137 protein-coding genes, 1 other RNA gene, 2 pseudogenes, 1 riboswitch and 1 other annotated feature (2 of these 142 cut by a window edge) are annotated in these 111496 nt (G+C 46.6%); of the genes and pseudogenes, 39 read left to right on the top strand and 101 right to left on the bottom strand.

All coding sequences use genetic code 11. The features are described 5' to 3' along the window. Positions 1-2086: the 3' portion of a CDP-glycerol glycerophosphotransferase family protein gene (locus tag HZS85_RS10930; RefSeq protein WP_214855895.1), read on the top strand. The gene continues 1439 nt to the left of window position 1, outside the view; the window shows 2086 of its 3525 coding nt (coding positions 1440-3525); its start codon lies off the left edge, out of view; its stop codon occupies positions 2084-2086. Between the two features lie 58 nt (positions 2087-2144). Here the strand turns inward: HZS85_RS10930 and HZS85_RS10925 are convergent, their stop codons facing one another. Together HZS85_RS10925 and HZS85_RS10920 are read right to left on the bottom strand one after the other, a co-directional pair. Then, positions 2145-4163, bottom strand: a complete 2019-nt coding sequence (locus tag HZS85_RS10925; RefSeq protein ID WP_214855893.1) for an acyltransferase family protein — start codon at positions 4161-4163, stop codon at positions 2145-2147. Between the two features lie 204 nt (positions 4164-4367). Further along, complete coding sequence (locus HZS85_RS10920; protein ID WP_214855891.1) at positions 4368-5042, bottom strand: 5'-methylthioadenosine/S-adenosylhomocysteine nucleosidase family protein; 675 nt, start codon at positions 5040-5042, stop codon at positions 4368-4370. 169 nt (positions 5043-5211) lie between these two features. On the opposite strand from HZS85_RS10920, the gene HZS85_RS10915 reads away from it, so the two are divergent. After that, positions 5212-6195, top strand: a complete 984-nt coding sequence (locus HZS85_RS10915; protein ID WP_214855889.1) for a ketoacyl-ACP synthase III — start codon at positions 5212-5214, stop codon at positions 6193-6195. 46 nt (positions 6196-6241) lie between these two features. Here HZS85_RS10915 and HZS85_RS10910 read toward each other — a convergent pair whose 3' ends face one another. The 3 genes from HZS85_RS10910 to HZS85_RS10900 form a co-directional block, all read right to left on the bottom strand. Continuing rightward, complete coding sequence (locus HZS85_RS10910; protein WP_214855886.1) at positions 6242-6772, bottom strand: GNAT family N-acetyltransferase; 531 nt, start codon at positions 6770-6772, stop codon at positions 6242-6244. A 62-nt stretch (positions 6773-6834) separates the two neighbouring features. After that, positions 6835-7305 carry a DinB family protein gene (locus tag HZS85_RS10905; RefSeq protein ID WP_214855883.1) on the bottom strand — a complete coding sequence of 157 codons (471 nt, stop codon included), beginning with the start codon at positions 7303-7305 and terminating at the stop codon, positions 6835-6837. Between the two features lie 126 nt (positions 7306-7431). Then, complete coding sequence (locus tag HZS85_RS10900; RefSeq protein ID WP_214855880.1) at positions 7432-8244, bottom strand: ankyrin repeat domain-containing protein; 813 nt, start codon at positions 8242-8244, stop codon at positions 7432-7434. Positions 8245-9219: 975 nt separating this feature from the next. Here HZS85_RS10900 and HZS85_RS10895 point away from each other — a divergent pair. After that, a protein-coding gene (locus tag HZS85_RS10895; RefSeq protein WP_483297908.1) for an IS3 family transposase occupies positions 9220-10487 on the top strand; the annotation gives its coding sequence in 2 pieces (ribosomal slippage) (positions 9220-9589 and positions 9589-10487; 1269 coding nt in all). A 120-nt stretch (positions 10488-10607) separates the two neighbouring features. On the opposite strand, the gene HZS85_RS10890 is transcribed toward HZS85_RS10895, so the two are convergent. The 7 genes from HZS85_RS10890 to HZS85_RS10860 form a co-directional block, all read right to left on the bottom strand. Further along, the gene (locus tag HZS85_RS10890; RefSeq protein ID WP_214855877.1) at positions 10608-10832 is read right to left on the bottom strand and encodes a hypothetical protein; all 225 of its coding nucleotides are present in this window, start codon (positions 10830-10832) and stop codon (positions 10608-10610) included. Between the two features lie 30 nt (positions 10833-10862). Beyond that, positions 10863-11264, bottom strand: coding sequence for a hypothetical protein (locus HZS85_RS10885; protein WP_214855874.1), 402 nt, complete (start codon positions 11262-11264; stop codon positions 10863-10865). A 323-nt stretch (positions 11265-11587) separates the two neighbouring features. Further along, positions 11588-12892 (bottom strand): LLM class flavin-dependent oxidoreductase, encoded by a 1305-nt coding sequence (locus tag HZS85_RS10880; RefSeq protein ID WP_214855872.1) that lies wholly within the window; start codon positions 12890-12892, stop codon positions 11588-11590. Positions 12893-12946: 54 nt separating this feature from the next. Then, positions 12947-13699, bottom strand: a complete 753-nt coding sequence (locus tag HZS85_RS10875; protein WP_214855870.1) for a 3-oxoacyl-ACP reductase — start codon at positions 13697-13699, stop codon at positions 12947-12949. Between the two features lie 134 nt (positions 13700-13833). Then, a riboswitch (TPP riboswitch) is annotated at positions 13834-13934 on the bottom strand. 439 nt (positions 13935-14373) lie between these two features. Continuing rightward, positions 14374-14511 carry a hypothetical protein gene (locus HZS85_RS10870; protein ID WP_214855868.1) on the bottom strand — a complete coding sequence of 46 codons (138 nt, stop codon included), beginning with the start codon at positions 14509-14511 and terminating at the stop codon, positions 14374-14376. Between the two features lie 232 nt (positions 14512-14743). After that, entirely contained in the window at positions 14744-15610 is an 867-nt protein-coding gene (gene galU / locus HZS85_RS10865) for a UTP--glucose-1-phosphate uridylyltransferase GalU (RefSeq protein ID WP_214855866.1), read from the bottom strand. A 34-nt stretch (positions 15611-15644) separates the two neighbouring features. Further along, positions 15645-17141, bottom strand: coding sequence for a glycosyltransferase (locus tag HZS85_RS10860; protein WP_214855865.1), 1497 nt, complete (start codon positions 17139-17141; stop codon positions 15645-15647). Between the two features lie 377 nt (positions 17142-17518). Between HZS85_RS10860 and HZS85_RS10855 the strand changes: the two genes are divergently transcribed. Next, positions 17519-19462: a CDP-glycerol glycerophosphotransferase family protein gene (locus HZS85_RS10855; protein WP_214855863.1), complete on the top strand. Its 1944-nt coding sequence runs from the start codon at positions 17519-17521 to the stop codon at positions 19460-19462. A 192-nt stretch (positions 19463-19654) separates the two neighbouring features. Here HZS85_RS10855 and HZS85_RS10850 read toward each other — a convergent pair whose 3' ends face one another. The 7 genes from HZS85_RS10850 to HZS85_RS10825 form a co-directional block, all read right to left on the bottom strand. Continuing rightward, the gene (locus tag HZS85_RS10850) at positions 19655-20341 is read right to left on the bottom strand and encodes a DUF3108 domain-containing protein (RefSeq protein WP_214855860.1); all 687 of its coding nucleotides are present in this window, start codon (positions 20339-20341) and stop codon (positions 19655-19657) included. Positions 20342-20428: 87 nt separating this feature from the next. Continuing rightward, positions 20429-20578, bottom strand: coding sequence for a hypothetical protein (locus HZS85_RS17015; protein WP_251137928.1), 150 nt, complete (start codon positions 20576-20578; stop codon positions 20429-20431). After that, complete coding sequence (locus HZS85_RS17010; RefSeq protein WP_290757193.1) at positions 20523-20639, bottom strand: LacI family DNA-binding transcriptional regulator; 117 nt, start codon at positions 20637-20639, stop codon at positions 20523-20525. Before HZS85_RS17010 ends, HZS85_RS17015 begins: the two co-directional genes overlap by 56 nt. Continuing rightward, positions 20632-21342, bottom strand: a complete 711-nt coding sequence (locus tag HZS85_RS10840; protein WP_214855857.1) for an HAD-IIB family hydrolase — start codon at positions 21340-21342, stop codon at positions 20632-20634. The genes HZS85_RS17010 and HZS85_RS10840 overlap by 8 nt, the downstream gene beginning before the upstream one ends. Positions 21343-21453: 111 nt before the next feature. After that, a complete protein-coding gene (locus tag HZS85_RS10835; protein ID WP_214855854.1) occupies positions 21454-21927 on the bottom strand; it encodes an NUDIX hydrolase in 474 nt (157 codons plus the stop codon). A gap of 20 nt (positions 21928-21947) precedes the next feature. Beyond that, a complete protein-coding gene (locus tag HZS85_RS10830; protein WP_214855851.1) occupies positions 21948-22358 on the bottom strand; it encodes a hypothetical protein in 411 nt (136 codons plus the stop codon). Between the two features lie 30 nt (positions 22359-22388). Next, entirely contained in the window at positions 22389-23075 is a 687-nt protein-coding gene (locus tag HZS85_RS10825) for a VOC family protein (protein ID WP_214855848.1), read from the bottom strand. A gap of 132 nt (positions 23076-23207) precedes the next feature. Between HZS85_RS10825 and HZS85_RS10820 the strand changes: the two genes are divergently transcribed. The 4 genes from HZS85_RS10820 (at position 23208) to HZS85_RS10805 (ending at position 26405) form a co-directional block, all read left to right on the top strand. Further along, entirely contained in the window at positions 23208-23864 is a 657-nt protein-coding gene (locus HZS85_RS10820) for a carbon-nitrogen hydrolase family protein (RefSeq protein ID WP_214855844.1), read from the top strand. 58 nt (positions 23865-23922) lie between these two features. Beyond that, on the top strand, positions 23923-24174 hold the full coding sequence (locus tag HZS85_RS10815; protein WP_214855841.1) for a hypothetical protein: 252 nt from the start codon (positions 23923-23925) through the stop codon (positions 24172-24174). 325 nt (positions 24175-24499) lie between these two features. Continuing rightward, positions 24500-24745: a binding site (T-box leader), on the bottom strand. A gap of 84 nt (positions 24746-24829) precedes the next feature. Further along, on the top strand, positions 24830-25381 hold the full coding sequence (locus HZS85_RS10810) for a GNAT family N-acetyltransferase (RefSeq protein ID WP_214855839.1): 552 nt from the start codon (positions 24830-24832) through the stop codon (positions 25379-25381). Between the two features lie 109 nt (positions 25382-25490). Then, a complete protein-coding gene (locus tag HZS85_RS10805) occupies positions 25491-26405 on the top strand; it encodes a hypothetical protein (protein WP_214855837.1) in 915 nt (304 codons plus the stop codon). Positions 26406-26703: 298 nt separating this feature from the next. Here the strand turns inward: HZS85_RS10805 and HZS85_RS10800 are convergent, their stop codons facing one another. From HZS85_RS10800 to HZS85_RS10790, 3 genes are all read right to left on the bottom strand, one after another. Beyond that, on the bottom strand, positions 26704-27087 hold the full coding sequence (locus HZS85_RS10800) for a hypothetical protein (RefSeq protein WP_214855835.1): 384 nt from the start codon (positions 27085-27087) through the stop codon (positions 26704-26706). Beyond that, positions 27080-27289: a helix-turn-helix transcriptional regulator gene (locus tag HZS85_RS10795; protein ID WP_290757080.1), complete on the bottom strand. Its 210-nt coding sequence runs from the start codon at positions 27287-27289 to the stop codon at positions 27080-27082. Before HZS85_RS10795 ends, HZS85_RS10800 begins: the two co-directional genes overlap by 8 nt. A gap of 137 nt (positions 27290-27426) precedes the next feature. Next, positions 27427-27651: a DUF2188 domain-containing protein gene (locus tag HZS85_RS10790; RefSeq protein WP_029341445.1), complete on the bottom strand. Its 225-nt coding sequence runs from the start codon at positions 27649-27651 to the stop codon at positions 27427-27429. Between the two features lie 146 nt (positions 27652-27797). Here HZS85_RS10790 and HZS85_RS10785 point away from each other — a divergent pair, with 146 nt between their 5' ends. The 4 genes and pseudogenes from HZS85_RS10785 (at position 27798) to solA (ending at position 31708) form a co-directional block, all read left to right on the top strand. Beyond that, entirely contained in the window at positions 27798-27953 is a 156-nt protein-coding gene (locus tag HZS85_RS10785; RefSeq protein ID WP_214855833.1) for a hypothetical protein, read from the top strand. Further along, a complete protein-coding gene (locus HZS85_RS16960; RefSeq protein WP_353048870.1) occupies positions 27950-28267 on the top strand; it encodes a DUF2975 domain-containing protein in 318 nt (105 codons plus the stop codon). The genes HZS85_RS10785 and HZS85_RS16960 overlap by 4 nt, the downstream gene beginning before the upstream one ends. A gap of 482 nt (positions 28268-28749) precedes the next feature. Further along, a complete protein-coding gene (locus HZS85_RS10780) occupies positions 28750-30495 on the top strand; it encodes a methyl-accepting chemotaxis protein (RefSeq protein ID WP_353048869.1) in 1746 nt (581 codons plus the stop codon). A 13-nt stretch (positions 30496-30508) separates the two neighbouring features. Continuing rightward, positions 30509-31708 (top strand): annotated as a pseudogene (gene solA / locus HZS85_RS10775) (N-methyl-L-tryptophan oxidase). 58 nt (positions 31709-31766) lie between these two features. Here the strand turns inward: solA and HZS85_RS10770 are convergent. Continuing rightward, the gene (locus HZS85_RS10770; RefSeq protein WP_214855831.1) at positions 31767-32036 is read right to left on the bottom strand and encodes a hypothetical protein; all 270 of its coding nucleotides are present in this window, start codon (positions 32034-32036) and stop codon (positions 31767-31769) included. A gap of 149 nt (positions 32037-32185) precedes the next feature. Here HZS85_RS10770 and HZS85_RS10765 point away from each other — a divergent pair, with 149 nt between their 5' ends. Both HZS85_RS10765 and HZS85_RS10760 read left to right on the top strand, forming a co-directional pair. Continuing rightward, complete coding sequence (locus tag HZS85_RS10765) at positions 32186-32704, top strand: helix-turn-helix domain-containing protein (RefSeq protein WP_214855829.1); 519 nt, start codon at positions 32186-32188, stop codon at positions 32702-32704. A 63-nt stretch (positions 32705-32767) separates the two neighbouring features. After that, positions 32768-33883, top strand: a complete 1116-nt coding sequence (locus tag HZS85_RS10760) for a hypothetical protein (RefSeq protein ID WP_214855827.1) — start codon at positions 32768-32770, stop codon at positions 33881-33883. Between the two features lie 52 nt (positions 33884-33935). Here the strand turns inward: HZS85_RS10760 and HZS85_RS10755 are convergent, their stop codons facing one another. After that, positions 33936-34286 (bottom strand): cupin, encoded by a 351-nt coding sequence (locus HZS85_RS10755; RefSeq protein ID WP_214855825.1) that lies wholly within the window; start codon positions 34284-34286, stop codon positions 33936-33938. A 197-nt stretch (positions 34287-34483) separates the two neighbouring features. On the opposite strand from HZS85_RS10755, the gene HZS85_RS10750 reads away from it, so the two are divergent. Genes HZS85_RS10750 through HZS85_RS10740 form a run of 3 tightly spaced genes read left to right on the top strand, consistent with a single transcriptional unit; the run spans position 34484 to position 36359 of the window. After that, positions 34484-34711 carry a PLDc N-terminal domain-containing protein gene (locus HZS85_RS10750; RefSeq protein WP_214855823.1) on the top strand — a complete coding sequence of 76 codons (228 nt, stop codon included), beginning with the start codon at positions 34484-34486 and terminating at the stop codon, positions 34709-34711. Then, complete coding sequence (locus tag HZS85_RS10745; RefSeq protein WP_214855821.1) at positions 34708-35592, top strand: ABC transporter ATP-binding protein; 885 nt, start codon at positions 34708-34710, stop codon at positions 35590-35592. The genes HZS85_RS10750 and HZS85_RS10745 overlap by 4 nt, the downstream gene beginning before the upstream one ends. After that, positions 35589-36359: an ABC transporter permease gene (locus HZS85_RS10740; RefSeq protein ID WP_214855818.1), complete on the top strand. Its 771-nt coding sequence runs from the start codon at positions 35589-35591 to the stop codon at positions 36357-36359. Before HZS85_RS10745 ends, HZS85_RS10740 begins: the two co-directional genes overlap by 4 nt. Before the next feature lie 46 nt (positions 36360-36405). Here the strand turns inward: HZS85_RS10740 and HZS85_RS10735 are convergent, their stop codons facing one another. From HZS85_RS10735 to nikA, 5 genes are read right to left on the bottom strand one after another with little or no spacing between them, the layout of a single operon-like run. Continuing rightward, a complete protein-coding gene (locus tag HZS85_RS10735; protein WP_214855815.1) occupies positions 36406-37203 on the bottom strand; it encodes an ATP-binding cassette domain-containing protein in 798 nt (265 codons plus the stop codon). Then, a complete protein-coding gene (locus HZS85_RS10730; RefSeq protein WP_214855813.1) occupies positions 37200-38006 on the bottom strand; it encodes an ABC transporter ATP-binding protein in 807 nt (268 codons plus the stop codon). Before HZS85_RS10730 ends, HZS85_RS10735 begins: the two co-directional genes overlap by 4 nt. Further along, positions 38003-38848 (bottom strand): nickel ABC transporter permease subunit NikC, encoded by an 846-nt coding sequence (gene nikC, locus HZS85_RS10725; protein WP_442899602.1) that lies wholly within the window; start codon positions 38846-38848, stop codon positions 38003-38005. The genes HZS85_RS10730 and nikC overlap by 4 nt, the downstream gene beginning before the upstream one ends. Further along, the gene (gene nikB, locus HZS85_RS10720; RefSeq protein WP_214855811.1) at positions 38845-39786 is read right to left on the bottom strand and encodes a nickel ABC transporter permease; all 942 of its coding nucleotides are present in this window, start codon (positions 39784-39786) and stop codon (positions 38845-38847) included. Before nikB ends, nikC begins: the two co-directional genes overlap by 4 nt. A gap of 12 nt (positions 39787-39798) precedes the next feature. Further along, positions 39799-41409 (bottom strand): nickel ABC transporter substrate-binding protein, encoded by a 1611-nt coding sequence (gene nikA, locus HZS85_RS10715; RefSeq protein ID WP_214855809.1) that lies wholly within the window; start codon positions 41407-41409, stop codon positions 39799-39801. Between the two features lie 255 nt (positions 41410-41664). Here nikA and HZS85_RS10710 point away from each other — a divergent pair, with 255 nt between their 5' ends. After that, positions 41665-42222 (top strand): hypothetical protein, encoded by a 558-nt coding sequence (locus HZS85_RS10710; RefSeq protein ID WP_214855807.1) that lies wholly within the window; start codon positions 41665-41667, stop codon positions 42220-42222. A gap of 55 nt (positions 42223-42277) precedes the next feature. On the opposite strand, the gene HZS85_RS10705 is transcribed toward HZS85_RS10710, so the two are convergent. Beyond that, a complete protein-coding gene (locus HZS85_RS10705) occupies positions 42278-43225 on the bottom strand; it encodes a sensor domain-containing diguanylate cyclase (protein WP_214855806.1) in 948 nt (315 codons plus the stop codon). Between the two features lie 386 nt (positions 43226-43611). Here HZS85_RS10705 and HZS85_RS10700 point away from each other — a divergent pair, with 386 nt between their 5' ends. The 6 genes from HZS85_RS10700 (at position 43612) to HZS85_RS10675 (ending at position 49058) form a co-directional block, all read left to right on the top strand. Beyond that, a complete protein-coding gene (locus tag HZS85_RS10700) occupies positions 43612-44604 on the top strand; it encodes a siderophore ABC transporter substrate-binding protein (protein ID WP_214855804.1) in 993 nt (330 codons plus the stop codon). Positions 44605-44624: 20 nt separating this feature from the next. Continuing rightward, positions 44625-45620, top strand: a complete 996-nt coding sequence (locus HZS85_RS10695; protein ID WP_214855993.1) for an ABC transporter permease — start codon at positions 44625-44627, stop codon at positions 45618-45620. Then, complete coding sequence (locus HZS85_RS10690; RefSeq protein WP_214855801.1) at positions 45617-46681, top strand: iron chelate uptake ABC transporter family permease subunit; 1065 nt, start codon at positions 45617-45619, stop codon at positions 46679-46681. Before HZS85_RS10695 ends, HZS85_RS10690 begins: the two co-directional genes overlap by 4 nt. After that, positions 46678-47430 (top strand): iron ABC transporter ATP-binding protein, encoded by a 753-nt coding sequence (locus tag HZS85_RS10685; RefSeq protein ID WP_214855798.1) that lies wholly within the window; start codon positions 46678-46680, stop codon positions 47428-47430. Before HZS85_RS10690 ends, HZS85_RS10685 begins: the two co-directional genes overlap by 4 nt. 28 nt (positions 47431-47458) lie before the next feature. Beyond that, complete coding sequence (locus HZS85_RS10680) at positions 47459-48154, top strand: FAD-dependent oxidoreductase (RefSeq protein ID WP_214855795.1); 696 nt, start codon at positions 47459-47461, stop codon at positions 48152-48154. A gap of 124 nt (positions 48155-48278) precedes the next feature. Then, the gene (locus HZS85_RS10675; RefSeq protein WP_214855793.1) at positions 48279-49058 is read left to right on the top strand and encodes an HAD-IIB family hydrolase; all 780 of its coding nucleotides are present in this window, start codon (positions 48279-48281) and stop codon (positions 49056-49058) included. A 70-nt stretch (positions 49059-49128) separates the two neighbouring features. Here the strand turns inward: HZS85_RS10675 and HZS85_RS10670 are convergent, their stop codons facing one another. Then, complete coding sequence (locus HZS85_RS10670; protein WP_214855791.1) at positions 49129-49395, bottom strand: hypothetical protein; 267 nt, start codon at positions 49393-49395, stop codon at positions 49129-49131. A 165-nt stretch (positions 49396-49560) separates the two neighbouring features. Between HZS85_RS10670 and HZS85_RS10665 the strand changes: the two genes are divergently transcribed. Continuing rightward, positions 49561-50667, top strand: a complete 1107-nt coding sequence (locus HZS85_RS10665) for a citrate synthase/methylcitrate synthase (RefSeq protein ID WP_214855789.1) — start codon at positions 49561-49563, stop codon at positions 50665-50667. A gap of 284 nt (positions 50668-50951) precedes the next feature. Here HZS85_RS10665 and HZS85_RS10660 read toward each other — a convergent pair whose 3' ends face one another. The 5 genes from HZS85_RS10660 to murQ form a co-directional block, all read right to left on the bottom strand. Then, positions 50952-51509: a DUF1349 domain-containing protein gene (locus tag HZS85_RS10660; protein ID WP_251137927.1), complete on the bottom strand. Its 558-nt coding sequence runs from the start codon at positions 51507-51509 to the stop codon at positions 50952-50954. Between the two features lie 103 nt (positions 51510-51612). Beyond that, positions 51613-52140, bottom strand: coding sequence for a general stress protein (locus tag HZS85_RS10655; RefSeq protein ID WP_214855785.1), 528 nt, complete (start codon positions 52138-52140; stop codon positions 51613-51615). Beyond that, a complete protein-coding gene (locus HZS85_RS10650) occupies positions 52137-53183 on the bottom strand; it encodes a DUF871 domain-containing protein (protein WP_214855782.1) in 1047 nt (348 codons plus the stop codon). The genes HZS85_RS10655 and HZS85_RS10650 overlap by 4 nt, the downstream gene beginning before the upstream one ends. 82 nt (positions 53184-53265) lie before the next feature. Continuing rightward, entirely contained in the window at positions 53266-54639 is a 1374-nt protein-coding gene (locus tag HZS85_RS10645) for a PTS transporter subunit EIIC (protein ID WP_214855779.1), read from the bottom strand. 12 nt (positions 54640-54651) lie between these two features. Continuing rightward, entirely contained in the window at positions 54652-55536 is an 885-nt protein-coding gene (gene murQ / locus HZS85_RS10640; protein ID WP_214855990.1) for an N-acetylmuramic acid 6-phosphate etherase, read from the bottom strand. Between the two features lie 256 nt (positions 55537-55792). Between murQ and HZS85_RS10635 the strand changes: the two genes are divergently transcribed. From HZS85_RS10635 to HZS85_RS10625, 3 genes are read left to right on the top strand one after another with little or no spacing between them, the layout of a single operon-like run. Beyond that, positions 55793-56545 carry a hypothetical protein gene (locus HZS85_RS10635; RefSeq protein ID WP_214855776.1) on the top strand — a complete coding sequence of 251 codons (753 nt, stop codon included), beginning with the start codon at positions 55793-55795 and terminating at the stop codon, positions 56543-56545. Positions 56546-56548: 3 nt separating this feature from the next. Further along, complete coding sequence (locus HZS85_RS10630) at positions 56549-57460, top strand: EamA family transporter (RefSeq protein WP_214855774.1); 912 nt, start codon at positions 56549-56551, stop codon at positions 57458-57460. A 3-nt stretch (positions 57461-57463) separates the two neighbouring features. Then, positions 57464-57925, top strand: coding sequence for a hypothetical protein (locus HZS85_RS10625; RefSeq protein ID WP_214855772.1), 462 nt, complete (start codon positions 57464-57466; stop codon positions 57923-57925). A 78-nt stretch (positions 57926-58003) separates the two neighbouring features. On the opposite strand, the gene HZS85_RS10620 is transcribed toward HZS85_RS10625, so the two are convergent. The 6 genes from HZS85_RS10620 to HZS85_RS10595 all read right to left on the bottom strand — a co-directional run bounded on the left by HZS85_RS10620 (position 58004) and on the right by HZS85_RS10595 (position 60482). Continuing rightward, complete coding sequence (locus HZS85_RS10620) at positions 58004-58480, bottom strand: glutathione peroxidase (protein ID WP_214855770.1); 477 nt, start codon at positions 58478-58480, stop codon at positions 58004-58006. A gap of 73 nt (positions 58481-58553) precedes the next feature. Then, positions 58554-58772, bottom strand: a complete 219-nt coding sequence (locus HZS85_RS10615; protein WP_214855768.1) for a hypothetical protein — start codon at positions 58770-58772, stop codon at positions 58554-58556. A gap of 74 nt (positions 58773-58846) precedes the next feature. After that, entirely contained in the window at positions 58847-59071 is a 225-nt protein-coding gene (locus HZS85_RS10610) for a hypothetical protein (RefSeq protein ID WP_214855766.1), read from the bottom strand. A gap of 78 nt (positions 59072-59149) precedes the next feature. After that, positions 59150-59593 carry a GNAT family N-acetyltransferase gene (locus HZS85_RS10605; protein ID WP_313635952.1) on the bottom strand — a complete coding sequence of 148 codons (444 nt, stop codon included), beginning with the start codon at positions 59591-59593 and terminating at the stop codon, positions 59150-59152. Between the two features lie 25 nt (positions 59594-59618). Then, on the bottom strand, positions 59619-59909 hold the full coding sequence (locus tag HZS85_RS10600) for a hypothetical protein (protein WP_058705325.1): 291 nt from the start codon (positions 59907-59909) through the stop codon (positions 59619-59621). A gap of 45 nt (positions 59910-59954) precedes the next feature. Further along, positions 59955-60482 carry a M20/M25/M40 family metallo-hydrolase gene (locus HZS85_RS10595; protein ID WP_353048868.1) on the bottom strand — a complete coding sequence of 176 codons (528 nt, stop codon included), beginning with the start codon at positions 60480-60482 and terminating at the stop codon, positions 59955-59957. Here HZS85_RS10595 and HZS85_RS16765 point away from each other — a divergent pair. From HZS85_RS16765 to HZS85_RS10565, 6 genes and pseudogenes are all read left to right on the top strand, one after another. Further along, positions 60465-60732: pseudogene (locus HZS85_RS16765) on the top strand (IS30 family transposase); the annotation flags it as partial. The gene HZS85_RS10595 and the pseudogene HZS85_RS16765 overlap by 18 nt on opposite strands. A gap of 936 nt (positions 60733-61668) precedes the next feature. Continuing rightward, positions 61669-62085 (top strand): GNAT family N-acetyltransferase, encoded by a 417-nt coding sequence (locus HZS85_RS10585; protein ID WP_214855764.1) that lies wholly within the window; start codon positions 61669-61671, stop codon positions 62083-62085. Positions 62086-62669: 584 nt separating this feature from the next. Next, entirely contained in the window at positions 62670-63086 is a 417-nt protein-coding gene (locus HZS85_RS10580; RefSeq protein ID WP_214855761.1) for a hypothetical protein, read from the top strand. 253 nt (positions 63087-63339) lie between these two features. Beyond that, positions 63340-63567, top strand: a complete 228-nt coding sequence (locus HZS85_RS10575) for a hypothetical protein (RefSeq protein ID WP_214729811.1) — start codon at positions 63340-63342, stop codon at positions 63565-63567. A gap of 498 nt (positions 63568-64065) precedes the next feature. Further along, positions 64066-64266, top strand: a complete 201-nt coding sequence (locus HZS85_RS10570) for a hypothetical protein (protein WP_214855758.1) — start codon at positions 64066-64068, stop codon at positions 64264-64266. Positions 64267-64462: 196 nt separating this feature from the next. Further along, positions 64463-65248, top strand: a complete 786-nt coding sequence (locus HZS85_RS10565) for a hypothetical protein (protein ID WP_214855755.1) — start codon at positions 64463-64465, stop codon at positions 65246-65248. Between the two features lie 34 nt (positions 65249-65282). On the opposite strand, the gene HZS85_RS10560 is transcribed toward HZS85_RS10565, so the two are convergent. From HZS85_RS10560 to HZS85_RS10405, 32 genes are all read right to left on the bottom strand, one after another. Further along, positions 65283-65984 carry a M15 family metallopeptidase gene (locus HZS85_RS10560; RefSeq protein ID WP_214855752.1) on the bottom strand — a complete coding sequence of 234 codons (702 nt, stop codon included), beginning with the start codon at positions 65982-65984 and terminating at the stop codon, positions 65283-65285. Next, on the bottom strand, positions 65984-66514 hold the full coding sequence (locus HZS85_RS10555; RefSeq protein WP_214855749.1) for a phage holin family protein: 531 nt from the start codon (positions 66512-66514) through the stop codon (positions 65984-65986). The genes HZS85_RS10560 and HZS85_RS10555 overlap by 1 nt, the downstream gene beginning before the upstream one ends. A gap of 109 nt (positions 66515-66623) precedes the next feature. Beyond that, positions 66624-67679, bottom strand: a complete 1056-nt coding sequence (locus HZS85_RS10550; RefSeq protein ID WP_214855746.1) for a hypothetical protein — start codon at positions 67677-67679, stop codon at positions 66624-66626. After that, positions 67679-68053 carry an AAA family ATPase gene (locus HZS85_RS10545; RefSeq protein ID WP_214855743.1) on the bottom strand — a complete coding sequence of 125 codons (375 nt, stop codon included), beginning with the start codon at positions 68051-68053 and terminating at the stop codon, positions 67679-67681. The genes HZS85_RS10550 and HZS85_RS10545 overlap by 1 nt, the downstream gene beginning before the upstream one ends. Positions 68054-68072: 19 nt before the next feature. Next, positions 68073-68573, bottom strand: a complete 501-nt coding sequence (locus HZS85_RS10540; protein WP_214855740.1) for a type 1 periplasmic-binding domain-containing protein — start codon at positions 68571-68573, stop codon at positions 68073-68075. 3 nt (positions 68574-68576) lie between these two features. After that, positions 68577-68879: a hemolysin gene (locus tag HZS85_RS10535; RefSeq protein WP_214855737.1), complete on the bottom strand. Its 303-nt coding sequence runs from the start codon at positions 68877-68879 to the stop codon at positions 68577-68579. Continuing rightward, the gene (locus tag HZS85_RS10530; protein ID WP_214855734.1) at positions 68876-69859 is read right to left on the bottom strand and encodes a phage tail protein I; all 984 of its coding nucleotides are present in this window, start codon (positions 69857-69859) and stop codon (positions 68876-68878) included. Before HZS85_RS10530 ends, HZS85_RS10535 begins: the two co-directional genes overlap by 4 nt. Then, complete coding sequence (locus HZS85_RS10525) at positions 69852-70964, bottom strand: baseplate assembly protein (protein ID WP_214855731.1); 1113 nt, start codon at positions 70962-70964, stop codon at positions 69852-69854. Before HZS85_RS10525 ends, HZS85_RS10530 begins: the two co-directional genes overlap by 8 nt. Next, positions 70948-71271, bottom strand: a complete 324-nt coding sequence (locus tag HZS85_RS10520; RefSeq protein ID WP_214855728.1) for a GPW/gp25 family protein — start codon at positions 71269-71271, stop codon at positions 70948-70950. Before HZS85_RS10520 ends, HZS85_RS10525 begins: the two co-directional genes overlap by 17 nt. A 17-nt stretch (positions 71272-71288) precedes the next feature. Continuing rightward, a complete protein-coding gene (locus HZS85_RS10515; protein WP_214855724.1) occupies positions 71289-71951 on the bottom strand; it encodes a phage tail protein in 663 nt (220 codons plus the stop codon). Between the two features lie 19 nt (positions 71952-71970). After that, positions 71971-72375, bottom strand: a complete 405-nt coding sequence (locus HZS85_RS10510) for a phage baseplate assembly protein V (protein ID WP_214855721.1) — start codon at positions 72373-72375, stop codon at positions 71971-71973. After that, the gene (locus tag HZS85_RS10505) at positions 72375-73397 is read right to left on the bottom strand and encodes a phage late control D family protein (RefSeq protein ID WP_214855718.1); all 1023 of its coding nucleotides are present in this window, start codon (positions 73395-73397) and stop codon (positions 72375-72377) included. Before HZS85_RS10505 ends, HZS85_RS10510 begins: the two co-directional genes overlap by 1 nt. Then, positions 73394-73651, bottom strand: coding sequence for a tail protein X (locus HZS85_RS10500; protein ID WP_214855715.1), 258 nt, complete (start codon positions 73649-73651; stop codon positions 73394-73396). The genes HZS85_RS10505 and HZS85_RS10500 overlap by 4 nt, the downstream gene beginning before the upstream one ends. Before the next feature lie 12 nt (positions 73652-73663). Continuing rightward, complete coding sequence (locus HZS85_RS10495) at positions 73664-77569, bottom strand: transglycosylase SLT domain-containing protein (RefSeq protein ID WP_214855713.1); 3906 nt, start codon at positions 77567-77569, stop codon at positions 73664-73666. Between the two features lie 171 nt (positions 77570-77740). After that, the gene (locus tag HZS85_RS10490; RefSeq protein WP_214855711.1) at positions 77741-78085 is read right to left on the bottom strand and encodes a hypothetical protein; all 345 of its coding nucleotides are present in this window, start codon (positions 78083-78085) and stop codon (positions 77741-77743) included. 31 nt (positions 78086-78116) lie between these two features. Then, entirely contained in the window at positions 78117-78635 is a 519-nt protein-coding gene (locus tag HZS85_RS10485; RefSeq protein WP_214855709.1) for a phage major tail tube protein, read from the bottom strand. Then, on the bottom strand, positions 78635-80086 hold the full coding sequence (locus tag HZS85_RS10480) for a phage tail sheath family protein (protein WP_214855707.1): 1452 nt from the start codon (positions 80084-80086) through the stop codon (positions 78635-78637). Before HZS85_RS10480 ends, HZS85_RS10485 begins: the two co-directional genes overlap by 1 nt. Continuing rightward, positions 80086-80400, bottom strand: a complete 315-nt coding sequence (locus tag HZS85_RS10475; protein ID WP_214855705.1) for a hypothetical protein — start codon at positions 80398-80400, stop codon at positions 80086-80088. Before HZS85_RS10475 ends, HZS85_RS10480 begins: the two co-directional genes overlap by 1 nt. Further along, a complete protein-coding gene (locus tag HZS85_RS10470; RefSeq protein ID WP_214855703.1) occupies positions 80397-80879 on the bottom strand; it encodes a hypothetical protein in 483 nt (160 codons plus the stop codon). The genes HZS85_RS10475 and HZS85_RS10470 overlap by 4 nt, the downstream gene beginning before the upstream one ends. Then, positions 80876-81442, bottom strand: coding sequence for a phage tail protein (locus HZS85_RS10465; RefSeq protein ID WP_214855700.1), 567 nt, complete (start codon positions 81440-81442; stop codon positions 80876-80878). Before HZS85_RS10465 ends, HZS85_RS10470 begins: the two co-directional genes overlap by 4 nt. After that, positions 81439-81759: a hypothetical protein gene (locus HZS85_RS10460; RefSeq protein ID WP_214855696.1), complete on the bottom strand. Its 321-nt coding sequence runs from the start codon at positions 81757-81759 to the stop codon at positions 81439-81441. Before HZS85_RS10460 ends, HZS85_RS10465 begins: the two co-directional genes overlap by 4 nt. A gap of 9 nt (positions 81760-81768) precedes the next feature. Beyond that, entirely contained in the window at positions 81769-82143 is a 375-nt protein-coding gene (locus HZS85_RS10455; RefSeq protein WP_214855693.1) for a hypothetical protein, read from the bottom strand. A 2-nt stretch (positions 82144-82145) separates the two neighbouring features. Beyond that, positions 82146-83180, bottom strand: a complete 1035-nt coding sequence (locus tag HZS85_RS10450) for a major capsid protein (protein ID WP_214855691.1) — start codon at positions 83178-83180, stop codon at positions 82146-82148. 15 nt (positions 83181-83195) lie between these two features. Beyond that, positions 83196-83570 carry a head decoration protein gene (locus HZS85_RS10445; protein ID WP_214855689.1) on the bottom strand — a complete coding sequence of 125 codons (375 nt, stop codon included), beginning with the start codon at positions 83568-83570 and terminating at the stop codon, positions 83196-83198. After that, a complete protein-coding gene (locus HZS85_RS10440; RefSeq protein ID WP_251137926.1) occupies positions 83567-84637 on the bottom strand; it encodes a head maturation protease, ClpP-related in 1071 nt (356 codons plus the stop codon). Before HZS85_RS10440 ends, HZS85_RS10445 begins: the two co-directional genes overlap by 4 nt. Beyond that, positions 84627-86204, bottom strand: coding sequence for a phage portal protein (locus tag HZS85_RS10435; RefSeq protein WP_214855686.1), 1578 nt, complete (start codon positions 86202-86204; stop codon positions 84627-84629). The genes HZS85_RS10440 and HZS85_RS10435 overlap by 11 nt, the downstream gene beginning before the upstream one ends. Positions 86205-86220: 16 nt before the next feature. Then, positions 86221-86448: a DUF6148 family protein gene (locus HZS85_RS10430; protein ID WP_214855684.1), complete on the bottom strand. Its 228-nt coding sequence runs from the start codon at positions 86446-86448 to the stop codon at positions 86221-86223. 1 nt (position 86449) lies between these two features. After that, the gene (locus HZS85_RS10425) at positions 86450-88240 is read right to left on the bottom strand and encodes a phage terminase large subunit family protein (protein ID WP_214855682.1); all 1791 of its coding nucleotides are present in this window, start codon (positions 88238-88240) and stop codon (positions 86450-86452) included. Continuing rightward, complete coding sequence (locus HZS85_RS10420) at positions 88218-88814, bottom strand: hypothetical protein (RefSeq protein ID WP_214855679.1); 597 nt, start codon at positions 88812-88814, stop codon at positions 88218-88220. The genes HZS85_RS10425 and HZS85_RS10420 overlap by 23 nt, the downstream gene beginning before the upstream one ends. Before the next feature lie 400 nt (positions 88815-89214). Then, a complete protein-coding gene (locus tag HZS85_RS10415; RefSeq protein WP_214855677.1) occupies positions 89215-89511 on the bottom strand; it encodes a hypothetical protein in 297 nt (98 codons plus the stop codon). A gap of 435 nt (positions 89512-89946) precedes the next feature. After that, positions 89947-90795: a hypothetical protein gene (locus HZS85_RS10410; protein ID WP_214855673.1), complete on the bottom strand. Its 849-nt coding sequence runs from the start codon at positions 90793-90795 to the stop codon at positions 89947-89949. Positions 90796-90818: 23 nt separating this feature from the next. Continuing rightward, entirely contained in the window at positions 90819-91775 is a 957-nt protein-coding gene (locus HZS85_RS10405; protein ID WP_214855670.1) for an SH3 domain-containing protein, read from the bottom strand. 709 nt (positions 91776-92484) lie between these two features. Between HZS85_RS10405 and HZS85_RS10400 the strand changes: the two genes are divergently transcribed. Continuing rightward, the gene (locus tag HZS85_RS10400) at positions 92485-93084 is read left to right on the top strand and encodes a hypothetical protein (RefSeq protein WP_214855667.1); all 600 of its coding nucleotides are present in this window, start codon (positions 92485-92487) and stop codon (positions 93082-93084) included. Positions 93085-93346: 262 nt separating this feature from the next. Here the strand turns inward: HZS85_RS10400 and HZS85_RS10395 are convergent, their stop codons facing one another. The 19 genes from HZS85_RS10395 to HZS85_RS10310 form a co-directional block, all read right to left on the bottom strand. Beyond that, positions 93347-93796 carry a hypothetical protein gene (locus tag HZS85_RS10395; RefSeq protein WP_214855664.1) on the bottom strand — a complete coding sequence of 150 codons (450 nt, stop codon included), beginning with the start codon at positions 93794-93796 and terminating at the stop codon, positions 93347-93349. After that, positions 93774-94109, bottom strand: a complete 336-nt coding sequence (locus tag HZS85_RS10390) for a hypothetical protein (RefSeq protein ID WP_214855661.1) — start codon at positions 94107-94109, stop codon at positions 93774-93776. The genes HZS85_RS10395 and HZS85_RS10390 overlap by 23 nt, the downstream gene beginning before the upstream one ends. 77 nt (positions 94110-94186) lie before the next feature. Further along, on the bottom strand, positions 94187-94900 hold the full coding sequence (locus HZS85_RS10385; protein WP_251137924.1) for a hypothetical protein: 714 nt from the start codon (positions 94898-94900) through the stop codon (positions 94187-94189). A 78-nt stretch (positions 94901-94978) separates the two neighbouring features. Continuing rightward, positions 94979-95428 carry a replication terminator protein gene (locus tag HZS85_RS10380; protein ID WP_214855658.1) on the bottom strand — a complete coding sequence of 150 codons (450 nt, stop codon included), beginning with the start codon at positions 95426-95428 and terminating at the stop codon, positions 94979-94981. A 15-nt stretch (positions 95429-95443) separates the two neighbouring features. Then, positions 95444-95755, bottom strand: coding sequence for a phage antirepressor KilAC domain-containing protein (locus tag HZS85_RS10375; protein WP_214855655.1), 312 nt, complete (start codon positions 95753-95755; stop codon positions 95444-95446). Between the two features lie 46 nt (positions 95756-95801). After that, positions 95802-96038, bottom strand: coding sequence for a hypothetical protein (locus tag HZS85_RS10370; protein ID WP_214855652.1), 237 nt, complete (start codon positions 96036-96038; stop codon positions 95802-95804). Next, complete coding sequence (locus HZS85_RS10365; protein ID WP_214855649.1) at positions 96035-96343, bottom strand: hypothetical protein; 309 nt, start codon at positions 96341-96343, stop codon at positions 96035-96037. Before HZS85_RS10365 ends, HZS85_RS10370 begins: the two co-directional genes overlap by 4 nt. A 62-nt stretch (positions 96344-96405) precedes the next feature. Next, on the bottom strand, positions 96406-96582 hold the full coding sequence (locus HZS85_RS10360) for a PDDEXK family nuclease (RefSeq protein ID WP_214855646.1): 177 nt from the start codon (positions 96580-96582) through the stop codon (positions 96406-96408). Positions 96583-96603: 21 nt separating this feature from the next. Beyond that, positions 96604-96969, bottom strand: a complete 366-nt coding sequence (locus tag HZS85_RS10355) for a Holliday junction resolvase RecU (protein WP_214855643.1) — start codon at positions 96967-96969, stop codon at positions 96604-96606. Positions 96970-97070: 101 nt separating this feature from the next. After that, positions 97071-97523 carry a hypothetical protein gene (locus HZS85_RS10350; protein ID WP_214855640.1) on the bottom strand — a complete coding sequence of 151 codons (453 nt, stop codon included), beginning with the start codon at positions 97521-97523 and terminating at the stop codon, positions 97071-97073. Between the two features lie 38 nt (positions 97524-97561). Continuing rightward, complete coding sequence (locus HZS85_RS10345; protein WP_214855637.1) at positions 97562-97900, bottom strand: hypothetical protein; 339 nt, start codon at positions 97898-97900, stop codon at positions 97562-97564. 55 nt (positions 97901-97955) lie between these two features. Beyond that, positions 97956-98957, bottom strand: coding sequence for a DnaD domain protein (locus HZS85_RS16890; RefSeq protein WP_214855635.1), 1002 nt, complete (start codon positions 98955-98957; stop codon positions 97956-97958). A gap of 25 nt (positions 98958-98982) precedes the next feature. After that, positions 98983-99117, bottom strand: a complete 135-nt coding sequence (locus HZS85_RS16885) for a hypothetical protein (RefSeq protein ID WP_285801413.1) — start codon at positions 99115-99117, stop codon at positions 98983-98985. Further along, complete coding sequence (locus HZS85_RS10335; RefSeq protein WP_214855633.1) at positions 99114-99293, bottom strand: hypothetical protein; 180 nt, start codon at positions 99291-99293, stop codon at positions 99114-99116. Before HZS85_RS10335 ends, HZS85_RS16885 begins: the two co-directional genes overlap by 4 nt. 55 nt (positions 99294-99348) lie before the next feature. Next, positions 99349-99498: a hypothetical protein gene (locus HZS85_RS10330; RefSeq protein WP_214855631.1), complete on the bottom strand. Its 150-nt coding sequence runs from the start codon at positions 99496-99498 to the stop codon at positions 99349-99351. A 102-nt stretch (positions 99499-99600) separates the two neighbouring features. Beyond that, complete coding sequence (locus tag HZS85_RS10325) at positions 99601-99897, bottom strand: hypothetical protein (protein ID WP_214855629.1); 297 nt, start codon at positions 99895-99897, stop codon at positions 99601-99603. A gap of 25 nt (positions 99898-99922) precedes the next feature. Continuing rightward, positions 99923-100195, bottom strand: a complete 273-nt coding sequence (locus tag HZS85_RS10320; RefSeq protein WP_214855627.1) for a hypothetical protein — start codon at positions 100193-100195, stop codon at positions 99923-99925. A 13-nt stretch (positions 100196-100208) separates the two neighbouring features. Next, entirely contained in the window at positions 100209-100880 is a 672-nt protein-coding gene (locus tag HZS85_RS10315; protein WP_214855624.1) for a BRO family protein, read from the bottom strand. Between the two features lie 36 nt (positions 100881-100916). Next, positions 100917-101153 (bottom strand): helix-turn-helix transcriptional regulator, encoded by a 237-nt coding sequence (locus HZS85_RS10310; RefSeq protein WP_214855621.1) that lies wholly within the window; start codon positions 101151-101153, stop codon positions 100917-100919. 190 nt (positions 101154-101343) lie between these two features. Between HZS85_RS10310 and HZS85_RS10305 the strand changes: the two genes are divergently transcribed. Together HZS85_RS10305 and HZS85_RS10300 are read left to right on the top strand one after the other, a co-directional pair. Then, positions 101344-101739, top strand: a complete 396-nt coding sequence (locus tag HZS85_RS10305) for a helix-turn-helix domain-containing protein (protein WP_214855618.1) — start codon at positions 101344-101346, stop codon at positions 101737-101739. A gap of 509 nt (positions 101740-102248) precedes the next feature. Next, complete coding sequence (locus HZS85_RS10300) at positions 102249-103691, top strand: SNIPE associated domain-containing protein (RefSeq protein ID WP_214855616.1); 1443 nt, start codon at positions 102249-102251, stop codon at positions 103689-103691. Between the two features lie 132 nt (positions 103692-103823). Here HZS85_RS10300 and HZS85_RS10295 read toward each other — a convergent pair whose 3' ends face one another. From HZS85_RS10295 to HZS85_RS10280, 4 genes are all read right to left on the bottom strand, one after another. Continuing rightward, positions 103824-104591 (bottom strand): HNH endonuclease, encoded by a 768-nt coding sequence (locus tag HZS85_RS10295; protein WP_214855614.1) that lies wholly within the window; start codon positions 104589-104591, stop codon positions 103824-103826. Positions 104592-104691: 100 nt separating this feature from the next. After that, positions 104692-104850: a hypothetical protein gene (locus HZS85_RS10290; protein WP_214855612.1), complete on the bottom strand. Its 159-nt coding sequence runs from the start codon at positions 104848-104850 to the stop codon at positions 104692-104694. Positions 104851-105041: 191 nt separating this feature from the next. Continuing rightward, the gene (locus tag HZS85_RS10285) at positions 105042-105566 is read right to left on the bottom strand and encodes an ImmA/IrrE family metallo-endopeptidase (protein WP_214855609.1); all 525 of its coding nucleotides are present in this window, start codon (positions 105564-105566) and stop codon (positions 105042-105044) included. A gap of 16 nt (positions 105567-105582) precedes the next feature. Then, positions 105583-105969, bottom strand: a complete 387-nt coding sequence (locus HZS85_RS10280; protein ID WP_214855607.1) for a helix-turn-helix domain-containing protein — start codon at positions 105967-105969, stop codon at positions 105583-105585. Between the two features lie 267 nt (positions 105970-106236). On the opposite strand from HZS85_RS10280, the gene HZS85_RS10275 reads away from it, so the two are divergent. Further along, complete coding sequence (locus tag HZS85_RS10275) at positions 106237-107385, top strand: tyrosine-type recombinase/integrase (protein ID WP_214855605.1); 1149 nt, start codon at positions 106237-106239, stop codon at positions 107383-107385. 71 nt (positions 107386-107456) lie between these two features. On the opposite strand, the gene HZS85_RS10270 is transcribed toward HZS85_RS10275, so the two are convergent. Both HZS85_RS10270 and rnpB read right to left on the bottom strand, forming a co-directional pair. Then, positions 107457-108602, bottom strand: coding sequence for a THUMP domain-containing class I SAM-dependent RNA methyltransferase (locus tag HZS85_RS10270; protein ID WP_214855602.1), 1146 nt, complete (start codon positions 108600-108602; stop codon positions 107457-107459). Positions 108603-108713: 111 nt separating this feature from the next. Beyond that, positions 108714-109087, bottom strand: an RNA gene (gene rnpB / locus HZS85_RS10265) — RNase P RNA component class B. Positions 109088-109221: 134 nt separating this feature from the next. On the opposite strand from rnpB, the gene HZS85_RS10260 reads away from it, so the two are divergent. Then, entirely contained in the window at positions 109222-109665 is a 444-nt protein-coding gene (locus HZS85_RS10260) for a hypothetical protein (RefSeq protein ID WP_029341396.1), read from the top strand. A 46-nt stretch (positions 109666-109711) separates the two neighbouring features. Here HZS85_RS10260 and HZS85_RS10255 read toward each other — a convergent pair whose 3' ends face one another. Together HZS85_RS10255 and HZS85_RS10250 are read right to left on the bottom strand one after the other, a co-directional pair. After that, positions 109712-111055 (bottom strand): S8 family peptidase, encoded by a 1344-nt coding sequence (locus HZS85_RS10255; RefSeq protein WP_214855599.1) that lies wholly within the window; start codon positions 111053-111055, stop codon positions 109712-109714. 49 nt (positions 111056-111104) lie between these two features. Further along, on the bottom strand, positions 111105-111496 hold the 3' portion of the coding sequence (locus HZS85_RS10250) for a hypothetical protein (RefSeq protein WP_214855596.1). Its footprint extends 22 nt past the window's final position; 392 of the gene's 414 nt are visible here — the last part of the coding sequence; its start codon lies beyond the right edge, outside the window; the stop codon is at positions 111105-111107.

Here is a 111496-nt window from a genome sequence, read left to right as displayed (position 1 = left end):
GCCGTTTAAACGCAAGATGCGTGCAGATCGTATCTTCATCCAACACGGGGTTCTCGGAACGAAGAACATGAACAATCAATACGGGAAATTTGCTGCTGCCTTCGACACGGATTTGTTCCTTGTCAGCTCGGAGCGGGAAAAACGACTCGTCACACAAGATATGGGATACGCTGAGCGCGAGGTCAAAATTACTGGCTTGTCTCGCTTTGATGCACTATTGAAAAATGACGTCCCGGTCAAACGTCAGATGCTCGTCATTCCGACGTGGCGGTCGTGGTTACAGACGCCACTCCAGTTCTTCGAATCAGAATACTATCAGCAGTACCAAGCGTTCCTATCGAGTGATCGTTTGCATGCGTACGCGAAACAGCATCGTCTCGAGATCGTTCTTTGCCTGCATCCGAACATGCAGCAATATTCGAGTCACTTCGAGAACTTACCGATCACGGTCATCCATCAGGGCGAACGAGATGTTCAAGGATTGTTAAAGGAGAGCCTCTTGCTCGTCACCGACTATTCGAGTGTCGCTTTTGACTTCAGTTTCTTAAAGCGACCGGTCCATTACCTGCAATTCGACCCGAAACGCTTCATCGGTCCTCTCGGTTCGTATCTCGATCTAGAAAACGAATTACCAGGTCGGATTTCAAAAACAATCGATGACTTGTTCGAGGATCTCGACGCGACGGCACGCCGTGATTTTAAGATGGCGGATGAATACAAACGACGCGCTGACGTCTTCTTGACGAAAACGGATACGACTTACTCTGATCAGGTCTATCAAACAATCGCTAATTATACGAAACAGACGAGTCTTTTAGAGAAGATTCAGACGAACGAGGCGGCGAACATCCTCTTTAAGGTCTATCGCCGAAGCCGGTTCTACTTCCCGACGATGAAGGCAGGATATCGACTCATGCAACGCGTCTTGCCGGTCGACCCGAAACTCGTTGTCTTCGAGAGTGGGCTCGGTAAACATTACGCGGACAGTCCGCGTTACATTTATGAGGAACTGAAGCAACAAGCACTCGGCTACAAAGTCGTCTGGATTTATAACAAGAAGCTTTATCTCGGAGATCCGAACGCAAAAGTCGTCAAACGCTTATCTCCTGCCTACTTTTATTACATGGCGACGGCGAAGTTTTGGGTCAACAATCAGAACTTCCCGCATTACATGACGCGGCGAAAAGAGACGACCTACATTCAGACATGGCACGGCACACCTTTGAAGAAGATGTTGTTTGACTTAGACGAGATCCATGGACGGGACGAAGGCTATGTCGAGCGTGTAACGAACGCAATCCAGCAATGGAGCGTCCTCTTGTCTCCGAGTCCCTATGCGACGAACATCTTTAGAAGTGCGTTCCAGTACGGGGGACCGGTCGTCGAATCTGGTTATCCGCGAAACGATCTCTTCTTTACGGCGAATAATGCGGCGACAATCGAACGAATCCGGACGCAGCTTCAACTGCCGGAAGACAAGAAAGTCATCTTGTATGCACCGACTTTCCGTGACCATCAGTCGCTTGGTAAAGGGAAGTTCTACTTCGACTATCCGTTTGATTTCGACCGGGTCGCGGAAGCGTTAGGCGATGAGTATGTCTTCTTGATTCGGACGCATGTGCTCGTCACGAAAAAGCCGATGATTCCAGCGCAGCACCGGGAACAGTTCATCGATGTGACGGCCTATCCGGACATTCAAGAACTGTACTTAATCACCGATCTACTGATCACAGACTATTCTTCTGTTTTCTTCGACTTCGCGAACATGAATCGTCCGATGATGTTCTATGCGTATGACCTTGATCTCTACCGCGATACGCTGCGCGGGTTCTACCTGGATTACTACAATGACCTTCCGGGACCGATCTTAGAAACGGAAGAAGCATTGCTTCACGCCTTATCGGACATTCCGCGTCTGACGAAAATGTATCAAGCGCAACTTGATGCATTCCGTGCGACGTATGGTCCGATGGAGGATGGGTTTGCCGCTTCTCGTGTCGTCGATGCGTACTTCAAAACGGATCAAATGATGCGTACTCAAACCCTTGAATTACTTGAACAACCAGACGGCAGTTACTCTGTTTGACCGATGATACGAAAAAACGGCTTGCACCCTTTTCTGGATGCAAGCCGTTTTACATATTTTATTCGTCCGTCGCTAATTTTTCTGCGAGGACCTCGTTGAGCTTTTTCTTAAACATCGGAGCAAAACTTTCCGCATACGTATTCGTCATATGGCTGTTATCGCGATAGATGACGACATTGCCGATAACGGGACGGTACTCGCCTTTGACGTGGAAGTAACGCGTCAAATCCAGCTTATGGAGCGACTGGTTCGTTTTTTCGAATTGTTTCCAATACGCCTCATCCGTTTGATTCGGTTGTGTGTTCATTTGTTTCGTCGTATCAGCGATGCTCGTCGTCTCCAGTGCCTCGAGTACGTTAAAATCGTATCGTGGATTGTCCCGGAGTGCTAGCCCCTCAATCCCATACTCGTCCTTGACGTACTGCATCTGGTCGACCATTTGTTGATGGATGCTGTCTTTTGAAGCATCCGCTGCCGTCACGTGTGAGATGATCAAATCAACATCGGCATCTATCAAATAGTTCAAGACATTCTGATTCCAGATTCCTTTTAGCGAGTCCGGTTCATATCCAGTTGAAAAACGTGTTCCTGACCGCGTCAGGTTGAGTAAACGGATGTCCGTCCCTTTGATTGCTTCATGTAAGGCACCGAACCATTGCTCCGAGTGCGAGCTACCGACGAGTGCGATCGTTGCTTTATAATCCTTCGTCTTCCCGTATTCGCCGACCTTCGCTTCCGTCTTTTGCAGCCCTTGGTTGCTACCATCCGTATGGACGAGGGGTAAGTCATTGAAGACGTTCGCATATGACGGGAATGGGGCTTGCTTCGGTACAGACAGTGCCTGTTCAATTGCTAAGGCACCCGGATATTTATTCTTACTGACGGCTTGTTTCAGCTCTTGTTCTTCCATATAAGCGAATCCGAGTAATGATCCGATTAACAAAACGTTGACCGTCAACAGCGCACCTAATTTCTTGAACGCTGTCCGATTGACGGTCGAAGTCCGGATCGGTTTTTCAATCCATTCCGTCATCAGATACGATAAGCCGATCGACGAGACGATGATCAATGTGCCGACGAGCAGACTAGGTGTTTGTTGGACGTTGTAGCGATAGAACTCAAGCAGTACCCAGTGCCAGAGATAAATCCCGAAGGCAATCCCCCCAAGTTTGACCATTGGTTTAGATCCGAGGAACCGTTTTAATCCGAACCGTGTCTCTTGCGTCCCTGATAACACGATCATCAAGGCGCATGTCATTGGCCAGAGTGCGATGTAGCCAGGGAACATTTGCGAGACATTGAACAGAACACCAGTCGTTAGCAAGCCAAGCAGACCGATCCAACCGATGATCGTCGCTACCCACTTCGAGATACGAATCGCGGATAAGTTCACGCATAACAAGCTGCCTAAGGCGAATTCCCAGACCCGCGTCGGCGTAATGAAATACGCCCATGGCTGATTGACTTCAGTCAGATAGATCGAGTACGCAAGTGACGTGACGAACAGGAATCCAAGGAGACCATTGAGGACGGCTTTAACTGATCGAATCTGATATTTGTTCATCATCCATAAGATGAACGAAAACAAAACGAACCAAATCATATAAAACTGCCACTGGATCGATAGCGCCCAAAAATGTTCGACGGGTGACTTCATTTGCGTCGCGTCCAAATAATCCGTACTTGAGACGGCGAGTTGCCAGTTTTGATAAAAGAACATCGAGGCGACGACTTCACGAATCGTTTTACCGAGAATCGATGCTGGTAATAAAAACGTACTTAATACCAAGACGACTCCTAAGATGAATAAAACCGATGGCAACAGTCGTTTCAGCAACTTTGTCACATACGGCAGGAACTTGAACTCTCCTGTCCGGTTGATCGTCGAGATGATTGATGTCGTGATTAAAAAACCCGAGATGACGAAGAAGACATCGACACCACCTGAGACACGATTGAACCAAATGTGATACATTGCGACGAGTAGGGCAGCTACCGTGCGTAGCCCTTCGATTTCTGGACGAAACCGGCTTTCAATATCAATCCGTTTCTGACCAGATACTTTCCATTCTTGCATGCTTCTATGTCCCTCCATCTACTTCTACACCTACGAAACCTGATGATTGCAGCGCATTTCTTGTACAGTTCGGTATGTACTCACCATTTCGAGAAAACGTTTCCATTCACTATGATAGAACATATTTCAAAAAATACAATGCCAATGAACTATATTGCCGTAAGAAACTTGGAAAATATGTAAAAGAAGTGCATCGGGTGCAAATTACATTAGAAATCGATGCAAGTAGTCGTCAAAAATCCGTCGCATGACTTTCGGTGTGTTCTCGATATAGATCCGCATCTGTTCGACGTTTGCTTCGACAGCACCCTCGTTCTTCTCTTCTGTCGGAAAATCGGAGATGCCTTTGATGATGATACATTCGACAGCATTTTTCTGACAGATGTACGCGACAGCCCCCGCCTCCGTATCGGCAATCGTCAGACCGTTATCTCGCAGTTCGATATAGTCTCGCCACATGACGACAGCGCGATCAGCCGTTCCGATCGTTCCGAGATGAAAGTCGTTGCCATATTTTGAGGCGTCGAGATTGACGACGAATGACGGTTTAATGAGTGGTTCAATCTCTTTGACCGTACAATCATATTGAACAGCGCAATCTGGCACGATGATATCGAGTATGTCGTACCTCGGATCGATGCCGGCACATGTTCCGGCAATGATGACCTTCGTCAAGGGAAAACGGAGGATCATATATTGGTTCGCACCGATGCCATTTACTTTTCGAACGCCTGTGCTGTAAAACAGAAGTGTCTTCCCGTTCATCTCACGCGTGAAGTATTCACCATACGGATAAGTGATTCTTTCCTCAGGCGAGACATGAAAATACTCAATCGTCGCGTCAAACTCCCATGTGGTGGCGATGCTGATTCCAATCATCCTTCCTTACTCCTTTCGAGCATCCGCTAAAAACCGCTCTTTTTTTCATCTAATCGAATTGATGATGTGTACGATAAGTTATATTCCTTGTGTTTAAAAGAAAATTCTCTTAAATTATCACCTAGTACTAAAACCAAGTATAAGATCTTTTTACAGGGAGGAACCATTTATGACTGCATATCATGCTCGAGTAACAGCAATCGGCTCTTACGTTCCAAATCAAATTATGACGAACCATGATTTAGAGAAACTAGTAGAAACAAATGATGAATGGATAGTGCAACGAACAGGCATCAAAGAACGAAGAATCGCGGGTCAGACTGAATCGACAAGTGATCTTGCCTATCAAGCAGCCATGAATTTAAAACAGCGTTACAATACAGAATTTCAAGATGTTGATATGATCATCATCTGTACGATGACACCCGATTTTAAGACACCAAGTACTGCATCGTTGGTACAAGCAAAACTCGGTATCAATCATGCGGGTGTAATTGATTTGAACGCCGCATGTGCAGGATTTACATACGGATTACACCTGGCGAACGGGTTAATTTCATCTGGTCTTCATAAAAAAATTCTCGTCATCGGAGCAGAAACACTCTCTAACATCACTGACTATGCCGATCGAAACACATGCATTTTATTTGGAGATGGTAGTGGAGCGGTTCTTGTGGAACGCGATGAAGTCCAGTCTGACTTTATTTCATTCTACTTGAACTCGGAAGGGGAAAAAGGAGCCAGTCTCTATTGTTCGAACTTGTCAAATCACTTGTTCGAAGATCCTATCATTCCCACTAATAAACTCATCCAAAATGGACGCGAAGTTTACAAGTGGGCGGTCAGCACGGTTCCTCGTGGAATGAAACAAGTAGTGGATCAGGCATCAATGACTTTGGATCAAATCGATTGGTTCATTCCGCACAGTGCAAACCTACGCATGATTCAATCGATTTGCGAAAAAAGCAATGTTCCTTTTGATAAAGCGCTTTACAGTCTCATCCATTTCGGAAATACCTCTGCTGCCTCCATTCCCTTATCTTTAGATATAGGTGTTACCGAAGGGAAAATCAAAACGGGTGACTTGCTTCTATTATATGGATTCGGTGGCGGTTTGACACAAGCTGGATTACTAATGAAATGGAGTCTGTGATTCATACAAGGAGGAAGTACAGATGCATCGTACTTCCTCCTTGTTTTTAATTCTGATGACGGACAAGCGTGGTAATATCCAGCCATTCATAGGCTTCATCTTTAACCGTGACATTCCCAAAACGACTCTGACGATGATCTATGTATTTACCTCCGAGTCGTTTGTAAAATGCTCGTCCCGACTCGTTCTTTTTCATCACCCAAACCAGCATCGAGAAGACATCTGCTTTCAGGAAATGAGCAGCGATAGTCGCCATCAATTTTTTGCCGATCCCTAAACCGTGCGCTTCAGGTAATATATAGAGGGCAGATAACTCTCCTATCCGTACTCCATCATCAGCATGAATCTGAGCTGCTGCGAATCCCACTGTGATTCCCTGTTCGTTCAATACCACATATAGGAACGTATCTTGTGAGGAATCGTTCAAAAACTGTGTCCATTTTTGTTCAGCTCGTTGAACCGAGAGTTGTGTCAAATATACATCAGGTACTAAACCGGCGTATGTCGTCCTCCACGTATCAACGTAAATTTTTGCTATTACCTTCATGTCTTTGGACGTGGCTAAACGTATATTCAAGAATTTCATCCCCCTAGCATCGGTAGCTCATAGTACTACCATTATTTTCTCATTCACCTATCTTAGTCCCAAACCCGCACACGCTCAATGTCTGCTGTTCTCAAATAATCGAGTAGCTGTCCTGTATGCACTGCTTCATGATAAGCAATTCGCAACAGCATATCACCAAGCGAACGGACATAACCTGATTCGGAACGATCAATCTGGACCGTCGCTAAATCTGATTCCGGTAGTCGCCCGACATATGTCATGAATTCCTTCCGATAGACCTCCGCAAAGTCTAGCTCCTCTTGCACGGATACGAAGTCACGCCCTTCAAACGGAGACTCATACGACGATAGACTGCCTCCATTTTGTAAGGCTAAGTAATAATAATACTCGCTATCTAACACATGACGAATCATTTCCAAACACGTCATGGCGTTCTCATCCGGTTTCCAATTCAGCTTATCTTCAGGAATCGAGCACCAGACTTTGATGCTTCTTCTTCTCACTTCATTTAAATTCCATACCATCCAATCTTTTGCGTTCATGATGTATCCTTCCTTTCGATGACGAATAAGTGTTCTCCTATCTCTATTTTGACAAAGCGATTTGAAAGTCCTTTTAAAAATAAAAACAGGAAGCCTCCGCAGATGTTTCCTGTTGTCGTCAATCGCTCACTTATTTTCTTCCTCAGACAATGCATCAATCTCTTTTTGTCTTAAAATCTCCGCAATCTGATGGTGGTCATTATCAAGTGCTGCACCACGTGCTGTCTGCCCGTCTTCATTTCGATGGAGTGGATCGGCTCCATAAGAGAGAAGTAAACGGACAATCCGTTCATAACCGTAAGCACTCGCTAATGCAAGGACTGCCGTATCGCCATCCGCGACATTTTCCGCTTCGATGTCAGCCCCTGCCTTTAGAAGCACTTTGACCGCTTTCGGATGATTATTTCCGACTGCCAGATACAGCGGTGTGAATCCGTCTAATCCGATAACATCAACCTCTGCTCCCGCTTCAAGTAACAGTTTGACTTTTTTAGCCTTGCCTTCTTGCGCTGCGTAATGTAGCGGCGTCACCCCAGCTCCATCATCGGTCCGTTGATGTAACAACTCCACATTCTGCGCTAGTTTCCGTAAGACTTTTTTATTGCCGGATCGCCCCGCTACTAAGTGAAGCGCTGAGAAGCCGTACTCATTTAAATCATGATGGGCACCCCGTTTGATCAACAGCAACGCAATGTCCGTCTTTTGATCATACAGCGCAATATGCAGCGGTGACATCCCGTCTTGATTTGGAAGATTCACATCCGCTCCATGATCGAGCAACAATTCGACGATCCGTAGGTACCCTTCCTGAATCGCCCAATGAAGTGCCGCAAACCCTTCTTCATCCAGTTCATTCAGATCGTCACCACGTTCGATGCAGCGCATTACTTGTTTTCGTTTGCCCAAAAAAGCAGCATCTTGGATGGATCGTTTCGTCATGCCCGTTCGCCCCTCACCTGTTCCGTCATTGTCCTCATTTTACAACAACAATCAGTTGTCATGCGCAAAAACGCCTTTGAACATCTGATGTCTTTTGTACCAAGTTCAGTTCGTCACTCATGACATTTATTGATTTTAGGGAGATTGTTAGAATTAAAAGAAAAATAATCATGATCAGAGCATAGATAAACATCGCGAAAATAATGGATTCGTCATATCGTAATATATTTCACTCGATCACTTTGCATTGAAGAAAGCCCACATTATGACGCACATGTGGGCTTTGTTTCAATCGTGTACTCAGCATTAAAAAAATTGAATACTTTATTAATTTGATGTGTTTTTTTTTAGAGATTTTTTAGAAAAAATACCTTCCGTTATTAGGAAAATGACAGCAATTGCCACAGACTTTATTCCATATTCGACCCATGTATCAGTCGACTTCGGAATTCCTTCAAAAAACATTAGAAAAATAAGAAAAAACATTGCTGCGAAAACACTTTCTAAAATTTGATTTTTCATCTTTCTGTATCACCTCTCAATTCTCCATACTTTATTTTACTTTTATAGAAGTAAAACATTTCAATTTTACTATATTTATATAATAACATTCATTTTTTACCAATTCAACTTAAAAAAGGTTTATCCTATTTTTAACGAGGAGACAATCACGTTCTATCTAACAATTTATGGAATGAAATCAACAATTTCCCGTTTGTTTTGGATGAATTGAGAAAAAGTATCACATAAGCATTTTTTTCGCTCAAAATCGCCTTCTAGAGAAAAATAAGCAGGAGCAGCGATGCGAAGCTTGGCCCTGATAAATGATTCGAGACGAACGAAAAAGCGCAATCCTTCTCAATTTGAACTGAACCCCGAATGATAGACACTTGAAAAAAAGTGCATCATTCGGGGTTTTTCGTGTGGATACGAATCGCTATAATGAACCTATTCAATCAGACGGGAGAAACAATCATGAGTAAAATCATCTTCACTATGACCCAAATCAACCAGCTCGAAGAAAACCCAAACGTCGCTTCCGTATCAGAACGCTTGATCCAGTACACGGCCGAGTTCAAGATCAAGACCGTACGTGAGAACATGGAAGGAAAGAGACCTCAACAAATCTTCACGGAGGCCGGATTCGACCTGACGGTGATCGGGAAACGAAAAGCGTATTCCGCGTTGATTCGCTGGCGCCAAACGTTCCGAAAAGACGGAGAGCAGGGTCTCCGGAACGACAAACGTGGAAAAGCTCTTGGAGGCGGACGCACGAAGACAGACGAGTCGATGGAGAGACGGTTGGCGAAGGCAGAGGCACGGATCAAATACCTGACGGCAGAGAACGAGCTCTTAAAAAAGCTAGAGCAGTTAGAGGGGCAGGCGAAACGTACGAACTGACACCAGCAGAGAAATATCAGGTCATCAACACCATCATCCGCATCGCACAGCTTAAGAATCTCGTCCGCCCATTATGTGAGATCGCCGGAGTGAGCCGCAGTGGCTATTACGCTTGGTTGAACCGTGCCGAGGCGGATTCCCTCCGGGAAGAGCGTGATCACCTAGATGCGACACTTCTCAAGAGCATCCATGATAGCCATAAAGGCAAAGTCGGCTATCGGGGGCTGTACATGGAGGTGTTCGCCACCCTCGGTTTCCCGATCAACCATAAACGGATTCTCCGACTGATACGCAAATTTAACATCGTGACTAAAATCCGGAGGATGAACCCGTATCGCAAGCTCTCTCGGGCGACGCACGAGCATCGCGTCGTGCCGAACCGATTGAACCGCGAATTCCGGCAGAGCGAGCCCGGGAAGGTATTCGTGACCGATATCACCTATCTCCCCATCGCCTCCGGCGAGAACGTCTATCTGTCTGTCGCCACACGCGAGATCGTGGCATACAACCTATCCACGGACCTTCGCATGGACCTCGTCTTTCAGGCGATGATTCATTCGGACCAAGGCTTCCACTACACCCATCCGGGCTACCAGCGACTCATTGGCGACCTCGGACTGGTCCAGTCCATGTCCCGTCGGGGCAACTGTCTCGACAACGCACCGATTGAATCGTTCTTCGGTCATTTGAAGGACTATGTCGCCAACCGTTCGTGCGAGTCAATCGAGGAGGTCAGCGAGGTGGTCGGGAACTACATCAGCTATTACAACTACGAACGCGGTCAATGGAACCTAAAAAAGATGACCCCGAAACAATATCGGGACCATCTGATCGCAGCATAGAAAACGTGGTCTTTTTATTAAAGTGTCCATTTTACGGGGCTCAGTTCATTAAGAGAAAAATTACCCTTTGTCTTCAGTCTGAAGCCATCATTCCGAATAAGAAATGATGGCTTTTTTATATCATTTTTCTACTTTCTTTTTTCTGTCTAGTACAATCAAAACAATCCCGATAACAAGTTCTACCGCAATTATCTTCCAAGCCAGATCTGGAATCGCCTCAAAGGCATCCCCTTCGGAGCTACCAGTCACATCTAACTCCTTAAGCAAATAAAAATCAGATAAGTAAATGGATAACCACATCTTAGTAAGTGCTGCTAATACGAAACAAAACCCCATCTTCTGCAAAGAAAAACCTCCACAAACAAAATAACAGTCTCAATAATGCGAAGTCCTCGCATTCCGATTCCGAGGACTTCTTGATGTTTTATCCATCACTAAAACAAAAATACTCATGATGCTCAATAATGTTCCAAGAACTGAAACGAGAATTGTTGTTATGCCATTAGGAATCATAAAACCTATCGGAATTAATCCCAAGAATGTTAAAACTATAATTGATTGATACGCGATATTTATCATTTTAATCACACTGTTACTGAAAAGAGATAAAATCAACGGCAACAAAAATAATCCGACGATGATCATAAGTGAAATTTTGAATACTCCTGGTTCTTCCAAGGAAATGGTACTCTCACCTACTGAATTCTTTGAAGCAACAAATAACATTGTGATAGCTGAGCACATCATCAAAAATACTAACGTAACTCTTTTTAACATGATAACCCCTCCTTACCATAAATATACCATTTTAAATTTAAAAAATGTAATTAACATACTACAAATATAACTTTTTAACAATTTATGAAGTGGGGTTATATCTTTTAAAATTTCATAATACTCGTGTCTGTGAGATTTCGCGATATAATTCAATTTTTCTGGATGCCGAGCTTCCCATTCGAGATTTTGAAGCAATGAGATTTGGATCGTTCCATCCATTTCCGACATCAAGTTCGTCAATCTAAAGTCACGCCGATTCGTGTTCGGGTCTTCAAGGATTTCTTCAAAATCTTTTCGGAATTTAGCTAAATTTTTCATCTAATTTAATCGATTAAACCTAGATGCTCTCTAAATGTAGTACTTTGATAGGACACTTTAAACAATCCTCTTTTTTGTAATTCAGGAACAATCATGTCTACAAAATCTTCTAAACTTGACGGTAATGACGGCGGCATCAAGTTGAAGCCATCTGCTACTCCCTCGTTAAACCAAAACTCCAACTGATCCACAATTTCTTCCGGAGTACCAATCAATGTCAGGTGTCCTCCTCCTGCTGCTAAATAGCCTAATAGTTCTTTGAGCGTCGGATCCGTATCTTCGATAATCTCTAGAATCGTTCGGTAGCGTCCGATGGGTCCGGAAAATTCCTCGATCGATGGTAAGGCCGGAATCTTTGCTTCGAGATCCCATGTGGAGCAGTCCTGTTGCAGAAAGAAACTCAATTGTTTCAACGCATTTTCAACCGGTAATTTTTCATCTAGTTCGGCTTTTTTGGCTAGTGCCTCTTCTCTTGTTTTACCAACATACGTTACTAAGCCTGGGTATATCTTAATCTTTCGATCTGGTGATTCAGTTTGTGTAATTTTCTTATGGAGTTTTTCACGAAAAGCATGGGCTTGTCTAAAATTCCATGACACAGAATATACGGCATCCGCATGTTTGGCTGCAAGGGCAATCCCTTCTTCAGAACCCCCCGCTTGCATCGCTACTGGCTTTCCTTGGGGACTACGCGGCGTAGACAAAGGACCTTTTACGCTGAAATAGGCTTCAGAATGATCGATAACTTGTATACGTTCAGGATCAATCAATTGGTTATCTGATCGATTCGCAAGAAAAGCCGCTTGATCCCATGATAAAAATAGCTTCTCCATCAATGTAACGAATTCGTCCGCCTTTTTATACCGCTCTTCCCTCGGTGGAAGTGCATACATTCCGTGGTTTAGTGCTTCCCAATCTGTCATCGAGGTCACTAAGTTCCAGCCTACCCTCCCCTTCGTTACGTGATCAAGGCTTAGAAGTTGCCTTGCTACTGTATACGGATTGGAGAACGTGCTCGATATCGTAGAGACTAATCCTATATGATCCGTCACTTGAGAAATAGCCGTTAGATTAATTAATGGATCCAACCAAAAGGCAGGTAAATCAGTTGCATTGGTAGCCGGAAAAGATTGATTATCCGCAAAAAATACTGCATCTAAACATCCAGCTTCCGCTATTTGAGACAAACGCTGATAATAGCGGCTCTCTCCGATTTCTTCAATTGCAGAATCAGGCATTAACCATGCGGCTTGATGATGACCACATCCATATAACAAAACGCCGATATTTAACTGATTTCTGTTCGTCATCTTCTGTTCACGAATCCCTTCTCTTACAAGCTGAGAATTTTTAAAACGCCTGCTTTAATTCATCGTTAACCCACCATCGACTGTTACGTTTTGACCGGTAATCCCAGATGCTGCTTCTGATGCCAAAAAGGCAACCAGTTGAGCCACTTCTTCTGGGCTCGTCACTTTTTTCAACGGGGTCGATTGGGCAATAAGATTAAATACTTCAGGGGTTGTCACAGCACTCGCATCTGTGACTTTCAATAACCCACCGGAGACGACATTCACGTTTATACCGTATTGACCTAGTTCTGCGGCCAGGTTACGTGTGAAACCAATCAGACCTGCTTTTGCTGTTGTGTATTCATGATAAGGAACGACGGGGTTTTGATAGAGGTTTGTTCCAATGCTGATGATACTACCGCTCTTTCGTTCCATAAATTGTGGTAAAACACTTTGGATGGTGTGAAAAGCAGCTTTTAGCGTTCCATCCAGTTGCTTTTGATAATCTTCCCACTCTAAATCGATGAACGATTTTTGAGCAACCGGATCAAATTTAAAATCTACTAATGCATTATTGACGACAACATCGATTTGACCGTAATGTGCTGTTGCGGATTGCATCATGCTCTCAACATCTTCCCGCTTCGTAACATCGGCATACAAGGCAAGTGCATTCTCTGCTCCTAGTTCGCTCACAAGCTTTTCAGCCGCCTCTTTGCTTTTATAGTAATTAATCACCACTTTAAATCCGTTGTTCACTAACACCCTTGCAATCGTCGCCCCAAGTCCTCGGCTACTTCCTGTCACTAATACTGTTCTGCTCATTCTTGTCCACTCCCTCATCCATTTTTGCAACTTAAATAGCGAAGTAGTAAACAAAAAACGCAACTCTCCAAAAGGAAAGTTGCGCACGTCTAAATAAACACATAGCAAAGAGCGACATCATCGCCTCCGCTTGTTCATCAGAGTTTACACTTTCCTACGCTAGTACGACCTAGTTCAGGTTCAAAGGGTTTGAGTAGCTACTCATCTCAGTTTAATAACACCCCTAGTGATTCTATTTAAGTTACCTTCACTTTAGTAGTCTTGTGAACACCTGTCAATGATGATGAAAGCGATTCGTTAATAGTATTTCTTTAAAGATCGAGCGTAAAAATAGGATTATTATCTGATTCGGATTACTTTGTTACGGTCATATCTTATACTAGGCAATACTGATTATCATTTTTTCTTTCTTTAATGATGTCTTAATATACGAGCGATTCGATATTTCTGATCAATTACGTGATCTAGTAGTCCGAATCATTAATATTTGCAATGTATAAAGCTTATCTTGCGTAATCATCTTATGGGGGCCATTAAGTAGTAAGTATGTCGTCTTCTCTCTTCAGTTTATATTTAATTTTTTTCGTCTTAAAGTATACGCACTCTATTTGAGAAAAATTGCACTTTGTCTTCAGTCTGAATCGACTAACTTCAGGTGGTCCTTCGTGTATCTCTTACTTTTCACTCGACTTATCCTGTAGGGAGCGCTCTACCAAAAGCACGAAAACGACTGCTGTTAGGACGCCAAGCACTCCTGGTAACACGGAAACGATCGGATCACTGAAAAATGCCGTTGGGATAAGTGCTGTCATTCCCCACTTCACACCCTTCAAGATCACAAGCGATAGAAGCAAGATCAGGAAGATTGTTTTCTTTTCGACACCTGTGAAAAATTGTCATTCTGCTTTTTTATCAGCCTTCACACCGAGCCACGTTAACATATGTAGCACCTCTCTTCTCTTTTTTTCTACGTTTTGACTAGACGGATTGGTTTCATGAATTACAAAAAAACCACTCTGAATCATGTCAGAGTGGTCCATCATGTTAAATGTCTAGTGTCTTGATGAAAGCTTTCAGCTCGTCACGCATCTCTGCATCTTTCAACGCATATTCAATCGTCGTCTTGACGAAACCGAGTTTCTCTCCGACGTCATAACGGTTACCCTCGAAATCATACGCATAGACTTGGCTATCCGCATTCAATCGCTCAATCGCATCCGTCAATTGAATCTCACCGCCTGCCCCTTCTCCTTGATTCGCTAGATAATCAAAGATATCCGGTGTCAGCACGTAACGTCCCATGATCGCGAGGTTCGATGGTGCTTTGCCCGGAGCCGGTTTTTCGACGAATTTCTTCACGTCATACAGTCGTCCGTTTTGTGAAACAGGATCGATGATGCCGTAACGATGCGTATCTTCGGGACGGACTTCTTGTACACCGATGACTGATTTTTCCGTCTGCTCGTAGACGTCCATCAATTGTTTGATTGCGGGATCATCCGACTCGACGATATCGTCCCCGAGTAAGACTGCGAACGGTTCGTTCCCGATGAATTGTTTTGCCGTCAAAATGGCGTGACCGAGACCTTTTTGTTCTTTTTGGCGGACATAGAAGATGTTCGCGAGGTTCGTCGAGAATTGAACCTTCTCGAGTAATTCCGTCTTCCCAGAGTTCTCGAGCGTGATCTCGAGTTCTTTTTGGTTATCGAAATGATCTTCGATGGCCCGTTTGTGTTTACCTGTGACGATGATGATATCTTCGATGCCGGCTTTTGCCGCTTCTTCGACGATATACTGGATCGTCGGTTTATCGAGAATCGGTAACATTTCTTTTGGCATTGCTTTTGTCGCAGGCAAGAAACGTGTCCCGAGTCCTGCTGCTGGGATAATGGCTTTCGTGATTTTCATCATAACGTTCATCCTCTTCATCGTTCAAGTAGTAGGTTTAGTTGCTTAATTCTTCTAGTAATCGTCCGTAGTTCTTTACAGCCGTCTCGAGGTACAGCGATGGCTTCGTCTCGACGCGCGCAAATGGTCGTTCGACGAGTTGCACCATCGCGGCAGCAAAAGCTTCCATGTCGTTCGCTGGAACGAGGTAGCCGTTCTCGCCGTGGGCGATGATTTCGCGTGGTCCGTATTTGACGTCATAAGAAATGACCGGACAGCCGACATTGATACTTTCCATGACCGTCAGTCCAAATCCTTCAAATTCGCTCGTCAACAGTGAGGCTTTCGATTCCCGGAACACTTCTGCCGGATTCGACGTGAAGCCGTGGATTTCAATATCGTCCTGTAAGCCGAGTTCCTCGATCAAACTCTCCATCATCGCCAGTTGCCCTTGTTCGTCCATGCCGTAGAGCACAAGCTTCGTCGCGTGACCGGATTGTTTGAAGATCGCATAACTCTTGATCAAATGATCCATCTGTTTTTGCAAACCGAATCGACCGATGAAACAAAATTGATCCTTGACCTGTTCGCGTCGTTGCGTTTGTTCTGGGACGATGAAGTGCGGAATGATGGAAATCTTCTCTTCCGGGATATTATACCGCTCCAGGATGTCTTCTTTTTGGTGATTCGTCAGACTGATGAAACGTGTCACTTTATCGGATTCCGAGAACATCGTCGTATATGATCCTTTGACGGTCGTACCATCCAAGTGTGAGTTGTGGATGACCATGATTCGTTTGACATCTGCTTTGATGTTGAGAATCGAGCGGTCCAGTAAACGCGCATCGACGAACAAGACATCACCGTCTTTAAACAATCGATTGAAGTAATACTCAAATAAGTCCTTCTCTTTTTTGAACGCTTTGTACATTCTGCCGTTGCGGTATAACTGAATCAAGATGAGCTTCGGGCGCGCCATTTCATTGTAGAACTTCTTACAATAGACATTGCCTTCCGAATCATATAGCTCTTCCATCATCTTTCCATGATGGACCGGCGAATAAATCGTCTTCCGGTGCAATTGACCGTAGACGTTATATTCCCAGCGCTCGACTTTTTTACGGGAAGCGTTCGTCATGAAATCCTCGAATTCGACGACTTGCGTTTCAGGGTAAAATTTACGGTAGAGGACATACTCATCTTCCTCATCATAATAACGAACGGCGTCACTGTTTTTTTTCTCGACGCTTTTCAATCCTTCGATTTCGCGCTCCGTTTCTTTGATGATCGGTTTGTTACGAAAACGAGTCGTTGGAATACTTAACAATTTGTAATCTGATAGCCAATCGTAGATATTTTCAAATTGTACTTTCGGACCGACCTTCTCTTCTGTTCGGAACAATTCGTAGACTTCCATGTAGTTGGCATTGTAGTTCGTCGTAACGATTGTTGAACCCGCGCCAAGTTCTTGTTCCATGAGGGCGATTCGACTCAATAACGACTTCGTTCTACCACCGTGTTTTGGTGGTAATGTCGATGTTACCGTATACAGCATCTGTCATTACTCCCCTTCACCCTTCAAGATTGATCCCTGTTTTTTCTGTGAGTTCAACCTCTATATATAGCCGACTTTGCTTTTTCATAAACCTCTTGCGATACTAGTCGCATTTACCAATACAGTTTCTATTTATCTACTTTTTTAAGAACAAAGTCAATCCGTTTTGCATAATATCCAATCATTGTCATGATTCTGCAACCAACGCTCTGTCGAAGATACGGTAACGTCTGTCTTTTCCCCATATCCTTCAGCAGTAGACTATACTGCAGTGGTTTCAATCAATCTACATCTTTGCAGAAATCGGAAGATATTGTATGGTAAGTGATGTTGTTTAAGAACGACTGAATCAGAGTATGAAAGGAAGCCACGCACCAATGAAAATCACTTGTCGTGATCATACGTTTTTGATCGAGAATCTTCCGCACCAAAGCCTACAGTTAGCGATCAATGAACAACTGATACCACTCCAAAAAATAGAGACAGCCTTTGTGCTATCGATTGATACATTGCTCGATATCTTCAAAAAAAAGAATCATCCTGTTAAATTCGTCGATGAATCTGGAACACCAATCTCGTTCAAACATCTTTCTGAGCCACTAGTCATCGCACCGAATAGTTACATCAAACAAGGGAAACATTCCTACTTCATTTTCATCGACCAAGACGATGAACTCAGTCTGATCTATAACAAAAAACCGTCCATCATGAATTTTTATGATCAAGACGTCCTATTTGAGGGCATCACTCGTCAAGACGACGTCCTTCTATTGAAGTTTTCGTTTCACTCGAAGTATTTCGAAGTGGAACAGCCGAGTTGTTTCATTAAATTCAGACATCTGGAACAAAAAATCACCCTGCCGATTGAACGCTTCAGCGTCACACCAGTTGATGCTCGTCGCTTCAAGACAGAGGTCGAAGCCGTGATCGAACCAGAACTTGTCAATCAATTGCTTGGTGACCAGTATGACTATGAAACCCTTAATGTAAACATCTACGACCTATTGTTTGGCTTTTCGATTCGTGAGATGCCGATTTCTGGTTTTACACCTCGGATTCGCCACTTTAAAAATCACCCAGAACTCTTGAACGATGAGCACTGGTTGCCGTTTAATGAGCAATACGATGTGCTAGTTCGCCCCTATTCAACCGTGTCGGAACGTCTTGCGATGCGTCTAATTCCGGTGCCGGTCGAGACTGTCGAGTATTACACAGACCCTCACCCGTTACTTGGACTGGACCCTAAGAAGAAGACGATTATCTGTTTTGAATATCCGGATAAAGCACAAGATAACGGGATGATTTTCTTCAAGTATCTCGTCGACCAGCATCAGAAGCGCTTCAATATCTTCTACATCATCAGTCGGTCGAGTCCGGACCTCAAAAATCTTGTCGGATATGAGGACCATATCGTGTTCTACAAATCACCAGAGAACATCGAGGTCGTCCAAGCAGCAGACATTCTTTGCCATACGCATTCTTCAAGTTATGCCTTACCGTTCGCTACCTATCACACAGAAGCATTGATGCAAACGAAACAAAAGCTGTTCTTGCAACACGGTGTCATCGGGTCAAAAAATGTCAGTCATCTTTACGGAAAAAAGATGCCGCATCCATTTACCGACTTATTCGTCGTCTCCTCGGAGCGGGAAAAACAACTTATCGCCCGCGATTACGGTTTTCATCCTGACGAAATCATCGTGACGGGTCTCGCCCGATTCGATCAATTGATCACGGAACGATCACGTTGGCTCAAGCGATATAAAAACCGGAAAAAGCTGTTGATCATGCCGACGTGGCGACCGAAACTCGATACGTATCCAGACGAACAGTTCATGGAAAGCGACTACTATCAGGAGTTTCAAGCGTTAATCACGGACGAACGGTTGAAAAACTTAGTGATGGACAACAAATACGAAGTCTCGTTCTATCTTCATCGTAACTTCCAAAAATTTAGCCACTTGTTCCACTCGGACTTCGTCGATGTCATCAGTCAGGATGCGTTCACAGTTAAGGAGCTACTTGAAAATCATCATGTGTTGATCACCGACTATTCGAGTGTCGGTCTCGATTTCTCCTTGATGCATAAAAAGGTCATCTACTACCGTCCATCTGTCTTAGTCGGTGAAGATAACGCCGGCGAATCGACGGATTTGTTACCAGGAGACGTCATCGAAACAAGAGACGCCTTGATGGATTCACTACGCGAATCGAAGATGCCTAAAAAGTTCAAACGTCATCTCAGCCATATCTATGCGTTTGACGATACAAAAGCAAGTAAGCGGATTTTCGAAGCGATGCAACATCATTTTCAGCTATAACAAATGGGTCTGACTCAAAAAAATGGCGCGTCTTTTCACGCCCTTTCCTCAGGCGAAACACAAGCCAGTTTTCCTGCTTCATTTCAGCAGGAAAGCGGGTCTTGTTTGTCTCTGACAGCGCAAATATGCGCTTGTTCCTGTAGGAGTGGCGTATGACGCGTCATTTTTTTACGAGAAAAGAGTGGCAGATCATCATTCTGCCACCCTTTTCTTTGTAGAGACTAACTTTTGAATCAGCCTTTTTTTCATCGACAAAAATTCCAATGAGACCCCGTCGGCAATCTGGGAAGACTGTTTTAACAACTCCCGCTTGACTGGATCAATCCAGTAATACTGAATCCGCTCACCAAACGCAACGTGAACGCAAAGCGTCTCTACATGTTCGCCTGACTCAGTCGTCAATAGTTCGTTCCGCAGAGGGTTCACCTGAATCGGCACCTCACGTCCGGAAACGGCACTAAAGCCATTTAACGAGAGTGTCGAATCGACGGTTAATGGTAATGCTCGCAATAACAATTCGATTGAAAACAGATCAACACTTTCGGTATGAATCGGTAGGACAGACTGCTCATTGCCTCGCGTAATTACGACTGCATCCGCTCGATACAACGCATGCACGGTTTGGACGCCATCTTGGTACTCGACGAATTCGAGTGGCGTATAGTCTTCTGCATCAATCGTCAGGCTGATCGTTCGATTGCCGATTTTTTCTGACACCAATTCTTGCTCCCGTACCAGGATGGATTGATGTGATGTTTTTTCTAACCGAATCGTTTCGTAGGTCTGTCCGATCTGAACCGTTTCTCCTTTTTCTATCCAGTAGACCTGTTTTTCGTCTTGTCCCTCGATGAGGGGATAGGTCGTCCTTTTCCATTTCATATCTTGTTCTCCCTTTTTAAGAATCCGATGGAAGACAGCTAAGGAGTGTGTGGTTTCGTTCCATGCACACTTGACCGATCCCCTCGATTAATTGATGAAAAACGGATGACCGACACGCGGCACGAGGACACCAATCGTATTCGTCTTACCGCGTGAGAGGTTGATCGCATTTCCGTTCGGACTATATTCCAGTCGCTCCATCACGTCTAAGATGATCCGTCGCTTTTTTTGATACATGCTTATGACCGTTTAAGACACGGGATACCGTCGACTTCGAGACGCCCGCTTGTTTAGCGATGTCCGAGATGTTCGCTATGCTGTTCCTCCTTCGTTTGTTCCCATCGTTCTAAGTCGTTTAATGCCTTCGCTACACCGTCCTCGTCATGATCACTGGTGAGGTATGTCGCTCTGCTTTTGACAGACGCTTCAGCGTTTCCCATGACTTCTAAGTTATAGGCACCTGAACGTGTCACGGAACAGATCTTCAGCTGAAGGAGTTGTTGCTCGAGGTGTTCGAGTCGCCATCTGTCAGGTGAGACGAACATGAATTTGATAACATCCAGTTGATCGATTGCGATTTCGTCAACTTCCTCAACACCGTATTGCGTTAATTGAGCCTGAATCGCTTCTTGAAACGCACGATCTCCGCCTTGAAGAGCAGCAAGCGAAAACTGCGGTAACAGGATCTTGTCTTGAAGATAAATATGTATGAATACGTTTGTAGATCGTACGATCTCCCAAATCGTTCGACTGCTAGAACGGTTCAAAAAACACCGTCTACCTTGTCCTACCTCGACCTCTGCCCCATTCGCACCAATGACCGGACAATCCAGTCCGTGTTGCGCTAGAATCCGTCGCGCATCAAAGGCAGCACGCCCGGTGACGATGATGACGACATCTCCTCGTTCCTGCCGTTTCTTGATGGCTGCCTGATTGGCATCCGAAATCCCGTGTTCCTTATTCAATAACGTTCCATCTAAATCAATCGCAAAGCATCGCATTGCGTTTCCTCCTTTTCGTGTCCTCTTGATGCTACAGGCTGAAACGCGTCCCAGTGCAACAAAAAATCTTGAATGAACAGTTCATTCAAGACTTTTACTTTACCCTTTGCTTCAAATGGAGACGTGATGCGCTGTTCGTTGCTTTTGACCATACTCCATCAAAATCGGTCGTTCCGGTGGATTGAGGTTTTCTGGTAGCTGATCGATAGCGAAAAAGCGTAATTCTGCGACTTCTGACGGATCCAGAACGATTTCACCCGTATACGCCGTACACAGAAATGCCGTGATCACATTATAGACTTCATCCCCGTGCGGATACTTATAGTAAAACGCATCACCCGAATAGACGTTTAATAATTCGAGCTGTTCTGCTTCAAGACCGGTTTCTTCCCTTAATTCTCGTTTTGCTGTCTCTACGAGCGTCTCCCCGATCTCAAGCGCTCCACCAGCGAGTCCCCAACAACCGTTATCTTGCCGAAGTTGTAATAAGACTTCTTGTTTATCGTTGACGACGATGACACACGCTCCTGCCATGACGAGCGGTCGTGTGCCGACGAGTTTTCGTAATTCTGTAATGTATCCCATGTCATTCAGTCCTTTTCCATTTAAATCACTCTCGTTCGGACGCGCATCTGTTTGAGCCCCGTCAATAGGAGACACAACAAGATGATGCCCGAAACGAACAGTACGAACATATGAATCGTAAAGAGGGAACGGAAATCGATTACGGCAACATTCTGCTGCACCTCAATCCAACTACTTAGTATGATTCCACTGATTGCAAATAAGATGAGTACGCCGACCTGTCGACGTGTCAGCGAGACATACGTCAAAACGCGCATGCCTTCACGGATCACGAATGGTAGGAGAACGAGGAGTGCTGCGACCGGTAAGATGACCGGGTCACCGCCTTGCTGAATCGGCATCGACCGGGTCAAATAGCCAAACAGAAAAAAGAAACCACATACGAACAACAATAATCCGAACGCGATACTCGCATTCACCGCTTTGTTCATCTTACTTCCCTCACTTTTTAGAATAATGAATTATGAAGAAACGGCACTTTGATGCCATACGCCCGCTGCATCAAGCCGGACTCGATGTCTGCCATCGAGTTCCATCTCGATCGGACTGACCTTCGCCGTCTTCGGTGAGAACAACCATGTCCGACCTTCTGGGACGAGCAAGATATGCGTTCCATCCGCGACCGGTCCGAGGAAGTTGAGTGACGCGCCATTGAGCGGACGTTCCCGTCGCTCGACAACGCCGATTTCTGCTAACTGCTCACCCACTTCAAGCACGTCTTTCACTGTCAGCCTCATCTCACCGATTCCGAGAATGTCGGATACATCAAACGTCAGTTCCGCTTTAGAGGGATTGATTTGATGCCGCGCGATCAGCTCCAAGACATTTTCATCCGGGTCATAAAAATAGCAGGAATGCGAGTCCGTGAAGTCAAAAAAAATCTCGTCCTGTCCATCTTCGATCAAGAGTGGTGTCCGTTCTACGAGCCACGCTTTTCCTTGTTGGAAGGCGTTTTCCGGAATGTTGAACGCCATATGGTATTGCGTATCAACATCGTCAGTCTGTCGATATGTCAGTTGATCGGTACCGATTTGCATCGTAAACGACTCGTTCGTTTCCGAGACGAGCGGGAATCCGATCTGTTTTATGTAAAAATCTTTCATTGCCTGTAGATGCCGTGTCACAAGAGTGGTTTTTGAAATGATCAAGCTGATGACCTTCCTTCAATTGCAGTAAAATTTATCAAAAAGCGATATGCTTTATTTTACCACTAATGGTAAAAACATGACGAATGTAAAGTCTGATTTTTCAGATATATTTATACCTGAGAGGATGTTTTGATGAAATTATTAATCGCCCAACCGAAACGCGAGACCGGGCTCGAGCAATTCGAACGTGAAATCACCGCTTATCCTGAAGTCGACCTGATTGTCTACCCGGAAGGCTATTGTACGGTCGCAGAAATCGAACGCGTGCAACATCTTGCCAAGCAGTTCGAAACAGCCATCGTCCTTGGTTACAAAGATGAAGCGAATCTCGATCGCGCTGTCATCATCGATGCGACCGGGACGATTCTGCTTGATCGCGCCAAAACACCAGAAGCTGGACCGCTTTATACACCATCAACAGCAAACGACGGGTTATTTCGCTATGGATACGTCCTCTGCCGCGAAATCTTCTTAGGAAACGACGGACTACGCGAGGAATCCGGACTTGATCTCATCTTCAACCCGATTGGCGTCGGCATGTTCAGCGAGGAACAGTACGTTGAGTGGTCCGGTGAAGCGCGCATCATCAGTCAGGCGCAACAAGCGCTCATGATCGGAACGAGTCATGCCGATGGTTCGTACCGCAACTGTGGTTTTTCGATTCCGATTGCCTTCATCTATGACGAGACGGGTGAGCCGTTGCTGTTGTCTCATAACGATACGCGGACACGTCTGTTTGATACGGTCACGCGCCACGTCGAAGTCGTCGGGACACCATCTTTATCTTAAACGAACACACGCTTCTTCTGACCGGAAGAAGGGCGACATTCCTTCAGGAGGTGCTCATATGTTTCAAACTGGTCCTGCGTCATTCTTTTGGAAACGATACTTCTATGTCTTCTTTCCTTTATTCATCTTCGGCGTCAGTCACGAATCGTACTTGATCGATAATCCGTTAGCTAACCTTGAGGACATCGGTGAGTTCGTCTTCTTCTTTTGCCTTTATCTGTTTAACTTTGCCGTCCTTGCCGCTCTTTTAACGAATCTGTGGTGGTTCTTCCTTCCGATAAAACCCGCTCATTCCGAAACCGATTTCTGATAGGAAACGAGTGTCGCCCGTTCATTGAGCGGTTGACTGACACCGGTCAATCGATAGCCCATCTTTTCATAGAAATAACAATTGCGTGTCTCTTCGCGAATCGCGTTCGCAGTTCCCGAGTCGCAGCAGTCGGTGGACCTTCATAGAATACGAATTCCGCTTCCGTGCGTTGTTCAATCGATCGTGCGAAGACCTAGTCTTGTTTCCATCTGTTTCGGACACGCTCCTCGCGTTGTTGTACGGTTTCTGCTTGGTTTTGTGACGTCATCTCTTGTTCGCTCCTTTAATCGGTAACTGAGAGAATACAAAAAAAGTCCGCCCCTTTGACAGGGACGGACTTCACCGCGATACCACCCATATTCCGTCGAGAATACTCGTTCTCGACAGCACTTAGTTGCACACTATCATGTGCATTCCATGTAACGGTGGACACCCGGTCACACTTACTGAATGGTTCAGCGTGACTTCTCAGAGAGGATCTTCATGATTGATCTGGCTTCCGGTTCTCAGCAATCCCGGTTTTCTGTAAGGCAGAGGGACAATCATTACTCTTTCTCGTCAACGAAATGATATGCTCTTGTTGTGGAGAATCTTACCATATGCCTTAAACACTGCACAATAACTTTTTACATTTTCTTGCAAAGGAGTTTTTTGAATGTTACATACTTTCCCAACGCTAAAAACGGATCGTCTCGTCTTACGCGAAGTGTTACCCGAAGATGCTACGAGTGTCCTAGCCTATTTATCAGACGAACACGTCGTCAAACAGATGGGACTCGCCGCCTTTCAATCAGAAGCAGACGCGCTTGAAGAGATTGACTGGTATGCCTCGATTCGTCGCGATGGAACGGGTATCCGGTTCGGGATCGCATTACAAGAAGACGATGTCATCATCGGCAGTTGCGGTTTCTTGAATCAAGCGGAACGCCATCAGCGGGCAGAACTTGGGTTTGAGTTGAGCCCTGCCTATCAGGGACAAGGCATCGCGAAGGAAGCAGCGCTTGCGGTCATCGAATATGGCTTTACAGAACTTTCGCTCAACCGGATCGAAGCACTTGTCCTACCAGCAAACACCGCTTCGCAACGATTGCTTGAACGGCTCGGATTCCAACGTGAAGGGTTGCTTCGTCAATATGAGAAAACGCGTGGACAATTCGATGATTTGTATATGTACTCGATATTGCGAAGTGATTGGTTTCAAATTTAATCTATAAAAACATTCCCTTCATTTCAAAATGATTGAAATCTAAAAAGATGATATTGGAATATACTGTTAGGTGTAAGAAATCATTTTTGTCATTTAAGGGGGAACCATCTTGAAGAAATGGATCGCAGCAGGTCTTGTATCATCATTAGCATTCGGTGTCATGCAGACATCAATCGTTGAAGCAAGTTCAACTTCAAAAGAAGTGGCTAAACTGAAAAAGGAAAAAGCAGCACTCCAAAAACAACTAGCCGACGAAAAGAAAAAAACAAAGAAGTCGGAAAACGCCTATAAGACGTTACAAGGACAGCACACGAGCCTCTCAAAGTCTTATAAATCACTTGATACTAAGTACAAGAATCTTCAAATCGAGAACGAAGGGAACAAAAAGAAGATCAAAGAGCTTTCGACTGGGTATCGCCTTCTCGCATCTTCAAAATCACTTGTCACAGACGGAGCAGTCGTAACTGGTAAGTACAAAAATACAGAAAGTTTGTTGATGCTTGGTAAAACGCCATACGTACCATTACAATTGTTAGCAGACCTTTCAGGATTACCTCTAATCGAGACTTCCACCGCTTATGAAGTCGGAACACCACTTTCAGGTACATCACTTTCATCGATCCATATCGCCTCTTCATCGTTTGAATCGATTGAAAAAAATCAATCCATTTTAGCGAATGGTAAACTAAATAATCAAAACGTAATCTTATCAGGGTTCTTCAATGATGAATATGCTACTTTTAGTCTTGATCGAAAATATAAAAAATTATCTGGTCAACTGTCCCTTTTGACTGAACAAGCTTTGACAAAAAGTTCGAGTGACTTGAACTATGCGAGTCCAGAAGATGAAATGACACTTGTATTCTCCGACAATAACGGAAAAGAACTCGGTCGCTATGATGTTGTATATGGCGCGGATGAAATAGACTTTGATATTGATGTCACGGGTGTGGCGAATCTTCGTGTAACTGCAGAAGGAAATAGTACAGTTACTACATTGATTTCACCTGTACTGACAAAATAATAAAAAAAATACCTAGAAGAGATTATTAGTCATCTCATCTAGGTATTTTTTTCATCATTTATGCAATTCTTTGATTCGTTTGTGGGTATCAGTTATTTCTTCTTTAAACAGATAGACATGGGATTGCCCTCAAAAAACAAGATAAATTCATAATAAGCAACACCTAGTGGAGCGAGCTCAATCGCTTTTCGTGCATGGTGCAGCAGGCACATTCCATATAATATAGTAGGTGTACCATCGGAAGTGAAGTCAGTATCGTTGTTCGTCCATGCTTTACTCCTTTCCGTTCCAAACCGCTTCATCGATAAGATCGTGCTTTTACAAATTCAATGATCGGCAACAGTGTCAGTCCGATCGCGAATAAGATGATCAATAACAGATTCGCTGATTCATGTAAAAAGTAATCGAGACAGATGAATCCAAAAATCAGGACAATCAGAATTTTGTAGCTAACGAGCCCGCTCTCCATCGTAATCTTTTCTCCAAGTTCGTCATCAGGTACCGGACGCTCGTCCTCCGTCGTCCGCGCCCACGTAAAATACGAGAAGAACATGATCAACAGAATCGCTAATTGAACAATCGAGAAGAACGTTACGTTGTTTTCGATGAACATACTAATGATGGTAAGACTCGCCACTATCACGAGCGTTACTAAAAATAAAACCGTTTTTTTCTTAGACATCCCATTCCTCCTGTTCTGAAATGAACAGATGATCGACTTGTGTCTGCAAGACTTTGGCGATATTAAACGCTAATTGTAAAGTCGGATCATACTTGTTGTTTTCAATCGCATTAATCGTCTGCCGACTGACCTGACAACGATCAGCCAATTCTTGTTGCGATAATTTTGCCGTTAGACGTCGTTCCTTGATGTGGTTTCTCACGTTCATCCCTCCACGACGTGTCAAATTCTTTTTACATATTTACTGTAATGAACTTCCATCATTATGTCAAAAACTTTTGACATAAAAATCATTAAAAAGACACGCTCTCATAACCAGAACGTGTCGTGTATGATGGCTCAACCTCGTGGTGGAAATGGATCATGACCGTAGGAATCTTTTTCGCGAATCTGCCCTTCTTTGTTATGAATGACGAGCTCTGTCTTCTGACTTTTCGCAATGCGACGCCCTTCTGCAATCGCTTCTTTCTGTGTAGCGAATCGTTTGGTTGCTCGAGTCGCACCGGCAGCTTTCACTTGATAGCCACCTTTTGGATGCGGCGTGACATGTTGCTCTCGTTTCATCACGTGACCTCCATTTCCTTAATCTATTTCACCTACATGACACTATTTTAAAGTGCGGTTGCCTCTTCACTTGAATTTTCTACTAGCTTATCGGGAGATACAGTATACTAAAAGAAACGTTCGCCATCTTGAAAGGGGTTGATATCGTGAATCATTTTGTCTGGCAAGTTCGTTTTTTGCGCTTTATCGTCTTCGGCGTCATCTTCAGTCTGTTCGGCTTAGCTGGACTTGGTATTCCCCTTGTCTGGCATGGTATCATGAAAATTTATTACTCGAACGACCTGGTTACAGTGTTCTATTGACCGCATACCTTATCTTCATCCCGACTCTTTTGATTTTATTCCATGCGCTCCGCATCCTTCGATACATGTCGACGGCTCCTCCAGCTCTTCCGCTCATCACAGCTTCCCTTCAATCGATGAAATTGTCTTTTTATATCGTCGCCATTTTAACGGCATGTCTTTTTCCCGTCTTTTTCTATATCGGTCAGATTGACGACGCACCTGGTGTGATTATCATCGGTATAGGTTTAGTTCTTGCTCCATTGACAATCAGAACACTACTTTCCTGTATTCAGCAATTATTATTACACTATGTGTTGCCTATGAAATCCTAACGTGAACGACCGAAAAACAAGTGCTCATGATTATTTTTTTATTCTAACTGTTGCCTGTTCTATCTAACACTTTATTTAATCCCGCTCTTAAGAGTGGGATTTTTTAGTTCGTGTCACATTGATGGCTGTCCTGATGTCCCTGCTTTAACAGGATTTTTGATTGACAACGTAGACATGTCATCAGACGAAAGCTCGCTTTTTTTGTACTGACTGCGTGTCTTCGTAATTCATTTTCATATACATGTCTTGCTTTGATTCGATGATCGACTTCACTTTCCATCTCGATCCCTCTTCCCTCAATTTGTATTTTTTTATCTACTATTTGCCCTGAATCATTCTTGATAAATCCTTTTTTTAGAAGAAATAGTTTGTCTTCCAGCGGTGGCATAAAAAAATCGTTAAAAGGTCCTGTTTAATATGTATTTTACCGACCGATAAATGAATTATAGATAGAAAATATGAGTTGAGAGGACTAGTTACACGTGAAGAACACAACCAAAAACCATTCCATCCGAACACGCCTTTTAGTAATGATTAGTTTAATTTTGATTGCCTTTTTTGTTTTTAGTAGTCTGGCCTTATACTTCAATACGAAGCAAACTGCGGTTTCAACGCTTAAAGCGACCGCTGAAAAGGATGCTTTACGTATCAGCAAGACATTCGACACGGCGGCTTACAGCGAATTTCTACAATCGCCTATCGCGTCTGAGCAATATGAAACGTTACGAAACGAACTCGATACATTACGTAAGCAAAACGGACTCCTGTATGCATACACAGTACGCATCGACCAAAATAAGGTCCGTTTGCTGATTGACGGTCTCCCCAAAAAAGATGCGGCTAAAATTGATGCGCCAGCAAGCGGTGCAAAAGTCGCGGATATGCAAGATGTTTTAAAAGGCGACACACATGCGACGGACATCATTAATGATCCTGAGAATGGACAGTATATGAGCATCTACGTTCCGTTAAAAGATGCGTCCGGTCAAGTCATCGGTATTCTTGGAACAGACATCGATGCGAAGGAAGTCAATGCGCTTACGACGGATCTATTACAACAAAACGCTCCGATTTTCATCGGGTTAATGCTCCTGCTGTTAACGATCACCCTCGTCTTGCTCTACATCGTGCTCGGTCGAAAATTACGTCCGCTCGAGACGTTACAGAAAGTCGCCGCCTTGATTGCCGACGGACGACTGAATCAGGCGAAACAGACGTTGAGCGATTTGACAATCGCTTCAAAGGACGAAATCTATGTGCTTGCGACCTCGATTCGTGATATGAATGAGATGCTGCGGACGATGATCGTTGATATCAAACAGACAGCCACTCTCGTCTCGACGACGAGTCAATCGATTGATCAAAGTACATCAGAAGTACTCGACGGATCTGAGCAAATCGCTCATACGATGTCGGAAATCGCAACGGGAACTGAAAGTCAGACGCAAGTCACGCTTTCATTGAATGACGAGATGAATCAGTTCGCAGCATTAATCGAGACGACGAATCAGTCTGGTGTCGAAATTCAAGGAACGACGGATCAGATGGCAATACTGACACGAGTCGGACGGGATCAAATGTCTGCTTCTGTCGAACAGATGCGCCACATTCATCAACATGTCACCCAGTCTGCTGAACAGATTGATCTACTGAAACAGCAATCATCGGATATCCAAACGCTCGTTGGCATTATCCGCGGTATTTCCGAGCAGACGAATCTACTTGCCCTCAATGCCGCGATCGAAGCAGCACGGGCTGGCGAACAAGGCAAAGGCTTCGCCGTCGTTGCGACCGAGGTCAAGAATCTCTCAAGTCACGTCGCAAGTAGTGTCAGTGAAATCGCAACAATCGTCACCTCGATTGAAGACAGTGCGCAACAGATGCAACACAGTTTCAAGACGACGGTCGAAGCAACAGCAGCCGGTAAGCAGATCGTCCTTGATACGGATACAACGTTCGAACGGTTGACGGATCAAGTCACGCACGTCTCGTCAGCAACACAGCAGATGACGCAACAGATGGAAGACGTCTTGCAGGCAGAACGATTCATTCGCAATGCCTTAACGGAAATTGCCGCTGTCGCGGAAGAGCATACGGCAAGTAACGAGGAAGTCGCCGCTGCGTCTGAACAGATGATTGCGACGATCACGACGTTGCATACGCTCGTAGGTGATTTAAACGCACGAACGGAACACTTAGAACAAGAAGCCCGTCGCTTCGAGATCTGATATCACATTTGTCATGTTTTGGTTCTCACTTTATACTGGTATGAATATACATATGAAGGAGTCGAACCACATGTCCCAATATGATGTCATCATCGTCGGTGGCGGATCCATGGGAATGGCTGCCGGTTACTATCTTTCTCGAACCAATCAAAAAATCTTACTACTAGACGCCCACAATCCGCCGCATGATCAAGCAAGTCATCACGGGGAGACACGGATCATCCGCCATGCCTATGGTGAAGGGGAAGCTTACGTACCGCTCGCGTTAACTGCGCAACGCTTATAGTACGAGTTGGAACAGATCAGCGGTCGGAGCTTGTTTCTGAACACCGGAGTCTTGAATGCCGGTCAACGCTCGTCCCGTTCGATGCAGACGATCATCAGGAGTGCAGCGCAATACGATTTGCCGCTCGAGGTCCTGACGGCTGAGGAAGTTAGAACCCGCTGGTCCGGCTTAACGATGCCCGACGATTATATCGGTTGTTTTGAACCGACGTCTGGTGTGTTGAAGTGCGAGGATTGTATTGAAGCGTATCGCGATCTTGCTGTCGCAAACGGCGTCGACATCCGGACGAATGCGAAAGTGACGACGCTTACCGCCCACGCAACTGGCGTTGACGTGACCGTCGGAACAGACACCTATTCAGCTGAAGCGTTGATTGTCGCAGCCGGTGCCTGGTCTGGTCCATTGCTCGAACAAACTGGACTCGCCTTACCGCTACGCCCGGTCCGCAAGACGTTCGCCTGGTTCGAAGCAGCGGAAGAGGTATTCAATGACGCGGTGTTCCCTGCCTTTGCCTTTGATACACCCGCCGGTTATTATTACGGTTTTCCAAGTATCGCTCAAGCCGGTCTGAAAATTGGACGCCACGACGGCGGCATTCCCGTTGATCCGAATCAACCATGCCGTTCATTCGGTCAAGAGACGGGTGATCTGGCTGATTTACGACAGTTCACGAATACGTTCATGCCCTCGATCGATACTTTAACTCACGGCAAAACGTGTCTTTATACGATGACGCCAGACGAGGACTTCATCATCGATTTGCACCCGGACTATCCGCACATCGCGATCGCCGCCGGCTTCTCCGGTCACGGGTTCAAGTTCAGTAGCTTAGTTGGAAAAGTACTTAGTGAATTGATCATGGAACGATCGACGACTGAACCAATCGGACCGTTCGCGATTAAGCGTTTTAAACAATTGAACACATGAAACGATAAAGACCGGCAACGAAAATGCGTTGTCGGTCTTCTGTATCAACGGCATGATGTCACACCGATTCATTCGATTCTTGCTGATTTTGTGCAGCTAGCTTTTCACGCTGCTTTTTCTCATCTTCAGTCCACCAGCCATGGCTTAAAAAAACTAATCCAACGATTAATGCACTGATTGGAAAATACGTTAAGCCATACTCTCCAAGGTTTTCTCCTAGAAATTCAGGAGATAATTCAATATACGCTCGGAACATCTGAATGATGAAGAATAAGAAAAAACTTGTAATGAGGGCATATGTACCGTAGCGATAACTTGTATTTTTCATGTGAAGGCTCCTTTCTAAAATATACTCTAATGTAAATCATTCAAGGAATACATCAATTTCCCTCTTTTTACATTATCATTTTTAAGAATGTTTCCAAAAGCATGATAAGATAGTTTTAGAATCGATTGAACGAAGGAGTGAAACACGTCGTGAACTTTAACTTATTCAAAAATCATGTCCGGTTTAAGATTGCACTCGAATTGATTGATCGCGAAGACGGCTTATCAATCATGCAACTGAATCAACGTTTAACGGATGTACCGCAGTCTACTTTGTACCGGCAAGTTAATGCGATGATGGACGATCAGTTGTTGAAAATCGTCGCCGTCCAGCGCGTCGGAAAAGTCGAGGAAAAAATCTATGCCTTGAACACGAGCGGTTATCAAATCAGCGAAGCAGACTGGAACAGTGCGACGTACGATGAAAAAGTGAACTTCGTCTCGTTCTACTTCATGTATGTCTTGCAGCAGTACAAGACGTACTTCGAACAGACCGTTCAAACGCAAGGTCAGGACCATTCGACGTTCTCGATCGCGAAATTGCAACTGACGGATGAAACCTTCAATGATTTTCAACAGGACATGCGGACACTGCTCGAAAAATATCATCACCTGGAGACAGAAGACCAGGCAACTGAACGGACCGTCTCACTGGTCATCTTACCGTAGACACTCTCCGAATTCAGGAGGGTTTTCTACGACACAACTTTATTAGGGAGCGAAATGAAGACCATGAAACGGATCAAAGAAGACCTTGATGAAACGGCAATGGATACGTTAAACAATACCTTCACCAAATGGAATCTCGAGAACATACATAAAGAACAGTTACTAAAGATTGGTGAAGGAGCTTGGCACACTGTTTATAGAGTAACTAGGTCAGAGGATCAAGACCTTGTGATCCGACTAAAAAAGAATGAGGCTTATGGGGAGTTGCAACAGATTGATAAACAAGAGCTGACTACAGAGTATGAGTCAACGAAAGCTTACTATTTACATGCCAATACAAGTGACCAAAATGTCTGTCCTGACTTTTATCAGTATTTTATTGAAGATGACACAGTATTTACAGTAGAAACGTTCATGGGTCGTGGAACAGATTTATTGTTATTCGATCAGAATAAAGCCCATTCTTACGGAACGAAATTAGGACAAATTTTTCATCGTATACACAACCATGAAACCTCTATTACAGGCTTCGGGGAACTGCACTGGCAAGGGGAAACTTTACGAGGTAGCGATTCAAAAAACAGGGATGCATTATGGCAGGAAGAAAATGAACGTGCCTTAATCGCCTTGAATACGCTCATTCACTCTAGTCTTTGCTTTGATAAAGAAAAAGTCGGTCAGCATATTCATGCTTTAATTGAGAATAGACGAACTCAGGTTCAAAACATCTCGCTCGTCAATCAAGATGTAACACCAGAAAATCTAATTTTAACTGATGCACACATTGCAATCATTGATCCGTTTCCAAGATTGGATTTTGATTTGAAATATGCGGCTTACTTCGTTTTTTGTTACAAATTTCTGCTACCAGCCTTTTCAAATGCTCCACGATACATAAATCAAGCGTATCAAGAAAAAAGTAATGTTCTAAACAAAATCGCTGACGGATTCATAAGTGGATATTGCTTTAACGTGGTTGGAGACGAACGCACCACTCAAATTCAACGATTAAAGGATGAGTATACATTATGGATATTGCAAGAAGCGTATGAGCACTACGACGTGTTACATCAGCCTCATCTCACTAATAAAACTACGCAACAGATGGGGAGTCGAGAAATGATAAGTGCTCGGTTACGTTTATGTCTCGAAGAATTAGAAAAATGGTGTACGGAATAAGAGTAGAGGCTGACGCATAAGTCAGCCTCTTTATGTATCAAGCTTAGTTTCGTCATACGGAAACGAGGGCTGACGTATCGAGTTCTTCACTTTCAATTACAATCGCCGTTAACCCAGTATCCGTCTTCGTTTCGTGCCATTCTCCTTGATCCCAAAATACGGCTTCCCCACGCTGAACATTTATGTAGTCATCCGTTTCTCCTCTCACCCATCCTTCACCCTCTACGATTAACAAGAGTTGCGGCACGACCGCCTGGTGATAACCGACCACGCCATTCTTTTCTAAATGGATGCATCCGATATGCGTCACTTTTTCCGTCTGCATGATCCGTGACATCACAAAGTTCGAATCGAATTTCGTAATTTTCTTGCCCACCTCTTTTTTAAATTGATAAATCTGCATATAATCCTCCTCGACATCATGATTCATTTGATAGTTCGTCTTTCATCTAGACGATTTGATTCAAATCGCATTTGGAAAATTTTGATAAGAAAAGTTTATCATAGCTCTAACTGATTGAGAACTAACGATGACTCGTCTATGGCATTGACTTTTCTATTTTCATTATTGATAATGGAAATAGAAAAGGAGGGTGTTTCATGAATACAGATTTCTCTGCCTTATCACACATCGACTGGGAACGCTTTTTGCCCCTATTATTGATTTACATCTCCATCAACCTGATTCTACTCAGCTGCGCCTGTATCGATTGGTTTAGATGCAAGGACCGGATTGCGACACCGGCAATATGGTTAATGGTCATTCTCCTCGTCCAGCCGATTGGCTCGATTCTCTACTTCGTCATCGGAAGGAGGACGATGGCATGATTCAGATTTCCAATCTCCAGCTTTCACTTCAACGACGTCTCATTCTAGACGATATTTCTTTTACAATTCACGAACATGAATGTCTCGGACTGATTGGTCCAAATGGTGCCGGAAAGACGACACTCCTGAAATGTCTAAGCGGCATGATCGAGAGTGATCGTGGTTCCATCACGATGTCTTCCCGCCCCATCCTGCAACAGCAGCGATCGATCGGCTATTTATCACAACAGACCGACTTTAAACCTTGGATGACGTGCGAACAGTCCCTGCGTTTCTTCGGTCGCTTGTCGGGGCTTGATCGCGCAACGTTAAATAAGCGGATTCCGGACGTTCTACATGAAGTTGGACTCCACGCTCAACAAGCAGAAGTCATTGAACGCTTGTCTGGCGGAATGCGCCAACGTCTCGGGATCGCCCAAGCGATCTTACATGAACCGACATTTCTGATTCTCGATGAACCAGCTTCCGCCCTTGATCCAAGTGGTCGGCATGATATCAATCAGTTGATCCTCCGTTTAAAGAAACGAATGACGATCATCGTCTCGACACACCTGTTAGAAGATGCGAAGACGTGTTGCGACCGGTTCCTCGTCATCAAACACGGAAAATTGCTTGGTCCGCTCGACAATCAACGCAACGTTGATCAATACGGGATTCAAGTCGAGACGCTTACACCTGTCCTGTCGTTTTCTGCGACGCTATTTCCACGAGTCGAGATTGATCGAATCAACCCATGCTGCTATCAGTTCTCCGCACAGCAGCCACTTGACCTTTCAGAGTTAGCGACCACCTTGATTCAACTAGGATGGTCGATTGCTTCGATTGCCTATCAACCGATTGGACTCGAGGAACGGTTCCTCGATATGGTGGCGGATGTATGAGGACGTTTTATACACTGACGCTGACCGAGTGGTTGGAAGCGTGGAAAGAATGGAAAATCATCTGGTTACCGCTGTTCTTCATTGCCCTCGGCGTGACGCAACCATTGCTGTTGATGTATATGGATGTCTTACTCGCACACGTCGGAAACGCAGATGGAATCATCGTTGATCCGAATCGTCCTGCTCCGCAATCACTTGACGTCTTCAGCGCAACGATTCATGGACAGTTCAATCAGCTTGGCTTGATCGTCCTGATCATGAGCTTCATGGGACTGCTAGCGTCAGATCGCCAAACCGGCATGCAGGATTTCATTTTAACGCGTCCTGTTTCTCGGAATGTCTATCTGCTATCGAAATGGTTCAGTCACGGTATGATCAGTTTATTCGGAATTCTAATCGGGGCACTCACGTCCTATTGTCTGACCGTCTATTGGTTCGGATTCCTTTCGCCGATGCTTGCGCTACGCATCATCCTCGATTTTAGTCTTTGGACGTTGTTCGTCGTTAGTCTGACATTACTGATCAGCACCTTCTTGCAACGCGCTGTACCAATTGGCATCCTATCGCTCGTCGTCTCCTTGCTTCTTGTTGTACTTCCTTCTCTAAAGCCAGACGTTCTATTTTTCATGCCTGGTGCGCTTCTGTCAGTTCCATCGAACACATCGTTTATTTCTTCGTCCCATCTGTTCGGTGTCATTTCTTGTCTCGTTTGGATTGTCCTCACACTCGGCTGGTCGGCACTTCGGTTCCGAAAAACTGCTTACTGATCCGGCTCTACAACAAAAAAGGATAACGGAAGCGTTCAGCAGTCCGTTATCCTTTAGTTGGTTGTGTCTTTCGAATCGTTCGTTGTCTTGGGTGCATGGCAAGCTTCGCTTGACGCATCCGTTCAACGGCAGGATCCGTCGCAGCATCAAATGCAACTAGACTCGGATAATGCCCGACGAGGCGTCCCTGCTCCAAAATTGCAAAGCTGTCACAGAGTTGCTCGGCAGCTTTAATGTCATGGGTGATGAAGACATATGTTAAGCCGTGTTTTCGCTTTAAATCAGCTAGCAAAGCGAGAATCAATCGTTTATTGACCATGTCGAGACTACTGACCGCTTCGTCTAAAACGATCAGGCGTGGTTCGGCAGCAATCGCTCGCGCAATTGCGATCCGCTGGAGTTGCCCGCCACTGAACTGCGCTGGATATTTCGTCAAATCCGTCGCCTTGAGCCCGACTTGTTCGATAAGCGTGACGAGACGCTGTTGCCGTGCTTCACCCTTTAAACGAATGAAGTTATCAAGCGGTTCGGCGATGATATCGGCAGCCGTCAGCTTTGGATTGACCGCAGCGAAGGAATCCTGAAAGACGACTTGGACGTCACCTTGAAACGGTCGTTTTGTCGCGTGGCGATCGACACCGTTAAACCAAATCGTACCGCTTGAAGGACGTTCGAGCCCAAGCAACAATCGTCCGAGCGTACTTTTGCCGGCACCACTCGACCCGAGCAATCCGAGACAGCGTCCCGCTTCAAGCGTCAATGAGACATCGTGTAAGACGGTCTTTGCTGGTTGAAACCGGCGTTTATAGACGTGTGAGACTTGATCGATCTGCAAGAGACTCATCCGAACGCCTCCCTTCCGATATGCTGTGCAAGAAGTGACTGTGTATACGGATGCTGCGGTCGATCAAACAATTCAAAAACATCTGCTTGCTCAACGATCCGTCCTTGCTGCATGACGAGGACATCGTCTGCAAGTTCAGCGATCACACCGAGATCATGCGAGATGAGTAACATCGCCGTTCCGTAAGTCGCCCGCATCCGTTCAAGTAATTCAAGAACCGTCTTTTGATTGAAGACGTCGAGCGCCGTCGTCGGTTCGTCGGCAATCAAGACGCTTGGGCGCAGGGCGACGGCTAAGGCGATCATGATCCGTTGCAACATCCCGCCACTCAGCTCGAACGGATAAGCTTTGAGCAACCGGGCGGCATCCGTTAGATTAACTTCTTCAAGTGCCGTCATCGCTTGCTGTTTCGCTTCACGCTTTGAACAACGTGAATGGGTCTGAATCGTCTCGATCATCTGGTGCCCGATCGAGTAGACCGGTGTGAAGGCACTCATCGGATTTTGCATGATGAATGCAATCTCACCGCCCCGAATCGACCGAACAGCGCGTTCCGATAAGGAAAGGATCGATTTTCCGTTCAGTCGGATATCACCGGTCACGTCTGTCGTTTGCGGATTAAGCAGACGCATCAACGCAAGACTCGTCACTGTCTTCCCACAACCACTTTCTCCGACGAGACCGAGGATTTGACCTGGTTGAATCGAGAACGTCACCCCTTCGATCAATGTTACTTGTTGTTTCGTACGGACGGTCAGACCGTCGACAGCTAAGATCGGTTTGATACGGGCACCTCCTCTCATTTCATCGTTTTTGATACACCGAATCGTTCTGCTAACTGTTCTCCTACTAGGTTAAAGCTGATGATGACGAGCATGATCGCGAGTCCCGGATAAATCATCAATTCCGGATTCGTCCGGATGTACGATTTTCCTTCGTGAATCATCGCTCCCCATTCGGCTGTCGGTGACTGGACACCAAGCCCAAGGAACGACATCGCCGAGATATCCATGATCGCCCAGCCCATCTCAAGTGTCCCAATGACGAGTAGCGGCGGTAAGATGTTCGGCAGGATGTGCGTCCGGATAATCTTCCATGAAGATGAACCGTTGACGCGAGCAGCCGCGATGAACGCTTCCGTCTTCAACGTCATGACCATTCCGCGGAACATCCGCGCGTAATAAACCCACTGGACGAGCATCAAGGCGATGATGACCTGCTTGAGACCCGGACCAAAGATACCGACGAGACCGAGGACGAGTATCAGACTCGGAAACGCCATTACACCGTCGCACAGACGCATTAAGAGTTGATCGACCCAACCTCCACGATAGCCGGCAAGTGTTCCGACGAACAATCCGATTGCAAGTGAGGCGATGAAAATCAACACGGCACAGCCGAGTGAGATCCGCGCACCATAGATCAAGCGCGACAAGAGACAACGTCCGAGCTGGTCGGTTCCGAGCAGATAGGCTGACGAAGGTCCATGAAGCTTTTGCGTCAAGTCGACTAGATTCGGATCATGCGGCGCAATCCACGGTGCAAACAACGCAACGCCTGCCATGCCAATCAAGACGAGGGCACAGAGATAAAGAAGCGGTGTATATCGCGACCGAATCATCGTTGCTGGAAGTGGAGTATTCATACTGCTCCTCCTTTTTTCGCTAGTCGTGGATCGAGCACGGCTTGAATGATATCAACGAGCAAACTGCTGCCGATGAAGACGAGTGCCGCGAGAAAGACGTAGCCTTGGATGACCGGCATGTCTCGATCAAAGATCGCTTCGATGAAGTAGCGACCGAAGCCAGGCCACGAGAAAACGGTCTCGACAATGATCGTTCCCGTCAGCAACTTCCCGAGGTTCATCCCAAGACCCGTGATCATTGGCGGAATCGCCATCCGAAGGACGTGTTTGCCAAGAATCCGTCCTTCCTTTAATCCACGTGTCCGGGCAAACAAGACATACGGTTCATTCAATGCTTCAATCACACTTCCGCGCAGCAAACGTGTATACAGGGCAATCAATGGAAATGCGAGTGTCAATGCCGGTAAGATCAAGTGCATTACGCTTCCTGTTCCCCCGACCGGAAACCAATCAAGCTTTACGGCAAAGAAGAAGATGAACAGATATCCGAGCCAAAACGACGGAATCGAAGCCCCGATGAAGGCGATTCCCCGACTCAGATGGTCAAAGAAGCCATTTTTCTTAATGCCGGCAAGGAACCCGAGTGGAATACTGATGACAAGCGCCAGCAACAGACTCGTCACTGCCAGTTCGACTGTCGGTGGTAAACGTAACAAGACATCTTCAAGGACTGGTTTACCCGATAGATACGATGTTCCGAAATCAAGCTGCGCCAAGCGGATGACGGCATCGATATATTGTTTATAAAACGGTTGATCGAGTCCGAATTCTGCTCGTTTGGCAGCGAGCAGTTCATCCGTCGGTTGGATATGAGCAGCGGACAGATAGGCCTGTGCCGGATCAACCGGTGACAAATGAATCAACCCGGTCAGAATCAAGACCGCCAGTAACAAGATCGGGATGACGGATAATATGCGTTTGACGAGGAAGACCCCCATGTCATCCCTCCTTTAGTTGATGCCGATACGCGCGAATGGACTCTCGTCTCGGTTCGCAGGGAACTGGAAGTTCGTCACGTCCGACTGATAGATTGCCATCTTCTTCAAGTACGAGATTGGAATCAATGCCCCTTGATCTTGGAGTGATGGCAGAATGTCGGCGTACATCTTCTTACGCTTTGTTTCGTCCGTCGTCTTCAAGACATCTTTGATCTCTTGCAACAGTTGTTCTTTATTCGGATAAGACGAAATCGCTTCCTTGAAGCCGAAGCCATCCGTATCAATCAGGTTCACGAACGTATGCGGATCATACGGTGCACCGAAGTTGCTGTAGAAGTTGATGTCAAATCGGTTGTCCTTGAAGCGCTGGACTTGATCCGGTAATTCGACAGCTTCCGTCTTCAGCTCGACGCCGATTTTCGACCATTCCGACTGCAACGTTTCGGCCATCGCCTTTTGGACCTGCTCGGCCGCATCATACATCATCCCGATTTGCAGCGGTTGACCATCTTTGACGCGGACCTTCTCACCTTTCGGCAGTTTCCAGCCTGCTTCGTCAAGAAGACGATTTGCTTCCTTCACGTCATAATCCCGTTGCTTCACTTTCAAGTTCGATGTGTACGGCATGTTCGGTGGCAAAAGGTAATCAGCCGGTGCTTCTAATCCCGACGTGATCCCTTCAACGAGGGCGGCTTTATCGAACCCGTGCTGTAACGCCTGGCGGACGCGTTCGTCAGACAGACGTTTATTTTTCGTGTTCAAAACGAGGAGACGCGTCGCGACTGGTTCAGACATCTGCGTTTTGTACGACTTATCCGTCTTCAACTGATTGAAGGCATCGATACTGATCGCCCCTTCCCCGTAAATCAGATCAACCTGTCCTTTTTCGAGTGCTAAGACACGTGTCTCCGCATCCGGGATGATGTCGACCTTGATGTGATCGATGTTCGGCTTCGGTCCCCAGTAGTTCTTATTGACCTTAAACGTCGCATACTGATCCGGTTTGTATTCGTCGAGCATCCATGGACCTGTCCCGACTTCCTTTTTGACACCTTTCGATGTATCGCCGTTCTCCGGGAATCCAGCCTCTCCGAGGAAACGGACCGGACGGACGACCGCGAGTTCCTGAATCGTCGGGTAATAGGCTTCGGATAATGTCAGACGGAATGTCTTCGCATCAACCGCTTCCGTCTTCTCGATTTTCGTGATGAAACCAAGCCAGCTATGTAAGGCTTTTTGTTTAAGGATCGAGTCAAAGTTCTTTTTGACGATCGCTGCGTCAAACGTCGAACCGTCCGAGAACTTGACGCCGTCACGAAGCGTGAACGTATACGTTTTTCCGTCTTCAGAAATCTTCCAAGACGAGGCTAAGTATGGCTCGAGCTTTCCACCTTCTCCATAGTGGACGAGTGGCTCATAGATCATCGACTGTGCGAACAGTTGTGATGGATTATAGACGTGTGGATTCATCGTTCCAACGTCGCGTGGCCACGCGAGCGTCAATGTATCTTTATCTTTTCGCTCTCCTGTCGACTCGCCTGGATTCGAGCAGCCGATCAATAACGATGTCAAAGACAGGATCGAGACGGTAGAAATTAGTAATTTTTTACGGTTAACGTTCATGGTAAGCAGATCCCCCAACTTGTATTGATAATCATTTTCAATTGTAAGTGGGAAAGATAAGGATTGTCAATGGATAATCCAGATGTTAACTGGACGTAAAGACGCTTTTTGACAGGGTTTCCACGCTTAACTGAGTAACATTCTGTGTACGCCTCTTGTTTGTAAATAATTGTAATCAACTGTGTTAAGCGGTATCCTAGTTTGTATGCTGCATTTCTTGTCTAAGGAAATCATTTGTACGGAAAGGATGATAGGATGTCACGACTGGTTTCCTCCGTCTCGCTTGTGTTGCTCAGTCTGCTCTTAGTGCTCCCTTTACTGATGATCGATGGACTGATTTTATCCGTCGGAGATGTTTCCTACGACTCGTTCGTTGGTTGTCTGGTGTTTCTCGTATGTTTCTATCTCGCTAGCCTGGTCGTCAGCGTCGTCTTTGACGGGATGATGCGTGCGCTTGGCGGACTGTTTAAGCGTCGTTTCTCGAACATACTGTTTGCTGTCGTGAACGGTTCCGTCAGTTTGAGCGTCTTACTTTGGATGGACCTCTACGTTGCGTCGATCACGATTTCTCTCGCGACAAAAGTCGTGCTCGTATCTGTACATACGGTATTGTTTTACCTGATTCATCAATCGAGCGACTCCACTGTTAAAGTTTCCGAAGTCACCGAACCACATGATCCAGTCGTCAAGGAAGCCATCCGCTTATTAGAAGATGTCGATCCCGTGACATGCGTCGAGACGTTATGTCTCAAATACCCTGACCTTCCGAAAAAGGACATCATTCGGATCGTCTATCGTCTTCATGGCAACTAAAAAGACCTGATCGTTTCTGAAGAGATTCAGAAGCGTCAGGTCTTTTGATATTCGTTCATTTCTTCGCCATCTCATAGAACTGATACGTATTCTTTCCAGACGACTTAGCGGCATATAGCGCAATATCCGCCTGCTGTAACAAGGCTTGCAACTCTGGACTGTCATACATCACGATTCCGATACTCGTCGACACGCGGTAATCCGTTTCCCACTCACTTAACGCAGTGACGATCCGCTCTGCGAGTCGTTCCCACCCTTCCCTTGAATCCGAATGACCGAAATGGAGGATGAATTCATCACCGCCTAACCGCACGGCCATCGCATCATCTTGTTCGCGGACGAACTGTCGCAAGCGTTGTGCGACTTCTTGCAGGACGATGTCCCCCGTCTCGTGTCCATAGACGTCATTGACCTGCTTAAAGCCATCGAGATCAAGGAAGAAGACGGCCCCTGTCTGCCCGGGATGATCCTCGAACTGCTTCGTTAAGTACCGTCGATTATGCAGTCCTGTCAACGCGTCCTTCCAAGCATGACGCTCAAGTTCTAAGTAGTACAAGAAGAGTCGGACGATCCGTTGCAATAACTGGATGTTCTTTTGGTCATACAAGCTAACCCGATTATTGATCGCACATAATGTGCCGAACGTCTCTCCGCTCGTCAAGACGATTGGAATACCTAGATAGGACCGGACGTGAGCCTCCTCCAAACCTTTTCGCCAGTCGCCGAGTTGTTCCGCGTTCGGAATATCTTCGAGCACGACCGGCTGTCTCGTCTCGAAATTAATCAGCTTACATAACGATTGGTTCAGTTCAATCTGCATGCCTTCGACCATCGGGATATCTGCTTTATCGTTCGCAATCTTCAACATCCGTTGTTGTCCTGCTTCGATCGCTGATAAATACAGCATCTGATCCGGTAAGATCTCTTTTGCGAAATCGAGAACATCATCTGCCAATTCATCAAAATTTTGATACATCTTCAAGTCTTCAAATGGTTGATTCATAGAGCACCTCAATTCGAAGTCATTCTCTGCAATTTCTCTGATTTGAAAAACAAAAACGTTACATTTATTACCACTTTCTCTTTTGACTGTCGCTTAAACCTGTTTTCGTCAAAAGCGTCAAATATTCCTACTTCTATGACTAAATGAGAAAGATTATCATTTTTTTATTTTCGTATAGTTTATAGAAGGTAAAAATTCGGACAGCCATTTGGCTGGAAATGAGCGTTGCATCTTCTAAAATCGTCTGCTATTATTCTCGGTGAACATGACAATGATAATCATTATCACTTATTGAGAACAGATTAATCACGTAGGTATACATAATCCATCTGCTACTCAATCCGTGATCCATGTTTATCAAATTGAACTAGAGGAGCTGAATCATCATGGGGAAATGGAAAACACCACTCGTCGTGAGTTCGCTTGCTGTCTTACTAGCAGCATGCGGGAACGCAGGAGAAGCAGACACGAAGAAGGACGCAGAAGCACCGAAGACAGTCAAAATCAAGGATGCACACGGAACAGTCAACGTCCCGGTCGATCCGAAAAAAGTCGTCGCACTCGACAACCGAACGTTCGAGACGCTTGCTGCATGGGACGTCGAACTCGCAGCAGCACCAGTCGGACTGCTCCCGGCTGAATCACCATACGCAAAAGACAAGGATATCGTCGATGTCGGCATGCACTTCGAACCGAACCTCGAAGCGATTGCTGGTGTTAATCCAGACGTCGTCATCGTCGGCCAGCGTTTCGCCGATCATTACGAAGACATCAAAAAACTCGTCCCGAACGCCGCTGTCATCGATCTTGATATCGCTTTACCGGAAGACTCCAATACGCCAGGTGAGTTACTCGTCAAAGGACTTGAAGATACGACTGAGACACTCGGACAAATCTTCGATAAAAAACAAGAAGCGGACCAGCTCGTGACAACGCTTGAGCAATCGATCAAAGACGTTAAAAAATCGTATAACGGACAGGACAGCGTCATGTCGGTCATCGTCTCAGGCGGCGATATCGGATTCTCGGCTCCGATGAGTGGACGTGTCTTCGGACCGATGTATGAACTGTTCGATTGGAAACCAGCCCTCGAAGTCAAACAAAAATCGGGCAACGACCAAGGTGATGAAGTCTCGGTCGAAGCGATTGCTCAAAGTAACCCGGACTGGTTACTCGTCCTTGACCGCGACGCACCACTTGGAAACGCTGAAGGTGCCGTACCGGCGCAAGATGTCATTGACCGTGCGCCTGCCCTGCAGAAAACAAAAGCAATCAAAGACGACAACATCGTTTACGCACCAAAAGACACGTACTTGAATGAATCGATTCAGACGTACTCTGAATTCTTCACTGACATCGCGAAAGCGCTCGAGAAGTAATGGCACACGCACAGCAACAAATGAATGGAAGAGTTGAGCCACCCGCTCGACCTTCCTTTTCTGTCGTTTGGACGAAGCCGTTCGTCTTGACCTTATGTCTCGTCTTAGCGCTCGCAGCGGCTTCCCTCTTCACGGGCGTCTACGAACTACGGAGTGCAGCGAACGATTTCGATATGTTCTGGATCACACGTGTTCCGCGGACACTCGCCTTGATGCTGACGGGTGCTGCGATGGCAATGGCTGGACTCGTCATGCAACTGATCACGCAAAATCGGCTCGTTGAACCGACGACGACGGGAACGATCGAGTGGGCGGGACTCGGACTGTTAGCCGTTTACTTACTCGTTCCGGCACCGTCCTTGATGATGCGGATGACCGGAGCCATCGTGTTTGCGTTCATCGGGACGATGGTCTTCTTCTGGTTTCTCCGTTCGGTCCGACTGCGTTCATCGTTGATCGTCCCGATCATCGGTCTGATGCTCGGAGCCGTCATCTCAGCGATATCGACGTTTCTCGGGTTGTTTTTCCGTGCCAGCCAAGCGATCGAAGGCTGGTTCGTCGGTTCGTTTGCGTCCGTCCAGATCGGTCGCTACGAGTATCTTTGGATCATCATCGGTGTCACGGTCTGTATCTTCTTTCTCGCGAGTCGCTTGACGCTCGTTGGACTCGGAGAGGACGTCGCGACGAGCCTTGGCGTCAACTACAATCGACTGATGCTGATCGCGACTGGGCTGATCGCTCTATCCGTCGGTGTCGTCGCGACCGTCATCGGCAACCTACCCTTCCTCGGCTTGATCGTTCCGAACATCGTCTCGATGTTTCGCGGTGACGATCTCCGTAGTAATCTGCCGTGGGTCTGTCTGATCGGGATGGCAACGATTTTAATCAGTGATCTGATTTCACGCACGATCATCCGTCCGTTTGAACTGCCGGTCTCCTTGATTCTCGGAACGGTCGGGGCAGCCGTCTTCATCATCATTCTGTTACGTCGACGGAAGACTGGAGGTGTCAGATGAGTACCGCGATTAGACAACAGAAACATACACGAATTCAACCGAGCGTTACACGTGAAATCAATCGCCGGGCGTCTGCGTTTCAGTCGAAACGACTCGAGCGCCGCTACTGGATTCTCCTCATCCTGTTCCTCAGTGGCGGAGTGCTCAGTACGATCGGTCTCTTGCTCTACAATAATCCGGTTCCGTTTGATTCTCCGTCCTTTTGGCCGGTCGTCGAACGCCGGATCACGGCAGTCATCACGATGGCGATCGCAGCAATTTGCCAAAGTCTCGCGACCGTCGCCTTTCATTCGGTCACGAGCAACCGGATCATCACACCATCCCTGCTTGGTTTTGATGCTCTCTACTCGACGATCCAGACATCGATGATCTTCTTCTTCGGTGCGGGAGCACTCGTCGGCTTTACCGGCACGAGCGCCTTTTTGACACAGGTCGCAATCATGCTCGCGATGAGCCTCTTATTATACGGATGGTTGTTGTCCGGAAAATACGCGAACCTGCAGCTGATGTTGCTCGTCGGAATCATTCTCGGCACTGGTCTCAACTCGCTGTCGTCATTCATGCGAAAGATGCTTGCACCGTCCGAGTTCGATATCTTACAAGCACGATTATTTGGTTCGGTCACGAATGCCGACGCGTCCTACTTCCCGATCGTCATTCCGGTCGTCCTCATCGTCGGTCTGTTGCTCTACTTCTCGTCAGGACGACTCAACGTCGTCGCACTCGGAAAAGAGGTCGCGACATCGTTCGGTGTCAATCATCGTGGCAGTGTCATCTACTTCTTGATTCTGATTTCACTCCTGATGTCGATGTCGACGGCATTGATTGGACCGTTGACGTTCTTCGGCTTTTTAGTGGCGACACTCAGTTATCAGGTCGCTGCGACGTATGATCACAAATACGTCTTCCCGATGGCATTCGCAATTGGTTTCTTCATTTTGACGACTGCCTATTTCTTCATGTATCACATTTTCAACACGCCAAGCGTCGTCTCCGTCATCATCGAACTGTTCGGCGGACTGATATTCCTTATCGTGTTGCTTAGAAAGAGGTACCTATGATATCACTTGAACACGTTAAAAAATCGTATACGGATGATGTTAGAATTGGTCCAATCGACTTAACGATCCCAAAAGGTGGATTCACGGCGTTGATCGGTCCAAACGGTGCCGGTAAGTCGACGACGTTGATGATGATCGGTCGTTTGCTTGATCTCGATGCCGGGCAGATCGAAGTCGCTGGCATGGATGTGACAAGTAGCAAATCGAAAGACTTAGCGAAGATCATCACCATCCTGCGGCAGGAAAATCATTTCGTAACCCGGCTGACAGTCCGGCAGCTCGTCGGCTTCGGACGTTTCCCCTACTCAAAAGGTCGCTTGACGGCTGACGATGAGACGATCATCTCGAAATACATCGATTTTCTCGAGTTGACGTCGCTTGAGAACCGCTACCTCGACGAATTATCGGGCGGACAGCGGCAACGGGCATATGTCGCGATGGTACTCTGTCAGGAAACGGAATACATTCTACTCGACGAACCCCTCAATAATCTTGATATCGCCCGCTCGGTCCAGATGATGGGGTACCTGCGACACGTCGCTGATACGTTTGGACGGACGATCATCACCGTCTTACACGACATCAATTTTGCTGCGAAATATGCCGATCACATCTGTGCGATGAAGGACGGACAAATTGCCGCTTTCGGAACGGTCGCCGAAGTCATGGATGAAGCGCTGTTATCCGAGATCTTCGAGACCCATCTTGAGATCATCGAAGGTCCATACGGTCCGATTGCCGTCTATTGATACTTTATATAGAAATGAGGAATGAATGATGCAGATCGATTGGCTACCACTAGAGCAGGTAACGCAAGAAGGCGAACACACCTATACGTTTCATTTGCAACGTCCGGATGGTTTCGTTTGGGAGGAAGGCGCCCATACGCATATGGCGCTAGAAGGGTTTAATGCAGGTGAAAAACCGAACCGTAGTCTGATTCGGCATATGTCGATCTCGACGCTCCCTCATGAAGAAACGATCGGCATCACGACGCGGATTAAACCGGAATGTTCCGTCTTTAAGGAGACACTTCGGCAGCTGAAACTAGGTGAGAAGATTGCTTTGTTTAAGACGCATTCGAACATTCCACTACGTCGGGAAAATCGTACGGTGTACTTACTGTCAGCAGGCGTTGGTCTGGCAACGTTTCGACCAATCATCCTGCAACATCAGGCTGATAGAAGTGGCATTCCGCACATGCACTCGTTGAACGTTGATTCTGCGCGAACTGAACTATTCAAAACTCAGCTTCCTTCGCATGATCAGTTTAGCCCCGCTTATGTCGAGAGTCGCGCTGCCTACTACGATGCTGTCAAAGCGATGACAGCGGACAAGGACGGTTTGTTCTATATCGTTGGTAGTGATGAATTTCTCCGTGACACGATTGACGTGTTGCAAGGCGCTAACATTCCAAAGTCTCAGATTATGATTGATAAACGTCAAGACCAATTAGATACGTTTTTTGTATAAGGTACCAATGATTAGACTTCAGCATTGACTGGAGTCTTTTTGTTTTTTCAAAATAAGGAATTGGTATGTTATCTGTAAATATTTGTTATGATAAGTGCATCAACTGACTTTTGGAGGGTTGCTTATGAATTTTGTATTTGATCTCGATGGAACAATCTGTTTTAAAGGAGAACCGATGTCTCAAGACATCGTACAGGCGCTTCATGCAGTCGAGGACGACGGGCACCGTGTGATTTTTGCTTCGGCACGTCCTATCCGTGACATGCTACCCGTCATTCATCCTTCATTCCACGATCATATCTTAATCGGCGGAAACGGATCGTTGGTCGCATCGGAACAAACAATCGTTCAATCAAAATCGTTCGACGATCGTGAGCTTTCTTTTATCACAGAATTACTCGACAAGCATAAAGCCACATATTTAATCGATAGTGACTGGAATTATACATATAACGGACCGCAAGACCATCCTATTCTGAACAATCTAGATCCGGGTAAGACGGCACAAAATGTTCCGCTAGCTCACCATGATCGAATCATAAAAATCCTCATTTTGAGTGCCAACAATCTGAAATCCTTAGAAAACGAGCTACTTCGAATGGATGTCGTTGTTCATTATCATGGATCGGAACAAGTATTGGATATCAGTCCAACCAGCATCAATAAACGGACTGCTTTACAAAGTCTTGGTATCGAGAGCGAGGGATACATTGCTTTCGGGAACGACGCGAACGATATCGAGCTATTCAAAGGAGCGCAGTATGCGGTCATGATCGGAAGCCATAAATCACTCCGTATTTACGCAGATCACACCATTGACTCCACCAGTCATTTAGAATCTCACATAGTCGAACAAATCAGGCATCTAAGCCAAAAATACGTCTATTCCACGTCGTATTCCTAAATAACGCCTGGTGAAATTTTCGGATCAATAGTTAAATCTCTTTCAGATGTATGCAATCTAATATAGTTACTTATCCAAAGATGACTACGATGGGTAAGAATAATCCGCTCATCAAGAGCATTCCTACTAGGACAGCGATACTCGATTTGATAATCGACAGTGTTTGTTCTTCTAGTGGCTTGAGCCGTTTCACAGGAATGAACATGGTCAATGAAGCAACGACTAATGCCAGTGGCTCAAGAATCGTTCGGCTCATCGAAAAGAACAAATCGATCATTAAAAAGACATTCAATACAAAGAAAAATCCCAATAAGCGAATGATCATTTCTTTATTCATATGTACTCCTTCATGGTTACTATCTATTTGATTTGTTTCATGAAACAGAATGCCCTCTAATTATAGCGCTTCACAGAATAATTTTGGAAACGCATTCAAATAACTGGTGATTTGGTATCGTTGTAAGTCATACTGACAGTAAATATTAGAAAAGGAGTGTTGAAGATGGAATACAAAAAAGGACTCGAGGGCATCATTGCCGCTGAAACACAAATCGGTTTAGTCGATGGAACATTAGGTCACCTTATCTATCGTGGACACTGGGCAAAGGAACTCGCATTATCCTATTCATTCGAAGAAGTGGCGTATTTCATCTGGAACGGTGCGTTCCCGACTGAAGCGGAACTGGTCACATTCAAGGAACAGATGACGAGCTATCGTGAACTTCCTTCTTATATTAAGACGATTCTCGATACATTGCCGAACGAGATGGATGTCATGAGTACGATGCGAACAGCAATCTCGGCACTCGGCACACCCGCTTTCGCTTGGCCACCGACAATTGATCAGGCGATGCACGTAACAGCACTCTTGCCATCGATCATCGCCTATAAATATCAAAAAAATCAAGGCGCTGACTTCATCGAACCGAATCCGGAACTCGATCACGTCGCGAATTACATCTATATGATTAAAGGACAATTACCAAGTGACGTCGAGATCAAAGCGCTGACGGCGTATCTGATTCTAACGATTGAACACGGTATGAATGCTTCGACGTTCGCTTCCCGTGTCGTCGTCTCGACGGAATCGGAAATAATTTCTGGCGTCTGTGCTGCGATTGGCTCCATGAAAGGACCGCTTCATGGTGGTGCCCCGTCAGAAGTCATTGAGATGATTAATGAGATCGGAACGATCGACAACATCGAACCGTGGATTCTGAACAAATTAGAAAAAGGCGAAAAATTGATGGGCTTTGGTCACCGCGTCTATAAAACACGCGATCCGCGTTCAGAAGCCTTGAAAGTCGTCTCAAAGGGTCTCGCACAAGAGAGCGATTGGTTCAACCTGATTACACAAATGGAGCAAACAGCGATCGATTTACTCGAGGAATACAAACCAGGTAGAAAACTGTATACGAATGTTGAATTCTTCGCGGCAGCCGTCTTAAAAGGACTCGACATTCCGAAAGAACTGTTCACACCGACGTTCACCTCTAGCCGTATCATTGGCTGGACGGCACACATCCTCGAACAATCGCAAGACAACCGGATTTTCAGACCACAATCGTCGTATACGGGACCAATGCCAGAAAAAGCAGCTAAGTTTTGATTAGTCTCTAGTTACGATCAAAAAATGAAGCTGACTCAAAAAAAGAATGACGCGTCTTTTCACGCCCTTTCCTCAGGCGAGACACAAGACCCGCTTTCCTGCTCCGTTGAAGCAGGAAAGCGGGTCTTGTTCGTCTCTGACAGCGCATAAATGCGCTTTTCCTGTAGGAGTGGCGCGAAACGCGTCATTCTTTTTGTTACGAGATAAGGATGGCAGATCATCATTCTGCCATCCTTATCTTTGTAGAGACTGACTTTTGAGTCAGCCCCATTTGCTATGGCGTTTTATTTAACGATAGTTTCTAATGAGAAATCTAGTACTTCCACTTCACACCCTGCCGCTTCTACATCCGGACTACACGCATACGGTCCGATCTTCAAATCGGTCACGTCATGTAAGTGTGCGATCCGAAGTTGCTCTTTGTGCTCTCCTGTTACGTGATACAACGTGACATCTTGATTGAGATAGTGGAGTTCAAAGACAAGCGGTGCATCAAATAGTGTGTTGTCGACATCCCGACACGACCAGTCCGAGTACCCAAAGCTCGTCACGACGGCACCCAGATGTGATGGACCATCCGGAATGAACTCAGCCGAGACTTTCACCCAGTGATCGTCATTCACATAAAGTAAAATCCCCGCTTGATCATATGTAGCATTCGGTTTTAATTTCACTTCAATCCGGCATTTGAATTCTCCATTTGGAGCATCCTGCAACAACGCATGCCCCGTCTGACGATTAAACTGATAATGTGTGTTGCGCCAAAAATCCGTATCCGGATCCGTCATGAAGCGTAACGGTGTCTCTTCTTTAATACGCGACGGTTGATTGAGCCAATTCATCAACATATCCTCCTTTTTCTCAACGCCCTCTTAATTTCCGTAACTTTCGATAGCCACGAATGAGCATATCGAGCATACAATCCCTCCTATTTTCTATGAACCCTCAGACTACTTTACGAAGTCGTTGCATATCCTTATTCAATGCTGATCGTTTCAAACGTCTGTTCCGTATTAAGTATTGCACATCTGACCGGTTATCGTACATCAGTTGGATATGGAAATAATTGATATATTCAAGGATTGCGAAAATATATAGAAACAAGGTGATTCGTATTCCATACACCGGAAGCTCAGATTGAAAACGAATCCAGTCGATTCCGAACGCACACGCTGTCAGAACGATCAAAGCCAGATTGATGACACGACAGTGACGTAATCGTCGGACGACCGGTTCTCGGGTAATTGACGTTCCTTCCTTCTTCAGACGCCTTGACTTGCTGTACCAATACCAAGCTCCTTGAATCAACAACAGCTCAAACAAAAACAGTGACATCCAAAAGGCACTGAGTTCAAATAACTGCAGTCGTGGAAAGACACGATTCCCAAACCAACTCAGCGGTAAAATCGTGACGACCGTGAACAATTCCCCACGGTATAGATAGGCGAAGCGCTCGGCAACGATCTGCCTCATGGCGCCACCCAGTCAATCCGGAATTTACTTCCTGGACCAAGCTGTGCGATCAATGGTTGATCGGCCTCAACGACACGTCCGAGAACGTTGACTCGCTCATCCGCAGGTAGATTACGTTTCGTGATTTGAACCTCGCCCGCGTATCGCCCGTAGCGTTCATTATCAATCGTGATTGTGCCAAGCGGGCGGGCAGACCGATCTTGCGGTGTCAGATCAATCGTCGACGGACTCATCCGCGACTCGACGGAGCGAATGACATCCCGCGCTGGATCAAACCGATTCGTTTCCGTATCCCGTTGTGCTTGCTGTCCGTTCGCTACTGCCCGAAGTACGATGATTCCGTCTTGCTCTGCTTCGAATTGCCGAATCGTCGCCTCCGTCAATCGTGGATCCCCAACAAGAATTCGATCAACGGTCGATTGTAAGTCGATGTAACTGGCGAACGGTGCCGCATTTCGGTGTTCTTCAAGTGTCGGTAACGTCTCGAATAACGGTCCGCGAAGTGTCTCGTCACCCGGTATGAACGCTTGGACCCTTAATCCTTGCGCCTGTAACCAGGCGTTTTTTTCGTCAAACCACGTCCGGTCGAGTCCTGTTTCCGGTCGCGGATAAAAATTATGCCACGCTTCCGTGTGATCGATTCGCAGACCCTGTGCCTTCATCTCCGTCAATTCGTCTGCTGTTAACGTACTGGCATTGAGCGCGACCATCATTTGGTTCGATAACGTCGCGATTTGCTGCGGACTGATGCCGTAATCAAGACGGAGTCCTGTCACACCCCAGTCCGTTAACGTCGCTGCCGTCTCCCATGTCTTTCCAAGCGTCGCGAGCGACGCTGGTGCGATGTCCGCCACGAGTTCGAATCCGAGCTCACGTGCTAAATGACCGAGCGCTTTCAAGCGTTCGACGTACAGTGAAGAATCATCCTCGGGAATATGTAGCGATGTAAAGAGCGACGTAAAGCCGACAGCGCTCATCCGCTGTAGCCACTCGCTCGTCTCGTCTGTGATCGGTTCACTTAAATAGATTGATAATCCTTTCATACACTCACTCCTTCACTTCTCTACTTAGGGAAAAAGCAGCTGATCCCTTCTTTTTCGAAGGATTCAACTGCTTTTCAATACGTTAAATACCGTCTGCCATCTCTTCTTTGAAACCGAACCAGTATGTGAACAGGAATCCTGCCGCGTACGAGATGACGAGACCTCCGATGTACGTCAAGTACATTCCGTTGTCAATCAACGGTGTCAATGACAACCCGGATACGCCGACACCGAGTGCGGTCGTCTTCATCGTTGCTTGGAAGGCACCACCGACTGCTGCGCCGAGACATGCCGTTACGAACGGACGACCGAGTGGTAACGTAACACCGTATAACAACGGTTCACCGATTCCGAGGAATCCGACCGGGATCGCCCCTTTGATGATGTTACGCAGGCGCGGATTGCGCGTCTTGACGAAAATCGCCATTGCCGCCCCGACTTGACCCGCTCCTGCCATCGCAAGAATCGGTAAGAGTGGTGTGTTGCTAATCGTGTTCAAGAACTCGAGATGGATTGGTGTCAATCCATGGTGGAGACCGACCATGACGAGTGGTAAGAAGAAGCCAGCCAGCACGGCTCCGGCGAGTGGTCCACCGACCTCAAGCACGGCATTGATTGCTTTCATGATACCGTCTGACAGCAGTCCAGCAACCGGCATGATCGCATAGAGTGAGGCGAATCCGACGATCAGCACCGTCAACAGTGGCGTAAAGATGATATCGATCGATGCGAACATGAAGCGACGGATGTGCTTCTCAAGATAGGTCATCAGCCAAGCTGCGAAGATGACACCAAACAAGCCGCCCCTGCCCGCAACGAGCGGTTCCCCGTAAATCGTGATATCCGCAAGCACGGGGTTGAATAGAATCCCACCGGCAATTGCTCCGAGCACCGGCGTGCCGCCGAATTCCTTCGCCGTATTCCACCCGACGAGGATTGCGAGATATAAAAAGACCGTCCCACCGATCAGTAGTAAAATCTGCATCCATGTCTGTGTTTCATCGACACCCGCATTTTTTGCGAAGTTCGCACCACCGTTGATGATACCGGAAGCAACAAGACCCGGAATGAGCGGGATGAAGATGTTCCCGATTCGGCGCAAGAAGCGTTTGAACGGAGACTGTTGTTTTGCTTTTACTTTTTGCCGTTCGACGGCAGCCCGTTCTTCTGGCGTCAAATTCGGATCAACGGACTCTTCTCCGATCGCGAGTCCTGTTTCGCGACTTAAGTGGTCTGCTACCCGATTGACCGTTCCCGGACCGACGACGATTTGTAACGTCTCGTCATCAATGACCCCCATGACCCCATCAATCCGCTTTAACGCATCGATATCTGCTTGCGTCGGATCCTTTAGCGATAAACGAACCCGCGTCATACAGTGCGCAAGCTGCCGGAGATTATCTTTTCCACCGACGTGCTCAAGAATCGCGTGTGCCAGCACTTCTTCCTTCTTCATCGTGTTTCCCCCTTAGAGTGCGTCTCGGACAAATCCGTTTGCATGTTGTAATCGTTCGACGGCTTCCGTATACGAAACATTCGCGAGAATCATGACGATCGCCGTCTTGACGTGCCCGTGTGCTTCACTAAAGACACGCTCCGCCGTTACGGCATCGACTCCTGTCGCCTCACGGATCATCCGCTTCGCCCGGATCTCCAGTTTTTCGTTCGTTGACTGGACGTCGACCATCAGATTTTGATAGACCTTGCCGACACCGATCATCGCCGCCGTCGAAATCATGTTCAAGACGAGCTTTTGCGCTGTTCCAGCCTTTAGTCTTGTTGACCCCGTCAAGACTTCCGGACCCGTTTCGACTTCGATCGCATAACGCGCGTGCTGACTGATGACCGCATCCGTGTTGCAAGAAATCGCTGCCGTCACCGCTCCGACTTCCTTCGCGTAATCAAGACCACCGATGACATACGGCGTCCGCCCGCTTGCTGCGATCCCGATGACCGTATCACGCGCTTCTAGCTGGAGCGCTTTCAAATCGTCGACGGCAAGCGTCCGACTATCCTCTGCCCCCTCGACCGCCTTAATTAACGCGCGTTCGCCGCCAGCAATCAAACCAACGACCATGTCTGGTGAGACCCCGAATGTCGGCACACATTCTGCCGCGTCAAGAATCCCGAGTCGTCCGCTCGTACCAGCACCGATGTAAATCAAGCGTCCTCCGTTTTTGAATGATGCAATGACGTGTTTGACGACTTCCGCGATAACGGGAATTTGTTCCCGAATGACCGTCGCGACCGTTTGATCCTCGGCGTTCATCACCCGTAAGACATTTTCGACTGTCATCTCGTCGAGTTGCATCGTCTGTTCATTCCGACGTTCCGTTGCTAATTGATCTAACATCTGCTTCACCCTTTCTCTTCCCTCCCTTTATTATACAATTAAGAAATTTTAATTCAACATTATTTATTTAATTTTGAAATTAAATTTCTAAAATAAACGAAGTTCTTTTCCTTTCTTTCAGTATAAGTCGACTGATTTCCTCTTTTATCATGACTTACTACCTCGTCATTTAAAGAAGAGGGATTCTTTTTCAAGGATTTTCGATTCACGATAGCGAAATCTATTTCATGACAGTATGAACAAATGGAGGGAAAAGATGGAGGAATTCGAAAAGAGGCAACTCGCCAAAAAATTACGTGAGTATCCGGACTACTTTGAGTACTGTCTAATTGATGACTATGAAACAACGTTAATAGGGCAAAAAATTCACTGCTTTCAAGAATTCGAAATCGAGATTCAATGCTTTATAGAAGAGGATGACATCCATCTCGTCAGTCTTGTTTTCAACAAATCCATATTCGATAAAGCATTCATTCTACAATGGTTGAGTTACTTCGGTGTACAAGTAAGTGCTAGAAGCAAGACCCTGCGCATTCCTCAGGCAAAGGAAATTGATCGTGCATTTCTTTTTCTCGATCATATCGTCGCCCGGTATGTCCGAGGGTCTAAAACCATCACCGTCAAACGGGACGGCTTAATGGAGTGGACCCTTCGTAATCAACCCATCGTCGAGCGGATCATTGACACGAAAGGATCTCGGCTACCGGTTCCGCTTGTCGTGTTGAATAATGAAATCGTACCATATTGTCCAACGCTGAAATTCAACCGAAAAGAAGACATCATTGTCGTAAACGGAACAACAATGAATATTGATCGAATCGAAGGCTTTAATGAAGGCGTAGCCTATTATCGAAAAAATATTCGGGAGCCGATCGCGTACGCTGATGACGATGAGATCGTGTTCATCATCGATTTGTTTGATCATCCGAGTGATACTGGAACATTCTGTAGTGTCGTCTACGTCTCCTATTCGGACTGGCTTCAAGTACAAAACGGTGATTCGAGATGATCCATGTCTAAATCATCATCGATGTTACTCATCTTACTTGCTGCGATCTTTTGGGGCACGACGGGGACCTCACAAGCATTTGCGCCAGAAGATGCACACCCGATTGCAATCGGTGCCGTTCGTCTGGCTGTCGGTGGACTGTTCTTACTCTGTCTCGTTCTCTTCAAAGGAACGCTGACGTTACGCGACTGGCCGGTGCGGACGATTTTACTCGCTGCCGTCAGCATGGCGGCTTACCAACCGCTGTTCTTCTCAGCTGTTTTGATGACCGGTGTTGCCGTCGGTACCGTCGTTGCAATTGGTAGCGCACCAATCTTCTCCGGATGCATCGAGTGGCTGTTCTTAAAAAAACGTCCGGCGTTGATGTGGTGGGCTTCAACCGGATTATCGATCACCGGTTGTCTGTTGCTTCTGAACAATCAAGGAACGGTCGCAATTGATCCAATCGGAATCGTTCTTGCACTAGGTGCCGGACTATCGTTTGCCGGGTATACATTCGTCAGTCGAGACCTCGTCAAGACACACGCGCCGCTGTCGGTCGTTGCCGTCATTTTCACGACGAGCGCTGTTCTGTTGTCACCTTTACTCTTCTTATTCGATCTCTCCTGGCTGTTCACGTCACGTGGTGCCGGAATCAGCCTCCATCTCGGCGTCGTTGCGACCGGAATCGCTTACTGGTTATTCGCGAAAGGACTATCGAACGTACCATCGTCGACTGCCGTCACGCTCTCGCTCGGTGAGCCGCTGACAGCTGCCTTGCTTGGTGTGTTCGTCCTCGGTGAAGAATTAAGTGGTACGGCTTGGTTCGGAATCTCGTTATTATTACTCGGAATCGCCTTATTGATCGGTTCGTCTCGCCTAGCAGCGCGCCAAACCGTTTTGACAGAAGAACGACAAACCCGGACTGGAGGCTAAATCATGCAAGAAATCACGCTTGAGAAACTACAATTTCGCGAGGATTACAACATCGGACTCGATCAGTTCTTGATGGATGTCACAAATGGTAACAGATTGATCTTTCATTTTCGTGGGCATACGGAGGAGACAATGGTCATCGTCGGCGACTACAGTTGCAATTACTTCCGATTGTCCTTCGAGGCGGATGCGATTCTACTCCGTTCACCGGACCTCTATGAACTAAAAGAAGACGTCGAGATCAATCCGATTCCACTCCTGACGCTGACCGACTCGAAGCTACTGACGTTCGCACGTGAAATGATGGGACTCGATCCTACAAAAGACTGGATCCATTACTGGCTCCGGGCGTTCGAACAGGATTTTCATGTCTTGTCTCCCCGTCCACCAGTTCTGACCGACCTCGGACATAAACGAAGTGATTCGATCGTCACGTATTCATTTGATTCGTTCAACGCTGAATGACATAAAAAAGCCCTACCTCGCCAAAGGTAGGGTATTCGTTCGTCCCGCCCAACGACTCGCGCTAAACGGTTCCCTTTATTATACATAAACAGGCAGCGTCTTTTCAATCGACTGGACAGAGTCGATTGGACTGAAGCGCTTGACGACCTGTCCTTTCCGGTCGACGAGGAACTTCGTGTAGTTCCATTTAATTTTCGACGACAGCAAGCCGGACTGTTCTTTCTTCAAGAACGTATAAAGCGGATGCTCGTCCGGTCCATTGACGTCGATCTTCTGAAACATCGGAAACGTCACGCCATAGTTCAGCTGACAGAACTGCATCGTCTCTTCCTGACTCCCGAACTCCTGCTGATTGAATTGATCGCACGGAAATCCGAGCACTGTGACTCCTTGTTTCTCATATTTATCATAAAGCGCCTGTAGTTCGCCAAGTTGTTTGACGAGCCCACACTTACTTGCTGTGTTGACGATCACGAGGACTCGTCCAGCATAGTCACCTAATGAAACAGTCTCGCCCGCTGCATTTTGTACGATTGCATTGTATACGGTTTGCATGTTTTCCAGCTCCTTTGCCCCGAGTATAAGACAAAACGCGCACCCTGTCGTTTTCAGGCATGCGCGTAATGCTTTACCAGATCGTCTCTTCTTTGTCGCTCAGTTTGATGACGAACGGTAGAATCAAGACGAACAATAGACTGACGTATCCGAGCGATAAGTAATGTTGCGAGTCTTTTGAAATGTATTGCTTCACGCCGCAGTTCGGACACGCTTTCCCATGTTTCGTAAATCCGACAGCGAGCACTTCTTTCGTTTTGAACTTATACTGGCAATTCGTACAACGTACCATTTGATCATCTCCTTCTTCCTTATCTACTGGTGGATTCAGGAAAAAGTTTCATGGAATTGAAGGTAACCGACGTCTTATCTCATCGATTCTTCCCGGTCACTCAACCGAATCAGAAACGGCAAGAACAGGACGAACAAGAGACTGATATTCCCGAGTGAGAGATAAAATTGTGACTTCCGGGACATGTATTGTTTCACGCCACAGTTCGGACACGTCTTGCCTTTCCCATGTATTGCAACACTGACAGCGAGTAGTTCTTTTGTGCTGAACTTATACTGACAATTCGTACAGCGTGCCATGACATCATCCCTTTTTCTGTAATCTACTTATAGAGTTTGGAAAAGGTTCCGTTGCGTCGATAGGTTGTAAACGCATCTTCAAAAATTCATAGCTTCCACCATTCGTCGCCTGTTGGAAGCGTTCGACGGGAAGGAAGCCACTTTTCGTATACAGGCGAATCGCGCCCGCTCGTTGAATGTCGCGACAGCTAATTCGATTTGTTTAGGTGCATATCGGTCCATGATGAACGCAAGACCGGCTTCTAAAAATGCCACTCCATTTCCTCGTCCCGTCAAGTCTGGTCGTATGCCAAGACCGACGTCAACGACGTCTGCGTTTGGTTCAAATACATAATAACCAATCAATTCTTCCCGATCCAACACAGCAAAATAATGTTCCGTCTGCTTTGCTGGATCGAGAAATTCTGCTAAATCTTCTGCGTCATTCGGCATATCATAAAATGCAAACGGTCCAGCATACTGCCACTCGTAGGCAATCTGTTCCGCCTGTCGTTGCGTCAGCGGTGAAAATGTATAGCTCATCAGGATTCAGCTCCTCTTCGATTCCTCAACGAGATCGATTCTTTCGGTAGTCTAACAGTAGCGGCAATACGTTTAATCCGATCGAGATGAACGTCAACACCCACAGCGCCCGCTCCATGCCCGGTACGACGTCTTGTAACGCTGCCCAGTCCTCCCGCGCCACGAATTCCGCGACGAGTCGGTATTCGGCACACAGCGTCAGTGCCGTAAAGCTCAGTCCGAGCACCATCAGAAAACGATAGTCCTTACCGATCAAATAAAAGATGATGTTCAGTGCAGTAAAACCAATCGCCATTAAACCCAGTATGATCCACATCGAACCCTCTCCTCTCACCTCTCTTTTTACTATATTTGGAATCCGTTAATTGGTATATCCGCCTAGAGTTGGATTTTTTGTCCGCTCAGCGAAATAACGCTCGAGCAACCGATGATGGAGTACTGTTTCGACCAAACGGACGGTTTCGAGCGTCGCCGCGAAATCAACCTGTTCAAAATCCGTATGCTCGCGCAGATAACCAACGGACAAGTTTACAGCTGGAATAGCTCGTAGTTCGAATAGTTTCGCATCACTGCTTCCTCCGTACCGTGTCGTTCGCCAATTCGGCATATCACTCAACATACCGGCTTGCTCAAAACATGCACCAAAAGCTGTCTGACAAAAATCAAACTCCACGTGACACCCTGTAACGATGTCGCGTGTACCGCGGCGATCAAAGACGATTGCTGCGTCGACGTCCTCTAAAAAGGACGCGTCCATCGCTTCTGCACCACGACAACCGATTTCTTCTTCGATTGAAAAAGCGAGCTTGATCGTTCCGCGGAAGTCAGTCGCTGGAATGCGTTCCATGAGTTCAAGAATCGCAGCGATGCCCGCTCGATCAGCTGTCACGAACGGATACAGGACTCTCTTGGTATCCCAATGTACTTCACGGATCCCTATTCTTCATGGCAACGTGGCAGCAATGAGAATGCCAATGGTCTTCTCCGTGAGTTCTTCCCAAAGGGAACCAACTTCGGAATGATCAACAAGACAGAATTAAATCACGCACTTTCTAGAATCAACAATCGACCAAGAAAGTGTTTGGATTGGAAAGACTGCATACGAGGTCTTTTCCGAAGAAGTGTTGCGCTTAATTTGACAAACCGTCATTTCATAAAACTAAGTTGGATAAGAAAAGGGGAAATGTATAAAAAAATACGACATACGAGAAAAATTTAACAGATAAATCAACTCTGAACATGCGGATCCCATTGTTATAACGCTTTAAGTTATGAGGACTATTGGTAAGAATTACGGTAGCTTGATAAAAATGTCTATTTGCGTCATATCTTAAATAGTATCAGTGATGTATAGTCACAGGAACATTAACTCAATGACTTTGGGACATCTAAGTTCAATGCATGAATAGGCGGGGGATCGATATTGATTCGGGAGATATTTCAGACGAAGAAGGCTATTAAGAAAATAAACCGGCTACTACGTTCTAACGATAGTCGATCCAACAAATTACCTAGAATACCCTAATAATGAAAAGTAAATGAAACAAGTGGATTCATGTATCACTTAGCGATGATCCCCCTAAGAATCACATCTTCTTTTTAGTAGATGAAGATGGAGTCAAGCATTTTGAAGAAGACTTTCTTAAAACATTGTCGGATGGTTGAAAGATCTGTTTGTAGAATAGTGAATAAAATCACCGTGGGGACATCTTAACATGTTAATGGATACAACAAGAAAAAGGCGTTTTGTATTTCTTCTTTGTTAATAGGGATATAGATAAAAAGCAATTTCATAAAGCAGGAAGAATTCACCCCCTTGGTCGTAAAAAACTTTGATACAATAAGTGAGAAAGGAGAAGAGAAGGTATACAAGAGTTAATGTAGGATATTAATGGTGGCTTTTTTAGCTTCTTAATCGGATGTATTATAGCTTCCGCAGGAACAAATCTAAACGCTTAAAATCAAAAAACTATAAAATCAATGACTATCCCTACATCTAGTGTTGAGTCTACGTATTTGACCATCATGATGGTAAGGCGAACGCTTTATAATAGATTAAGTGAGGAGTGATGATGATGACGAATATCCACATGCACGTTGGATATGATAAGGAGGAAGCTGGATTTATCCGATATAATTTGGTCAGGCACAATAAATCGAAAGTCCCTTACAATGAGGAGGAGAAAATAAACTTTGTATTAAAGGATGAAAAGGGCGAAATCGTCGGAGGGTTAGTCGGTCATATAGACTGGGAATGCTTTTTTGTAGATATCCTGTGGGTGGACGATTCACTGCGCGGTATGGGAAAAGGCCAAGAGCTAATGGAAACAGCTGAAGCATATGCGCGAGCTCAACAATGCCGGTTGTTAAGATTGGATACCTTCAGCTTTCAAGCGCCTGATTTTTATAAGAAATTAGGATTCGAGGTTTTTGGAGAATTAAAAGATTTCCCAAAGGGGTTCACGCATTACTATTTATACAAAAAAATTTAAAATAATATCGTTTTTAGTAGTTCTTAATCTAGTTCATGTATTCTGACTATAGTGAGAACTTACATAAAAGAAAGAGCAAGAAAGTTGGTTAAACATAACTTTTCTTGTTCTTTCTTTTGATTCCTTTTAGGGGAAAGTATATTTGAAAAAAGAGGATTTTTTCGAGAACAAATTTGCATACGCTCAATTCAACTTTCTTAGGCCGGCCCCTGTCATCAATGATTACGATTCAATGAAAAACAACTCGCAGTTTATTAAAGCGGCAATATAAAGAACTGGCGCGCATTATGTACGAAAATAGTATGTGTTGACCATGAGCTGTTTGAAGAAGAGTCATCTATTGCGATTGCCCTATGAAGACTTCTCTTTCTTCAAAGTAAAAGTGTTCGTGGTGAACAAGTACGGCGAAATAATAATCGTTAAGAAAACTAAAGTCTTGATCCATTATGGAGCTCGTATCTCGTCATCGGGTTCATGCGTTTGATGAGCGCGAGGGCATCATAGCAGATGATCACCGTGCGAAGGTGAAAGACAAAACATTGATTGTTCAGTATAAAGATTCTGCATTTTGGAGCGAGAACACGATGGCCGAAAGTTATGCTTTGGATTCGAATCGTTTATTGGAGGACCTCTATAAGAACAAGAACTTCGATTTATTCGCCTTTGAACGATCTACGGTCATGACAGACGACAATGGCAACGAAGAACTCGAACCGGTCCTGAAATCGTATTACACTCGACAGACGCTTGACCAGATGAATCACTTCTCGGACATGGTCTTAGTCAATCGGGAGCGCTATTTCCAGAAGGCAGACGGTTACTGGATCCATCTCGGTATTTTCCGTAGCCTCAAGAAGAGCTTGAGCGACAAGATCAATGCGCCGATCAATTTCGAAAACATGGATGAGTCCCGTTACGACATGCACCCGGACGCGACGAATGATGTAGTCAAAAACCAGAGTCGATTGAAAAAGAAGAACCGATCTTCGCGGAGCCGGTAACGAAAGAGAGTAATACTAATTCTCAAACGGAAATAGCTTACGATACAGCTACAATTTTATCCAGTATCTACAACGTTTCACAAATGTACGACCAGCTCTCCTTCAAAATTGATGAGCTGAATCAAATGGTCGGAACAAACGGCAATAAGGTGACTGCTCCAGTTTCTTCATTGCTGTTCTCACTCAAAGAAATGATCGATCTCCTATCAGTGCAGAACTCGCCACGCTTCAAAAAATGAGCGCACCCGATGACGTGACGGCTACTACGCAACGGTTAGCTGCTAACCAGGATGAGATGAACCGGATTTACGAACAACTTCAGACGCAGTTTTATAGCGTCGACAAACAAGATTATTCTGACGCTATTCAACTATCACAAGAAATCAAAAAGAATTTCAGTACGATGAAACAACTCGTTCAAGCTGATATTTCCGCCTACAGTACGTTTTTGATGAAATACGCCGATGAAGAAGCATCTTGAACTTAGTACAGTTAAGGGCACTCAGATTCCTTTTCTTTTAGATTTAAAAAGAACATATTTATTAAGAGCAACTCACAACATGATCCTATCAATCAGTTCCAGGCATTATTAGACCTCAAAAAAAACCGCTCAACCGAGCGGCTCATGACATTTTGGCGAAAAAAATTAAAAAGTGGGAACTGAGTGTGAACTGACGCCCACTCACCTCTCACAAATGGCTTAAGCCTGCGGACGTTTCCGACGCAAACCATAATACTGATAAAACTATAATATACTTTTTTAGTATATACTCACGTGCAGTTTAGTAACCGGAGAGGGGTACTTATCTGTATGTCAGTATATCTTGTTTATCATTGACTGTGCAATGGACTGTGCAATGGCTGTCTAGAATGCACAGTGTGCAATGAATGGGTTTCTATGCGCCCTATAGGTGGTAAATACCCATAAATTTATATAAGTGTGCAGCTACTCGTCGCGGGAACGGGAGGCAGTGGGAAAATGAAGATATTACTACTCGGGGAAAACCAACTAGCAATCACTGGAGACGTCCTTGAAATCAAACGTGTCGTCGAGACGTTGACGACCGGTAGTCAAGTCGATCTACTGCTCAAGACGTCCTGCATGAAAAAAATTAACGTCATCCTTCCAACACATCGCCATATTACTACGAATGAACAAGTCACTTTCATTTTTGATTAACAAACGGGAAAGGGGAGGTCCCCTTTCGCGAATTCCAGTCATTACACCCTCGACTTCGCCCGACCTCTCCCTGGATTCCCTTATGGGGAGTCTTAATTATAGCATCAATTATCCATATTTACCCATTTTGTTAAATTTTGTATTTCATCCTTCATCTGATATCCTAAAAATGATTATTTTTACTTAGGAGGACTATATGGATTTATTAGAACTAGCAAAGATTATAATTTCAAAAACTTCTCTTGAAGTGCTCACCGCATTAGCCACAACTGGTGCAACTTTTTTTGCTTGGCGAACGACCGTAATGAATAAACAACAGTCTAATGAGCAAATTGAAGAACAGCATCGAGTTGAGCGACCAAGAATAATACCATTGAATAAAGACATTTTTTTAAGCAACTTCCGCCCTTCCCCTTCGTGGTTGGCCGATAATTTAGAATTTTTACCGGACGATAGCTATCGGTACGAAGAATTAAGTGATTTTAATTTTACACTTATCAACACAGGTAAATCATTTGCATTAAAAATCGATTTGACGTTTGATCTAATAAATGGAATCGATGCTGTTGATGAATTCGAGGAAGAAAATGAACAGTATAAGTATTCTTTAACACTCAATCAACCTGAATTAAAACAGCATAATCCAAGCGTATTTAGTTTCAACACATTACATAAAGAAAAAAACATTGGAGGAATTTACGTCCATCATTATACAGTTGATTCTTTTGTGCAAAGAGTTTCTCTAATTAAAAGTAACGACTCTCATTTTGTTAAATTGCCTAAATATTTCATTGAACTCAGCAACTTCCACTTATTTGGATTAACTCAATCTAAGCCTCGAGTAAGGTTAACTATTCAGTACACAGATCAATACAATACACAACATGAAGATATGTACACAATGCAAGTTAAAATTAAGCAATTAGCATTCTCTAAAGAGAAGGAATACTTCTTAGATTTTGAAAATGTAAATGAGAAATAAAAAAGCAGCCTACCCGTTAAGGTAGGCTTTTTGATTAAAACAATGTATTCCATGTTGCGAGACCAACTACACCATCTGTATCAAGCTTCTTCCGCTTTTGATACGCCTCAACAGCTTTCTCAGTCGCCATGTCGAACTTGCCAGTGACTGTAGTCCCGACAGCGCGCTGGATGCGTTCCACGTCTTTCTTGAGCATTTTTTTTGGATCTTGCGTACGATACAACGGTTTGCCCGGATACGGAACTATGGCTTTCCCGTCACCTTGCGCCGGCTTCGTTTTAGCAACCGGTTTCGATGCAGGAGCCGTTCCAAGCACTTTGTCCGTGCCGTACCCTTTGTATTTATACTGCAGGTGTGGTGAGTCGATAAATGTTTCATCCCGTTGGTTACCGTCAGAGTCCCAATCCCCTCCCCATGTAAAACCGAGGCGTTGGGCTTCCTTAATCGCCTTCTTGATGTCAGCACGACCATAGCCGTTTGACCCATTCCAATAGACTTTACCTTTTTTGTCAGCTGGTACGAAGTCGAGTGCTTGTCCGACTAAGTGATACGAGTACATCGTTTGTGATGCTCCTGAGTTAACGTTCGCGCGTTGTTCGGCTTCTGTACGACGTGCATCATATACCAGAATTTCGATTCCGTTCTTGACGAGATACTCGTACCATTTGAGCGCGAGTCGTTTCGTGTTTGGTGCCAATTCGTTCAACGTTGCGCGGTTTCGTTTATCGTAATACATTATTTTGCCTCCTTTTGATTTTCAGCGTGTTGATCATCCGACTTCACTTCTGCAATACTAACCTCACTCGAAATGGGTATGACTTGCTCTTCCTGCGTGGCTGCCGTCTCGATGATTGTGTCAACAGCTCGCGGTTCTTTTTCACCTTGCAGTTGTGTCAAGGCGTCAATCATTTGTTGTGGCATCGGTACATTTAAGAGTCCTAAATTTTCCGCAACGGATAACCCTTCCCGTGCGATGTAGTAGTATAAAGCCAGCGTCCGGACAATCGGTAATCCACCATTGATCAACTCATCGAGTAAAACTGCAATGATGACGACGATAAACACGATGCCCTTTCGAATGCCACCCCAAAACATGACATCACTGTTCACACGTTTGTACTTATATGCTGCTAAAAATCCAGTTACATAATCGACAATCATTAAAAACACTAGAATCTTCAATGCAGCGTCCCAACCTCCAAACAATGCAGTTATCACGGTACCGAATACCGCAAACGCACCTTCGATTAAATGATGTGTCCTCATTATCTTTCACCTCTACTCTTCTTGTTTTCACTCCATATGAAAAGGACGCTGTGTATAGCGTCCTTTAGTCCTTTAGTCCTTTAATCAGGCTACTTATTTGCGATAATTTTTAAACGATGAATGACGCTCGGAAACCCAAATCAGAAGATACAAGTGACCTTGGTGGATATAAATTCAGAAGATATACCCCTCCTAACGACATGTTGTTCCATTTTCCACCACGAAACGCAATACGTGATCCGTAATTCCTTGCTTCTAAAGCGTCACCGCCATGAGACCCCGCTGTAGGAGCAATAGCTAAATATTTGAGTAAATCAGGAACAGTATATCCGCTCTTTGACCCCATAGTTTCAAATGTCAATGTATTATAGGCATATTGAACATCACTATCTCCCAAAGTAGACATTGGATTCAATCTTTCGTTTGAAAATTGCATGGTTCCTGGTGCTTTCGATGCTGATGTATCTGCATTTCCTGGCAAGGTATTATCGATAAATACACCTGTATCGACCCACGCTGCCATGCTATTCGGATCCGTTCCAAAATCATTGTCTTTGTGAACCCAAATCTTGCCGTTGATTAATCGTAGTCCATCAACAAACTCATGAATATTTCCATTTAAGTCGTAGATACCAGCAGTAGTATTATCATGTGACCAAGAAATCGGTCCAGTTCCAGTCAGTACTTTATCTGGTGTTGAGGGAGTGATAAGTCGTGCTGTTTCATGAGGTGCTGTAACATCTTTTCCATAATTATTATTTCCTCGTGGCATTGATCCGTTTTTCTTACACCAAAGTGCGATAGCCGCCCATTCGGAATTCGTCATTAAATGCCATCCTGTTCCCTTTGCTTTACATGCTGTAGAGGCAGCATCAATGGTCAAGTTAGTAGCTGGGTTCATCCCCGGAAGACTGTAGGCACGCCCATCATGAATGACGTTCTGATACTTCGAAATCCAGATCCCGTCCTTGACGACACCATTGACGATGAACGCTGGGTGTGGGGATGCTGGTGCGCCATCGATAACGTCTGCTAAATTGAAACGCGGAATGAACACCATGATGGATGGATTGCCTTTGTCGTCATACATGACGGTATTACGACCGCCGGACGCGGCTTCTACGGCTTGACGATACGTGTCTTTTACTGAGAGTACGAATGGCATTATTCTACGACCTCCACGACTTCATTTTGTGATGCTTCTTGCTCGGCACGCTTTCGCTCGACATACACTTGCGGAAGTGGCCACAAATTCAGGATGACCTTTTGCATATCGAGTGGGAGATCGACGACTTCCCCACCCTCGTCCGTCTCGATGTATTCCTGTTGACGTGCTGGTACGATAATCGTCGCAACATACCAGGCACCTAGTCCTTCACGCATCGTCTCGAGACTATTGTCGAGACAAACGTCAATCGTCCGATCAATGTCTCCTTGACGGGATGCTAAGTCGATTTCAACTTGATCCTCGAAACGTAAGACACCGTTCCGGAGCGAAAAGGCAACCGTTTCGCCGGCTGCCACTTTTTGAATAATCATTGTTTGTTCCTCCGATCGCTTATGAGATTTGTGGGTTGAGCAGGGTCCAAGTGAACGAGATGGATCGTGACGTGCTGGTCGACATGACCTTGAACCCATTCTGCGTCTTCTCGATGACGCTCAACGTCCCAGCGTCTGCTGGATCGTTCGGTGTCACGATGACTTCATAGTCCGGCGCATTGGCTTGCGGGAACCCGGTCAGGGCAATCATGACGAACGGATCCGCGGAACGGTAGTATCCGTTATCCGTCGTCGCGTTCGTGATCGTCGCTTTCCCTTGCAAGAACTTTTGTTTCTTCAACTTTTGTAATTCGAATTCGTTTGACGATGCGATTTGTGCAGCGAGCATGGCGAGTAAACCGATGTCATAATGACCGATCAAGACGCCCGCTTCTAAGTTATTCATGTTTTCTTCGTCAATCGGCGTTCCTTGTACGAGGACGGAGCCATTCTGATCATCAAGTACCCGGTCTTCCCATTCGGTTGGCTCGTAAAGACGACTGCGATGTAATTGCGACATGATTTATGTCACCTCCAATTTGAATTTGAACTCGAACAATCGGCCTTTGAGGGCATCATGTTGCACGTTCGGGTTGATTTGGGCGTAGACTTGTCCGGCTGCATTGAACAACCGGACGCGTGATACGAGTCCGATGGGTGATCGTGTCGTCAGATAGACGTGTTTGATTACCGTATCACCAGAGACGATCGACCGACGAACCTTCGCCGGATACGTCGTCGCGCCGATCGTGAAATCAGCTGATACACAGTTAGCGTCCAACGTATTCGCAAGATCGCTGACTGCAATCGGTTGAAGGATGCTCATCCGTTTTCTCCTTTCGTTGTATACGTGACGCCTGAGAACGGCAACGTGGACGAGCCACCTTGATACGTGCTTTGCGTCCGGTTCAAGGCGTCTTCCTGCACGCCGTCGTTATTCGATCGATAGGATGTCTTGGGTGGGCTCGCCGTCCCCGCTTGCTGGACGGATTGCCATTCCATCTCTTCCTGCGTTGCCGTGCCAGTGAATCCATTCAGAAGCTCATTCGCGACCTGCGGCACAGATGCTGTACCCGCAGCAGTCTCTTCCACGACGAACAACGTCGTATCGTTTTTCCGACCGACGTTAATCTGATTCTCTTTTTCACCTGAGAAGATGCTTCCGCTGATTCGGATTGCACCGGTACCGTTTTTGAACGAACTGACGGCACGTGACAAAACCAGCGTCGAACGTCCTGGCATTTGAATCCCACAACGTACCGCGATGACCGGGTGGATGTGAATCTTCCTATCCTTATAGATGACGCGGTAATAGATACCTTCGCCCCGCTTAAACCAGATCGCTTCGAGACGCGAACTGAAGCGTTTATTCGCGTTGACGGCACGGAAGACGACGGGTAAGTCTTTTTCACTTCGTAATGGTCCATCAATCTCAATCTTGAAAAAATGCGGTTCACCGTCGTAATCAAACCATTCGACGACTTGAGCCCGATCTAACAGAATCGAGACGACTTCTTCGATGGCAGCAACCGTTCCTTTGCGCTGGTGAATTCGCCATGAATTCCGGATCAATTGACGTTTCTGATTCGGCGAGAGTGCTTCATCATAATAATCGACGTGATTTTCTTTTGCGACGATGTCTAACAAGCGTTCAGCGAGCGGCATCCGTGGATCAAGAATCGACGTTTCGGTGAATACCTGTTTTAGCATCAACGTGATAGCTTCCGCGAGCGCGCGGTTTTCCACGTTGTTCTTGATCGATGCCGGCAGAATGTCATTGAGGGAGAAGTCCTGTAAATCAATCACTGACAAACCCTCCAAACGTGACATTGATCGTGCGCTCGAACGCGACTTGATGTTTTCCGAGAGAAATGAATTGGTTTGGTTCGACGATGACACGTTTCGCACCCGCCTGCTGAATGCGCGAGTACAATTCACCGGGGTCAATACCGCGTCCCATCTTCGAACGTTGCCAGAGATGGTAATCCTGAATCGCATCCGTCACTTGTTGTTGGTAATACGACTGCAACGAACGTGCGCTCTCTGGCAAGTAATACGACACGGTCAAATCGTATCGGACGCGTTCCGCAGCGGCGACCGTAACAAAGTCCGTCAGGGGTCGAATCGATTTATCGTTGCAGGTTTCACTCACCTTTTGTAAGACTTCGGGTGACGGGAGTGCACCTTGTTCCATCAAGACGTACAAGACGACCCGTCCGGGTGAAGTCGTGACTGGTGCGACGTCGATGATGCCTTGATGAGCGGACTTCGCATGATAGACATAGGCAAGTTCCGGACCAGCTGTCGAATAGCCTTCCGGCGACAACCAGATGCGTTCGGCGTAAGGATCATCCTCTTCGCGATCCGTTCCACCAAAACTTTCCGTCACGTTAGTCACAGCTGCCACATACGGAACCGGTTCGATGAGCTGGTTGATTTGTCCTGGCAGATACCCGTTGCCGCCGACGCCACTCTCGACGCATCGTCCGACGATATTGATTTGACCAATATTCGCTGGAACGAGCGTGTCCGACTTGATTTCGAATCTTGTCTCACCGGCACCGATCAAGAAGCCTTGGAAGATCGTGAACGGCACCGTGTTCGTCACATCGAACCGGAATGTCGCTTCTGCCGGCTGGGCTTCAAGGCGCGGTACTTCCCGTTCCACACCGATATGGTCCAGATAATCATCCTGAGCATAAGTCAGACGGGTCTGTTTGCCTGTGAAGTCGATGTTATTCGCAAGCATCGATGCGACGAAGGCGACCGATTGCAATAACTTCCGCCTCGGGTCCGCTTCGTTCAGTGTCGTCCCGATCAACCCTTCGAACGTCGAGACACCTAAGTTCTCTAATTCTTCAACATCACTCGAGATATATTCGATCTCGGGTAAGTTAAATCTCGCTGTCATTTATAATCACCACCTTCACCGTCGCGGATAGCCTGCCTTCTAGCGGCTGGTCTTCAATCAACACGTCAACCACATCGACTTCCGGGATTGATCGTTCTATTTTTTCGATGATCTGTGCCGACAAGGATGCCCGTGCATACGACGTCGGATCATCAATCGGTGGATCCAGTCCGAATTCGCGGTGCAAGGGACAAGAGTCGACCAACGTGGATAAAAGGAACGAGATACTTTGCAACGTCGCGAAGGTGCCGGTTGCGCCATAGTCAATCGCTCCATCCACGGAGGACGATACGCTGTATGTGTCCATGCCTTCCCTCCTTCGAATCAAGTTTTTTTGAAGTTCGTATACGTCGAGACGGCCGAGACATACTGTCCGTTCCCGAGGTAATACCATTTGATGCCACTACCCGAGACGATTTTGTAGACCTTGAATGAGTATCCTTTCCGCAAGACACGGACGATGCGTGCATTCAAGTTCGGACTGACCCGGCAGTTCAACATCCCGACCTTGACCGTCGCCGTACCAGTCGTCGTTTTCTTGGTCGGTTTTTTCGCAGGTGACTTCTTCTTCGGTTTCTTCCGGATCGGCTTGTTCTTCGGATATTCCTTCAGCGTCAACGTCGCTTCGATCGTATGCGAAACACCTTTGTTGTCGATGTTCCGATGCGTCTCCTGGATGTCCTCCAAGTAAAAGTAACCGCTCGTGACCGGCTTGCTACCGATGATCAGCGAGGAATACTTCCCGGCATCCCGAAAAGCACGCAAGGTCTTCATCGTCGATTCCGGATTGACGCCGTGCGATCCTTTGAGCAATACCTTGAAGCTGACACTCTCTTGACCGGCTCCGACGAATTCAGGGAGCGGTTTCTGCAGATTGATGTCGTGTACCGCCCACCTCGCACTACTGGAACGCGATAGGTCGTCGAAGGTCAATGCCTTCTTGGAAGAGACCTCGAATACGACACCGGCAAAACTTCCAATCTGCATTCGGATTCCTCCTTCTTACTCATGTCGTGACAAATGCATCCGCCTTGATCGTGCCGTTGACGATCAGTTCGCCGGCAGGATGTAGGTTGATCGTCATCTTCTTCGTTTTCTCATCATATTCGATGTACGAGCCATCCTTGAATTGCAGGTGGCGCTTCGTCTTCACGTTCGTCGGTGGGATGTCCTCATCATTGTAGGCACTCCCGAGCACGTATCCTCTCTTGGACGTCCCTTCTAAGAAGGCGCACAAGACGAGTTCTCCAATGTCCGGGTACCAGATGTCTTTATCCTTTTGAACCCCGCGGACGAGCATCGATAGTTCACGCGACACGATATCGTCAGACCCTTTGTCTTCGAATTTGACGCGGACCGTCGCACGATCCGGATAGATGGCCGTGACATAGCCGTGATCCAATAGACGCATCAATATCCCTCCAAGCATTTACGTAATTCGAGTGAGGTATCCGTTCCCTTGCTGACGCTTGCCGACATCGACGTGACGAGGTAACGTCCATCGAACGATCCGAATTCTTTCAGCGTCACGACTTGACCCGCGAACACATTCAGGAATCCCGCAAGTACGACCGAGAAGGTCATGACATCCTTGTTGGCTTCACGTAGTTTCTTTTGTGCGAGCGTCGCCGCTGCCGCTGATGATTTTACTTCTTCGTTGACGTACAAGACGCGCGATGTCGCGGGAGCCTTCGACGGTGTGAACACATAACGATGGGTCTTCTTCTTTTTCGGGTCCGTATACTTGACCGAGCAGGAACGGTACATCGTCGTCAAGGCGTCCTTGCCCCCATACGATTTCAGTGCTTTATCCTTGCGTGAGATGGTCATGACGCTCGTTCCCTTTTCCAAGCGTTCCTCGTCCAAGATAATGATCTTCTTGTTCGCGACCTTCAAGGACAACCCGGCATCTCCGCACAACTTCATCAGAAATGCCAAATCGGTTTGTCCTTCCTGGTCGATCCGATCATAGGACGGATTTTCGTCTGCTGAGAAATAGAGCGTTATGCCGTTCGCTTTCGCGATGGCTCCCGCCACTGATTTCAGACTACTCTTCTCCCAGGCACGGGATTTACCCGATTTCCGTAACGAAGAGCTTTCAGGTACGGACAACCCACGGACGGTCGACGTCATCGGTGGTCCGTTGATGCCGAGCTCGTCAATCTCGAAGATACCGAGGAAACGGGACTTCGCTTTCGGGTCGTCCCAACCTGTCGAGACAAGCAAGGACGCCTTCAAGACCGAACCCTTTTTCGGACGCCATTGATTATTCCAGCGTCCTTCGCGGTCGCTGAGCGTCAAGCTGAGACTATCGGACTCACCTGACAGGTTGTCGCGGAACGACAACGTTTCGATGAAGTCCTCGATCTCTGTCGTGACGTTGACATTGTCATAGATGACATCCGGTCGAATCCGTCTACCGACACCACTCATCCGTAGGCACCTCCCAAGAGCGGAAGCTCCGTCATCTCAGCGTCGCCATCCCCTTCGAGCCATTCCGGTTCATCCGTGTAGACCATTTCTTGCGGTGGTTCCGGGATCTGTAACGATACTCCTGCTGAAAAGATGAGCGTCAGGCGATGCTGCGGATTACTCGCTACGATCTCCGGGAACAAATATTCACTTCCAAGTTCGCGTAGGGCAATCCGATCAAACGTATCGCCCGATAGCGTGACATAGGTTTTCATCCCTGCACCTCCTTATGCAAACCGTGTCCGGTTGCGATCTGCTTCATGTTGCCGTAACCAGCGCATGAACTTCGCTTCTAAATCTGCTTCCTTCTCCTCGTCGATCCGTCTGAGCATTGCTTCATCGACATTACCTTTGATGTGGTAGACAGGCGAATAGACAAATTGGGCGCTCGCTGTCCCATTCGAGGTTTGAGCGGCGTCCGATGTGAACAAGTTCCGAAGTGGATTGGCAGCTTGTTCTTTTTTCATGCCAAGTCGGGAGCCGATCGTCGACAATAGATGCGCTGCACGTCCTCGCTTACTTGGAGACAACGGAATGATGGCTTCCGGACCGGCTTCGCCGACAAGCCCCATGTGCGGACGATTGATGATGCCGCCGTTCTTATACGGCAAGTAAGCTCCACCACGCATCATACTCCGGATACCCGGGTGATTCATGATGCCACCGTAGCGACCGTCCATGTAGCGGATTGCCGCGAGCGCGGAATCAAGCGGGTTTCTCCGGTTGTTATGCCCCGGGTACTTCCAGCGTTGGAACGTCGAGTTGATGATCTGGAAGAGTCCGACGGACGGATCACCACGTTGGGCGTTGATGTCCCAATCATTAATCGCGTTCGGATTGAATCCGGATTCCTTTTGCGCGATCGTCATCATCGGTCCAAGCAGACTGAGCGGTTTGCTCGTCATCATCAACGCTTGTGAGATGGCTTTCTTCGCCATTTCGGCACCTTGTCCGTTGAACTTTGCACCGAGACTGGATCCGGACATGTCCGGTAACTTCCCTTTGAGATACGTCGTCGCATGCTTTTTGATCATCGAAAAGGCACCACTAGCGATGGAATGCAGGTTTTTCGGTAAATCGGGTATCCCGACGCCGAAGACTTCTAACGCCTTTGACAGCAACTTCGATGGATTCGAAACGTAATCGTAGACATCAAACGCAATGTCCTTCGCTTTTCCAGCCTTGTCCATCGCGTAATCTTTTGCGGTCGTCGCCTTATCCTTGACGTAGCTACCCGCTGTTTTTAACGCATCCGTTACCGTGCCGTTTTTATAGGTCGGTATGTTGTACCGCTCCATCAACATCCGTGTATCGCGAGCGTTGATGACTTGCGTTCCCTTTGGAAGGTTCATCAACGTATCGCGCGCTGGACTCATCCCGACGAAACCGCTCGGTGTACGGTACAACTCAGGACCGGCATTCGTACCTCGTCCGTCACCAAGGATGGCTGGACCACCCGGGTGCCCTTTCGTTCCTCGAGCATATTGCGGAACTGGCCATTGTTCGAGCGTGATATCCACACCGACTTTTCCAAGTGCCCAGTTCAAACCTTTGATGACACCATTGACTACTTTTCCAATTCCTTTTAGCAATTTGTTACCGAGTGATGTGATACCAGATTGTGCTTTACTTGCCATGTTTCGAATTCCTTCACCCATTTTGCCAGGCAAGGCACGTGCTCCAGAGACGATGTCATCAAAAATCTTTTTGACACCACTCCACATCGATTTAGCAATCGCGACCGCGGAATCTTTCGCGCTACGGAATCCACTGGCGATCTTCGAACCCATATTCGTCACAAAATTTTGCGCTGACGTTACACCTGAAGAAAAGGCGGATTTAATAGCGGACCATAGATTTGATATGATCGTCGTCGCGTTTGATTTCAGATCGCTAAAAATTCGAAGTGCTTTTGAAACTAGACCAGAAGCATAGCCATAGGCTGCGTTCGCGCCTGACAAAAAGTACGACTTTATCGAGCTCCAAAGTTGCATGATTGTATTAACTGCATTGGATTTCAAGTTGCGGAAAATCTGCAACGCTTTCGTAACAAGACCCGCTGCGTAACCATAAGCTGTACTTGCTCCGGACAAAAAGAAAGATTTCACTGAATTCCAAAGTTGTAAAACGATACCGACAATACTTGATCGGGCATTTTGGAATCGCGTGATCGTCTTGACGAACATGCTAAGCACGAAATTATACGCACCAGTCGCACCCGCGGAGAAGAACGACTTGATTCCTGACCACATGCCGGAAATCTGCGAAACTGCACCCGTTTTCAAACGAACCAACGCTTGCCCGATTTTCGAGCCCCATCCGCTCATCAACAGAAACGCATCATCTATTCCGCGAGTGAACCATGCCTTGATCGAGACCCACAACGCCTTGATGCTGGTGACCATGCCGAGACCCATTGCCTTGACGCCACCAATGATTCGTCCGAGAAACATCAAGTTCACATAGTTCCAAACAAATTGGATTGCTCCGAAGAAGAGTTGCTTAACACCTTGCCACATTTTCGAAAAGTCACCCGTGAACAATCCAGCAAAAATCCGCACGATTCCCATGATCATGTTAATCGCACCCTGGATGACGCCCTGCACGTTTTTCCAAATCGACATCAAAATCGGGACGATAACCGGTGCCAAAAACTGAATGATTTTTGAAATTCCGGAAAACACATTCTGAACCGCTTGGACGATTTGCGCACCATCCGTCGCCCAGAACGACAAAATTTGGCGTGCGACACTCATGATGAACGTTCCGATTTGGACAAAAATCGGCTTCAAAACCGACAAAATCGTCCGGACAACGCCGATGATTCCGCCAATGACCGCGCCGACCGTTTTAAGCACGTTCGATACGGCCGAGACAATCATCGAACCGTTATTTTGCCAAAAGGCATACAGCGTCATGAAGGCTTGCGTCGCGACCGATGCAATGCCTCGGAACGCACTCAACGCTTGCGCACCCAGTGCGCGGAACGTCGGAGCAATGTTTTGGAGGACGCTCGTCACGCGAGAGCGCAAAGAATCGAACTGCCCGGTCGATCCCGTGACCATTTCTTGGATGACTTGCGCAAAACTCTTGATGGCAATCCCGGCATTCAACGCCTTACTGATTAGCCCGGTCAGGGCATCGAGTCCGGTCAAGACTGCTGGACCGAGTGGCGCGACCTGTTTGATGACACCACCTAAAATACCGCCTAGATTCCCGAGTAGACTCAGGAACGTCGGCGTGTTCTGTTTCGCGTATTCGATGAACGTCTTGAATCCTTCCGACTTCGATAGACTCGCTGCCCATTGTGAGAAGCCTCGTGCCGCTCCGACCATTCCGCTTTCGACGGATGCCGTGATCGGCGTAAAGGCTTGCAACAGACTGAACAACCCTTGTGTCGTATGACCGATCGTCTTCATAAACGCGACGAGTGAACCTGCCGCACTTTCCGAAATCCAGTTGAAGATGTTCTTCATGTCCTTCGAACCGAGGTTGGTCTGCATGTCCTTCAGCAATCCGTTCACCGCGCCACTGACGTTATGAATCGTCGGTTTCATCAGTTCAAGTCCTTGCTTCGCGATCGAGAGTGACGTCGCAAAGCCTTTGAAGATCGGCTCCTCGAAGCTCGTGACGAATCCTTTCCAGTACTTCTTGAAACTCTGCAGGTTCTTCAGTGCGCCTTGTTGCGCTTTGCTCATGTCTGCATAGACGGCTGCCAGTTCTTGCTGGGCTTTCTTCCGCTCTTCCGCTGTATCGGCACTGGCGATCTTGTCTTCTGCTTTTTTCACTTCGTCTGCTGCATCGAATACTTTACGGAGCGCAGCTGTCGCGACGAGACCGTACGCAGCGGCACCAGCTCCTGCTGCCGCAAACGATGCTCCGACAGCACCGACACCTGCGACGACTGGGGCGGTCATCGCGGTGACGCCACCTAAGGCGTTCGTGATCGCTGAAACGGCACTGACGGCTTTCAACGTCGTAGTGGACATCTTAGCCATCTTGTCCCGCGCGTCCTCCGTCTTTTCTTCTAAGCGTGAGATCTGACGTTGCGCAGAGCTGAAAGCGGCGCGCATCGAGGAATTGACCTGCCCTGCTAAGTGGAACGCAATCTCATATACCCGTGGACTAGCCATCCTTGCTCACCTCTTTCATGTCTGTCACGAAGTCACTCAGCTCATGCAAACGTAACTTCAAAAAATACTCGACACTCGTATGCAAGGCAGAAGAAAGACGGATGCATACTTTACGTACGATCCGTCCGGTCACCTTGATATAGTGTCGATAGTTCTGTGTTTCAATGATGCCTAGGCGTTCAAAAAAGTGATCACCGTATTCTTGACGATGATGGCTTCTTTTGCCGGCAGTTTGTCGAAAAACTGTGTTGGTTGCTTCAATACGTTCGCGGCGATGGCAAACGCATATCCCATCGACAGTTCCGGAATTGGTGACATGTTGCCGCCGGCAGAATAAACGCGATCCGCTTCCAATAGATCCTCTCCTGTCAGGTCTTCGATACCCGATAAGTCGATCGATGCGTACGTATTCCCTTCGAAGACGTATGGCTTTTTGAAGACGATGACGCCTTCCTTCTTTTCGATTGGCTCCTGTGTTGCATCGACTGGTGTTTCTAACGTAGTAGTATCTTTCATCGCAAATCATTCTCCTCTGTCTGGTTAGTTTTTAGATCAGTTTTTTCATGCCGCCGAGCTGGTCTTCTCCATTAAGCTTGTAGACGAAGTTGATTTTATCGAGCTCGAGCAGGACTTTACCGTTCAGCTCGATTTTCATGTAGATGACTTCAAGGACGCTCGTCGTCTCCGTTTGGACGTTGACACCGATTTTCCCGGGGTTCAATCCCTTCGGTTGCCCTTTGAGTGTGATTTTCAGACCACGGAAAGAAACGACGCCCGATGCGAGATCATAACTCTGTTGCGCTGCACGCAGGACGATCGAGCGGTTCTTGTTTCGTTGCAGGTCGAATGATTTATCAAGCAATGCCCGGAACTGCAGTTCGATGGACATCGGACCGAAGTGTCCGATAGAGACGCTGTCATACTCCCCGAGAATCCCCGCTCCGGAGACGGTCTCCGTGAGCGGTTCGAGGTTCGGTAACGTGACTTCGCCTGTGACGGCGACGAGTTTGTTCGTGTCATCATAGACGTTATAGTTGACGATTTTTTCAGGGATTGGATTACTCATTATTGCCCTCCTCCAAATAATGCGTTAGTTAAGATCGTCGGATCGAACTCCAAGATGTTCGTGATTTGTTCCGCTGGTGGGAACGCCGCGAACCGTTGGATGAAGACGATCTTGCCGTTTAGGATGTTCGTGACCGGGTTGAGCTCTTCGCGGAACTCCATGACCGCACCGGCAATCTGACCACGAGCGACATAGCCGTTCGCGCGGACGTTCTCACTGTCGACGATTGATTCGATGAGACGGAAGTTCGTCGGGTCATCGACTTTCTGGAAGTACGTCAGGATGAATGTGTTGCCCCACCAGTTGAACATGCGGCGGATGGCGATGAAGCGGTCTTTCGGGTCGGTCGTGTTCGGGTACGCCGCGGTATTGTTCCCCCACGTCTTCCAGCCGTTCCAGTTCAATGCCGTGACGATGCCGCTGCCGTTGAGATGGTTCGCTTCGAGTTGATCGAGGTAGACTTCGACGCCATCTTTTCGGACTGCAGCTGTGATCGGGAACCGCTCGTTCGATGGAGATTCGAATGGAACTGAATCGTTCCGGGCATCGATCGATGCGATCGTCGCTGCGTAAACGCTCGAGAAATGCAATTGTCGGTCACCAATCTTGACCATTGGCCAACAAGCGATCGTATACTCACTCGTATAACCGTTCGTCTCTTTCCACGCTGACACGTCTTCATACGACTTGACCGTATCGCTGTTCAAGTCACAGATTGCCATCGCCTTGAACGTTCCATTGATGCTCTTCGCTTTCGCGTCGAGGATGATGCCGACTTCCGGGATGTGACTCCAACCCGGTGCGAGGATTAGTCCTGGCAATACGTTGAACATCGGATAGACGGAACGAATCAACTCCGCCCCTTTGTATTTCTTCGTGATGGCGTCATATCCACCGATGATGTCAGTTTTTGTGACGAGTGACGGATCCAGTTTATCGAACGCAAGCGTCAAGGTAGCATTCGCCGGGACGACCGTACTGAGGAGTGTCACCGCTGGTTTGCCGTCTTTATTGAAGGCGATGATGTAATCGACGTTCTTAACAAGCGTCGTCGTGTTCTGTTTGACGACAATCGAACTCAATAGGACACCCTCGACGTCAACGACACCTTTTCCACCGACGAGCGTCAATGGATGCGACGGGACATTGACTTTATGGACGGCTGGGTCCAAGACGTTGATGAAAACGACGGGAGCAACAGAGACGACCTGGAATGAAGCATAGATCGCTTCACATAACGTGAATGCGCTGAAGTTGTCGCTGTACCCGAGTTTATCGACCGCCGCACTCCGCGTGTACGCGAGAATCGGCTTGTTGACCGCTGCCGTCGGATCCGCTGTCAGGTGGATTGGCGCTGTTCCGATGACGACTTGGATGCTCGAATCCGCTGTGATCGGTGGTGTGACGGACGTCGGGTTTTCCAGTAGGTTAATTCCGTGTTCGTAAGGCATTATTGTTCACTCCCTGCGTATGCTGAAATGGCTTGCGATAAGATAGCTTCTTTCGAGCCCATCTCTTTTGCGGATTGCTCTGATGCCGCTAGTTGGTCGACCGGAATCAAGAGACCGCGGATCTCCGGACATTTCGCAATATGTTCTTCGACATGTAGGGGTAGTCCGTTTTGGAAGACGGAGTACTTTTGAAGCGTCTTCAAGCTTGGGCCGACATAAATCAACGTGACCCCTTGTTCACGCACTTCCGGTACATCCACTGGTGCGACGTCGACTTGCTCGACATCGACTTGTTTGTCTTTTCGTGTGCTCATAAGAGAGATTCCACATCCGTTCTCGTGTGATTTGGTGTTGCAAAGTCTAATTCGAGGACACCGATGAAATACGGGTCGGTATCTTCTTCGTTGATTCGCCATTTTAAGGGAAGTTCCAGTTCGTATTTCCCGTCGATGACTGGGGAATTCGTCAAGTCTTCCTCGATGTCGTTCATGATTCGGACGAGATCGATGTATCCGTCGTTGCTCGAGATGCCTGAGGTATCAAACGCATCGAACGTCCCGACGATCAAACCGATTTTCGACATCGGTTGGACCTGTTCCGTCTGCCCACTCCCTTCAATCATCTTGACGATGATGAACGGGAACGGTGAATCTTCCTCACTCGTCTTCTCCGGAAGGCGTTGCTTGTGAATCGTGACGGGCGCCGCCTCTCCGCTCGGTGTCGGAAAGAGGTTGTCAGCGAACAATAGCCGTAACCGGTCTTCGAGGGTCTTTTGTAAACCAATCGGAATCATTCTTGTAACCCCCTACTCAAGATGCGGTCGATTTCATGATCCAACCGGCGATAGAAGGTATTGCGTCCTTCGATGTTGATTTGTCTCCGGTTGACGTCATTATCGAGCATCTGTGGCACCGACGGACCGAACAACCGATCAATCGGTAACCGGCGGTCCGTTTGCCGCTTGAAGACCTTGATGCCATGAACATCAGCAACGAAGGCGCCTTTCAGTTTCTTGGCACCCGTCTTCTTGACGGCTGCCTTAATCGGTGTCTTTCGGTTCGGTGACACTTTCCTCGGGGATACCTTGAACCGGTCGAGTGGAATCAGATTGCCGCGACTGACGACGATGGCATCGATGTTGGCACGTGTCGCACGTGTTTTCGAAATCGTCTTCTTGATGTCCGTCGCCTTGATGTGATAGCTCTTCCGCGTTTCCTTGCTGATGTTCGTCGCGACGTTCGTCATGGCACGGTTCAAGGCAGAGGCGACGACTTGCGGGGCTTTCTTCTCGAAGGCACCTAGTCGCCGCTTCACCTCATCCGTGACGGACTCGTTGACGTTGATGGTCGGTCTCATGACATCATCCCTTCAAGTACGATCGTGTAGACACCAGCGGACTCTCTCAATTCCATGATGGAGTAGCTGACGTTCTTGATGAGCAACCGCTGCCCTCGGAACGGACGTTTCGTAAACAAGGCGCTTGGCGCATAAAAAAGGAGCTCACCACGTGTAAGCCCCTCGCCATCTGCTTTGAAGTTGTATTTTTCTAGTGCATATTCATCAAACACGACCGGGAGGGTATCGACACCGATGATCACTTCGTCTGCGAATTCCTCCACGTTGAAAAAGGTCCCGAATAAATCCGCTGTGATCTGTTCCTTGAACATACTCATGACATGACCTTACTCGTCTTCAAGCATCGCAAGAAACGCATCCGCTTTTCCTTCTTCGATGATCTTTTTGATGGCTGCTTTTTTCGACGTCACCTTGTCTAAGTCGACCTCGTGAAGAAGGGCATCCGTCTTTAGTTCTTCGAGCGTCCAGTTCGCGTCGAGTTCTTTCACGAGTGCTTCTTCGTCCACCGGAGAGGCAGATGATTTGCCCGGATTACTTGCACCGTCGTCCGCTTCGGATTCGTTCGGTAGACCGACGACGAACGCAAGTCCACCTGAGACGAGCACTTCCGTCTCCTCTTTCGAGAAGCCATCGACGACTGCGTTAACTGGATATCGTTTCCCTTGGAAGCGAACACCTGTCGTGAATTTAAGTTTCGTCATGCTTACACCACCTTCGCTGAGAACCACGCATCGATGTCGTTCGGCTTCGGAATCGGGCGACTCGACAAGCGCATCATGACCGCTTCCGCATTTTCATCTGCCCACATTTTCGGGACGCGTGATCCTTCGTATGTCTTGAACGTTTTGTCTTCGAGTTGGGTGACCGCTCCATAGACGAACGTACCGAGGTTCGGTGTTCCGAGCAGAACGTGATCTTGTGGAACGAATGGCTTCATTACGCCTAATTCATCTTTGTACCACGCATCGTACGTGTACAGGTCGAGACCGAACTCAGCGAGACGACCAATGAACGTCGTACCATCCGCTTGGACACTCGGCTTCAGTTCGCCGAAGTTCATGTTCCGGATGTCGAGGAGCTTCCGCATGTTTTCATCGTTGCGAAGCTTTTGCATCGCTGTACGACCGAGAACCATTACCGTCGGAGCGACACCCGTCTTTTGGATGAGGTCTAGACGCCATTCTTCGATTTGCGCGTAGATGTCGCCACCTGCGCCCCACTGTTCTGCACCGACGAGCTCTTCCTTGTTCGTGAACGAGTAGTCGAGCATCTGTTCGACGAAGCGTTTGTCATCCGAGTCCGTGTATCCTTTGAGGATGGCTTTTCCGTAGAAGAGGATTTGTGCAGCCATCCATTCTTCCCGGCGGCTGATCATCTCATCGAATTCTTGCATGTCCTTCGCGACGATCTCCGATTGACGTTGCGCGGGTGTCTTCGTGCTGATGACGTTCTCTCCGTATCCGCGAGACGAGATGTCATCAATCGTCACCGGACGTTGTGGCGCGATACGTGGTGCTTTGTATTTATCTGTCCGGAATCCTTCACGTTCAATCGTGACTCCACCGACGCGTGGCGCGACGAATGGTGCCATCTTCTGTGATCCTTTTTTAACATCGAGCAATACTTCCTCCGTGACGAATGTCTCGACACCTGGGAAGAACGTGTCTTTCAAGAATGAACGCACGGGTGGCATTTGTTCTGCTGCTTTCAGCAACGTGAGCGTTTTGTACAACGGCATGTTAGTTCCTCCTAATTAAAGTTTATCTTTGAGATAAATTCCGACTTCTCGTAAACGTAGTTCATGATCCTCGACGACGTCACCGGCACCGACGAACATCGCTTTGCGGTTGAAACTTCCCGATGAATAGGCGACTTCGACGAGCGTGCCTGTCGTGTTCGTGTCGACGTCATTCGCAAGGACGCAATCTGCTTTGTTCGATCCGTCCGCCGCGTCTTTATCGACCGGTACCGCTTTTCCTGTCGCCGTGACGATACCGAGTACCGTCCCGCGTAACAAGACACCTTGATTCAACTTGAGTTCGACACCCTTGGTTGATAACGGGTGTGTCGTGTCATAGATCAACTCATCCGAATTGGATTGATCGACCGTCTCGATTAATTTTTTCATGCTCGTTTCCCTCCTCCGAATGCCGAGACAATGTCATTGACTTGTTCGTCGTCTTTCGTTGCATGTTGATTCGATGCATCGCCGCCTGGCACCTTGTTCATGTCGGATGCATCTTTCGTTACGTTCTCCAAAAAATGGTCTTTCGCTTGTTGCGCATTGAGTGACGCGCTGTTCAAGATCTTCATTGCCGTGTCACCTGCAGTAGCGTTAGACACGAACTTCGCGTCATGAATGATTTCGTTGAAGGCTTCCGCTGAAATGTCTTGCGGTTTCTTCAAACTGTCGATGGCTTCGATACGCTTGCCCTCTGCTGTGACACCTTCCGCTCGTCCAAGTGCGATGACTTGTTCGAATAGTGCTGGGTGTTCATTTTTCAACTCTTCTAATTCCATGTTCGAATTGCCCTCCTTCTGATTCGACGGTGTCGTCGATGCTACTGGTTTATTGGTCTGTGCATCCGGTCGGAACCGGGTATCATTACGAATCTTGTCGATGAATGCTTGAGGCAACGTGATCGAGTCCGTCGAAGCGACGGCTTGAATCGGACTATCGAATAACACTTCATCGACCAGACCATTCTTTAACGCCTGTTCTGCCGTGAACCATGTCTCTTCGTCCATTAATGCCAGCAATTCCTCGTCCGTCTTGCCCGACTTCAACCGGTATGCTGCAGCAATCGTCTTGTTCGTATTCTTCAAGAATTCTGCCGTGTGCTGCATATCGCGATGGTCTCCCATTTGAATCGTCGAAGCGTTATGAATCATCATCTGCGCCGTCGGAGTGATGCGAACGACCTTACCGGCCATCGCAATGACGGATGCCGCACTAGCCGCTAGACCAACGATCGTGACTGTGACCTCCCCAGCATAGCTTTTCAAGGCATGATAGATTTCCGATGCATCAAAGACAGATCCGCCACCACTGTTAATTTCGATATCGAGTGCCTCACCGTTCGCTTGCTCAATCAAATCTGCTACCCGTTTCGGGCTCGTCGCTTCCATCTCGAAGTAATCGTAGATCCATTGACTTGACGTCGGAATGATAGGTCCTTTGATATTAATTTTCATCTTGTTCACCTCCCTTCTCGTCCTCTGTCATCACCAGTTGCCCACTGGCGTCTGTCATGAGATTGCCTTCGCGACGTAAGCGTTCCTCTGCGACCCGCAATTCATGATTACGGAACCAATCCCCGCCACCTAAAGCGACCGTTTCTTGTGTCCGTGTCGTGAAGCCATTGTTGACGCGCTTCTCAGCGGCATTCACTTCTTTCAGGGGATCGAGTTGTCCTTGCGAAGGACCATTCCATTCTGCTTGGGTATATGCTTTGCGAATCAGTGGATCCGTGAAGAATCCAGGAGCATCGATACGCCCTTTGGCGACCGCTTCGGCTAAGAACTCTTCGTAGATCGGCTGACAGAAGGAATCCGCCATCCATTGCCGGCGCATCTTGAACATCTTCCATGCCTCAAGCAATGCCCCACGCGAGGCTGAATAGGATGATGTGAAGTTCTTCATCAGGACTTCATACGGGATTTCGAGAGCCGCGCCGATTTGCCGGCACATCGCCGTGACGAACCCGTCGAAGTTGGCATTCGGTCGTCCCGGACTCGCTTCTTGGACCTTTTCTCCTTCTGCTAGGAAGTTCACTGTTCCGGTACCGAGCTCGATTTGTGTCTCATCGCTTCCAGCAAGTTCGTCTTCCGGAGCGATGCTTCCGAAATCATCGGTCTCGCTATCTCCATCCGTCGTGATGAACACCGAATAAAAGGCATTGATGACCGCTGCCATTAATTCCGCATCACTGTATCGGGCAAGTTGTTTCATCGTCTCGATGACAGGTGCTAAGACTGGAACGCCACGTCGTTGTTCCGGTCGTTCCAGCTCAATCAAATGCAAGACGTTTGCACGTCCTGTCTTCTTGCCGAACTTCTCGATGCGTGTCCACTTATTGATGGCACCTGCAATCGAATTCGGATGTCGATCCGCGATGTGATAGGCGACGACTTCACCGGTTAAATTGATTTCGACCCCATTGACGACTTTCGTGTCAGTCAAGGAGACGAACTGATTCGGATCACTGACCCGATCCGCTTCAATCAATTGGATACGTAAGTCATATGGCATGTTCTTACGTGGAATCAACGGGAGCATACAAAATGTGTCACCACTCATCATCCATGAGAGGAAGGCGAGTTGTTGCAGTTGATAAAAGTTACTCATGCGTTGTGAATCGCAATGAATCGAGTCTGCCCAAAGCGAAAACTCGCGTTCGACCTTCGTTTCCCACTTGTCCGCTTGCTCTCGGGTCATCCCGAGGAAATCAGCATCGATTTGCGCATTCAGCTTCAGTCCGGATCCGATGACGTTCGTCCGTAATGTTTTAAGTGCACCTGTCGCTAATGGTGCTCCCATGTACAAGTCGCGTGACCGTTCCCGTAAGGTGGGAATGTTACGTTCGATGTCTTCGAGTGCTGATCCGCTATTCGTCAACCAACCAATCATGCTGTTCTTTTTCCCGCTAGCGCCATGATTTCCGTAACCTTCGTTCAGAACCGCTTGCTTCTTACGCGCCAACGTTCGTTCCAGTCCAGCACGTGGATTGAAATAACTGATCATGTTGTCAATTAGGTTCACCTAACATTCCCTCCTTTCATAAGTCACGTGGAATAAACCGTTTCGCACGTCTTCGCCGGACACCTTGCATCGCACCGACCCGCTTTTCCCAGTACGCAATCTGTCCTCGGATTTCTTTGAGGTTCGCTCGCGTCAATGAACGTGATCCGATCGTATAACTCTGTCCTGTCGAGACAGCTAATTCTGCTTTGTACCACGCATCCAGATGTAACCGGGCTCGTTCTATTGGCATCAATTCTTCCACATCACGTCACTCCTCTCGTCGACTTCCGTCGTTTCTTCTTACGTTTGACCGTCCCGATGGCATATTCTTTCTCCAAGTTCGGGTTCAGGATCTCTAAGGCGGCAATATTATAGACGCGAACGTCGAGTGGTTCGTTTCGGTTTCTGACCTTACGCCATACCTTGTATGGAATCCCTTTTTCGTACCGTGTCTCGAGACGTTCCGCCGTGAGTCCTTTGAAGTATTCCGTTCCGTACCCGCGTCCTTCTGGGAAGTGACAATAGTTCGGACCCGCTTCTTCGAGTTGAAGGTTGGACATGATCCGTGCCTTCCCGTCATCGACACCGAGACTGACAAGGATAGCTTTTGACAACTTCGTGCGCGAATAACCGGCAACGAGTGGGGTGTAGTCACCCGGCTTCGCCGATTTCCCTTTGATGGCATAAATCCGACGGGTTTCACGGGCTTTCGTGAACCGATAGACCTCTTGCGTGAAGTGACCACCGGAGTCCATGCAGGTGCAGCTGATTCCGAACCGTCTACCGTCCTGTTTAGACCATGTCCGCGAAAGGTATTCATCGAGGTCGTTCCAGATCTGGGGCTGATTCAAGTCGCCATAGATGACTTGGTACTCGATGCCCCATGATTCTTTGCCACGTCCCCAACCGACGACTTCGATTTCGAACCGGTCATCCTGCGTATCGACGGCAGCCGTCAAGATACTGACGCCTTCCGGCACTTCCGCAACATACCGTTCACGTCGTCCATCCAGTCCGTCCGCATCGATTGCTTCGCCCTCTTCTTCCCATGTCTCGCCGAGCGACGTATTGACCCATACTTTCATCGCTTCCTGCCCTTTCTTCTTCGCTTCGAGGAATTCTGCGATGATTTCATGCCATTTCTTCCACGGGGAGACAAGTTCGTTCAAATGAAAACCCCGGCTACGTGCGCCAGGGTTCTCTTGCACCCACTTACCGGGTTGCGATTTCCATTCGTATTCGTTGTGGACCGCTCCACAATGTTCGCAGGCAGCCGAATGTGAATCAAAGATGATTTGTGCCCATTTTAACGGCTGATATTCTCCGCAAGACGGACATGCTAGATTCCAGCGTTCTTTCGTGCTGAGTTCGTACTCAACTTCGATCCGTGATGTTCCTTTGTTGGTCGGAGTCGAGACGAAAATCTTTTTCCGGTTATAGAAGTTGTTCGTCCGTTTCTCAGCAAGCGATAACGGATCACCCTCCGTCCCTGCCGAAACAGGAAACCGGTCAATCTCATCGGCGAGCAGGATTCGAATTGGTCGTGACGCCAGTCCACTTGGGGCATTGGCTCCGACCATTGCAACGTAACCACCCGGAAACGATTTCTGCAACGTCGTGTTCCCACTGTCTCGGCTCTTAGCGTCCGAGACTTTATTTTTAATGGCTGGTGTATCGCGAATCATCGGCGCCAGTCGTTCTTTCGAGAAACTTTGTGCGAGTGCGACTGTCGGCTGCATGATCATGATCGGTGCCGGGTCAAAGTCAATATGGTACCCGAGCGTATTCAGGATCAGTTCTGTTTTTCCGACCTGGGCACTCGACATGATGACGATCTTTTCGAGTTCCGGATCATTGACGGCATCCATGATGGCACGTTGGTACGGTGCTCGATCTGTTCGCCATTGTCCCGGCTCTGCCGAGGATTCCGATGACAACTTACGATAGGCGTCCGCCCATTCAGAAACGGTAAGATCCGGTGGAGGTGGTAGCGTGCTGCGTATGATGTCACGAAATAACGCTTCCGTATTCTTACTTCTTCGTTTGGCGGCCACGAGGCACCGACTCTCCATCCGATTCAATGTCATCTATCTTCGTTTCGATATCCTCGTCATCATCGAGGAGTAGTTTATCCTTGCTCATGTCGTAAAATGCCACCGGATCATATTCCGTCAGTTCCTCGAGCGCTTCGAATGCTGCATTCTTCAAAATCGCCTTGATCGGCGGAATTTCCGTCTTTCCGACCAATTGTGGTGCGAATTTAGACGGAATCGACAGGATTCTTGCTCGAAATGCCCCAATCATGTCGTTCATGACTCGTTTTACATCCTCTGAACGGTGTAAATCACCGCGCATGATCTGCAATTCAAGCTCCGTTTTCTGCCGTCTCGCCCGTGTCCACAACGCTTCTTCGGTCGTTTTATCCAGTTCATCGTCCTCTTGTTCCTTTGAAATACGAAATTCAATGTACGATTTGATGGAAGCTTTTAAGTCAAAACTGCCATGCGAAACGCGAACGAGAACACCTTCTTTCGCTAATTGCTGAATTCGACGCGTCGATACGTCGAGAATTTCGCTTATTTGCGCTGTCGTGACGACAGACACCTGATTGTCTGATTCCTTACGCACCAACGGTTCACCCACTCTCTAAAAATTATTTCCCAAGATTTCAAATGCGAAAGCGAAACGACCTTTTTCAGAATGAAACTAGCGCGTTTTCGGGCTCGCACGCACCCGTAACACTTTTTATACCGTCGGAGGACCCAAAGCACCCCCTTGCCGGCTAAACATGACGTTTCTTTCTGTCTATATGCTCCAAAGCAATCATGAAAGCGGTCCACGTCCGTCACGATCGCTTTGCAACATACAAAAAGACGCCCGAAGGCGTCTTCCCAGAGGTTGGAATGCATGATGCAGGGATGATCCCCTGCTAGAGGCACATGATACTGATCCGTGTATGATGGTTCGGTCGCCAGACCTGATTGAATGTGTTTGATCCATCATGCGCCATTAGCAAGGGACGAACCGGTCACGACTTGAGCGTCGAACGTGCTCGCTTCATCATGCGTCGTCGGTCTTGATGTGCTCGACCATTCTTCTTCACCACTATGAGCATCGCATGTGGATGCATCATGCGTGACTTCTTCCATGTCTGCTCCCACTTCGCGTCAACGGTACGTCGCATGGATGACGTCGTCATCACTTGCGCTCGCTTGCGTATCCCTTCTAAGATCCAGTGAAGCGCACGCTTGATACGACCCCACACTGCCTTGATTACTGCAATGCCACGTTTGAATACATTATTAATATCTGTTTGTCCCTGCATGCCTATCGCCTCCTGTTAGGTTGGTACACATAACTATCCGAGCGAGCATGTAGCAGACGAGCGGGACTGGGGTAAGACCACAGGTATGCTACACGGATGAGACGGGGACCTCTTCTCGCCAGGATAATTACAGGCACCAAAAAACGCCCTGTCCGCTTCAGGGCGTTTCGTTCAATCATTTACGGTACTAGATATCTTTGCAGAACAACGCAACCTGAGCCGCGCCCGCTTCATTCCACGTACCTAGCATAGCACCAATCCGTCAAGGAATCGTATCAACACTGTATCAAAAGAGTATTAAAGTTGTATCAATTTTTTGATACTAAACTTAAAAATATAAACTTCAATAATCCATTTTGATATAAAAATTATTTATAGACATAAATATCTCTTAATATGCTTGTACACTTCGAAAGTAATTATTAAATTCTTCAATCAATTCGTAAATAAATCATCAATTAATTGTTTGGAATACTCAGGATAACTATTTTCAATAACTTTTAATTTCTCCATATATACGGAGTCAAAAAAGATATTTCTTTTTGATTGAAAAGCAACAGCTGTATCATGATTTTTTATTAATATACTTGTGATTAAATATTCATTTGATACTTCAACTTCAGTTTTAATTACATCTATCAATTCGTTCATTCCTTTAGTGTAAGCATGATTTTTTATAAAGAAAATTGAATTAGAACTTATGGAAGAAGTGAGTGAAGAAATAGTCAATAAATCAAGAAGTATTGTCCGTTTTATCTTTTCAATAGTCTCTTTTTTTTCATCTGTCAAATTTTGATGCATTTTCAAATAATCTCTTTGTTCAGTACTTAAATCTTCTTGTCCATTTTCTTTACTTATTTGAAGAACTTTACTAATTTCTGAGTGATAGTACTCAGTAGCTACTAGTTCACTTCTTTGCTTTTCTACGAGTTCATCTATATAGCTTTTATAGTTAAGCATGACTCTCTTCAGTTCAATAAATTCTTTATGTATTCCAACGTTCTTTTCAATTTGCATATTTGTATATATTCTATTTCGCTCTAACTCATCATTCTTTTCTGCCGCCAATACAATTTGATTAGTTTGACTTTTTATTTGAAGAGATGCTGCAATCATAGCACCGATAATTCCTAAGATTGCCCCTAAATATCCTCCCCAAAAGCCCATCCATGATTCTGCTTTTTGAGATCCTATATCCATAAATGACGATTCCATCAAGTAAGATACTAATAACGGAACTGCTGGAATAAGAAGAATAAATAAAACAACCTTATATTTTTTCATACTCATCGCTCCTTTAGAGTTATTTAATTAATTTGACCTGTATATTTTTTCGAAATAAATGCTCGTTTGTTATTAAATGTTATTGTGTACCATCCATTTTTAGAGGCTTTCACATTGACAATCGTTCCAACTTTTAATATGCCAACGATTTTTCCATTTGTTGATGCTTGTGATCGGACATTTAATGAATTAGTTACTTTAACTTTGAATTCTTTGAAGACAACTACTTTTTTAGTGTAAACAGATGAGATGTATGCTGCTTTTCCTTTATGAATGATTTTATACCATCCGTCTTTTGAACTTTTTATCGTCACCTTAGTGCCTTTCTTCAAGGTTCCAACAATTTTACCTTTAACTGATGGGCCGGACCGCACATTCAACGAACTGGTCGTTTCGACTACAAAATCAGAAAATACTTGATCCACGTTCACCTTATCAATCCATCGAATTTTTCCTTTGTAAGTAAACGAATAACGATTCGACTTTAGTGATTGAACTTCAATTTTTGTTTTAGCTGGTAACTCAACGATTTTCTTACTTCCTTTTGCACTTCCATCCCAAATAATTGCTTTTATATTCGTAATTCCTTTGAATGGTTTAAACGATTCAACGGTTTTTTTCGAATCATTTACTGTATGGATTGTAAGATAAGCGGATACATACTTTGTACTTTGTGCTAATGTAATTTCTTTAACTTGTCCATCTTTTACTTGACCAGTGTATGCTCCTGTCACACGAAAAACTTTAGCTGATGGAGAGTAATAGCCGTAAATTTCCTCTTTGCATTCCCCAGAAGCATTTGCAAAGTTATCATTAATATTTTTGCTCGCATTAATCGTCATACTACAATTAGTTACATAGTCATTCGTGTTCAATGCCGATACTGATTTCAACGGAAAAATTGATGATACTGTAAGTATTGCTAAACCAAACTTTAACATTCTGAGTTTCATCGTTTCTTTAATTAACTTTTTAATCATGATTGCCTCCTGTACACCTTTTAGTTATTTTCCAACATCAACCTAATTATTATCGGTATAATTCTAAAAATTGTTAAATATCTTTAAGATATTCTTATTTGATATTTGTATTTCCTTTTATAAAAGTAGGTAGAACTATTTTAATCCTGGTTAATACAAAAAAAACCTACTCAAATCCTAAGCAGGTTTTTAATAATCCTATATATCGACAGCCTAGGTGACGCGATTCTCTTTCGCGCCACCTTTTTCGTAGTAGATCCCCCCATCTTCAGTAACCAAACAAAATGCGTTCCAAGTTTGTCTCTGTCTTGGCATCGACTGCAGCACGACTGAATCGTTTCAACTCATCGTTATTCCGAATATGATAATCGCGTAGCTTTTTATACTATATGTACGACGTGCTAGAACGTAATAACCGATTCTAAAGGATTTATTTCCCTTTCAGTAGCAGTAGGATACATCAACGCTAATGAAAGGGTGTGATTTTATGCGAGAAAACAAGAAGAATCTCGGTGAAATCGTTGGTAAGGCTGTGTTTGTAACAGTGACATTTTTATGCCACCTGTTCGGCATGGTTTATTACATGACGCATTTACTCGGATAACAGCAAAAAGGGGCTATATGCCCCTTACATAAATAGATATAGGCTATTATCACAACTCAAACAATGTTAGAGTGTTTGTAGGAAAATAATAGGAGGTAATGATTGATGAAAAAAAGATACTGGGTCTTGCTAGCTGTATTTCTTTTTGTAGTAGCTTCACTTATTTTTGGTGAAGATGAAACTGCTAAAACAAAAGAAACTGCTAAAGAAACCGTAAAAACTACGGAAACTAAAAAAGCGGAAGAAAAAGATGCACCGAAAAAAGAAGCTAATAAAGAAAAAGTAAAGAAAGTAGAGAAAGTAGAGAAAAAAGAGACTACTAAAAAAGAGGCTTCAAGTACAAAGACGTCATTAGGTAATATCCAAATACGTCCGCTAATGAATGGAACAAGAACAGAACGGATTGGTGAATATGCCCTTATCAATTCAGATAAGAGTTTTGCAACTAAAGAAAACTTACTTAAGTTTTTTAAAGAGGATGTTTCAAAAGTAGAAGATGCTAATTTCTTAGTAGTTGATCTAAACGACGGCACTGGTTTGCATGTTGTGGGTGGTATGCCTTTAGTTACATACGGACAGTTCGATAAAGAAGATCACAATGTATCTCAACAGTGGGAATCAATCATCGTAGATGTAGGTGCTGGAACAGTAAAAGGAACTATGCATGAAGGTGTGCCTGCAAACAAAGCACTGATAACCAAATAAAGAACAACACTATTACACCCCCTAACATAGTAGTTAAGGGGTGTTGTCGTACTCTAATAATAAGATGTGCTTTATAAATATAGCGTGGTACCAGATCGGTCCGCCACTTCCAAGCACCCTTCAATTCGTTGATGCATTCCGCTGCTTCGACACGGTATGCCGTCATCCATTCTCAAATCAGTAATTCCGTCAATGCGTATTAATCCAATACATGCTGATCAAACTTCGATTGCTTCTCTGACCCACGTAGCGACTGTCAGTATCATGATTGTTTCCCCCGCTTCTTTTTCCGGACTGCTGGTGTATCTAGTTCGTGAAACTTAAACCAATTATTCACAGTCGTCGGATGGCTTCGGTATCGCTTAGCGATGGCCGCGACTGACATTCCCTTTTTCTCAACCAGTTGATCGAGTACATCTCGAGGTGGTACTGGCATCTTTTGATTGCTCGTGTTCTTCACCACTTCTTTTTTCTTCGGACGCCATGTCTCAAGCGTCGTCTTTCGTGGTCGTTCCCGGATCGAAATTGGAACGGCAGATGATTCCTCATATCCTGGACACGGTACCCATTCACCGTCGATGTAGTACGCCATACCGTAGGGATGATGGAAATACCGTTTCATCTCTTCTGGTGCAGCGGGTTCTGTCCGCTTGTCTAACCGTTGAATCGCTGTATTGTGCGACATGTGATCAATCAGTCGAGTATGACCCATCGCTTGAATCCCCCTGTGAATGGTTAGTGGTGTAATCCTCCGTCTGGATTGGAGGACAGTAGAGTGTTTCTCTCGTGGATGTCGTGCGTGTTTTAATCGGTGGTTGTGCCCGGAACGTCTGCTTGATTTCCGTCCGCTTCGCTTCCGTCTCTTCGCGGAGTCGTGTGAACGTCTCTTCGAACACGCGGTCGTTTGCTGTGTTCTTCTTCGCTCTCCGCTGTTTCTTCTCTTCGATCAGTCCTTTGATCAAACCAATCAGGAGTAAGCCAAATAGGAAGACGAGTGTGATGATGAGTAGCCATTGCGATAACATGATTCAATCCCACTTTCTGAACGTTGTAATGAAGAACAGCCAGGACGTTCGCCTGGCATGTTCGGCTGGTAGATGATTTAGGCGATGATCGTGAGCTTATCCGCTTCGTTGTATTCGGATAGGGCTTCCATCAAGTAATCTTCGATGTTCCGGATGGCTTCGTTCTTCCATGCACCACCATCTGCTTCGAATAAAGCGACTCGTGGACCGTTCTGCATTCGAAGGACGAACTTACTTTCCGGCTGATCCACCTCGATGAACGTCCGGTATGGTGCAAGCGTCACGGGATTGACGACCTTGACGTCAGCAACCGTCGCGACGCCTGTTTTCATCGTGACCGCTTGCGAAATGCCGTCGTCTCCTGCTGTCCGGACATTGTCCTCTTTGATATTACCGACGATTTTCAGGATCAGTGCTTGATCCTTGTTCGGCACGAAGATGGACTGTAGCTTGATGTTGATGTCTTCTGCGTCATAGTACGAGTCGAAACGGAACGATGGGATATAAGCGTCAGCCTGAATGAAGTGGTTTCGATTTTGATCACTGTTCAGTTTGCTCATGACGACGACCGTCTCTGGACTCTTGATATGGATAAGCAACGGTTCGTTCGTATCGAATTCGCTTTGGATGTACTCGACGAGTGCCGTCAGTGTATGAACTTTCAACGCACTTGCTGTCGGTGCTGTGATGGCGTGGAGGTCACGGTCGGAAACCGTGCGACCGTGTACCAGTGTAGTTTGGAATTGACCGTGATCCTTGATCCAGTTGAAAGCGTCTTTGAGTAATGACATGTGTGTATCTCCCTTTGTGTTGGATTTGGTTGATTGATGTATCGGGTGAATCCGTCGTTCGAATCGTGAGTGCAGGCATTACTGCTGTGCGGATGATGGTGTGCGTAAGTCGATGACGTTCCCGTTTTGAATCAGCTTGACATCTGTTAGTTCATGTACCTGTTCGACCATATCGATCGGTGTTCCGACATCATTGACGATTTCACCGTCTGGCGAGATCATCATCTGTCCAGGTGAACCCGACTTGAGTTCTTGACCAACGACCTGACCTGCAGCATTCGTATCGATGATGATCTTCGAACCGACCGACCGTGCTGGTGTCAACGTCGTCTTGACTTCGATGTCGACCATCGCGAGGTCGCGTTCTTCATCTGCCGATAAGACCATCGTGATGACGACTTTGCGTTTCTTCGTCGGATCCGTGTTCTGGTCCGCAATGTTCGCGTAGACCTCGTTCATAGCGATGTTGACACGTTCAGCGAGTGCGCCGTTCGCGAACTCATTCAGGTTGATTTTAGGTTGTGACATGGTGATTACCTCCGATTAGTTTGATTGGTTGTGGATGATGTCATGGATCAGGAGTCGTCCGATCTGCGTCCATTTCATCGTGACGGTCGCATCCAGTTGCCCGTTCGCATGCATGAAAGGAAACTCATTGATCGTGACGAGTCCGCGTTGTTGATGCGCGGTACACAGTTCCCAGTTCCGATTGACCTTGCGCTGGATGCCGGCTGTCTCGAGTAGCTGGTTCAGCTTTCGAGCAGTCATCCCGTATTCCCGGGCGACGGCTGTCGTCGTCATCATCTTTCCGCTCGACATGATGTGTTCGAGTTGTAGGTCCTTTGGCATCTTCATGAGCGGCACCCTTCCTTTTTGGGTTGAAAGTACGGTAGTCGAAATATTAGATTGGCGTGTTCAGTGTCGTCGGTGGACTCGGTTGCGTGTTGACCTTGATCCAGTGCTGCCACGTGCCGGTCTTATGCAACTTGTGGCTCATGGAGCGGACGCTGGCGTGGGAGCGATCGTATCGCGCTGCATGGTCGAACAATGCTCCGCCGGCTGCCTTCCCTGACTTGATGAGATGTGAGAGAGCGACCAGTTCGACGACCGTCCATGCCTTGTATCGCCCCTGTTTCATGCGCTCACCTCTTCGCCGCTTGAGATTTGACGTAAGGTAGTGACCAACTGCAGCGTGAATGTCCGATCCTTGTTGAATCGAATGCCGTGCATGTCGTTCAGGAGTTGTTCGAGTCGTTGGATCGCGGATTCGAACTGCTGCATATACTCGCTCTCCGTCCGTTCCGTTTCTAGTGCCCGGTCGAGTAACGCCATCGCTTCGACGAGGATCGTGCGTTGTCCGACCGTACCGCTTACCCCGAGTTCTAGATACGTGTCCTCGACGTATAACCGCCCCCGTCGAAGACTCTTTTCTGCTGTGATCATGTGTGTCTCCCCGTTTCATGATGAATTTGTTCATTTCCGCCGTTCTGCTGACTGACTCGTGTTCACTCGACTGTGCCTGTCGATTCTCGCGTCTCGAACGTCTGTTCCTGCTCGATGCGGAGGTCGATGATGGCTAAGTAGTCTAGAAGGACCTGACGACCTTGCAGGACACGTTTCGTGTGATTTTTGAACCACTCGTAGGGAATCGACTTCCGTTCGGTCTGATTCGCCCAGTCCAAGGCGTCATTGGCAGGCAGGTATTATGTCTCGTTGAGTGTCTCGAAGTGGATCAACAGGAAGCTGATGCCACCGTAGTCCTGCACCCGGCGCAGTTCGTCGAATTGATGGACCTCGACGTTTGCGAGTGGGAACGAGGTCTTACTTTGCGTCGACTTCGCATCGAAGCTGATGAAGCGGTTGGCGTACAGTCCGATATAATCGAGTCCGCCGGATCGCTCGAACCAGTATTTCCGTACCTGCCCTTTAGGACCGAGTAGGAGTTTCACTTCTGGGAACGTCTTGCGGAAGTGCGCTCGTTTTTGTAAGGCATACGTCCGGATCGTGTTGTCGAGCATCGTCTCGAAGCGCTTGCCGCGGTTCTTGTAGTTCACGTGTGTCAGATACATGCATTCCTTCCTGTGGGTAGAGATATGAGAGATCAGCTAAGTCCTTGGCACGCTCATTCGATTCACCGAGGACGACTTTACGCCAGAGATATATTTCGATGTCAATGATCATGAGCGTCGTTCCAAAGGTTGAACCGATCCGCAATGATGCCAAGTAATTTATCCTTCGCCTTGTAGTAAGCGTTCCGGTTGCCGTAGCAGAGACTCGACATGACGACGAGATCCGTATGCCGGAGACGTGGTCGGTACCGCAAGTCCCAGATGTCGATCAGTTCCGGTGCGATCTCCTCGAGTTCCGTCCGGATCCCGACGAGCAAGCGATACTCGGCTTCTGCTAAGCGGATTTGATCGAGCACCATGACCGCCTTCTCGACGTTCGATGTGGGTCGACTGTTGCGCTGGACTTCACTGGCTTGGTAGCCTGCCGTGATCGATGTTTCTGACTGCAGCTGCAAGGATGAGATGCGTGCCGGGAGCGAGAAGTAATGTCTTAACTTCGTTTCAGCCGCAGCCCGTTGCACTTTGGTGAGTTTATGCGTGACTAGTGGTTCCATTCTGCGCTCCTTCTTGCTGATGCCCAGCAGTGGTGTAGTTAACGGCCGTCATCGACTTTCATGTGTGACCGAAGTGATGCATGCGCCGAGTCCTGAAGCAAACCCTCCGCCCGGAGTTGTAGAATGATGTCGTGTGTTTCGAGCAGCATGCCGTCGTAGGTCCATCCCGTAAGATCGGACAGAATCGAGTAGGCGGCGCTGATCGGTTTCACATCTTCCTCGACATGAGTGATCTGTCCGGCTCGTGTCGTGAAGCGGCGAATCTGATCCGAGATCAGGACGAGTGTTTCTTGCTCCTGTTCTCGCCGTTTGAACACGTAGGTCTTGCTATGCGAAGGTGATGCATTCGACGGTTGAGTCTGTCCCGTGCTATTCATGTCGTGCCTCCCCAGTTCGTTTGACTTCGTTACCGCGTATTCGTTTAGCAGATCATCACTGCTCCATCCCTTTCAAATCTTGCAAGATCGCGTTGAGCTCGTCGTCGTCCGGTACCGTGGCTGCGGCTTCCGCTTTTTGCTTCGCCTCGTACTCTTGCTGTTTCTTCTTCTCGCCTTCGAGCCAAGCTGGTGCTTTCATGCCGGATGAGGCGCCCTGTCTTTTACTGCCACTCCCACGAGTCCTTTGCCGTTCCCTAAACGCATTTGCCTGATGACGGGCTTGTTCGACCGTCTTGACCCCTTCTTGCTCCCAAGTCGTGAGGATGCCGGAGATGTACGAGTACTTCTGGACGTTCGAAAGGGTCGCCGTCTCGATGGCGAACTGGACCAACTCGGTGCCGTAGCTCTCGACATCATCCAGGATCTTCTCGATCGTGAACGGTGGAGCGAGTGGTTCGATGTTTTGCTTGTAGAACTCAATCAGTTCCGTCGTTGCGTCCTGCTTCGCGCCCGCGTCTACTACTACTTCTTTTTTTAGTTCTTTTGGTTCTTTAGTACCTTTATTACTTAGTAGTGGCGGGTTTTCCAGATCTGGTTTATCCACTTCTGGTTTTTCCAGTTCTGGTTTTCCCGATTCTGGTTTTCCCGATTCTGGTTTTCCCGATTCTGGTGGAACCACTTTCGGGTTTTCCGATTCTGGTACATCAGGTTTCTGCTGTTCAGGTGGATCGTTCGCTTCAGGTTCGTTCGCAGGTTCAGTGTCGAACGTTGGAAGCTCGTAGACGACGAACTCCCATGATTTGAACTTGCCCTTCTCTCGAATAGCGACCCGTTTGATGTATCCCGCCTCGGTCAATTCCTTGATGGCCGATCGTGTACTTTCCTTCCCATCCTTGGAACGTTTGACGAGATCCGTTTCTTGAACTCTCCAATCATCTGGTAAGGACATCAGGTAGCTATGCAACCCTTTCGCCTTCCAGCTGAGCTCCCTGTTGTTCAAGAGCGTCTTGTCGATGACGACATAGTTGTCTTTTTTCTGTATTCGCATGATGGACATGTATTTCACCCCAGTCTTTCAAAAATCAGTTGTTCGGTACGATGATGTGTTCCACGCGACGGACGAGTGGTGGATCCAGTCGGTCCGTCTTCGGAATCTGATGTATGATCTTGATGTGCGTCGATGACTGTTCGATTCGTCTCAGGTCGTGCCGAATCACGTCCAGCATCGCCTGATAGGGCGAGTATTCACCTCCAGGTCGTCGAGACGCTTCTGAATCACAGTCGATGTGTTATCGATGATGTTCAGTTCTTGCTGCACTGCCTGTACCGGTTCGTTTTCCTTCCGGAGGGACAGCATCTGTTTCAGCTGGATCAGTCGTTCTTTCGTGCGCATGGTCTTCCTCCTTCGTCGAAGGCGTGATACACTTAAATTCCTACGTCTAAGTGTGTCATCGCTCTTTTGAGTGATGGCATTTTTTCATTTGCTGCCGTTTGTCGTAAGCACGTTCTGTTTTGTGTTCGAACCACATCAGCGGAGTCAAGAACACGACGCCGATCACCCAAGCGACTGAAAGCATGTACGTCAGTTCCGGTGACATTTCCTCACCCCCTTTCCCGTCTATTCTTCCGTTCGTCCCACCACCAGCCACTAAATGCGATAGTGCATGCAAAACACGCCACACCGTAGATCAGGTACGCATTCATTTCAGCAGGAACGGATCCATTCGTAAGACATGCATCTGGTGCGTACCCGGCATGATGTGTAGCACGTGCTTCTTATTGACGGCGTCGATAATGAAGACGGGATCTTCTTCAATCATCCGTTCAAAGTAGACCATCGCATCCGGTTCAGCTTCTCCGACCATCTCACGTGTCACATCAGCAAGAATGCTTGATACAGCGTCCTCAACGTTGATTAGTGGTTGCAATGTCGGGTTTTCGTGGAATCGATCCACGAGCGTGTTCGCTAACGTGTCTAAATTCTTATAGAGTGCCATCTGACTCATCCTTTCGCGTACCTGTTCATTTCCAGACTTCGCCTCGACCCCAAGCATCCAGGTCGACCGTGTTGTACAGTTTCAGCTTCGAATTGCGTGGCGTGTGAAACGGAATGCCATCTCGAAGCGTATATTTATCAAGCGTCACTGCATCGATGCCGAGGTAAGATGCTGCAATCGGTCGTTGCAACCAACGGGCTTGCTGATCGGTCATTTTTTGAATGGCACGATTGGCACTTTCCTCGAGCAATTCTTCGAGTTGCGTTTTTGAGAGTGTGACGATTTCAATCGGGTTCATGTCGAGCCTCCTTTCAGACGAGCGACGGACGCCATGACTTGACGTAAGCAAGTGCCTCTTCGAACTGGCTTTGCTTGATATCCCGGTAAGACGCGACAGCGAACGCACGCTTGATGTCACTTCCGAAGCGACCGTATACTTTCGCTTTCGAAGGGTAGAGTTCGGAGTTCGTTTGCGAGATTTCATCCCACAGGGCTTCCGCACGTGATTTCTTCGCACTCTCGATAGCAAGTTGTTGACCGTAGTCCAGTGTCATGCGTTGATCAATCTTATCGTTGAGTGTCGTAATGGCAGCCTCTGTCTCGCCTTGTTTCTCGAGTAGCTGGGCGGTTGCGGTGAACAATTCAGCAAATGGAATACCTTTTGGCACTTCATATGATCCAGTGCTGCGGATAGACGGAAGAACATCTTCCATGATCCAGTTTTCAAATGCCTGTGCTGCAGGAAGCTTCGAGTTAGTAACAAGTCGATAAACGTCTGGTTCACGAATGACCATCATTTCCTGCGTGCCGCCGTTAGTAAGGACGGGATGCTTCATCCCACCCTTGCAGTGCCGATTGACCGCTTTATGGGGTTCTTTGTATCCAAGTGCTTTTGCGACATCTGAAGCAACAAACAATGGTGTTTGTCTGTCACCAATCATGCGAATAGAGTTTCCTTCAAAAATCTTAGTTAATTGATTCATTTCGTTCCTCCTGTTTTAGGGTATAAATTAATAAAATCAGTCTTTAGTTGCTTTTACGCAACCTTTATTTAAAAAAATTTGTTGTTCTACGTCTTTCTCCATTCCAAGCAAGCTAATCACTCTAAAAATCTCCGAAGCTGTAAATTCAGTCTTACCAGACTCTTTTCTGTAATACGTTGATGTATCAACATCTAGTTGCTGAGCCACTTCGCGTCGAGTAAGCTTACTCTTTTTTCTTCTAAATTCTATAAGTGCAAGAAAGGCATCATTCACTTTTCCCCCTCCTTTCAGTTGCGTATTTGCTACCCTTAAACCAAATATACAGTAACAGTTGCTTAAACGCAACGTTTATTTTCAAAAGTTTCCAGTTATTCTATTGCATATATGCAACAAAAGTTGCCATGTCGGTTATACTATTTATAGAGGTGTACTATTTAATTTAAAAGATGGTGGTGAGGATTAAATGAAGAGTTCTTCTATAACATTTACAGATAGATTTGAAGAAGAAGTTAAAAGAAGCGGTATGTCAAAGGCAGCTATCGCTGAGAAAATTGGAGTTAGTAAATCTACGATATCAAGATATGCCGACGGCACGATGGGACCAAATGCATCATCAATAGCAAAACTTTCCTTATTATTTGGGTGTAGTTCAGATTATCTACTTGGTTTGACCTCGGAGCGTAACAATTCATCAGTTCCGTCAATTGGAGAATCTAATATTTATTATGAAGCAGATGAAAACATAAAAAAGTTGTTAAAGTTAACAGAAGAAGAGCTAGAAAGCCTCTCTAGAAAACAAATAGAAGAAATATATGCGTTTATTGAATTTCAAATTGAAAGAAGTAAAAAAGGCGACTGACAGGATCAGACGCCTTTTGTATGTTCAATTTTTATGTTTTCCCACTTCCCTCGATCGAATACTTCTTCAAGCGTAAAGTCCATTCGAATAGTTCGTCCATCTTTTTCCACAGTCACTTGTCGCTCTTTTAATAACATTAACTTATATGATTTTAATTCGAGCGTTGACTTTGCATGCAAAACGAATCCCTCCAAATACGAACTAACGTTCTATATATTATTTTTAGTATGCATCAATTACTTTTTATTTTCAAGTATCACCCTATTCTTTACAATCTCATTAATTCGACAAAATATGACATTTAAAAATTATTTACTTTCTGTTTTTCAAAAAATAAAAAATTACTGGTACACGTTATGTCGAATACTTTTTATGAGTATTTATCAAACTAGTGTCGAAATCTGTCGGACGAATAATCATAATCCTTCCCTCTTTCTTAAAAGGAAAGTTATTCCTCTTGTTCCTAAATTGGTAAAATGAAGGGAATGTACAATTCGGGAGGCGATTCTATGGGGTTCATGGACTGGTTAACAGGTGGTAAGGACAAGAAGGAAATCGAACGATTGACGAAAGAACTTGAATTGATCCAGCTCACGAAAGAAGAGTTACAGTATCTTGACGTCAAACGCGAGTTAGAAGCTATCCGAGAGCAGTACACGGAAGAACAGCAACAGCTCGAAGCAGATACGATCAAGCAACGTGCTCAACTTGAGAAAGAGTTAAAGAAGGAACGAGATGCCTTCGACCGTCAAATCAAGTCCGAGCGTAAGGACGTCGACAAGGACATCAAGAAGAAACAGAACGCCATCCTTGCGGAAACGAAGAAGAGCCAGGACGAAGTGGCTGCCAATGCAGAACGTCTTTTTGAGTTGAAGCAATTGATTGGGGAGTACGAAGATAAGTATCTCATGCAACAGCATGGATTATACGAACCAACATACGAGTTCGATACGTCCTCCGCCTATAAGAACATGCTGGACCGGATCCGTTCTGAACAGAAGGACATGATTCGAAGTCGTGTCGCAACAACGCACCCAGAACATTACACAGTCGACAACGATAAGAAGAAAGGGAAAGAATTCGTCCTCGATACGATCAAACTCTCTCTTCGAGCATTCAATAATGAATGTGACGTCATCATCGCAAACGTCAAGCCAACTAACATCGAGAAATCGGCCGAGAAGATCAATAAGGCATTCGATCAAATCAACTCCCTGACTGATATGCAGAAGATTGCCATTCGAAAAGAATACTTGCGTCTGAAGCTTCGTGAACTCCATCTTAAACACGAATTCGAAATGAAGAAACAGGCTGAGAAAGAAGAACAACAAGAGATCAAGGAGCGTATGCGCGAAGAAGCACGCGTCCTCAAAGAAATCGAGAACGCACGTAAGAAAGTTGAGAAGGAAGAATTGCACTTCAGAAGTGCCGTCACTACCGTACGTGCCAAGCTAGAAGAAGCCGACGATACCGAGAAACAAGCACTCCTCTCAAAACTGGCGGAACTAGAAGCGAAGTTGGCTGAAGTAGAATCGATCAAAGACGATATCGAAAATCGTGAGAAGAATACTCGTGCTGGATACGTCTACGTCATTTCGAATATCGGTTCATTCGGTGAGCATGTCTACAAGATTGGGATGACGAGACGCCTTGAACCACTCGATCGAATCCGTGAGCTTGGAAGCGCGTCGGTTCCATTCACGTTCGACATCCATGCGATGGTCTTCTCTGAAGATGCTCCGACTCTCGAAAACAAGTTACATCATCGGTTCGCAACGGAACGCGTCAACCAAGTCAACTTGCGTAAGGAATTTTTCAAAGTTGAGATCGAGCAGATTGCGAAAGTGATCAAGGAAGAGTTCGATGAAACGCTTGAAATTACTTTGGCTGCACAAGCAGAAGACTACTATCGCACATTGCAAATGCGAGGAGCTGCTGTCAGTGCTACGTGATTACTAAACTAATGTAATGAATTAACTGAGAAATATACGGTTGAGATTCCAATGAAGTAAAAATGTACAAAAAAAGAACGTCGTCGAAAGCAACGTTCTTTTTTTGTACATTAAATTTCCTTTGGAAAAGATTTAAGTTTGAACTTCTATTTCAATCCCAGATCCACAACTTTCGACAGTCATCCCTTTAAAAAACATTAGATTGCCCTTATTTTTAATAGCATCTTTGCCTTTTAGTGTAGCCTCAATTGATTTAGAGTTAATTTTAATTAGAACGTTTTTATAGTAAAGATCAGCTTTGAGTTCAACTGTATTTTTTATTGCATCAACAACAAAAGTCAGATGAATTTTTCTTGATGCTGAGTTGATTTTCAACTCCCCTTGACTCCACTGCAGGTCCCAAACTTTATCCGTTTTTCTTTTCACAATCCACTCATTATCAACAATCTCTGCAATTAAAACGTCTTTTTCATCAAAAAACTTGACGTTTAGCAAAGGTCTTCCACACTCATCTTTCTTAATCTCAATCAAAGGAAAACCATTAACAACGAAAATTTTGGGTGTATCAATGAACGTACAAGAACCTAAAACTAACTTGAGTGACTCATAACTTCCCAACCAAAAATTGCCCTTTACGTCATCTTGAGTCAAGTTGAATGGGTTTTGTTTTCGAAAGTACACTTCTTCTTCTGGTATCAGTTTGTTGTGAAAACTATTATGATGATTCCCGCATAACGCCACTAAGTTCTCAGCTTCATGCTTTTGTACAATAGCATGGGGAATAATGTGATGGTATTCGATAATTGGCATTCCACAAAAGACACAACCGAATCCCGCTTCAGTTCTAATTTGTCTTCTTAGTGAAGCAGGAATTGGTTCTCTACTTTGTTTTTTTCCCATTCTCTTCACCTCTGATGAATTTATAGTTAAAAATCATACAATTTAAAATAACTTAAAAAAATCGAGAGCTGCATCTCAAATTTTTTTAAGTTAAGAATGTTTAAACTTCTGTTTCGTTTTCGAGTTCATCTACTGGGATGAACCATGCTTTATATCCGTAGGTCTTCGCCCACATTTTTTGCTGAGTTTTTGGGTTGATTCGCCAAGGACGAAACACTCCGTAACACCCGTGTTTTTCACTGTAATATAATTTTGTCATGATTATCATATCCCTTCTAAACAAGTTAATACTTGTAGAAGAGCCGAATATTTTGTTATCATATACAAGTACACGAACCGACCAAGTTATGTACATGAACATGATGCAGCAAACAAAATGATGTATCTTAGTTTGTCGGCCCTCTACAAGGGCTATTTTTTTTGCGCATTTTCTTACCCCCTATTTAATAATTATCTGTTATTTTGAACATCGTTAAATCTTTTTAGTGCGGCCTGATTTGAAATACCAAACGTAGACGCGATTTCTGAAGGAGAGAGGTCTCCGATCAAGTGCGTCGGAGCCAAAAATTCTGCTGCGAATACATTCGCCTGCCATTCAGGATCCTCAAAAATTTTTCGCTTTACATCTGACCGTGCTAATTGTTTCACGTGCTTATGGAGAAATAGATGTCCAATTTCGTGCGCAATCGTGAAGCGATGTCGCGGATTCATATTAGCGGCAGCAATATATACGTCTTCACGTATTATGATTTTGTTTAGATCGAATCGGTAAAGCGCATATTCTTCCATCTCACTCACATCAACTATCTCCAACTCGAGAGCCTCACCGAAAGCACCTAACAAATCGTGTTCGAGAATTCGAATGATATCGATTTGAGGTACATCTTCCATCTCAAGAGCGCTTCTTAATCCAAATGCAAACATCTTAAGATCATTTTTAGACCTCGGTTTAGCTTTAAATTGCGATTGGCTCATCTATACCTCCTGAGAATTAGTTCAAGATATCGAACATTTTTTTCAATTGCTCTTCGGAAAGATCCCCTGATTTTCTGGCCAATGCTTTCAGCAGTGCTGTGCTATTCTCTCCTGTTTCTTCCAATGGGAATGTAATCATTTTTTCAGATTCAATGATTGCTTCTTTTAACTCCCAACGTTGTTCATCCCCCAGATCATAAGCGTCTGAGATCATCTGCTCCCATGAAGATGGGACACTCCGTTTACCATTTTCGACCGCCGATAAATATGAAACAGTCACATTTAAGTCGGAAGCCATGTCTTTAAGGATTTCGTTCCGATCGATCCGAAGTTTACGACAGAACTTCCCGAATGGAGTAAGCAAAATGATACCTCCTCTTTTTTGATTCAATTCCTCTTTCATTTAATTCCTCAATTAACAACTTTAGTATAAGTTAAACGAAATAATAAATCAACAATTTAATCTTATTTATTCAACAAATTTGTTTAATCAGAAACTCATTTTAATTTCCCATTCCTTATATCTTTAGTTATGTATATAATGACAGGGGATATAAGGTTTAATGAAGTACTTAACTTAGGTATACTCTAAGCACCCTCTCCGGTGCTTTTTTGCACGTCAATAATCGAACGTATGTTCTAAAACGAAAAAGAACTGGGGGCCATGACGATGGCAAATATCAAGAAGAACGCAAAAACAGGGCTCTGGTGGGTCCGCCTCTCACTCGGTACCGACGAGTGTGGGAAACGGATCCAAGCCTACTACTCGAACAAACGGAAACAGGAGGTCGAGTTCTGGATCTCGGAACAAGTCGCTGCGCGACGGGACGGTTCCATCCGGAAGATCATCAAGACGCGCACGATGGAAGAGCTCTTCGTCGTCTGGATGGAGGATCATGTCCGACTAACGAAGGCGACGACGACCTATCACTCCTATCAATCGATTCTCAACCGTATCCCGAAGTGGTTCATGCAATTGAAGGTCGATCGGGTTGAACCGACGCATGCCCAACGTCTCCTCGCCGATTGGCACCGGGAAGGCTTGAAGGCATCGACGATCAACTCACGACGTGCCATCTTCGTCGGCATGTTCAGCTGGGCGATCCGGATGAACAATTACAAGGGAGCGAACCCCTTCTCTGCCGTCGCGAAGCTGAATGAAGGACTGAAAGAGATGGACACGTACGCCGTCGAGGAACTGGCGACGTATCTGCGGACAGCACGAGACGTGATGACGACTGGGAACTACGCTGCCGTAATGTTGATCAGCTATGCCGGACTGCGCGCCCGGGAAGCGACAGCGCTCCGATGGTCGGACGTCGACTTCGATCGGATGGTCATCATGGTCAAACGGACGGCGATCGAGGTCAAGGGCGGCTATTCCTTCTCGAACACGAAAGGCAAGAAGGTCCGGGTCGTGACGATCTCGGCACATGTCGCGGAAGAATTACGACGGATCCGGGTCGAGCAACGGTATGACAGTATGCGGATGGGTTGGCGGAACGACGAGGACTTGATCTGTCTCGGTGTCTCCGGTGCCTACCTCTGGCACTCGGGTTTACGAAGACGGCATATCGAGACGATCAAAGCTGCCGAACTACCGAAAATCACCCTGCACGGACTACGCCATACGCATGCCTCGCTCCTAATGGAGATGGGCGTCCATGCCAAGGTCATACAGGAACGACTCGGTCATGCCGATGCGATGTTGACGATGGATACGTACGCTCACGTATTGCACACTTTACAATCGGATACGGCGACGCAATTCGAACAGCTTTTGAAACGCAAAAAAACCGCTCAACAGAGCGGTTCGTGAGGAAATTCCCGATTTTCACACCAAGTGTGCAATAAGTGTGCAATGGGATTTCTATAAGTGCTAGAAATGGCTTAAGACTGCGGTCTTTTACGGCGCAAACCATAATACTGATAAAACTGAACTTCGATGTTCCCGTTATAGAGCTTCCGACGTTTCGTCGCTGGGCGACCATACGCTTTTTCGAACTCAACATACGACGTGATCATGTAGACACTGTAGTATGGGAATTCTTTATACGCTGTTCCAATCTTGCGGTACAGTTGATGGACTTCACGCGCGTCTTCGAGACGTTCTCCGTACGGCGGGTTTCCGATGATGACACCAAAGTCTTCCTTCGGTTTGAAGTCTGCCGCGTCACGTTGCATGACGTTGATCGCATCGCGGACGTCTGCGAGTTCTGCGTTCGTTTTCGCAAGCTTGACCATCTCTGGATCGACATCGCTTGCGTAAATTTTCAGTGGTTTGTCCCACTCCGCTTTTTCGTTCGCTTCGTTGATCGCATCGAACCACGCTTTCTTCGGAATGCATTTCCACTCTTGTGAGACGAACTCACGGTTGATGCCTGGTGCGATATTACGCCCGATCATCGCCGCTTCGATTGCCAGGGTGCCTGAACCGGTGAAGACGTCGTAAAGCGGCATATCCGGCTTCCAGTTCGTCAGCATCAGCATCGCTGCTGCCATCGTCTCTTTCAGTGGAGCGGCTGAGTGGAACTCACGGTAGCCACGTTTGTGCAATGCGTCGCCTGATGTATCGATCGTTAATGTTGCGATGTCTTTTAACAAAGCGACTTCGATCGGATAGCTCGCACCTGTCTTCGGTAACCATTCCGTTCCTTTGTTGTACGCTTCTTGCATATGCGAGACGATCGCTTTCTCAGTGATCTTTTGACAGTCACGGATCGAGAACAGCTTCGACTTGACCGAACGACCGTTGACGATGAAATTCGCATCCCACGGCATCAATTCGTGCCACGGCAGTGCCTTGACTTGATCGAACAATTTTTCGAATGTCGTCGCGCGGAACTCGGCGACGACGAGTTTGATCCGGTCCGCTGTCCGGAGCCACATGTTCAAACGGGGTATGTCCTCCATCTCACAATCGATGTAAACCTTTCCGTCCTCGACCGTACACTCGTATCCTAACGCACGGACTTCTTTTGCGACGAGCGCTTCGATTCCCATCGCCGCTGTCGCGATGACTAAGCGTTTTGCCATATCGCGTTCACTCCTTTATCGTTTCTTCCACTGAATCGTTTCATTGCAATAAAAAAAGAGCCCAGGGTGGACCTGGACTCTCGTTCAACTTAAAAATAACAGCCTATGTGGTCCTGTAAGCCATGTTCTGTTCCTTAGTGTTTCAAACGGTTTGACCCTCACACGCAGGCGACAATCATCTATCTCCGTATTTGCATACGCTCTCCATTGCGTTCAGTTCCGCTCCGGAAATTCCCCTACCAAATTTGGGTTTCTCGCTCGTGGGGTTTACCTCGTTCCACCTTCATGGTTTCCCATGAAGCTCCGTCACTGTGGCACCTTCAAGAAGTTTCGGCCATATCCGAAGACTTAGGCGTTCCTTCTGCCGTCAGCTTGACGCTGCCTACACTTATCTTTTTGTGTAGCACGATCACTACAGCCATCGCAGGCTGTGCGAGCATGGACTTTCCTCAAAGCATCGAAATGCCCCGCGATTGTCCGAACCAACATAGTCACTGCTTATGAGTGTAGCGTAGATGCCGCTTTCCTGCAAGAGGCAATTCTCGTTTTATAAACGAAAAAGTTGCGTCCCTGCCTCATTTCACGGTATAGTACAAGAGTTCAGAAGGGGGCATGCAGCATGAAAAAACGACGCTCTGGTACGAACCGGCGAACGGTTCGCAAGTTGACATTCCTGATCGAAATCGACGAGATCAAGGCACTTCATCTGCGAAACGGCATCTTCGCCTTCTATCGTCAAGGAGAGCTCATCCACGCGTTCGAGCCGTTCAACGTCAAGGCGCCCGATGCACTCTCAAAACGTAGCTATCATTTCGATCAACACGATATCTTGCTTATGAACGAACGTTTCCCTGAGCAAATCCCGTTGTATGATGAAGCAATGACGTTACGCTCTTGGGCCGACCAGGTCGCTTATGGTTTATACCAATTGATCGATTCCAGTCGCCTGTCTTTCGTCCATGAGGATGACACAGGATACAAGATGGAAGCGATGATCACATGGACTGGAGAGGCATTGACGCCTCCGACGCCCGTCTATAAAAAAGGAAAAGACCCGAAGTAACCTTCAGGTCTCGTACGGCGCTTCCCACTCAGTGGGAGGCGCTTTTTTATTTGACTGTCAGTAAGCGTTCGACGGTCCGCGTATGCCGTCCACCTGTCGTTGTAAAGACAAGCTTATATGACCCCTTGTCTTTCAACTTATACGTAAACTTATGCGTACCGTTCGTTAAATTCGATTGCGTGAATGTCTTAACGACCTTCCCGTCCTTATAGAGACGTGTCGTCGTCTTCGCACTCGCATACTCATCAAAATAGAATGTAAACGCCTGATTCGGCTTAACCGTTGCCGGTAACGAGATCTTCGAGATCGGTGCCGGCAGTGTCGCTAAGATTCCGGCATTCAAGCGACCTGCTCCGTAATGCAACTTCGTATCACCTGATTTTTTCGTCGCTGCAGCATATAACTTACTGCGCATCGTCGTGTTCGAGACGAATGGGTTCTTCGATTTCGCGAGCGCCAACACACCACTGACGACCGGTGTCGCCATCGATGTTCCGTCCAAGTAGCCGTACTTGTTGCCGACGATTGTCGAGTAGATCCCTTCCCCCGGTGCCATGATGTTGACTCCTTTCCCGTAGTTCGAGAACGTCGAGGCACGCCCCAGCGTTCCGACGGACCCGACACCGACGACTTGACTCATCGATCCTGGGAAGAGTACTTTATTGCGCCCGTCGTTTCCGGCTGCTCCGACGACGAGTATGTTCTTCGCTTCCGCCTTTTTGACCGCTGCTTCCATGTACGGATCAAACTCATATTGTCCGAGTGAGAGATTGATGACATCTGCTCCCTGCTCGATTGCATACAAAATACCGTCGCCGATGTCGATCGATGCGGCAAAGTCTCCATCGAAGACATCGGCCCCGATCAGTTTGACACCAGATGCGACACCGACGATCCCTTGACCGTCTTCACGCGCCGCGACGATACCGGCGACGTGTGTCCCGTGATCGTCAGGTTTCCGGATTCCAGAAATCGTCGTCGTCTTATAGATGACGTCCTTGAACTCGCGGTGTTTCGTATCGATTGCATCATCGATGATTGCAACTCGGATGTCCGATTTTCCGCGGCTGTACTTCCAGTAAGCCGGAATGCGTGACTGATCAAGATACGTTTGTTGAAATTGAGCGGAATCCGTTGCTCTCTTGACGTCCGTGATTGGAATCAAATCGGCATCGATATCCTTTTCTTCGAGATGCTCAAGCGGCTCAACGAGCGAGAATCCTTTTTGTTTCAAGGCACGAATCTCGGTCAGCCCCTGATTCGCCAACCACTCTTGTTTTTGTTGTTCTGTAAACGTCGGATCATATTGTACGTATTGAGACTGCGCGAAAGCAGACGTTGGCATGGCGACGATTGTCGCTAGCGTGAGTAGTGCAAGTTGCTTTTTCATGGGAACCCTGCCCTTCTCTGATTACGCGCCGACCGAAGAATCGTCTGGACTAAAGCGGAACCGTGCCGTCCGGTTCTTCGCTGACTTCAAAAGGAATGATCTTTCCGATCGTCACGTAAGCATAATAGCGCGCAAGGACCGCATGCCAACGCGTTGCATCGATCCCCGTCAGGTCTTCACCTAACGGGGAACCGTCGAATGTCTCGAACTGTTGGCAAAAGAAGGCTTCTTCCTCCTCATGCCACGTCACTTCTTCGCCGATGAACCCGGTCGAAAAGCGGACAAAATCCGCAATCGAGGGTCCAATCACTTCTGCCGGCAAGCGTTCGCTCATCCGTCCGACCAGTTCATACCGGTCGCGTTGTGCTTGTTCCGCTTCTTCAATCGAATGACACAGCAGCACTTCACGATTTATTTCTACTAACACGACATAGTCACCAC

It is taken from the genome of Exiguobacterium sp. s130 (genome assembly GCF_018619055.1).
GTDB lineage: Bacteria > Bacillota > Bacilli > Exiguobacteriales > Exiguobacteriaceae > Exiguobacterium_A.
This window is presented reverse-complemented; position numbering and strand designations above follow the sequence as displayed.

What these genes read in the sequence shown, in the direction of transcription:
- HZS85_RS10925 (WP_214855893.1), bottom strand. Translation starts at nt 4,163, where the DNA reads ATGCAAGAATGGAAAGTATCTGGTCAGAAACGGATTGATATTGAAAGC.
- HZS85_RS10920 (WP_214855891.1), bottom strand. Translation starts at nt 5,042, where the DNA reads ATGATTGGAATCAGCATCGCCACCACATGGGAGTTTGACGCGACGATT.
- HZS85_RS10915 (WP_214855889.1), top strand. Translation starts at nt 5,212, where the DNA reads ATGACTGCATATCATGCTCGAGTAACAGCAATCGGCTCTTACGTTCCA.
- HZS85_RS10905 (WP_214855883.1), bottom strand. Translation starts at nt 7,305, where the DNA reads ATGAACGCAAAAGATTGGATGGTATGGAATTTAAATGAAGTGAGAAGA.
- HZS85_RS10900 (WP_214855880.1), bottom strand. Translation starts at nt 8,244, where the DNA reads ATGACGAAACGATCCATCCAAGATGCTGCTTTTTTGGGCAAACGAAAA.
- HZS85_RS10885 (WP_214855874.1), bottom strand. Translation starts at nt 11,264, where the DNA reads ATGTTAAAAAGAGTTACGTTAGTATTTTTGATGATGTGCTCAGCTATC.
- HZS85_RS10880 (WP_214855872.1), bottom strand. Translation starts at nt 12,892, where the DNA reads ATGACGAACAGAAATCAGTTAAATATCGGCGTTTTGTTATATGGATGT.
- HZS85_RS10875 (WP_214855870.1), bottom strand. Translation starts at nt 13,699, where the DNA reads ATGAGCAGAACAGTATTAGTGACAGGAAGTAGCCGAGGACTTGGGGCG.
- HZS85_RS10870 (WP_214855868.1), bottom strand. Translation starts at nt 14,511, where the DNA reads ATGACAGCACTTATCCCAACGGCATTTTTCAGTGATCCGATCGTTTCC.
- galU (WP_214855866.1), bottom strand. Translation starts at nt 15,610, where the DNA reads ATGATGAAAATCACGAAAGCCATTATCCCAGCAGCAGGACTCGGGACA.
- HZS85_RS10860 (WP_214855865.1), bottom strand. Translation starts at nt 17,141, where the DNA reads ATGCTGTATACGGTAACATCGACATTACCACCAAAACACGGTGGTAGA.
- HZS85_RS10855 (WP_214855863.1), top strand. Translation starts at nt 17,519, where the DNA reads ATGAAAATCACTTGTCGTGATCATACGTTTTTGATCGAGAATCTTCCG.
- HZS85_RS10850 (WP_214855860.1), bottom strand. Translation starts at nt 20,341, where the DNA reads ATGAAATGGAAAAGGACGACCTATCCCCTCATCGAGGGACAAGACGAA.
- HZS85_RS17015 (WP_251137928.1), bottom strand. Translation starts at nt 20,578, where the DNA reads ATGTATCAAAAAAAGCGACGGATCATCTTAGACGTGATGGAGCGACTG.
- HZS85_RS10840 (WP_214855857.1), bottom strand. Translation starts at nt 21,342, where the DNA reads ATGCGATGCTTTGCGATTGATTTAGATGGAACGTTATTGAATAAGGAA.
- HZS85_RS10835 (WP_214855854.1), bottom strand. Translation starts at nt 21,927, where the DNA reads ATGGGATACATTACAGAATTACGAAAACTCGTCGGCACACGACCGCTC.
- HZS85_RS10830 (WP_214855851.1), bottom strand. Translation starts at nt 22,358, where the DNA reads ATGAACAAAGCGGTGAATGCGAGTATCGCGTTCGGATTATTGTTGTTC.
- HZS85_RS10820 (WP_214855844.1), top strand. Translation starts at nt 23,208, where the DNA reads ATGAAATTATTAATCGCCCAACCGAAACGCGAGACCGGGCTCGAGCAA.
- HZS85_RS10815 (WP_214855841.1), top strand. Translation starts at nt 23,923, where the DNA reads ATGTTTCAAACTGGTCCTGCGTCATTCTTTTGGAAACGATACTTCTAT.
- HZS85_RS10810 (WP_214855839.1), top strand. Translation starts at nt 24,830, where the DNA reads ATGTTACATACTTTCCCAACGCTAAAAACGGATCGTCTCGTCTTACGC.
- HZS85_RS10800 (WP_214855835.1), bottom strand. Translation starts at nt 27,087, where the DNA reads ATGTCTAAGAAAAAAACGGTTTTATTTTTAGTAACGCTCGTGATAGTG.
- HZS85_RS10790 (WP_029341445.1), bottom strand. Translation starts at nt 27,651, where the DNA reads ATGAAACGAGAGCAACATGTCACGCCGCATCCAAAAGGTGGCTATCAA.
- HZS85_RS10770 (WP_214855831.1), bottom strand. Translation starts at nt 32,036, where the DNA reads ATGAAAAATACAAGTTATCGCTACGGTACATATGCCCTCATTACAAGT.
- HZS85_RS10760 (WP_214855827.1), top strand. Translation starts at nt 32,768, where the DNA reads ATGAAACGGATCAAAGAAGACCTTGATGAAACGGCAATGGATACGTTA.
- HZS85_RS10755 (WP_214855825.1), bottom strand. Translation starts at nt 34,286, where the DNA reads ATGCAGATTTATCAATTTAAAAAAGAGGTGGGCAAGAAAATTACGAAA.
- HZS85_RS10750 (WP_214855823.1), top strand. Translation starts at nt 34,484, where the DNA reads ATGAATACAGATTTCTCTGCCTTATCACACATCGACTGGGAACGCTTT.
- HZS85_RS10745 (WP_214855821.1), top strand. Translation starts at nt 34,708, where the DNA reads ATGATTCAGATTTCCAATCTCCAGCTTTCACTTCAACGACGTCTCATT.
- HZS85_RS10740 (WP_214855818.1), top strand. Translation starts at nt 35,589, where the DNA reads ATGAGGACGTTTTATACACTGACGCTGACCGAGTGGTTGGAAGCGTGG.
- HZS85_RS10735 (WP_214855815.1), bottom strand. Translation starts at nt 37,203, where the DNA reads ATGAGTCTCTTGCAGATCGATCAAGTCTCACACGTCTATAAACGCCGG.
- HZS85_RS10730 (WP_214855813.1), bottom strand. Translation starts at nt 38,006, where the DNA reads ATGAGAGGAGGTGCCCGTATCAAACCGATCTTAGCTGTCGACGGTCTG.
- nikC (WP_442899602.1), bottom strand. Translation starts at nt 38,848, where the DNA reads ATGAATACTCCACTTCCAGCAACGATGATTCGGTCGCGATATACACCG.
- nikB (WP_214855811.1), bottom strand. Translation starts at nt 39,786, where the DNA reads ATGGGGGTCTTCCTCGTCAAACGCATATTATCCGTCATCCCGATCTTG.
- nikA (WP_214855809.1), bottom strand. Translation starts at nt 41,409, where the DNA reads ATGAACGTTAACCGTAAAAAATTACTAATTTCTACCGTCTCGATCCTG.
- HZS85_RS10710 (WP_214855807.1), top strand. Translation starts at nt 41,665, where the DNA reads ATGTCACGACTGGTTTCCTCCGTCTCGCTTGTGTTGCTCAGTCTGCTC.
- HZS85_RS10705 (WP_214855806.1), bottom strand. Translation starts at nt 43,225, where the DNA reads ATGAATCAACCATTTGAAGACTTGAAGATGTATCAAAATTTTGATGAA.
- HZS85_RS10700 (WP_214855804.1), top strand. Translation starts at nt 43,612, where the DNA reads ATGGGGAAATGGAAAACACCACTCGTCGTGAGTTCGCTTGCTGTCTTA.
- HZS85_RS10695 (WP_214855993.1), top strand. Translation starts at nt 44,625, where the DNA reads ATGAATGGAAGAGTTGAGCCACCCGCTCGACCTTCCTTTTCTGTCGTT.
- HZS85_RS10690 (WP_214855801.1), top strand. Translation starts at nt 45,617, where the DNA reads ATGAGTACCGCGATTAGACAACAGAAACATACACGAATTCAACCGAGC.
- HZS85_RS10685 (WP_214855798.1), top strand. Translation starts at nt 46,678, where the DNA reads ATGATATCACTTGAACACGTTAAAAAATCGTATACGGATGATGTTAGA.
- HZS85_RS10680 (WP_214855795.1), top strand. Translation starts at nt 47,459, where the DNA reads ATGCAGATCGATTGGCTACCACTAGAGCAGGTAACGCAAGAAGGCGAA.
- HZS85_RS10675 (WP_214855793.1), top strand. Translation starts at nt 48,279, where the DNA reads ATGAATTTTGTATTTGATCTCGATGGAACAATCTGTTTTAAAGGAGAA.
- HZS85_RS10670 (WP_214855791.1), bottom strand. Translation starts at nt 49,395, where the DNA reads ATGAATAAAGAAATGATCATTCGCTTATTGGGATTTTTCTTTGTATTG.
- HZS85_RS10665 (WP_214855789.1), top strand. Translation starts at nt 49,561, where the DNA reads ATGGAATACAAAAAAGGACTCGAGGGCATCATTGCCGCTGAAACACAA.
- HZS85_RS10660 (WP_251137927.1), bottom strand. Translation starts at nt 51,509, where the DNA reads ATGAATTGGCTCAATCAACCGTCGCGTATTAAAGAAGAGACACCGTTA.
- HZS85_RS10655 (WP_214855785.1), bottom strand. Translation starts at nt 52,140, where the DNA reads ATGAGGCAGATCGTTGCCGAGCGCTTCGCCTATCTATACCGTGGGGAA.
- HZS85_RS10650 (WP_214855782.1), bottom strand. Translation starts at nt 53,183, where the DNA reads ATGAAAGGATTATCAATCTATTTAAGTGAACCGATCACAGACGAGACG.
- HZS85_RS10645 (WP_214855779.1), bottom strand. Translation starts at nt 54,639, where the DNA reads ATGAAGAAGGAAGAAGTGCTGGCACACGCGATTCTTGAGCACGTCGGT.
- murQ (WP_214855990.1), bottom strand. Translation starts at nt 55,536, where the DNA reads ATGTTAGATCAATTAGCAACGGAACGTCGGAATGAACAGACGATGCAA.
- HZS85_RS10635 (WP_214855776.1), top strand. Translation starts at nt 55,793, where the DNA reads ATGGAGGAATTCGAAAAGAGGCAACTCGCCAAAAAATTACGTGAGTAT.
- HZS85_RS10630 (WP_214855774.1), top strand. Translation starts at nt 56,549, where the DNA reads ATGTCTAAATCATCATCGATGTTACTCATCTTACTTGCTGCGATCTTT.
- HZS85_RS10625 (WP_214855772.1), top strand. Translation starts at nt 57,464, where the DNA reads ATGCAAGAAATCACGCTTGAGAAACTACAATTTCGCGAGGATTACAAC.
- HZS85_RS10620 (WP_214855770.1), bottom strand. Translation starts at nt 58,480, where the DNA reads ATGCAAACCGTATACAATGCAATCGTACAAAATGCAGCGGGCGAGACT.
- HZS85_RS10615 (WP_214855768.1), bottom strand. Translation starts at nt 58,772, where the DNA reads ATGGTACGTTGTACGAATTGCCAGTATAAGTTCAAAACGAAAGAAGTG.
- HZS85_RS10610 (WP_214855766.1), bottom strand. Translation starts at nt 59,071, where the DNA reads ATGGCACGCTGTACGAATTGTCAGTATAAGTTCAGCACAAAAGAACTA.
- HZS85_RS10605 (WP_313635952.1), bottom strand. Translation starts at nt 59,593, where the DNA reads ATGAGCTATACATTTTCACCGCTGACGCAACGACAGGCGGAACAGATT.
- HZS85_RS10600 (WP_058705325.1), bottom strand. Translation starts at nt 59,909, where the DNA reads ATGTGGATCATACTGGGTTTAATGGCGATTGGTTTTACTGCACTGAAC.
- HZS85_RS10585 (WP_214855764.1), top strand. Translation starts at nt 61,669, where the DNA reads ATGACGAATATCCACATGCACGTTGGATATGATAAGGAGGAAGCTGGA.
- HZS85_RS10580 (WP_214855761.1), top strand. Translation starts at nt 62,670, where the DNA reads ATGGCCGAAAGTTATGCTTTGGATTCGAATCGTTTATTGGAGGACCTC.
- HZS85_RS10570 (WP_214855758.1), top strand. Translation starts at nt 64,066, where the DNA reads ATGAAGATATTACTACTCGGGGAAAACCAACTAGCAATCACTGGAGAC.
- HZS85_RS10565 (WP_214855755.1), top strand. Translation starts at nt 64,463, where the DNA reads ATGGATTTATTAGAACTAGCAAAGATTATAATTTCAAAAACTTCTCTT.
- HZS85_RS10560 (WP_214855752.1), bottom strand. Translation starts at nt 65,984, where the DNA reads ATGTATTACGATAAACGAAACCGCGCAACGTTGAACGAATTGGCACCA.
- HZS85_RS10555 (WP_214855749.1), bottom strand. Translation starts at nt 66,514, where the DNA reads ATGAGGACACATCATTTAATCGAAGGTGCGTTTGCGGTATTCGGTACC.
- HZS85_RS10550 (WP_214855746.1), bottom strand. Translation starts at nt 67,679, where the DNA reads ATGCCATTCGTACTCTCAGTAAAAGACACGTATCGTCAAGCCGTAGAA.
- HZS85_RS10545 (WP_214855743.1), bottom strand. Translation starts at nt 68,053, where the DNA reads ATGATTATTCAAAAAGTGGCAGCCGGCGAAACGGTTGCCTTTTCGCTC.
- HZS85_RS10540 (WP_214855740.1), bottom strand. Translation starts at nt 68,573, where the DNA reads ATGTCGCAATTACATCGCAGTCGTCTTTACGAGCCAACCGAATGGGAA.
- HZS85_RS10535 (WP_214855737.1), bottom strand. Translation starts at nt 68,879, where the DNA reads ATGAGCATCCTTCAACCGATTGCAGTCAGCGATCTTGCGAATACGTTG.
- HZS85_RS10525 (WP_214855731.1), bottom strand. Translation starts at nt 70,964, where the DNA reads ATGACAGCGAGATTTAACTTACCCGAGATCGAATATATCTCGAGTGAT.
- HZS85_RS10520 (WP_214855728.1), bottom strand. Translation starts at nt 71,271, where the DNA reads ATGGACACATACAGCGTATCGTCCTCCGTGGATGGAGCGATTGACTAT.
- HZS85_RS10515 (WP_214855724.1), bottom strand. Translation starts at nt 71,951, where the DNA reads ATGCAGATTGGAAGTTTTGCCGGTGTCGTATTCGAGGTCTCTTCCAAG.
- HZS85_RS10510 (WP_214855721.1), bottom strand. Translation starts at nt 72,375, where the DNA reads ATGCGTCTATTGGATCACGGCTATGTCACGGCCATCTATCCGGATCGT.
- HZS85_RS10505 (WP_214855718.1), bottom strand. Translation starts at nt 73,397, where the DNA reads ATGAGTGGTGTCGGTAGACGGATTCGACCGGATGTCATCTATGACAAT.
- HZS85_RS10500 (WP_214855715.1), bottom strand. Translation starts at nt 73,651, where the DNA reads ATGAAAACCTATGTCACGCTATCGGGCGATACGTTTGATCGGATTGCC.
- HZS85_RS10495 (WP_214855713.1), bottom strand. Translation starts at nt 77,569, where the DNA reads ATGGCTAGTCCACGGGTATATGAGATTGCGTTCCACTTAGCAGGGCAG.
- HZS85_RS10490 (WP_214855711.1), bottom strand. Translation starts at nt 78,085, where the DNA reads ATGAAAGATACTACTACGTTAGAAACACCAGTCGATGCAACACAGGAG.
- HZS85_RS10485 (WP_214855709.1), bottom strand. Translation starts at nt 78,635, where the DNA reads ATGAGTAATCCAATCCCTGAAAAAATCGTCAACTATAACGTCTATGAT.
- HZS85_RS10480 (WP_214855707.1), bottom strand. Translation starts at nt 80,086, where the DNA reads ATGCCTTACGAACACGGAATTAACCTACTGGAAAACCCGACGTCCGTC.
- HZS85_RS10475 (WP_214855705.1), bottom strand. Translation starts at nt 80,400, where the DNA reads ATGAGCACACGAAAAGACAAACAAGTCGATGTCGAGCAAGTCGACGTC.
- HZS85_RS10470 (WP_214855703.1), bottom strand. Translation starts at nt 80,879, where the DNA reads ATGATTCCGATTGGTTTACAAAAGACCCTCGAAGACCGGTTACGGCTA.
- HZS85_RS10465 (WP_214855700.1), bottom strand. Translation starts at nt 81,442, where the DNA reads ATGAGACCGACCATCAACGTCAACGAGTCCGTCACGGATGAGGTGAAG.
- HZS85_RS10460 (WP_214855696.1), bottom strand. Translation starts at nt 81,759, where the DNA reads ATGAGTATGTTCAAGGAACAGATCACAGCGGATTTATTCGGGACCTTT.
- HZS85_RS10455 (WP_214855693.1), bottom strand. Translation starts at nt 82,143, where the DNA reads ATGACGAAACTTAAATTCACGACAGGTGTTCGCTTCCAAGGGAAACGA.
- HZS85_RS10450 (WP_214855691.1), bottom strand. Translation starts at nt 83,180, where the DNA reads ATGCCGTTGTACAAAACGCTCACGTTGCTGAAAGCAGCAGAACAAATG.
- HZS85_RS10445 (WP_214855689.1), bottom strand. Translation starts at nt 83,570, where the DNA reads ATGAAAAAATTAATCGAGACGGTCGATCAATCCAATTCGGATGAGTTG.
- HZS85_RS10440 (WP_251137926.1), bottom strand. Translation starts at nt 84,637, where the DNA reads ATGAAAATTAATATCAAAGGACCTATCATTCCGACGTCAAGTCAATGG.
- HZS85_RS10415 (WP_214855677.1), bottom strand. Translation starts at nt 89,511, where the DNA reads ATGCAGGGACAAACAGATATTAATAATGTATTCAAACGTGGCATTGCA.
- HZS85_RS10410 (WP_214855673.1), bottom strand. Translation starts at nt 90,795, where the DNA reads ATGAAAAAATATAAGGTTGTTTTATTTATTCTTCTTATTCCAGCAGTT.
- HZS85_RS10405 (WP_214855670.1), bottom strand. Translation starts at nt 91,775, where the DNA reads ATGATTAAAAAGTTAATTAAAGAAACGATGAAACTCAGAATGTTAAAG.
- HZS85_RS10400 (WP_214855667.1), top strand. Translation starts at nt 92,485, where the DNA reads ATGAAAAAAAGATACTGGGTCTTGCTAGCTGTATTTCTTTTTGTAGTA.
- HZS85_RS10395 (WP_214855664.1), bottom strand. Translation starts at nt 93,796, where the DNA reads ATGGGTCATACTCGACTGATTGATCACATGTCGCACAATACAGCGATT.
- HZS85_RS10390 (WP_214855661.1), bottom strand. Translation starts at nt 94,109, where the DNA reads ATGTTATCGCAATGGCTACTCATCATCACACTCGTCTTCCTATTTGGC.
- HZS85_RS10385 (WP_251137924.1), bottom strand. Translation starts at nt 94,900, where the DNA reads ATGTCATTACTCAAAGACGCTTTCAACTGGATCAAGGATCACGGTCAA.
- HZS85_RS10380 (WP_214855658.1), bottom strand. Translation starts at nt 95,428, where the DNA reads ATGTCACAACCTAAAATCAACCTGAATGAGTTCGCGAACGGCGCACTC.
- HZS85_RS10375 (WP_214855655.1), bottom strand. Translation starts at nt 95,755, where the DNA reads ATGAAGATGCCAAAGGACCTACAACTCGAACACATCATGTCGAGCGGA.
- HZS85_RS10370 (WP_214855652.1), bottom strand. Translation starts at nt 96,038, where the DNA reads ATGAAACAGGGGCGATACAAGGCATGGACGGTCGTCGAACTGGTCGCT.
- HZS85_RS10365 (WP_214855649.1), bottom strand. Translation starts at nt 96,343, where the DNA reads ATGATCACAGCAGAAAAGAGTCTTCGACGGGGGCGGTTATACGTCGAG.
- HZS85_RS10355 (WP_214855643.1), bottom strand. Translation starts at nt 96,969, where the DNA reads ATGTATCTGACACACGTGAACTACAAGAACCGCGGCAAGCGCTTCGAG.
- HZS85_RS10350 (WP_214855640.1), bottom strand. Translation starts at nt 97,523, where the DNA reads ATGGAACCACTAGTCACGCATAAACTCACCAAAGTGCAACGGGCTGCG.
- HZS85_RS10345 (WP_214855637.1), bottom strand. Translation starts at nt 97,900, where the DNA reads ATGAATAGCACGGGACAGACTCAACCGTCGAATGCATCACCTTCGCAT.
- HZS85_RS16890 (WP_214855635.1), bottom strand. Translation starts at nt 98,957, where the DNA reads ATGTCCATCATGCGAATACAGAAAAAAGACAACTATGTCGTCATCGAC.
- HZS85_RS10335 (WP_214855633.1), bottom strand. Translation starts at nt 99,293, where the DNA reads ATGCGCACGAAAGAACGACTGATCCAGCTGAAACAGATGCTGTCCCTC.
- HZS85_RS10330 (WP_214855631.1), bottom strand. Translation starts at nt 99,498, where the DNA reads ATGTCACCGGAACTGACGTACATGCTTTCAGTCGCTTGGGTGATCGGC.
- HZS85_RS10325 (WP_214855629.1), bottom strand. Translation starts at nt 99,897, where the DNA reads ATGGCACTCTATAAGAATTTAGACACGTTAGCGAACACGCTCGTGGAT.
- HZS85_RS10320 (WP_214855627.1), bottom strand. Translation starts at nt 100,195, where the DNA reads ATGAACCCGATTGAAATCGTCACACTCTCAAAAACGCAACTCGAAGAA.
- HZS85_RS10315 (WP_214855624.1), bottom strand. Translation starts at nt 100,880, where the DNA reads ATGAATCAATTAACTAAGATTTTTGAAGGAAACTCTATTCGCATGATT.
- HZS85_RS10305 (WP_214855618.1), top strand. Translation starts at nt 101,344, where the DNA reads ATGAAGAGTTCTTCTATAACATTTACAGATAGATTTGAAGAAGAAGTT.
- HZS85_RS10300 (WP_214855616.1), top strand. Translation starts at nt 102,249, where the DNA reads ATGGGGTTCATGGACTGGTTAACAGGTGGTAAGGACAAGAAGGAAATC.
- HZS85_RS10295 (WP_214855614.1), bottom strand. Translation starts at nt 104,591, where the DNA reads ATGGGAAAAAAACAAAGTAGAGAACCAATTCCTGCTTCACTAAGAAGA.
- HZS85_RS10290 (WP_214855612.1), bottom strand. Translation starts at nt 104,850, where the DNA reads ATGACAAAATTATATTACAGTGAAAAACACGGGTGTTACGGAGTGTTT.
- HZS85_RS10285 (WP_214855609.1), bottom strand. Translation starts at nt 105,566, where the DNA reads ATGAGCCAATCGCAATTTAAAGCTAAACCGAGGTCTAAAAATGATCTT.
- HZS85_RS10280 (WP_214855607.1), bottom strand. Translation starts at nt 105,969, where the DNA reads ATGAAAGAGGAATTGAATCAAAAAAGAGGAGGTATCATTTTGCTTACT.
- HZS85_RS10275 (WP_214855605.1), top strand. Translation starts at nt 106,237, where the DNA reads ATGGCAAATATCAAGAAGAACGCAAAAACAGGGCTCTGGTGGGTCCGC.
- HZS85_RS10270 (WP_214855602.1), bottom strand. Translation starts at nt 108,602, where the DNA reads ATGGCAAAACGCTTAGTCATCGCGACAGCGGCGATGGGAATCGAAGCG.
- HZS85_RS10260 (WP_029341396.1), top strand. Translation starts at nt 109,222, where the DNA reads ATGAAAAAACGACGCTCTGGTACGAACCGGCGAACGGTTCGCAAGTTG.
- HZS85_RS10255 (WP_214855599.1), bottom strand. Translation starts at nt 111,055, where the DNA reads ATGAAAAAGCAACTTGCACTACTCACGCTAGCGACAATCGTCGCCATG.